Origin of the sequence: Sphingosinicella sp., assembly GCF_041916975.1 — a bacterium.
Classification (GTDB): domain Bacteria; phylum Pseudomonadota; class Alphaproteobacteria; order Sphingomonadales; family Sphingomonadaceae; genus Sphingosinicella.
Genome location: NZ_JAYRYK010000001.1, coordinates 2,706,528 through 2,819,629 on the forward strand (window position 1 = coordinate 2,706,528; position 113,102 = coordinate 2,819,629).

Below are 113,102 nucleotides of genomic sequence, written 5' to 3' on the forward strand. Positions count from 1 at the left end.
AAGACGCCCGCGAGAGCGAAAGGGCGCGAACGGCGGCGGCAGATCATCGATGCCGCCAAACGGCGCCTGCTGGTGCAGGGCGTTGATGGCCTCGTGCTGCGCGACATCGCCGAAGAGCTCGGCATCACGCACGGAAATCTGCAGTATTATTTCGCGACCAAAGCCAGCCTCATCGAAGCGATTTTCGATGAGGAGATTGTCAAATACACGGATACGATGAAAACCGCGCTCGGCGCGACCTCGACTCAGAAAGGGCGGCTTGCGGCCCTTCTCGACTCGAGTCTCGATCTCTTGTCCATCGAGGATGTGCGGCTGTGGCACATCCTGTTCGGCATCGCACACCAGAGTCCTGAACTCGCCGCGATCCTGAAACGCGAGAACGAACGCTACGAAACGACGCTTGCTGAAGAGTTCGGCCGAATCTTTCCGGACATGACCGCGGAGCGCCGCGCACACGTTTCGAAAATCATCCGGATGCTGATCGACGGGCTCGGTATCACCGTGATCTACGAGGCCGCCGACAGCGCGGGCATGACCGCGATAAAAAGCGAAATCAAGGTTGTTCTCAATACCTTGCTCAATCTGGAATAGGCGCTCTTTTCCGCGCGAAACCGTGGGCCGAAGTGGATTTTTCTCGTCATATTGACTTATTAGGCCATCGGCCTATTAATGCGCTCCGCAAATAGGGAGCGAGGAACGAGACATGGCTATTGCGAAGACCGCCGGTCGTGCGGCGAGAGTGGCGGCGGGCGATTGCACGCCGATTTTCGATCATATCGCGGTCTGGTCCGCCGATACCGAAGCCAGCGCGCGCTTCCTGACACAGGTGATGGGCTGGAAGCGCCACCCGACCGTCATCCGGGTGAGCGACGATGAAAAAACCACCGGCGGCATGATCGGCACGTTCTTCGACGCGCCGGGGCTGTGGATCGAGCTGATCGAGCCGACCACGCCCGGACCGGGGCAGGTCATCCTCGACGCGCTCGGCGACGGTGCGCTCGTCGAGATCAATTTCGATCTCGGCAACGAATACCAGAAGGCGCTGGATGCGTTGGCGGCGCGCGGCGTCGAGATGCTGAGCATGGACGGCTCACCGCTCAAGGACGGCGGCACCATCAACGAAGGCGTCTTCGACGGCCATGAAATCCTGAATCCCGGCCAGCGGATCGCTTATTACCCGACGTCTATGACCGGCGGAACCACGGTCGAATATTATGAAGTCCGATCGGACGACGCGGGGTCGCTGCTGCTCGAACGGGATCGTGTGTGGAAGGATGAGACCCGGGCGCCGGCGACACCCTGGATCGACCATGTGGCGATCGTGACCGACGATGCCGAAGCCGCCGCCGCCTTCTTCGTGAACTACATGGGTATGAAGCGCCATGCCGGAGGCTCGGGCGAAGGGGCCGCCAAAGTCGTCCTGCTCGATGCCAAAGGCGCGGACGAGAAACCGCTCTGGCTGCGGCTGGTCGAGCCTTTGCCGGGAAGCCGCGCGGCGGCCATCCTCGCGGCGCGGGGCTCGGGCCATGTTATGGAACTCGGCGTTGTCGTCGAAGACATTCCGGCGTTCGCGGCGCGGGCTGCGAAACTCGGCGTGACGCTGGTCGACGATCGGGGTGCGCCGCTTCCGGCCGGGACAATACCGGCAAGGGGAGCCTATTTCCGTGAGGAAGACAGCCGCGGCATTCCGGTTCGCCTCGTCCCGGCGTCCGCTTCGGCTCCTGCCTGAGCGGATCGTACTCCCCAACTCAGTACGTTTGAACGATGAGAATACGGCGTCCCTGCCGATCGCCCAGCGATCGGCAGGGACGCCGATCCGGCGCGTGGCCATTGCGCTCCGCCGTCATCCGTCTGATGCGGATTGCCCCAAACCCCCGACACCCATTTTCCCGCTTGTTCTCTCTCCCGGGCTAATTGCATATTTTTTATATACTCAAAATTTGAGTTGACGTAAATGTTTGATCCTGAGAAGTTGATTCCAACGGGAATGGGAATCATCAAGAGGGGGTCTCAATGAAGACATCAGTCGGGGTCGTGTACCGTGTGGCCGCTGCCGCCGTGCTTTGCGGAACGTCGCATGTGGCTATCGCGCAGGAACAAGAGACGCCTGCGGTCGAAGAGATCATCGTCACCGCGCGCCTGCGTTCGGAATCGCTGCAGGATGTGCCGGCGTCGATCTCCGTGTTCGGCGAGAAGGAGATCGAAAACGCCAAGATCGATCGTCCCGGCGATTTCGTCGCGCTGACGCCGAACGTCACCTTCAACACCGCGCAGGATGCGGGCACGACCTACCTCGTGGTGCGCGGCGTGACGCAGGTGCCGAACGGCGAAACGCCCGTCGCGGTTTCGGTTGACGGCGTGCTGCAAACGAGCGCGTTCCAGTTCAATCAGGAGCTGTTCGACATCCAGCAGATCGAGGTGCTGAAAGGTCCGCAGGGCGCGCTTTACGGGCGCAACGCGATTGCCGGCGCGATCAACATCACCACCAAGCCGGTGACCAATGAAGACGAAGGTCGCGTGGCCTTCGGTTACGGAAACGGCGATGCAACGCGCGCCGAGGCTTCGGTCTCCGGCCCGATCGTCAAGGACAAGCTGCTGTTCCGCGCCGGCATCTCGCACCGTCAGGCCGATGGCTGGATCACCAACACGTTTCTCGACAGGAAGGTCGACGATTTCCGCAATTTCACCGGCGATCTGAAGCTTCTGTTCAAGCCGAGCGACGTGCTGACCCTCGATCTGCGCGGGCACTATGGCCGCACGACCGGCGGCGCTGCCTATTTCGTGCGTTCGAGCAATGCCAGCGGCGGCACCGTCATCACCGACGCGCACGGCGTCGCGAACACCGTGATCGCGCCGACGAGCAACAATCTCGGCTACAACAAGCGCGTTCTCAAGAACGTCTCGCTCAAGGTCGATTACGAAACGGGCGCGGGGACATTGTCGTCGATCACGTCCTATGACGACGTGTCGATGCTGACGACATTCGACGGCTACGACTATTCGGACAACCAGAATTGCTTCGAGCTGACCGCGCCGCTCTCGACGCCCTATGCCTGCGCGACGCCGCAGATCACGTTCGGCGGACTCGGCGGCGGCACGCCGTTCTTCACGGCGGCGTTCAACACGACGTTCCAGGTGTACGGCCAGCAGAATTTCAGTCAGGAGCTTCGCTTCACGAGCCCGTCCGAACTGCCGTTCCGCTACATCGTCGGCGCCTATTTCCTGAAGCGCGAGCGCGATCTCATTACGGCGACGCAGGAAGACAAGGGCTTCGGGATCATTCCCAAGCTGGACTTCGATCCCGCGACGGCGAACCAGACCCGCGCCTATTTCGAAGAGAACAACGACGACAAGGCCTATGCGGCATTCGTTCAGGCGAATTACGACCTCACGGATACGCTCGAGCTCTCGGCCGCCATGCGCTACGACGCCGATCACCGCGAGCAGACGGACCCGCGGCCGGATGCCTACCGGCTGGACGGCCTCTGGCGGCCGATCACCGATCCGCGCACGCGCAAGGAAAAGTTCGATTCCTGGCAGCCGAAGTTCACGGTGAACTACCGGCCGCTCCAGACGCTTTCGTTCTACGTCAGCTACGCCAAGGGCTTCCGTTCGGGCGGCTTCAACGCGGCAGGCACGGAGTTTGACCCGTCGAGCGGCACGCGTGTCGCCGACGCGATCTTCCGCAAGGAAGTGTCGGAGAATTACGAGGCAGGCTTCAAGGCGCAGCCGCTCGGGCGGGCGCTGTCGATCAGTGGCGCGGTGTTCCGCACCGAGGCGGACGACCTGCAGGTCTTCAACTTCAACGGCGCCGTCAACGCGCAGATCGTGAACAACATCGACAAGGCCCGCATCACCGGCGCCGAGTTCGAGTTCCGCGCGCTGCTCCCGGCCGGCTTCGAGCTGATCGGCGGTGTCGGCTACATCGACTCCGAAATCCGCAAGTACGATGTGAGTCCCGCGACGGTCGGCAACCAGCTTCCCAACATCACCAAGTTCAAGAGCAACCTGTCGCTGCAATATTCGGCGGACATCGGCGACGGGCTCGGCCTTCTGGTGCGCGGCGACTGGGAGCACCGCGGCAAGACCTACTTCCACGAGGGTGGCACCGCGATCGGCGTGCCGGTCCGCGACGCGCTCGACCTCTTCAACGGCCAGATCCGCATCAGCCTCGACAGCGGCTGGAGCGCGTCCTTGTGGGGCAAGAACCTGTCGAACAAGAAATACTACGATAAGGTTGTCGTGCCCGATTATAACTTCCAGGCGCGGCCGCGCAGCTACGGTATCGACGTCATCAAGACGTTCTGAGCGGCCTTGGGGTGGAACAGGAACAGGTGGAAAGCCGGAAAACCATGGTGAAAGCAAGTGCCCCGGCGCCGACGAGCGATCCGATGATGTCGTTCGGCGAGCTTCTGCGGAACCGCCGCAAGAAGCTGCGCCTCACGCTCAACGAGGTGGCCATGCAATCCGGCCTGTCGGTGTCGTTCATATCGCTCGCCGAGCGCGGCAAGGCGACACCCTCGATCGTGTCGCTGTCGCGCATCGCGCAGGCGCTCGACGTCAACATCAGTTACTTTCTGGCACCGCCCCAAACCAACAACATCATGCATCGCGCCGCGGAGCCCGAATATTACCCGATCGATTCCCCGGTCACGTACATCCGGCTGAGCGCCGGACATACGAACCAGAAGATGGACAGCTTCATCTTCATCATCCCGCCGGGGCCGATCTTTCCGCGCGTCCACCGCGATGGCGAATCCTTCTATTATGTTCTGGAGGGCGAGCTGCATTTCGAGGTCGGCGAGGAAAGCTTCGATCTGGGTCCGGGGGACAATCTGCACTTCGATGCGCGGCACAGCTATTCGATGCAGAACCGCGGCGATGAACCGGTGAAGGTGCTGTGGGTCGGCACGCCCGTGCTGTTCCCGCCGAGCGAGGAACCGGAGCCTTCGGCGTGAAGGTCGTACCGGCGATCCTCGCCACCGAAGCGCTTCTGAATCTCGTGGATCACAAAAGTGCCCGGGGCAATGTGCGCTGCCAGACGCTCGTGTCGAGCTTCGCGGCCGGGCTTCGCGTGCCGGAGGACGGATTCAGCGTTCACGACGTGACCGAAATCTCGCTCATTCTTTCGGGTTCGTTCGATCTCGAAAGCGGCGGTGAAATTGCCCGGCTCAGCGAAGGCGATCTCGTCATGGTTCCGCCGGGAGAGCCGCACTTCTTCCATGTCCGTGCCGATACACGGATATTTACGCTCACCATCGGCGACGCCTGACGCGGCGCGCCTGAACGTTCGGGAGTACAGACATGCGCGTGGCCACCGATGTTGGAGGCACCTTCACGGATCTCGTCTGCTATGATGTGGACAAGGCAAGCGGGCGGGTGGTGGGTCTGCGGACCGCCAAGACCGACACGACCTATCCGCAGTTCGATCAGGGCGTGATGAACGCCGTCGCCAAGGCGGGGCTCGATCCGGCGCAGTTCGATTTCTTCGCGCATGGCACCACCGTGGTCATCAACGCGCTGTTGTCGCGTAAGGGTTCCAAAACCGCCCTGATCACCACGAAGGGCTTCCGCGACGTTCTGGAAATCGCGCGCGGCAACCGCCCCGATCTGTTCAATCTCGCCTTCAAGAAGCCGGAGCCATTCGTGCCGCGCTACCTGCGCCGCGAAGTCGATGAGCGCAGCAGCTATCTCGGCGATGTGATGACGCCGCTCGATCCTTCAGGGCTCGATCCCATTCTGGAGGATTTCCGCAAGGAGGGTGTCGAGGCGATCGCGCTTTGCTTCCTCCACGCCTATGTTTCGCCGGAAAACGAGATCATCGCCCGCGATTATATCCGTGCGCGCTGGCCGGAGGTTTCCGTGATCGCCTCGCACGAGATCTCGCGCGAATGGCGCGAGTATGAGCGTACGTCGACTGCGGTGCTCACCGCCTATGTACATCCCGCCGCCAAGCGCTATCTCGAAACGCTCGGCCGCAGTCTCGCGGCCGCCGGCTACCCGCATCAGCCCTATATCATGCAGTCGAACGGCGGCATCGATACGGTGGAAGGCGCAGTGCGCAATCCGATCGCAATGGTCGAATCCGGGCCCGCAAGCGGCGTCCTCGGCGCCGCCGCGCTTGGGCGCCTGCTAAGCGAAGACAAGATCATCGCGCTCGATATCGGCGGCACCACCGCCAAATGCTCGCTGATCGAAAACGCGAAGACGCGCATTACCACCGAGTACCGGATCGAATGGTCGCGCACCAATCCGGGCTATCCGATCCGCACGCCCGTCATCGAGATCGTCGAGATCGGCAATGGCGGCGGATCGATCGCGGGTATCGATCAGGGCGGGCGGCTCTATGTCGGCCCCGAGAGCGCGGGCGCCTCGCCGGGCCCCGCCGCCTACGGGCGCGGCGGCACGCGCCCGACGACGACCGACGCCAATCTCGTCACCGGTCGCATCAACCCCGCGAACTTCCTTGGCGGCGAGATCGAACCCGACATGGAGAATGTGAAGGCGGCCTTCGCCCCGCTCACCGAGAAGCTCGGCGGGGACATGGCGGCAGTGGCGCGCGGTATCATCCGCATCGCCAACGCCAATATGGTGAATGCGCTGAAGCTCGTGTCGCTCAACAAGGGCTACGATCCGCGCGAGTTCACGCTCGTTGCCTACGGCGGCGGCGGCGCCATGCACGCGGTGATGCTCGCCGAGGAGCTGCAGATTCCCAAGGTGATCATTCCGACGAATTCGTCGGTGTTCTCCGCGTGGGGCATGCTCATGACCGACATGCGGCGCGATTTCGTCCGTACGCAGGTAGTGCCGCTCGCGATCGAGAACAGCGCGCGCATTGAAAGCCTGTTCGTGGAAATGGCGGACGCCGCGAAGGCGAGCTTCGCGTCCGAAGCCGGGGCGGGCAAGCTGCCGCTGCGGCTCCAGCGCTTCGCCGACATGCGCTATCTCGGGCAGGAGCACAGCGTGAAGGTGGAACTGCCCGACGTCGCCTTCGATGCGTCGACGGTCGCTGCCGCGGCCGAACGCTTCCACACCACGCACGAGCGCGAATACACGTTCCGCCTCGATCTGCCGGTGGAGATCGTGAACTTCCACCTCGTCGCGCTCGGCGACGTGCCGAAGCACGAGCCCGAGAAACTCACCGCCACCGGCAAGGCGCCGGAGACGGCGATCGTCAGCCAGCGCACGGTCGATTTCGACGAGCACGGCATCCACGCGGCGCGCATCTACGATCGCGACCGGCTGGAACCGGGCATGGCGTTCACGGGACCCTGCATTGTCGAGGAAGCGGCGGCGACGCTCGTCGTCACCCCAGGCCGTCGCGTCGTCGTCGACGACTACGGCAACCTCCATGTCCATCTGAACGGCTGAAGGATCCTTCCATGAAAACCGATCCCTATACGCTCGAGATCATCAAGAACGCGCTCGTTGCGATCGGCGACGAGATGTTCCTGACGATGGCGCGGACCAGCATGAGCCCGATCATCTACGAGGCGCTCGATTTCTCGGTGGGCATCACCGACGCAAAGGGCGAGTTGATCGCGCAGGGGCAGGGCACCACCGTGCTCCTCGCGATGATCGACAGCTTCGTGCGCGATATCCTCGAAAAGTTCGGCGACGCGGGCATTCGCGAAGGCGACGTCTACATCGGCAACGATCCCTATCGGGGTGGCGGTACGCACCTTTCCGATTTCGGCATCGCGACGCCGATCTTCCACGACGGTACGCTTGTCGCCTTCGCGGTGAACAAGGCGCACTGGCTCGATGTCGGCGGCGCGGTGCCGGGCAGCTTCTCGACGAACGCCACAGAGATCTTCCAGGAAGGCATCCAGATGCCGATCTGCAAGATCATCGATGCGGGCACGCTGCGTCAGGATATTCTCGATATCATCATCGCCAACATCCGCGTGCCGCAGGAAAGCGTCGGCGACATGTGGGCGGGCGTCGCCGCGAACGGCGTTGCCGAACGCCGCGTGCGCGAGCTGTTCGACAAGTACGGCCATGATGCAGTGTTGGCCGCGAAGGACGAGCTGCTCGACTACGGCGAGGCGATGGTGAAGCACGAGCTTGCCAGCCTGCCCAAGGGCGAGTTCTTCGCCGAGGACCTGATCGACGACGACGGCCGCAGCGACACGCCGCTGAAAGTGATGGTGAAGGTGACCATCACCGACGACAAGTTCATCGCCGACTTTTCGGGAAGCGCGCCGCAGACGCTCGGGCCGATCAACAATTCGCGTACCGGGCTCACCTCTGCGGTGCGTCTGATCTTCAAGGCGATCACCAATCCGCAGGTGCCTGCGAACAGCGGCTCGTTCCGCCCGATCGAGATCATCTGTCCGGACAAGACAGTGTTCACGGCGGAGCGGCCCGCGCCGGTTTCGACCTATTGGGAAACGCTGATGTACGGCGTCGATCTCATCTGGCGCGCGCTGGCGCCGCACGTGCCGGACCGGCTCGGCGCGGGGCACATGCTGTCGGTCTGCTCGGTCGTTTTCGCGGGTACTCATGCCGACAGCGGCAAGAACACGATCCTCGTGCAGCCGCTCGTCGGCGGCTGGGGCGGCGGCACGGGCAAGGACGGCGAATCCGGACAGTTCGCGGCGGCCGACGGCGAGACCTACAACGTGCCCATCGAGATCACCGAGGCGCGCTACGGCGTCCATGTCGATCAATACGCCTTCCATAACGAAGACGGCGGCCACGGCGAATTCCGCGGCGGCAAGGGCGTCGTGCTCGATTATCGCATGCGCACCGACGACTTCACGGTCACCGGCAGCTTCGGGCGCTTCAAGTACCCGGCGTGGGGCATGGCCGGGGGGCGGGACGGATCGCCCAACCACCTCGACATCATCCGCGCCGACGGCACGCGCGAGGTGCATGGCAAGGTGACCGGGGCGAAGCTGGCCAAGGGCGATGTCGTGCGCATGGTGACGGCGACCGGCGGCGGCTGGGGCGATCCGATGGCGCGCCCCAAGGCGGCGGTCGCCGAAGACCTGCGCAACGGCTTCCTCACCGAGGAGCAGGCAGAGCGCTACTATGGCGGCCTGCCGGGCTGAACGGAACGGACGCATCGTGACCATCATCCTCAACAACTGCGCCGTCTTCGACGGTGTGGGGGATACGCTCCTGCCCGGGCGCAGCCTCGTGATCCGCGCCGGACGCATCGCGGAGATCCACGAGCAGCCCCAAGCCAGCGATGCCGCGCGCGTGATTGATGTGGGCGGCCGCACCGTGATGCCCGGGCTGATCGACGCGCATTTCCACGCCTATGCGGCGGAGGTGAATCTCGGCACGCTCGACCGCATGCGCCCGGGGCTGCGCGCGCTTTATGCGCGGCGTGCGCTCGAAGAGGCGCTGCAGCGCGGCTTCACCTCGGTTCGCGATGCGGCGGGCGGGGATATCACGCTCGCCATGGGCATCGAACGCGGGCTCATCCGAGGCCCGCGCTTCTTCTACTCCGGCCTCGCGCTCAGCCAGACGGGCGGGCACGGCGACATGCGCGGTTCGGGGATCGAATGCGGCTGCGCCTATTGCGGCTCGCTGACCCTCCTCGCGGACGGTGTCGATGAAGTGCGAAAGGCCGCGCGCGAGCAGCTCCGCCTCGGCGCGACGCAGGTGAAGCTGTTCCTCTCCGGCGGTGTTTCCTCGCCGTCCGATCCCTACTGGATGGCCCAGTATTGCGACGAGGAGATCGCCGCCGCCGTGCACGAGGCGGCGACGCGGCGCACCTATGTGATGGCGCACGCCCACACAGCGGATGCGGTGATGCGCTGCATCCGCTCCGGCGTGCGGTCGATCGAGCACGCGACGATGCTGGACAAGGAAACCGCGCAGGCTGTGGCGCGCGCGGAGGATGTCTATGCGGTGCCGACCTTGGTGACATTGCGCAAGCTGATCGATGAGGGCGCGGGCCTCGGCCTCTCCCCGGTCAGCCTCGCGAAGACCGTGGAGGTGGAGAAGCACGCGCTGCATTCGCTCGATCTGCTGCAGGCAAGCGGCGCGCGTATTGGCTTCGGCTCCGACCTGCTCGGGCCACTTATGGCGCATCAGTCGGAGGAGTTCCTGCTGCGGCGCGAGGTGATGCGCGCGGCGGACATCCTGCGCTCGGCGACCTCGGTGAACGCCGCGCTGATCAACAAGGCGGATGAACTCGGCGCGATCCGGCCGGGCTATCTGGCCGATCTTCTGGTGGTGGATGGCGATCCGCTGGCGGACATCGGCATCCTCACGCGGCCCGAAGCGCTCGTGATGGTGATGAAGGACGGCGCGGTGCACAAGAATGCGCTCCCCGCGTGAACGAAGCCGCCGATCGCCGGGTTCTGATCAGCACGCCGCTTGGCGATATGCGCGTCCATGTCGACGTGGCGCGCGCGCCCGAGACCGCCGACTATTTCCTGCGCGACGTTGCCGCCGGCCTTTTCGACGGCACGAGCTTCTACCGCATCGCGACCGATGCCAATCAGGACGACGATCAGCCGGTGACGATCGAGGTGGTGCAGGGCGGTCTGCGGCAACCGGAGACGGCGCCCGCCGCCAGCCTGCGGCACGAGTCCACTGCGGAAACCGGCCTTCGCCACGAACGCGGCACGATTTCCCTCGCGCGGTTCGCGCCGGGCGCGGTCTACCACAGCTTCTTCATCTGCCGGCGCGACGAGCCTTCGCTCGACCACGGCGGCACGCGGCAACCTGATGGGCAGGGCTTTCCCGCCTTCGGACGGCTCGAGGAGGGGTTCGACGTGCTTGACAGGCTCTTCGAAGCCGCCGAAGCGCGGGAACTGCTTTCGACCGAAATCCCGATCTTGCGGATCCGCCTGCTGTGAGTTCGATACCCTATCTCGATGCCGCGACCGTGAATCGGCTTCTGGCCTGGCCCGCGCTCATCGATGCCCTGCGCGCGGCGTTCATCGCGCCGCCGATCGCGCCTCCGCGCACGGCGATTAGCTACGGCGAGCATGGCGACCGGCATTTCCTGGTGATGCCTGCCGTCAATCCCGAAGGTCTCATCGGCGTCAAGCTGGTGAGCGTGCATCCGGCGCTCGCCGCGCGTCCGGGTGGAGCGGTGCGGGGGCTCTATGTCGCGCTCGACGCGGCGACGGGCGAACCGCGCGCGCTGATCGACGGCCCCGCGCTCACCGAGCGGCGCACGGCGGCCGCCTCGGTTCTCGCCGCACGGACGCTCGCGCGGGCGCTGGTGGAGCCGGCAGCATCGGTTCTGCTGGTGGCGGGGACCGGGCAGGTCGCGCACGCGCTTTGCCGCTGCTACGCCGAGGTCGTTCGCCCGCAGCGCATCATGGTCTGGGGCCGGCGTAGCGAAGCGGCGGAAGCGCTGGCCGCGCGCCTCGCGGCGGAAGGGATTTCCGCAGAGCCTGTGCGGGACCTCGGCGAGGCCGTGCGCGCGGCGGACATCGTCAGCGTCGCGACCCTGTCCACCGCGCCGCTGATCCGCGGTGCCGATGTTCGCCCCGGCACGCACATCGACCTCGTCGGCGGCTTCACGCCGTCGATGCGCGAGGCGGACGATGCGCTCGCCGCGCGCGCCGTCATCGTCGCTGATGGACCGGGCGCGCTGGAAACCGCGGGCGATCTCACCCAGCCCATCGCGGCGGGCCTCGTGGACCGGGCCACGGTGAAACTGCTCGACGACATCCTCGCCGGACGCGCCGAAGGCCGGCGAAACGACGACGAGATAACGCTCTTCAAATCCGTCGGCCTCGCGCTCGAAGACCTTGCCGCCGCCGAACTGCTGCTGGCGCGATGGCGGGCCCCATGACCGTGGACCGCGATCCGCTGTCGCACGGTCTTTGGGCGGCAAGCGCCCCGCCCGCGCCGAAAACCGTGCCGCTCATCGGCGATACGCGCGCCGACATCGCCATCGTCGGCGCGGGATACACGGGGCTATCGGCGGCGCTGCATCTTGCCGAAGCCGGTGCCAGCGTCGTCGTTCTTGAAGCCGCCAGCATCGGATACGGCGGTTCGGGGCGCAACGTCGGTCTCGTCAACGCCGGCCTGTGGTTGCCGCCCGACGAGGTCGTGCGCCGGATGGGCGCGGATCACGGTGAGCGCCTGATCGGTGCGCTCGGTGAAGGCCCCAGCCTCGTCTTCGAGCGCATCGGCCGGCACGGCATCGCGTGCGAGCCGGTTCGCACCGGCACGCTCCACTGCGCCGTGGGGCGCGGCGGCGAACGTGATCTCGAACGCCGCCATGCGCAGTGGGCCGCGCGCGGCGCGCCGGTGCGGCTGCTGCGCGGGGAGGAAGCCTGTGCCGCGATCGGCAGCGACGCCTACGGCGCGGCGCTGCTGGATGCGCGGGCCGGAACCATCCAGCCGCTGGCCTACGCACGCGGGCTCGCGGCGGCGGCGATCGCGGCGGGCGCAGTGATCCATGAAGCGAGCCCCGTCACGGCCTGCGCCAAACGGGGCCCGCACATGCGCCTCGCAACCGCATCGGGCACCGTGACCGCCGAACATGTGATCTGCGCCACCAACGCCTATACGGGCGGCCTGTGGAGCGAGGTGCGCACCGAGCTAGCCGGCCTCCCTTATTTCAATCTGGCCACGGCGCCGCTTTCCGAAGACGCACTCGGCAGCATCCTTCCCCGAAAGCAGGGCGCATGGGATACGCGGCAGATCCTCAGTTCCTTCCGGCTGGATGCCGCCGGGCGCCTCGTCGTCGGCAGCGTCGGTGCGCTGCGCGGTGCGGCGAAGGCCGCGCACCGAAACTGGGCGCGGCGTACGCTCGCGCGGATCTTACCGCAGCTTGGGGCCATCGATTTCGAATATGAATGGTACGGCACGATCGGCATGACCACCGATGCGCTGCCCCGTTTCCACAGGATGGGGCGCGTGCTCGGCATTTCGGGCTACAACGGGCGCGGCATTGCGCCCGGCACGGTGTTCGGCAGGGCGCTTGCGCGGTATCTGCTGCACGGCGAAGCGCCGCCCTTGCCGGAAACGCCGTTCGCGCGCATGCCGCTGCGCCGCGTGCGCGAGCAGGTTTACGAACACGGCGCGGGCATCGCGCACGCGCTCGGCGAGCGATTTTGAACACGGAGAAGGGTGCAATGGCTTCCAACGGTTTGGACCTCACGACAGAAATCGCCGATCTTCTCTCGGCATTGGGCGTAGTCATCGCCGAGGGTCCGCTTCGCGTGCACTCACCGATCTCCGGTGAGGAGGTCGCCGCTGTCGCCGTTCACGACGCGAAGGCCGTGGAGGCCACGGTCGGCGCCGCGCATGCTGCCTTCCTGCTCTGGCGCGATGTTCCGGCGCCGCGCCGGGGCGAACTCGTCCGTCTGCTCGGCGAGGAGCTTCGCGTTCACAAGGCGGCACTCGGCCGGCTGGTCTCGATCGAGGTCGGCAAGAGCGTGTCGGAAGGTCTCGGCGAAGTGCAGGAGATGATCGACATCTGCGACTTCGCCGTCGGCCTTTCGCGTCAGCTCTACGGCCTCACCATCGCGACCGAGCGTCCCGATCACCGGATGATGGAAACCTGGCATCCGATCGGCGTTACCGGGATCATCTCCGCGTTCAATTTCCCCGTCGCGGTGTGGGCGTGGAACGCCGCGCTCGCGCTGGTGTGCGGCAACGCCATTGTCTGGAAGCCGTCCGAAAAGGCGCCCATCTCGGCGCTCGCGGTTCAGGCCTTGCTGGACCGCGTCCTCGTCCGCTCGGGCGCCCCCGAAGGCCTTGCCGGGCTCGTGATCGGCGGGCGGGAGGTTGGGGAGGCTTTGGTCGACGATCCGCGCGTCCCGCTCGTCTCGGCGACGGGGTCAACCGAAATGGGCCGCAAGGTCGGCCAGCGCCTCGCCGGCCGCTTCGGCCGCGCCATTCTGGAGCTGGGCGGCAACAACGCCGCGATCGTCACGCCGAGCGCCGATCTCGATCTCGCGCTGCGCGGCGTCGCCTTCGCGGCGATGGGCACGGCGGGCCAGCGATGCACGACGCTGCGCCGGTTGTTCGTGCACGAGACGATCTACGATGGCTTCGTCGCCGGGCTGAAATCCGTCTACGCCTCGGTCAGCGTCGGCAATCCCCTCGTCGAATCCAATCTGGTCGGGCCGCTCATCGATCGCCGGGCGCTGGAGTCCATGCGCCATGCGCTTGAAACGGCCGCCGCAGCGGGCGGCATCGTGACGGGCGGCGCGCGTGTCGAGATCGGCGGCTGGCCAGATGCCGCCTATGTGCGCCCGGCGATTGTGGAAATGGCCTCTCAGGATGGTCCGGTATTGCAGGAGACTTTCGCGCCGATCCTCTATGTGATGCGCTACACGCATCTTGGCGAGGCGATTGCGCTCAACAATGCCGTCAGTCAGGGCCTGTCCTCTTCGATCTTCACCACCGACATGCGGGAGGCCGAGCGCTTCCTTTCTGCGCGCGGATCCGATTGCGGAATCGCCAACGTCAATATCGGAACGTCGGGCGCGGAGATCGGCGGGGCGTTCGGCGGCGAGAAGGAAACCGGAGGCGGCCGTGAATCGGGTTCGGATTCATGGAAGGCCTATATGCGCCGGGCCACCAACACGATCAACTACGGCACCAGCCTGCCGCTGGCGCAGGGCGTGACATTCGAGGTGTGACGTTCAAGGGTGATTCGGATCGGATGGGTGAAGGCGAATGGGCCTAATAGAAGGCCATATTATCAAGCTGCATCGACACGCTATGCCCACCGGGCCGCGTCGTGCTGATCTCCACCTGGAATATCGCGTCGGCATCCCAGGCGCGCGCCGTTACATGGCGGCCAGCCTCGGGTTTCAATCGCGAGAAGGGAAGATCGACGGTCTGCCAATCGACACTGCCCTCGACGGTCGCGGCCCAGCTCGAACCGGGTCCATTTAGCCGCACCGTGAACGGCCCCTCGCCATTCAGATCGAAACGCACCCCGCGATAGCCGCTGAGATCGGCGGGCACGACGGAGCCGCGCGACAGGGGAAAGATCACACCGACAAATGCGTCGTCTTTCGCAGACATGCGGCCTGCAAGCTGCAGGATGTGGCCCTTCGCGCTGTGCGGCACGATCTGCGTGATGAGAGATGAGCGATCAACGCCGCCGTCGAAGGTGTCGAGGCGCACGGTATCGAGTGCGGTGCGGCCATCGGGGCGCTCGAAATCGTCGATCAGCGGCTGCACGAGAACGGCGGGCAGATGCGTGTCGGCATTTTTCTGCAAAACGCCGGGCGCGCCCTCGCCGAAGATCAGGCGCCCGTCGATAAGCACCCTGTTCACGCGGTAAATATCGGTGATCCGCTGCCACGGCTTCCCATCCACCACCAGAAGATCCGCGCGCTGCCCCGGCGCGATGGCGCCGCGGTCATGATCGAGCTTCACCAGCCGCGCGCTCGCTGATGTTGCCGCGACAAGCGCTTCGGATGCAGAGAGCCCGGCCCGGACGAGCAGTTCCAGCTCGCGCTGCGTCGATACGCCGTGGCGGATGTTGGTCATGCCGGAGTCGGTCGCGACGCCAATGGGGATGCCTGCGGCGTGCATCTTGCGAACATTGTGCGATGCCGTCTCGAACTTGCGCGCGAATTGGCGAGTCTGCTTTTCGTCGAACGGCGCGTCGGGAGCGTATTTCCCCGGCTCGTATACTGCGAGCGTCGGCGCGAGGCCTGTGGCGTGCCCCGAAATCTGCGCGATGGCCGCGCGGTCGATCGGCCGGTCCTGCAGCGCATGGGCGATGACATCGACATCCGCCCGCGCCGCGGCGAGGCCACGGTCCACGGTCACCGTGTGCGTCAGCACAGGCCAGCCCGCGTCGTGCGCGGCCGCGACAAGACTGTGCAGGGTCTTTTCGTCCATGCTGCTGTTGTCGGGGAACAGATCGTAGCGCCAGCCGTCGGTGAAGATCTTGATCGCATCGGGCTTGTAGGGCTTCAGCCTGTCCACGGCCGCGCGTGCAGCCTGCGGGCGATTGATCCAGATCGTCGTGTTCTGATCGCCCCACGCGGCGCCGTGCCCACCGGGCGTGCTGATCCGCGCAACAAACTGGACATGCGGCGCGACGAGTGCGGCAAGCCATTTCCGGCGCGGTTCGAAGCTTTCCGGCTGCTGGTGAAAATCGAAAACTGTCGTGACCCCCGCGGCGACATACGCAGCGGCGATCTGCGGTGTCGTGGCGGGCTCTCCCTCCGGCGTCCAATGCGTGTGGAGATCGAACAGTCCCGGCAGAATGGCTTTTCCGCGGGCATCGATGATCGTTGCCCCTTTCGGCACCGCGAGGTGCGGGCCGACCGCGCGGATCCGGTCCCCCGCCACAATCACCGTTGCCTGTCGCGCCGGCGCGCCCGTGCCGTCGAACACCGTTCCGCCGACAAGCGCCAGGAGGGTGCCCTCGTCTGCCAGGGAGGGTTGACCGGCAAGCAGCAGCACGGCGGTTGTGAACAATCCGCGCAGCTGCAACCTGCCGATCAACTGGCTTCGCATCAGCGAAATCCCATCTAGCGCCGGTAGGTCACCGTTAGCCCGAACGTGCGCGGACGCACCGTCGTCTGGAAGAACGCGTCGATACCGATCGCTTCGTGATACCGGCTGATCGTCGGTGCCTGGTCGAGCAGGTTGTCGACGAACAGTGAGACGTCGGCATCGCCGATCTGCATACCGGTGCGGAGCGAAACGAGGCTCACGGCATCGTCGCGGACAAGGTCGGGATCATAGACGAGCACGTTTGCCGGGTTCCGCCCCGGCGTCAGGCCGGAGACTTTCGACGTGTAGGCATAGTCGGCCCGCACATAGAAATCCCTGCCCATCATCGTCCCGTCGTACTGCGCGCCCGCGGAGAGCGTGAACGCCGGAACACCGAGCGAATCCCCCTTCGATACGATCGTGCGCGGGGTCGGCGGCGTGGTCGACGTGTTGCGGCTGCCGAAGATCGTTTCGTCGAGCTTGGCATCGGTGTAGCCGCCGGCAAGGTTCAGCGAGACACTGTCGGATAGCTGCGCGCCGACGCTGAAGTCGAACCCCTTCGAAACCGCTTCGCCGGCATTGCCGATAAAGCTGCCGCCGCACGCCGAAAGGCTGACGCTGCGCTGGATGTCCTTCCACCGCGAATAGAAGCCCGTGAGTTCCACCCGCACGCGCCCGTCCGCGAAGCTGTTCTTGGTGCCGAGTTCATAGGTCCAGAGCGTGTCGGACTTGAAGGTCGGCGGCACCGAGTCATACCCAAGCTGCTGCAGGTTCGCGAGGCAGTTGGCGACCGGCGGCAGCGCGGTGCGGTTGGCGCCGCCGATGCGATATCCCTTGGACGCGCTCGCGTAGACGAGGTCGCCCGCGCCCGGCTTGTAGGAGAGCGCGAACTTCGGCGTGAACGGCGTTTCCGACGATTTGCCGCTGGTGGTAGCTCCGTTCGAGAGCGGTCCCCGGCCGACGTTCGTGAAGCTGAACTTGGTCTTCGAATACCGCGCGCCGACTGTTGCGGTGAGGCCGTCGACGATTTCGTAGTCGATCTGTCCGAAGCCCGCGATCTGCTTGTCGAGCGCATTGGTATCGCCGCTGAAGCTGAGGTCGCCGATGAGGTTGCTGCCCCAGAAGCTCAGCATCGTCCATCCCTGCGAGGTCGTCAGCGCCGGAAGCTGCGGGTCGACGACGAGCTGCAGGTTCGAAAACGGCGAGCGCTGATAGAACGCGCCGAACACCCATTTCAGCCGCGCATCGGGATCGGCCGACTGCACGCGCAATTCCTGCGTAAACTGCTTCTGCTTCGGCGTCAGGATGCTTTCGGACTGATAGTCGAACGGCGCGAGCGGAATGCCGAAGAACTGCGGCGTGTACGTGGAGAAATCCAGCGAGCGCCGGAAGTTGCGCCGGAAGTAGGAGGTTTCCGAGATGATCTCGACAGCCTCGCCCTTCCATTCGATGTTGAGCGCGGGCAGATACACTTCATCCTTGAAGGGCTGCTTGTTCCACGCGCTCAGGAAGCGTCCCTTTTTCGGATCCGAATAGCTCTCCCAGAAGAAGCCCCGATCGTCCGCCTTGTCGATCTCCATGAAGAACGACGGCGTAACCGTCAGTTCGTCGCTCAACCGGAATGCAAGCGCCGCGCGCATCGAGGTGCGCTGCTGGCTGTTGATGTTCTTGTCCACGATATCGCCGCTGAAGCGATTGATCTGGTCGACATAGCCCGCGTCGCGCCGCGTATAGCCGCTCACGCGAAACGCGACGTTCTCGCTGATCGGCCCGCCGAACGCCGCGCCGATCTCATAGCCGACCCCGCCGCCTTCGGTAACCTGCACGCCGCCGCGCGCATAGACGTCCATCTCGCCGTCGAACGACGGCTGCGGCGTGATGAAGCGGATCGCACCGCCCTGCGCGCCCGCGCCGAACAGCGTTCCCTGCGGCCCGCGCAGCACCTCGACACGCTCCAGATCAAAGAGCGTCGGATAGAAGTTGGTCGTGGCGACGCCGAGCGAGCGCACCTGGATCGGCGTGCCGTCGATGTAAATGCCCGTCGTCTGCGCGCCGACGTTGGACTTGATGCCACGGATCGCGATCTGCTGCGTGAAGCCGCCGGTGTCCTGCTGGAAGCTGAGGCCGGGCGTCATCCGCACCATGTCTTCGATCGACTTGGCGCCCTTCTTGTCGAAAATCTCCTGATCGAAGGCGGCGATGCTGAGTGGAACGTCCGAGAGAGCCTCGGCGCGCCGCGTCGCGGTGACGACGATTTCCTCGTAGGCGACAGACTTTGTTTCTGCGGACTGCGCCCAGGCCGGCGCCGCAACCGTCAACCCCGCAAGCACCGTCGCCAGTGCCGTACCCACGTTCAGCGTTCCGGATTCCCTCATTTTCACCCCCTCTTTGCCGACTTTAGCCTTAATCGTTTTTCTCAACTTATATATCAGTTGAACGAACGTCAATCGGGTGCTAGGAAAATTCAAGATAATCGCTTTTTGATATATCTTTAATGACGGCGTTCAGGCTGACCCCTGAAACAAACAAATATTTAAATTACAATAGGATATGGAATGATCACTGGGGTGGAAGACAGCGCGCCCAAAAGCATGGAAAGCGCGGTTTCGTTCAAAATATATGTAAAGAAGGCCTGCGAAACATGCACTTACCTGCAACCCCTGATCGCGTCCCTTCTCGAATCCGCGTACGACGTGACGGTCCTCGCGCAGGATGATCCCGCTTTCTTCTCGTCGCGCGCCGTCGATGATTCGACGCTGGAGCAGTCGTTTCTGGACGACATCGAAGTCACGCCCACCCTGCTGAAGTGCGTTGACGGCCGGGAGGCCGAGAGAAGCTTCGGCTGGGACCGCGCGGAATGGCGCCGCATCACGGGGTTTGCCGATCTCGGCGAGGATCTGCGCGCCTTCCAGCCGGGCTGCGGCTCGAAAAGCCGCGAGCCCGGGGTTCACGAGCATCTCGTCGCCCGCTTCGGCGATCCCGGCCTCGAATCGCGCAAGATCGTGATCACCGGCTTCGAAGACCCGCTGGAAGCCGCCTTCGAGCGCGGGTGGACGGACGGCCTTCCGGTCGTGCCGCCCACCGATGAGCGCATCCTGCGGATGCTCGGCGGCACCCGACGCGACAAGCACGAGGTCATTGGCCGCGTTCCCCCCAATCTCTCGCCCGTCACGATCGAAAAAATCGCCATCAACGCCGTCATGGCGGGCTGCAAGCCGGAATACATGCCGGTCGTGATCGCCGCGGTCGAAGCCGCGCTGGAGCCGGTCTTCACCATGCACGGGCTGCTGTGCACGACCTGCTTTTCGGGGCCGATCATCGTCGTGAACGGACCCATCGCGAAGCGTATCGGCATGAACTGGGGCATGAACGCGCTCGGCCAGGGCAACCGCGCCAACGCGACGATCGGCCGGGCCTTGCAGCTCATCATCCGCAACGTCGGCGGCGGTATACCAGGCGATCTCGACCGGTCGACGCTCGGCGGCCCGGGCAAATACACGTTCTGCTTCGCCGAGGACGAGACGGACCCGAGCTGGGAGCCGCTCTCGGTCGCGCGAGGGCTGGAGCGCGGGGAGAATGCCGTCACGCTGTTTCAGGGGGATGGCATTCAGGGCGTCGTCGATCAACGCTCCGCCACGCCCGAACAGATGGCGAAATCGCTCGCCATGTCCCTGCTGGCGGTCGGGCATCCCAAACTGGCGGAGTTCACCAACGCCATGCTCGTCCTCTCGCCGGAGCATTACGCGATCTTCCGCAATGCGGGCTGGGACCGCGCGCGCATCACGGCCGAACTTCACGCGGAAATGGTCCGCCCGGGCGCGGAGCTGGTTTTCGGCGCGCAGGGCGTCGGTGAAGGCATCGCTGCCGATCGCGCGGGCGAGATGGTGAACAAGTTCTGGCCCGAAGGCCTGCTCATCGTGCGCGCAGGCGGGCAGGCGGGCCTGTATTCGGCGATCTGCGGCGGCTGGACCGGCGGCCGCTTCCGCCACGAATCGCAACCCGTGACAAGGAGGATCGCCCTGTGAGCACCACAACCGTGCTTCGCGACCCGACAGCGGAAGCCGCGCCCGTCCGCCGCGCGCGCCGTACACCGCCGTGGTCGCTCGATGATATCACCGTGGCGCTGATGGATATCGGCAAGATGCGCGGCGACGAGTTCATCGATCGGCTGGAACAGCTTTTCGCGGAACGCGGCGTCGCCACAAAGCGCTGGAAGAAGCCGACGAACACGCGCACCGCGCCCGTGGAGATGCTTCAGGAGATCGCCGAGGAGGCCGACGTGGTCGTCGTTGCGCTTTCCGATTGCGGCTCCTGCACGTCCTGCTCGACCCACGACCTCAACGATCTCGATGCGCGCGGCGTGCCCGGCGTCAGCGTGCTCACCGAAGAGTTTCGCAGCGCCTTCGCCGGTCAGTGTGAAACGATCGGTTTCGATGGCGCCTCGATCTTCGTGCCGCACCCGGTGCAGAACCGGACGACCGATCAGCTCTATGCGATGGCGGAAAATGTGATCGAGGACGTGATCTGTGCCATAACCCGCCGGAAATGACGGCAGACGCGCACACCGCCCCTTCGGAGCTCGCCCGCTGGCGGCACCATATTCACGCCCACCCGGAGCTGGGCTTTGCCGAGCTGCAGACGTCGGACTTCGTTGCCGAAAAGCTGCTCGCCTTCGGTGTCGATGAACTCCACCGCGGCATCGGCGGCACCGGGCTTGTCGCCGTGGTCCGTGGGAGGCCGGGCGACCGCGCCATCGGGCTTCGGGCGGACATGGACGCGCTGCCGATTTATGAGGATAGCGACGAAGCCCACGCATCGCGGAACCCCGGCGTGATGCACGCCTGCGGGCATGATGGGCACACGGTCATGCTGCTCGGTGCCGCACGCGAACTCTGCGCCACCCGCAACTTCGCGGGCACGATCTACCTCGTTTTCCAGCCCGCCGAAGAGGCGCTCGGCATGGCCGTGCCGGGCAGCACGCACCGCGATGCAGGCGCGCTCGCGATGATGCGCGACGGCCTGTTCGCGCGGTTTCCGATGGAGGCGATCTTCGGCATCCACAACCGGCCCGGCATCGCGGCCGGGAGCTTCGGCATCAAGCCGGGCGTGATCTATGCGGCCGCCGACCGGTTCGAGATCAGGATCGTCGGGAAGGGCTGCCACGCGGCACGGCCGCACCTCGGCATCGATCCCATCATGGTGTCGGCGCAGGTGATCGGCGCGCTGCAAACCATCTCCAGCCGTTTCTTCAGCCCCGCCGAACCGGTCGTGGTGTCCGTGTGCGAGATCATGGGCGGCTCGGCGTTCAACGTCATCGCGGACGACGTGAAAATGGTGGGCACGGTCCGCGCGCTGAGCGAGCCCGCGCGGCAGCAGGCCGAAGCGCTCGTCCACCAGATCACGCAGGGCGTGGCTGCGAGCTTCGGCGCACAGGCCGAGATCAACTATCAGGTCGGCTTCCCGGCGCTCATCAACGATGCTGCACTCGCCGAAAAGGCGCGCGCGGTGATGGTGGGCCTTGTCGGCGAGGCGAACGTCGTCGACCTCGAAGAGCCGACGATGGGCGGCGAGGACTTCGCCTGCTACCTCACCGAAAAGCCCGGCTGCTTCGTGCTCGTGGGCAATGGCACCGAAGGACGCCACGGTCTCAGCGTCCACAACGCCCGCTACGATTTCAACGATACCGTGCTGCCGCTCGGCGTGCGTTATTGGCGCACGCTCGCCGAAGCGCTCCTCCCGGTCTGAACCGTCAGGCGCCCGCGCCCTCCGCAACAGCCTTCGGCTCGCGGAAACGGCGGCGTTCACCCACCGTCTCCCGCATCGCGAACGCGACCGCGATCGCCGCGATGCTGGCGGCCACCATGCACCAGGCTGGCGCCACCGGATTGCCCGTCCACTTGATGAGCGCCGCGATGATGAACTGCGTCGTGCCCCCGAAAACCGCGACGGCGATCGAGTAGATCAGTGCGTAGAGCCGGCTGCGCTGCGCACGCGGCAACCCCTCGGCCACGCTCACGTTCGCTGCTGCCGTGCTGAGCGCGTAAAGCGCGGCCAGCATCGCGGCACCGATCAGCAGGCCCTGTTCGCTGGGCGCCGCCACAAGGTTTGAAAACACCGGATAGGCGAGCACAAGCAGCAGGATGCGCGGCAGGATCACCATCGGTTTGCGGCCGGTGAAGTCCGACAGGAAACCGCCCGCGAGGCCGAACAGCATCAGGCATCCGCCGACAACCGAGGTGGAGGCGAACGCCGTCACCGGATCGAGCGCCAGCGTCGTGATCGCGTAGGTCGTCAGGTACTGGAGCGTGTAGTTGACCACCGTGCCCGAAAGGATCAGCACGATCCCCAGCGAAATGAAGCTGAAGCTTGCGGATTGCGCAGGCTGATGATCCGCCGCCGCGACGTCTTCGGGCAGGGTTTCCGGCAGCGTCCGGCGCAGCCAGAAGCCGAGTGGCAGCAATGCGGCGCCGAGAAGCAGCGCCACGCGCCAGCCCCATGCGTCCACGTCCGCAGGCGGCAACTGCGATGAAATGGTAAGGCCGACGCCTCCGGCGAGCAGGATCGCCATGCCCTGGCTCGCGATCTGCCAGCCGCCATACATGCCTTTCCGGCCGCGCGGCGCGGCCTCGATCAGCATCGCGGTTGTCGGCCCGACCTCGCCGCCGATCGCGAACCCCTGCACCAGCCGGGCGATCACGACGATGACAGCGCCCGCAACGCCGATCATGTGATGCGGCGGCGTCAGCGCGATCACCAGCAGCGCGCCGCCCATCAGCGAAAAGCTCAGCAGCATCGCCGGTTTGCGGCCGACCCTGTCGCCATAGCGCCCGATGTAGTGCGCGCCCACGGGGCGGCCGAGAAAACCGACGCCGAAGGTGGCGAGCGCGAGCAGAAGCCCGCTGAACGGGTCGTCGGTCGGAAAGAAGTTGCGGCTGATCTGCAGTGCGAAGAAGCCGAACACCGTAAAATCGTAGAATTCGAGCACATTGCCCATCACAATGCCCGCGAGGTGCCGTCTTTTAATGGAAACCTGGCCTGTCATGACGGGTGTTCTGTCCCTTCCCTTGCGCGCATCCTTGCGGTTCGCATTCCCTCTCGTCACAGACCGTAAAGAAATATATCAGTTGAAACAACACGAAGATTCAGGGGCAGGATTCAATTTGGGGGATCAGGGGTGGGAACGGTGATATTTCAGAAATTCGGACGGGGAATGCTCGGCATCGTGCTGGCCGCAGCGGCACTTCCCCCTGCATCCGCCAAACCTCCGATCAGCGCGATGGACCTGTTCGGCATCGCGTATGCCATGAACCCCGCCCTTTCGCCGGATGGGCAGACAGTCGCGTATCTGAAGGAATGGATGGACCCGAAGGCCGACACCTATCGCAGCCAGCTCTGGCTTTCGGATTTCGCCGGAAAAGCGCAGCGCCCCGCCAGCGATGAAGCGGATGACGTTGCGGAGCCACGCTGGTCGCCGGACGGGCGCGGCCTCGCCTACGTCGCGCGCTCCGATGTCACCGACGAGGCGCGCCAGATCTACGTCCTCTCGCCGGCGGACGGCGCAAGGCGCCGGATCGGGACGCTGCCGGCCAATCCCTCCCGCATCGCATGGTCGACAGACGGCGCGCGGATCGCCTTCGTCATGAAGGTCTCCGCGCCGCCGCCCACGCTCGGCACGGTCGAGAAGCCGCCGGAGGGTGCAAGCTGGCAGCCGCAGCCGTTCATCACGGAGCGGCTGCGTTTCCGTTTCGACGGCGCGGGCCTCATCGGGAACGAGACGCACGACGTGTTCGTGGCCACCGTCGCCACCGGCGACGTGCGCCGCCTCACGCACGGCGAGGCGCTGTTCGGCGGGCCGCTCGGCGTCGCCGGGTCCCTGTCATGGTCCCCTGACGGCCGCTTCCTCGTTACGTCCGCGCATACGGCGCACGAAGCCGATTACACGCCGCGCGAGAGTGATGTTTACAGTGTCGACACGCAAAGCGGCGCCGTTCAGCGGCTGACCAGCCTGCCCGGCGGAGAAGCCCGCGGCGCTATCTCCCCGGACGGGCGCTGGCTCGCCTTCCTCAGAACGGAGCGAAGCCCACTCAATCATCAGGACCCCAGGCTCGCGGTCGTGCCGGTCGGCGGCGGCACGATGAAAATCCTATCCGCGCCGCTCGACCGGCCCGTCAGCAGCCTGCAATGGTCGGCAGACAGCCGCGCCGTCTTCGCGAACTACGACGACCGCGGCATTTCGCGCCTCGCCCGCTTCAGCCTCGACGGGCGCATCCGGCCGATCGCCGAAAAACTCGGAAGCTGGGCGCTAGCCTACGTCTGGGGCGCAGGCTTCTCGGTTGCCCCGAACGGCGCCTTCGTCATCACCACCGCCGACGAACGCACCCCTGGCGACGTCGCGGCCGGCAAGGTCGGAAAACCCGGCACGCACCGTATCACTCGTCTCAGCCAAGACTTCCTCAGCACCCGTGCACCGTCCACCATCGAACCCTTCACGTTCAAGGCCGAAAACGTGGAGATCGGCGGCTGGCTCGTGAAACCGCCCGGCTTCGATCCCGCCCGCAAATATCCGCTGATCCTCAGCATCCACGGCGGCCCGCATCTCGCCTTCGGCCCGCGCTGGGACTACCGCCACGAGGTGATGGCCGGAAAAGGCTACGTCGTCGCCTACATCAACCCGCGCGGCTCGACCGGCTACGGCGAGGCATTCGCGCAGGCGACCGACAAGGCTTTCCCCGGTGCAGACTATCCGGAATTCGAAGCTGCGGCCGACCACCTCGCCGCCCTGACCTTCGTGGATAAGGATCGCATGTACGTGACCGGCGGCTCGGGCGGCGGCACGCTCACCGCCTACATCATCGGCCGCACCGATCGCTACCGCGCAGCGGCAAGCGAGTATCCCGTGGTCGATTACACCTCGTGGAGCCTGCTCTCCGACAACCCCGCGATCTACACGCAGCATTGGGCGGGCGGCTTCCCCTGGACGAACGGAGCTCACTACACGTCGATCTCGCCGCTCTCCCTTGTCGGCAACGTGAAGACGCCCACGCTTCTTGTCTGCAGCGAGGAAGACTGGCGCACCCCGATCAACCAGTGCGAGATGTACTATACGGCGCTGAAGCTACGCGGGATCGAAGCGGCCCTTGTCCGCTACCCCGATGAAGCCCACGAGATTCAGGGCTATCCAAGCAACCGCGTATCGGAAATCAATATCCTGCTCGGCTGGTTCGCCCGTCATGACGGCCCGCAATGAAGACGCGCAAGAACCGGCGGTATCGACTTGCGGCGGCCCGCACCCTATCGTCGGTACGCGATACGGAGACTTCAGACGGATGAGCGTCCAATCAGCGCAAGACGGACCCAGCGAGCCGCGCTCACTGTTAAAAACGACGATCACGCAGACAATCCGCGACTGGATCATTCAGGGGCGCCGGAAACCCGGCGAGCAGTTGTCGGACAAGGAGATCGCGCTCGAACTCAACGCCAGCCGCACACCGGTACGCGAAGCGCTTCTCCAGCTGCAAAGCGAAGGCCTTGTGGAGGTGCGCCCGCAGCGCGGGACCTATGTGTTCAATCCCGATGCGGAAGAGATCGCGGAAATCTGCGTGGCGCGCGGCCTTTTCGAAGCCGATGCACTGCGGCTCGGTATGCAGTCCGATCCCGATAAGCTCATTGTCGCGCTCGGCAGGATCGTAGCCCAGGCCGCCATTGCCGTGGAAAAGAGCGATCTCGAAACGGTGGAAGCGCTCGATACGAGTTTCCATGAAACGCTGCTGAGGCTCTCCGGAAACCGCTACCTGCTTGAGAGCTATTCGCGCCTCGCGCTCAAGATGCGTGCGCTCCGGCACCGGCTGCCTTCATCGCGCGCGCGCATGGCGGAGGCCATCAGCCAGCACCGCCGCATCGTGGACCTTATCGCCGTGGGCGCCGTAGACGAGGCCGTACAATCGATCGCCGATCATGTCAGAAATGTTCAGCAGGTTCTGGTCGCAAACATTGAGAAGCCTGCCAACGACGATGCCGACTGAGAGAAGAGCTCAGCGAGGCCGCTCGAGCTTTATAGTGTAGGAGAGTGAGGCTGAACCGTTCTCCGGCAGGGTAACCGGCAGAACCCAACCGCCCTGGCCCCGCTCGGTTCCCGGCAGGCGTTCCGCAAGATCGAAGGGCACGATGATTTCGACACGAACCGGAACAGGCTTCGCGTTGGTGAGATCGACGCGCCAATCCTGTCGCTTCCGGGTCTCCTGAACCTTCACCAGCCGCCATTGCACATCCGGGCTCTGTCCGATCGGGAACTCGACACGCTCGTTCACGGCAAGATCGGCGAGATCGGCGCTGCCGACCAGCAGTTCGTTCCCCTCGACCGTTTCGAAGATCGTAACCGCGCCAGCAGGTAGGGGCAGGCCCAATCCCTTGTCGGTGCTGTTCTTGCCGCGCAGCAGGAATGGCATCGGCTGATAGGCGAACGATCCGGAAGAGACGTTTGCAACATAGAACCGGTCGAACGCGACGGCCGGCTTCTCGATCATCGCGACCTGCTTCTGCCCCTGCGCCGAGACGGTCACGCGTTCCGGCACGCGGTAGAGTTTCAGATCGCCCAGGTCTTCCTGCTCCGCCACCATCGCGACGGGGGCAGGTGCTGGCGGTGGAGGCGGTGCGGCGAGGGCGTAACGTTCCCGTCGCTGTGCGGTTACGACGATGTCTGCGGCGGCTTCGTAAAACCGTTCTTCTTCCTCCGGCCATGGCAGGCGGTTGAAAACGTGCCGGGGATGTGTGCTGGTCGTGTCCATGGGCCAGCATTTCAAATGCAGCGCGGAGTTCGATGGCCTGAGGGGCGATGCGCCGCGCTCCCTTCGCGGCTGCCCGGCCACGACCTGCAGGCGCGCATCCGGAAAGCTCTGGGCCCCGCCGTTGGCGAGGGTGAGCCATGCGAACAGGGCGAGCTTGCCGTTATCGGCATCCGCCCTGGCAACGTAGCTCGCCGACCAGTCGAACCCCTGTGCCATGTAAGTGAGCTGAACCGTTGCGGTCACTGGCCGGTTGCTGCGCGTCAGCACCGAGAGCGTTGGGCGCGGTGAAAGATCAGCCGGGATTTCGGGATAGAGCATCCGTTCAGGCATGCCGGAGCAGCCGAGGGCTTCGTAGCCTTCAGCTGTCTGGACAATCACACCGCCATTCGGCCCGGCCTGAATGATCGCATCCTGTTCGGTCACCTTGCCGGTCTGACGGTTGGTGCGTTGGAGTGTGACGCGCCGTTTCAGAAAGGCATCCACAAGTCCGGTGGGGGAGACGAGTCGGGCATCGCGATTCTTTTCGCGGACGCCCTCCGGCAGACCAGTAATGATAGCCGTTTCGGGTAGCAGGCCCTCGGCCACGCCTTCGAAGCGTACAATGCTGTCGCCGGCCGGAATGGTGATCGTCCGTGTTTCACTGATCAGCGCATAGCCGCCCGGCCAATTCCGATCGAGCGCACCGCTGCCGCGGCCCGGCGCGCGATAGATCGTTACCGCAACGTCGGAAACCTGGCGGGATACGACGGTCGCGGCCGGAGCGGGTGCGGTCCAGCCGAGAAGCAGCAGGAGAGGCGCGATCACGCGCACGGGCGCTAGTACCGCGTGTCGAATGTTGCGGTCAGCTCGGCGGTGCCATTGGCGAGCACGGGGACCTTCCATTCCATGCGGTCTGCCGAAACCCTGTTGCCGGGAATGCTCTGCACAGGAATGCGCACGTCGCCCCACAGGCCGCCCTGCAGCACATCCACCGTCACCGGCTCCGGCCGGGCATTGCTCACGGTGTAGCGCACAGTCGTCTGCCAGCGCCGATCGGAGATCCGTTTGCGCTCTTCGACCACGGTCTTCACCTTCACGTCGAAGGCGTCGCCCGTGGGCACGGCAAGCGAGGAGCCCATCGGTGTGTGATCGATCCGGCTTTCACCGATGAACTGCGGGTCCCCGCGCGCATCGCGTATGTAGACGCGGATCGTACCGGCGGGCAGCTGATCGCCGAGGCCACCCTGCTTGGATGTGGAGAACTTGATGACGCTAAGCGCGCTTCTCGGTGTATCGTTGCTGCCGAGCCAGCCGTTGACGAACTCGTAGGTCTTGCGCGCCGGCGCGCCTTTCACATCGAGGAAGCTTACCTGTTTCTGCTGCGCGTTGGCGATCGTCGTGCGTTCGGCGAGCGGATAGAGATAGTAATCGCCCAGCCTTTCCCGCGTGCCGCTTTCCGTGCCCGCCTGGTCGAGCCTGCCGCCGAGCGCCTGAAAGCGATTCTGCCCGCCGCCCACGTTGCCCGCGACGAGCAGTGTCCGCGCATTCGTGTAAGTCGTGCCGGTATTGTTCGTCAGCGTCACCCAGCCCTGCATGTCCGCGGCGCCCGTTTTTTCGTCGAACAGCATGACATAGTCGCTGGTCCACCCGAGACCGGGGGTAAGATAAGAGAGTCGTGTCGGCACCGATCCGGCCCGCGCCGCTTCGATCGTCACCGAAAGCGTCGGGCGAGCGCGCAGGTTTTCCGGCACCTTGTCGAACACCACGCGGACGGGGAGGCCGTCGTCCCGCAACACCTCGATCCGCGTGCCGATCTGAAGCACGATACCGCCGTTCGCCGCGAGAACCCGGGCCTGCTCGCGCGTTTCCGCGCCGGTGGCGGGATTGGTACGGACGATCGTGATCGTCTGGCCGACCGCCTTTTCCATGAGCTTGTCGGGCGAGAGCAGGTCGTAGTCGAAATTCTGCTCGACGATCGCGATACCGGCCCCGGAAAGGCTGGTGGTTTCCGGGCGGATCTGCGCCGAAACATCCGGAAATTCCTGACGGCTGCGGCCGGCGGGGACGCTCAGCGTGCGCGCGTCCTGCACCAGTGCGATATTATTGTTGTAGATGGTGACCGCGAGGTCGCCCTGTGAGCCTTCGGCGAATACCGGTTCGGTCAAAACCAGAAACGGCAGCGCGACCAGCAACGAACGCATAGGCGTCTCCCCATGATATGGAAGATAGTGGCCCGAACGCCTTGCTTTGAAAAGGCCTGAAAAAACAGGGGGGAGACACCGGTTCGTTCAATGCCGGCCCCCATCAAACGCGCCGCGCGACCCGGCTGAACATGGCGCGTTATTCAGGCCTGCCGCTTTAGACGGACGAGCACTTCGTCCAGTGCCGAGAGAAAGCGAGAACGGTCTGTCTTGGTGAATGGAGGCGGGCCACCGATCGCGTCGCCGTTGGCGCGCAGGTCGGCCATGATCGCTCGGGTTGCAACCGCGCTCCCGATGGAATTGGCGGTGAAGGGCTTGCCGCTGGGCGCGATGACTGTTGCGCCCGCCTTCAGGCAACGATCGGCGAGCAGGATATCGGCCGTGATGCAGACCGTGGTACCGCCCGCGCGTTCGGCGATCCAGTCGTCGGCCGCATCGAAGCCGTCGCTGACGACGACGCGGCTGATCAGCTCATGCGCGGGAATCCGTATCGGGCTGTTGCTTACGATCGTCACCGGCACCGTGTGGCGGAAGGCGACCTTGTATATCTCCTCCTTCACCGGGCAGGCATCGGCGTCGACGAGAATCTGCGTCACCGGGGACGGCCGGGCTTCTTGTTGCCGCCCGGCTTGCGGCCCGGGTGACGCGCGCCGCGTGCATCGGCGCCCCGTGCATCAGGACCACGTGCACCGGCACCGTGCGAGGGCTTTGGGCGATGCGGCCGCGACGGCCCCGATCCGGCATTGTCGGCATTGCGGCGGTTATGCCGCGCTTCTTCGCGCGGCTGCCCCTCGATGGGTACGATTTCCACATCGTCGTCGCTCTGGTTCGCCGTGGACCGTACCATATTGAGGAAGCGCGCGGCGGCAGTCTGCTGCACTTCAAACAACGTCTCGTTCGCCGTAATGCGGATCGCGCCGATCTCGCTGCGGCTGACATGGCCCCGGCGGCAGAGCAGGGGCAGCACCCAGCGCGGATCGGCGTTTTGTCTGCGGCCCATGTTCAGTCGGAACCACGCGCTGCCTTCGAAGCCATCGCGCGGCGCGCGCGGACCGGGCGCGCCGTTCTCCGGCAGCAAGTCCTCGGGCTCGGGCAAAGCGGCGCGGTGGACCTGCACCAGCGCGGCAGCGATCTCTTCGGGGCTGCGCTCCGCCAGCAGCCGGCTCGCGAGTGCGCGGTCCTCATCGGCAATTTCGGTCGGCGCTAGCAGCCGGGCGAGCAGCCTTTCGCTGTCGGCGCTGCGGATCTCATCGGCCGAGGGCGGCGCAATCCACTCCGCCGCGATACGCGCGCCGCGCAGCATGGATTCCACGCGCCTGCGCCGTGGATACGGCACCAGCAGGATGGCGGTGCCCTTCTTGCCGGCTCGGCCCGTGCGCCCCGATCGGTGTTGCAGCGCTTCCGCATCGCGCGGAATTTCCACATGGATGACGAGTGACAGGCCGGGCAGGTCGATGCCGCGTGCGGCGACATCGGTTGCAACGCAAACGCGGGCGCGCCGGTCGCGGAGTGCCTGAAGCGCCTGATTTCGCTCGTTCTGACTGTGCTCGCCGGAAAGTGCCACAGCTGCGAAGCCGCGCTCGATCAAGCTGGCGTGCAGATGCCGCACATTGTCGCGCGTCGCGCAGAACAATATGGCGGTCTCCGCCTCGTGAAAGCGCAGCAGGTTGACGACGGCATGTTCGATGTCGGACGGCGCGATGGCGACGGCCTGATAGCTGATATCGCCATGCCCGCGATTTTCCTCGACCGTCGAAATACGCAGCGCGTCGCGCTGGTAGCGGCGCGCAAGCGCGACGATCGGTTTCGGCATGGTTGCCGAGAACAACAATGTGCGCCGTTCCTGCGGCGTGGCGTCGAGCAGCTCTTCCAGGTCCTCGCGGAAGCCCATGTCGAGCATCTCGTCTGCTTCGTCCAGGATGACGGCGGCGAGAGCACGGAGGTCCAGTGCGCCGCGCTCGAGATGGTCGCGAAGGCGGCCTGGCGTCCCCACGACGATCTGCGCGCCACGTGCAAGCGCGCGCCGTTCAAGCGAGGGATTCATTCCGCCCACACACGTCGTGACCCGTACGCCGGTGCTTTCGTAGAGCCACGACAACTCGCGGCTCACCTGAAGCGCCAACTCGCGTGTTGGTGCGATAACGAGCGCGAGAGGGGCCTCGGCTGGCAGCGCCATGCTCTTCTCGTCCAGCAGCTGAGCCGCAATGGCGAGGCCGAAGGCCACGGTCTTGCCGGACCCCGTTTGCGCCGAAACGATGAGGTCGCGCCCCTCGGCCTCGGTTTCAAGCACGGCGGCCTGCACGGGGGTGGGCGCAGCATAGCCGCGTGTTACGAGCGCTTCGGATAGAAGCGCGGGAATGTTCTTGAAAATCATGCTCTCTTGCTTGTGCATCCCGCGGCACATGTCCGCGGCGGCAAGGCGCTATCGCCCGCTTTCCTCACGCGATAGGCGTGTCACGACGTTCGCGCAATAGATGAACGGGTGGTCGGGTGTTTGACTTGACCCTCTCCGGCTGTACCACTTGGGCACCCGTGGAGACCCGATTCAGGACGAAGATGGCAGATCAACAGACGGAGACCGACTCGCTCGATGTTTTTGATCGGATCATGGATGCGATCGTCACGCAGCGCCTCGCGCCCGAGCAGAAGGTCTCCGAGAACATCCTAACGCGGATGTTCGGTATCAGCCGCACGGCCGCCCGCAACGCCATGGAGCAGATGACCGCACAGCAGTTCATGGTCTCGAACTCGCCGCGGATCACGCGGATCGCCCCGCTCACCCTCCGCGACGTGAAGGAGAACTTCACGATTCGAAAGATGATGGAGCCGAGCATCCTCTCGATGATCTCGCCCCAGATCGAGGAGGCCGAGTTCAGGCGCCGGAACGACGCGATCTTCCACGAAGGCCCCATCGAGACCGATGAGGACGCACTGCGGCTTCTGAGAGCCAACCGGGAATTCAACGTTTACATCGCGCAGCAGTCGCAGTTTCAGCTGCTCATCAGCTGGATCCGGCAGCTCGAGGAAACGACGATGCGAATCTACTGGATTTACATCAAGCTCACCAAGTCCCTGCCTTACCCGTGGGAGCAGCACAGAAGTCTGCTGGAGCTTGTAAAGAACAACCAGACCGATGAAATCCGCAGGCATACGCTGATGATGATCTCGTCCTGCGAGGACCGGGTCCTCCATGCGATCTTCACGCACGGCAAGCTGAACGCGCATAGCCTCAGCCTCTAAAGGTCTGATTTTCCACCAGCGCTGCGCGCACGCTGCAATCTTTCCGCCCTCCTGCAGGCGAAACGGTCGCTATCGCGGGTGTTTGCAGCGGAATATGGCAGCCTTAATTTTAGAAAAATCTCCAATAAGGCTGCTTTATTTCCAATCAGGAATACGATATCAAACTCCTTCTCGCAGAAAAACTCGGTGAAACCGAGGGCGGTCAAAGGGGAAATCCAGATGAAATTCAGGTCGAAATTCAAGAGCTTGGCTGGCGTTGCGCTGTGGGCCGTGGCGGCGCCGGCATTGGCGCAGAGCGCCGGGAATGCCGCACAGGCAGATACGGACGCCGAGTCTTCCGAGATCATCACGGTCACCGGCACGCGCATCAAGGGCAACTTCGAGGCGCCCACCCCGGTCCAGGCGATCGGCACCGAGCTCATCGACCAGCGCGGCACCACGAACGTCGCCAACGTTCTCAACGAAATCCCGGCCTTCACGGGCACGCTGACGCCCGCGTCCACGAACCTCAACAGCCGTCAGAACGGCGTGAACGTGGTCGATCTGCGCGGCCTCGGCCCCAACCGCAACCTCGTGCTCGTCAACGGACGCCGCTCGACGCCGTTCGATGAATTCGAGAACGTCGACCTCAACGTCGTGCCGTCGCTCGCGATCGAGCGCGTCGATATCGTGACCGGCGGCGCTTCGGCGGCTTACGGTTCGGATGCGGTCTCGGGCGTCATCAACCTTGTCTACAACGAACGGCTCGACGAACTGAAGCTGAACGCCCAGTACGGGCTTGCCGATCGCGGCGATGCCGAGAACCTGCGCCTGTCAGCCGCGTGGGGCAATTTCTTCGACGAAGGCCGCGGTCACATCCTGCTTGCTGCCGATTACGACGACAACAAGGGCATCCCGAAGGCCTCCGCGCGCAAGTGGCAGCGTCGTAGCCCGGCGATCGTTTCCAATCCGGATGACACGGGTCCGAGCGATGGCATTCCGCAGTACGTATTCCGCGACAACGCCGTTCTGTTCATCGGCAGCCCGAACGGCGTGACGCTTCCGTTGGGCTTAGCAACCGACAACCTTGAGTTCTTCCCGGATGGCATCGCGCGTCCGCGCATCCTTGGAGAAATCGGCGGCAATCTTATGATCGGTGGCAGCGGCTCGCGCCTCGCCGATCAGACGGCACTGGTCGTTCCTACCGAGCGCTTCAACGTGCTCGGCGCAGTGAGCTATGAAGTTTCGGAAAGCGTCACAGTGTTCGGCGAGGCGAGCTTCGCGCGTTCGAAGTCGCGTGGCGCGCTTGTGAACGCCTTCACCTTCGGCGACGTGGTGATCACGCCCGATAACCCCTATCTGCCTGCGGATGTGGCTGCGCTGGGCGATCCGGTCGTGCTGTTCCGCACGTTCGAGGAATTCGACCCGATCACGTCGGCCTCGCTCACCGAAAGCATGCGCTTCGTCGGCGGTCTCAAGGGTGAGTTGGGAACGAACTGGAACTGGGAAGTTTCGGCCCAGTATGGCCAGACCGATTTCAGCAACAAGCAATACAACAATCTGCTCGTCGGCAACCTCATCAAGGCTGCAGACGCAGTCGCGGTCGGGGACGATATTGTTTGCGGCGTCAACGCCGATGCGGATCCGCTTAACAACGATTCCGCCTGCGTGCCGATCAACCTGTTTGGCAAGGGCTCGCCGAGCCAGGGCGCGATCGATTACATCACCGAAACCGGCATCTCGAAGACGCGCATCAAGCAGAGCGTCTTTGCGGCGGAAATCGGCGGCGAAGTGTTCGAAGGCTGGGCCGGTCCGATTCTCGCTACGGTCGGTGCCGAGCATCGCACGCAGAAGCTGAACCGTACGGTGAACGCGCCCAACGACAACGAGGAATTCCTCATCGTCAACGCGCAGCCGCTCAAGGGCAAGTATGACGTGACCGAAGGCTTCGCCGAGGTCGCCATTCCCCTGATCGGCGGCGACCAGCGCCTCGATTTCAACGGTGCGGCGCGCTACACGCATTATTCCACCGTTGGCGATGTCGTCACATGGAAGGCTGGTCTCACTTTCGAGCCGGCCGATTTCCTGCGTTTCCGCGGCACGATCTCCCGCGACATCCGCGCGCCCAGCATCGGCGAAACCTTCGTCGAAACCGTGCTGCTGTTTGCCAATCTCGCCAATCCGTTCGATCCCGACAGCACGGGAACATCGCTGGTTCGCGTACCGCTTTCCGGCAACCCCAACCTCACCGAGGAGCGAGCGACCACGAAGACCGTGGGTGCGGTCCTCACGCTGGGCAGCTTCCGCGCTTCGCTCGATTTCTGGGACATCAATCTCAAGGGCGCGATCGGTTCGCTGAACGCCCAGGATATTGTGAACCGCTGCTATGCCGGTGAGGCGGCCATGTGCGAGTTTGTCACGTTGGGCGAGGACGATGAACTCATTGAGGTCCGGCAGCAGAACCTGAACCTCGGCACATACAAGCTACGCGGTCTCGATTTCGAGGCGCGCTACGCGACCGACCTCGGCAATGGTACGCTGGGTCTAGGCGCCGTCGCGAGCTATCTCATTCACAAGAAGATCGCACCTTCGGGCGGTACGCCGCTTGATGTCGCCGGCGAAGTCGGCGGCCGCAATGGCGGCGGTATGCCTGATTTCAAGGCGACGCTTTCGGCAAACTATGACGCCGAGCGTTGGGGTGCGTTCGTACAGGCGCGCTACATCGATGGCGGTGTCTACGACGTCACCTTCGGTCCAGAGGATCTGTCAAAGAAAGAAAACCACATCGGCGCGGTCATCTACGTCGACATGTCGGTGAAGTACAAAATCGAAAACCTGTTCGGTTCGAGCAGCGAGATCTATGCCGGTGTCGACAATCTGTTCGATCGCACGCCCCCGGTTGCGCCGATCGATTTCATCTCGAACTCGGCGACCAACGCGTCGATCTACGATGTGATCGGACGCAAAGTGTACGTGGGCGTTCGCGCACGGTTCTAGTCATGGCTGGCTCGGCCCGTGCGTTCCGCGCGGGCCGGGCGTCAGCTTCAGCCTAGAATATTGAACGAGATTTCCGCCCGCAGGCCGAAGGCGAGCGCGTTGCGCACGGCCGGATCGGCGCCGGGATTGATGATGTAGTGTGCGCTTGGCTGGAGTGACAGCCACGATGCAACAGGCGCACGATAGGTCAGCTCGAAGGCAACCTCGGCGTCATCCGCCGGAACGGCACGTTTGTATGCATCCCCGGTGAACGCCGCTGCAACCGCGAATCCGATCTGATCCTCGTCGCGCCCCTTGAACGGCCCCGTGTAATTGATGCCTGCGCTGGCGAACTTGCCAAACGTGTTGAAGCGTCCGTCGGCGATGCCGAGGCGGGCGAAGGCGGCAAGGCCCTGCGCAGGATCGCCTGATTCTTCGAACAGCGCGGTTTCGCCGCGCACATAAAGGCCGTCATTGCCGCGGCCGCTGCTGCCTGCGTGATCGTCGAAACGCGCCGTGTAGCTCCAGCCGCCGAACAGAAGCCGCCCGTGCGGCAGAGGTGCCTCGATTTCGGCGACGAGGAGCGCGCCGTCACCATTGCCCAGCTTCACGGCCGTGCGTTTCGGTCGATCGGGATCGCCGGGAACGCCGTCGAGCACGGCGGCGCGCACCACCCAGCCTGCGGCCGGCTCAATGGCAATGCGCGCGGCGAGCGACGTCGAGGGGAAGATCGAAGGGCCGTTTTCTCCGGTCTGGGCGAAATCCGTGCCGATGCCGTGCGGGCTGCCGATGAACAGGCCGGAGGCATCAAGCGCGTCGAATTCCGAATTGAGATCGTAAAGGCCGACCTTCAGCGATCCGCCTGCAAACTTCTGTTCGATCCACGCCTCGTAGAGCCGGAACGCCTGCACGCCGGTTTCGATGTTGCTCGCCGTCTGCGCGTCGCCGGCAAGCTCGCTGAACGACTTGCCGTTGTTGTAGAGACCATAGACATGGGCGCTCGCGCCCTTCCACCCGGCAATCGCCTCGAGGTCGGCTTCGGCGACGATATCGAGATTGTCGAGATAGCGGCTGCCGCGCTTGATGCCGCCGGAGACGTTCGACATCACCTCGCCCGTATAGGTCGCCTGGAGCAGCAGGGGCGCATGGTTTTCGTCAATTTCTCCCCGGCTGTGCGTGTGGCCGTGCGGAAGATGGCCTTCCGAGGCCAATGCGGGTAATGAAACAAAGGCTGCAACACCCGCGAGCGCACGAAAACGCATAAAAACCTCCCGACTTTGCGAATTGTTTTCAATATTAATTGTGAGATAACAGCATTATTTTTCTGGCTGCGCGTATAACGCGGCCCGTTCGATATCCTTTTGATTTTCCATTTCCCAGAAAAATCTTATTTTGATTATGAGAATGATTTTCGATTTCGATTTCTATTTAGAAATATACGAAAGATGCTCTCAATATTCGATCGAGAACCGAAGAAAATTCGATCGCCCTGGCTCCCGTCCGAACTTCCGCCTTATCATGCGCTAAATTTTTAATTGCTCTCTGATTGGCAGTGCTCTGATGCGTTTTCCGGTTGCGGCGTGGATCGCATTGCAGAGGGCGGGGGCCACCGGAGGCACGCCGGGTTCGCCGATGCCGCTTGGGGGTGCGTTCCAGTTGCCGCCGCCGACGAGGTGGACTTCCGTGATCTTCGGGGCGGCATCGATGCGGGTGAGTTCGTAGCCGTCGAAGTTGTCCTGCTGGACGCGGCCCGCCTTGAAGCTGATCTCGCCGAGCGTGGCGAGGCTGATCCCCATCACCACCGAGCCTTCCATCTGCGACCGGATCCGGTCCGGGTTCACCTGCGGGCCGCAGTCGACCGCGATGTCGGCGCGCGCGACGGTGAGCTGACCGCCCGTGACCGAGACCTCGATCGCGCAGGCCGTGTAGCTGACGAAGCTGTAGTGCGCGGCAATGCCGAGCCCGCGGCCCGCAGGCAGCGTGCGGCCCCAGCCGATGCCTCTGGCGGCGGCATTGATCACCGCCTTCAGCCGTGCGGTGTCGAGCGGATAGCGCGCCGGGTCCTCGCCGTAGTTGGTGGTGTCGCCCATCGCGCGCGGATCGATCGTGCGGTCCGGGCCGATCAGTTCGAGCAGATAGTCCTTCGGGTCGCGTCCCGCCGCATGGGCAAGCTCGGCGACGAACGACTGTACCGCGAACGCGTGCGGGATGTTGGAGACCGAGCGGAACCAGCCGATGCGCGTGTGTGCGGTCGCCGCGCAGGTCTCGGCGCGGAAGTCGGGAACCGCGAACGCGACGTTGCGCAGCCCCATGCCCTGCTCGAACGGCAGCTGGTGCTTCGGGTCCGGCCCGAAGATCGAGCCGATCGAAGGCGCCGCGCTCCGGTGCCGCCACACCACCGTGCGGCCGGCCGCGTCGAGTCCGCCCTCCAGCCGCTCGATCGAGACGGTGTGGAAGTAGCTGTGATGGAGGTCGTCCTCGCGCGTCCACACCACCTTCACGGGCTTGCCGCCCGCCGCGCGGCTGAGCAGCGCCGCCTCGAGCACGTAGTCGGGCTTCGACTTGCGCCCGAACCCGCCGCCGAGCAGCGTCTGGTGGATGGTCACATCGGCGACCGGGATCTTCAGCGCTTCGGCGATGAGGTCGCGCGCCGCCTGCGGGTCCTGCGTGCAGGCCCACGCCTCGCAGCGGTCCGCGCCGGTCCGCGCGAGCGCCATCGGCGGCTCCATCGGCGCCTGCGCGAGATGCGGGATATAATACTCGGCTTCGATGCGCTTCGCGGCCTTGCCGAGCGCGGCCTCCGCATCGCCGTCGCTGCGCGAGACCTGACCCGGCGCGCGCGCCGCGCGCTCGAGCTCTGCGCGGTAAGCATCCGAGTCGTAGGCGGCGTTCGGCCCGTCGTCCCACGCGATGGTGAGCGCCTCGCGGCCCTTGATCGCCGCCCAGGTGTTCGCCGCGAGCACGGCGACGCCGCCGAGCGGCTGGAACACGGACGGGAGCGTCGGCGCGGGCAGATCGACGATCTGAACGACGCCGGGCACCTTCAGCGCCGCGGCCTTGTCGACGCTCTTCACCTTGCCGCCGTAGACGGGCGGCCGCGCGATGACGGCGTAGAGCATGTCCGGCAGGCGCGCGTCGATGCCGTAGCCCGCGCGGCCCGTCGTCATGGCGACGCCGTCCGCGGAAGCCACGTCGCGGCCGATGTAGCGGAACGCCGCCGGTGCCTTCAGCGTCACCGTGTCCCGATCGGGCACGGCGAGCGCCGCGGCGTCCTTCGCGAGCGCGCCGTAGCCGAGCCTGCGGCCGCTCGGGCGGTGCACGACCTCGTGCAGGCTTGCGGCGACCTCGCCGACGGCGACGCCCCAGCGCTTCGCGGCCGCCTGCTCCAGCATCGTGCGCGCCGCGGCGCCGCAGCGCCTGAGCGGCGTGAACAGGTGGCGCATACTGCGCGAGCCATCCGTATTCTGATTGCCGTAGCGCGCCTCGTCGCCCTGGGCCTGCTCCACGCGCACGCGGCTCCACTCCGCCTCGAGCTCGTCGGCGATCACCATCGCAAGGCTCGTGCGGATGCCCTGGCCCATCTCGGCGCGGTGGCAGGTGATGGTCACCGTGCCGTCCTCGCCGATCGCCACGAACAGCGCCGGGTCGTCGCGCCAGCCGCCGGACTGCGCATCGGCGCCGTACTTGGGCGCGTCCGCCGCCTGTGCCAGCACGGTGCGCGGCAGGCCCATCGCGAGCACGAACGCGCCGCCTGCACTCAGAAGCCCGCGGCGGCTGATGTTGTCGATCCGGTCGAACGTCTCGGCCTTCATGCCTCCACTCCTGCCGAACTGGCCGCCTTGATCGCGGCGCGGATGCGCGCGTAGGTGCCGCAGCGGCAGATGTTGCCGCTCATCGCGGCGTCGATGTCCGCGTCGGTGGGCTTCGGCGTCTCGGCGATGAGCGCCGCCGCCTGCATGATCTGGCCCGACTGGCAGTAGCCGCACTGCGCGACGCCGTGCTCGCGCCACGCGCGCTGCACCGCATGGTCGCCGTCCGCCGACAGCCCCTCGATCGTCGTCACCGACTGACCCTCAACCGCCGACATCGGAAGCTGGCACGACCGCATCGCCGCACCCTCCACATGCACCGTGCACGCTCCGCACAGGCCCGCGCCGCAGCCGAATTTGGTGCCCGTCAATCCCGCCAAATCTCGCACATACCAGAGAAGCGGCATGTCGGGATCGCCGTCATACGCATGCTTTTTGCCGTTGATAATCAATTGCATAGACCGACCTCCGCACCTTCAGTCTACCGCTGTTTGCCCGCCGGTGGATACCGGGAAATCACGGCCGCGGCGCCGATGACGCCTCCCACGCATCTTCGGTCGTCGCGACAAGATCTTTCATCGTCACCCACGGGCGCCCCCCGGGCACATTGTGTGCGCCGCGGATCGCGGCCAGAGCGAAGGCGCGCAGGCGTTCGCGGACGCGCGTCTTCTCCGCGTCGGGCCAGGTCTCGAACGGGTGCGGTCCGCGCACCACGACAAGCTCCTTAAGCCCCGGCACGCGGTCGTAGGAGGCGACCGTGCCTTCAAGGCTGGCGGCATAATCCCAGAGCCCGCGCGCGAAGAACGCGGCAGGCCATGTCTTCATGCCCGCAAGGATCGCCGATCCGGGGAAGAACACGATGTTGTGCTCGATCTGGCTCGCGCCGATGAACAGGCCGCGATCCTTGCCGAGCCCGCGTTCCTCGTCCTCGGGCGTCGGCGTCGCGGAGACAAAGCCGGGGCCGCTCGTAAATTCCGCCATCAGCATCGCGCCCTTGATGGACGGGTCGCGGCGGGGCGGCGTGCAGACGATCTCCGGAAGGTCGTAGCTGCAATCCCTGTCGAAGTTCATCGTCATCGCCCAGCCGGTCGCCATCGTGCCGCGCGAATTGCCCAGCAGCAGCGTGGGCAGTTCACCGGTCTTGCCGCGCAGCGCGCGGGCGGCATCGGCGCCCGTATGGAGCCTGCCCTTCGGCGACAGCGCGCGCATCCCGTCGCCCGAGCGGAGACTGGCGAGCGCCGCGAGCAGATCGCGGCCCTGCTGCAGCGTGTTGGTGTCGCTGTAGCCGCTCGAAACGCCGACGCCGCGCCGGTCGTAGGCGAGCACGTCGAAGCCTGCCGCATTCAGCATCGCCATCAGCGATCGCCACCCCGCCTGGCCGGGCGAGCCGGTGCGCGCGTTCGGGAACGCATTGATCGCTGTTTTCCGGGTTTCGGGATGGACGCTGTAAAGCCGGTCCTCGGGATGGTCGATCGCGGCGAGGCGGGTGCCGCCGCCGCCGCTCATGACGATGAGCGCGCGGACCGTGCGACCCTTCGCGTCCGGCACGCCGCGCCCCTGCATATACCAGCCCCGGAGTTTGACCGACGCTTCGATACCCTTGTGGATACGCTCGTGCGCTTCGGCGGGGGCGGTGAACTCGACCGTGTAGGTGTTCGCTTCGACAGCCGCGATCGGTTCGCGATAGGGCGCCTGCCCGAAGAACGCCGGACGCCGGATCGCCGCGAGATCGGCTTTTTCGTCGGTCTTGCCGAGCAGGTGGCGATGGCGGGGATCGGTGATGCGTTGCTCGCGGTTGGGCGGCTTCCGGCGATTGACGACCGGCGACACCCGCGCGGCGCACAAGGGATCGGCCTTGCACTCTAGCCAGCGCGCGCGGAGCACGGGCTCGGCAAATTCATCGACGTAGAAATCGCCCTTGCAGTCGGCCGGCGGGCGCGCGCCGACAGTCGTGAACGGAACGCAGACTTCCGCGCCCGTCTTTGAAGCGATGAGATAGCCGGGCAGCATCATGTCGCGGTCATAGGCGACATAGGTTTCGCATTCGGGCGGCGGAAAGCGCTCGGCGCCGGCCGTCCCGCCCATCATCGCGAACAACAAGGCCGCGGGCAGCATGGCGATCGCCCTCAGCCGAGCGTCGAACGGACGGTGGGGAGCGACATCGCCGCCGAATTCACGTTGACGCTGCGATCGAAGCTCATCGCATCACCGTCGAACCGGCACACCACCGTGTCGCGGAAGGCCGTTTCGGCGAACTGCCAGATCATCTCGAACGTATCCGGCGCGGTCCACCGGCCACCGGCGACGACGACCATGGAGTCGGGCTGATACTGATGATGAAGCTTGTTGCCGGTCATACTCGTGCTGCCCTCGATCCAGCGGCCGAGACCGACATCGACGCTGTGCTCCCCGCGCGCATCGCGCATCGTGAAGCGGCAGCGATCACCTTCGAACATGAAACCGAAGCTTTCGATGCCCTCGGCGTTTTCGGCCACCCTGAAGCGCTTTCCCGAAATCCGCGCCGCCACAGGCGATGTCGTGGCGGGAAGTGCAGGGAGTAACGACAACGCGTGTGTGCGCTCCACAAGCGCCGTGTAGGCGCTGTCTTTCTGCGGCAGGCTCGCGGCGCCAAAGGCGGCAGGGAAGTGCTTGTCGACGATCGGAGAGAGCATCTCGCTCTTGCGGATCGCGCCGGTGACGGCGAGCACGGCGTCGTGATCGGGGAACACGATCGACATCTGCGTGAACAGGCCGACCGCATAGTATGTGTTGTTCGCGCCGATCCACCACTGGTAGCTGTATTCGCCCTCTGCCACCTGCGGCTTGCTCACTGCCTCCACCCATGCGGGGGAGAGGATCTGCTGCCCGTTCCAGCGGCCCTTCTGCGCGTAAAGCATCCCGAGCTTGAGCGCGTCTGCGGTCTTGAAGGTGAGGCCGTTGCCGCCCGGGTTGATGCCGCCGGGGCCGACATCCCAGCTGAGCCCGGTGATGCCGAGGGGCTTGAAGAAGCGCGGTTCCATATAGTCGCGGAGCGTCTGGCCGGTCAGCTTGGTGACGATGGCGGAGAGCATGAAGCTCGCCGCGCTCGAATAGACAAAGCGCGTGCCCGGCTTGTGAACGACCGGAACCTTGAAGAATTCCGCGACCCAGCTCGTCTTGATCTGCCGCCATACGGAGCCGGAGATTTCCTCGGCGTGGCCGGTGCGCATCGTCAGCAGGTCGCGCACGGTCATCGCGGCGAGGTTTTCGTTCACTATTGGCGGAAGCTCGTCCGGGAAGAAGGAGATCACCTTGTCGTTGATGCCGAACAGGCACTCGTCCATCGCGATGGCGACGCCAGAGACGGCGACGCTCTTCGTAAGCGAGTGCATCATGTGCGGCCGGCCCGCGCGGTAGGGCGCCCACCAGCCTTCGCCGATCACGTCGCCGCCGCGCGACAGCATGAAGCTGTGCAGCTCCAGCCCGGCACCGCGCACCTCGTCAAGGAATGCAAGGATCGCTTGCGGATCGACGCCGTGCGCTTCAGGGCGGGCGCGGGGCAGGCCGTCGATGGGCGATACGGCCAGCGCCGCCACACGCGCGCACGCGGCAAGGCCCGGCAGTGCGAAGAGGCCGGCGCCGCCAAGCGTCCATCCGGCGAAGCGCCGCCGTGAAAGGCCGAAGGTATCCGCTGTTTTCAAGAATCGTCTCCCCGCGGCACGTGATGCCGTTCCTCCACACTAGCCTAGGAAAGCAGTCTGTCGCCAAGCTGTCACCCGCGCGACACGGGCGAGACAGGTTTGTGACAGCTAAGCCCGAATATCGTCCGCTCGACATCGGCGTCCGCGCATCGCGGCGTACCGGTTGCGAGTCGAGGCGTGCCGATTGCGCGCGCCCGTAAATGGGGAAACGGCCGCTTTCGGGTGGCGATAAAAGGGGTGCAAGGAATGGCCACGAAGTGGAAATGGATTGCCGGTCTCGGCGTCAGCGGAATTGCGATGGCAGCGGCTGGCCAGGCGATGGCGCAGCAGGCCGAATCCGATACGCAGTCGGGTCTGGTGCTTGAAGAAATCGTCGTCACCGCCGACCGTCAGGACAGCTACGGCGCGGATTTCGTGCAGGCGGGCAGCTTCCGCGGCGCGCGCCAGATCGATACGCCGCTCACCGTCAGCGTGATTTCCGAGCAGGTGCTGAAATCGCAGCAGGCGCAGAGCATTCTCGATGCGCTCCGCAACTCGCCGGGCGTCACCAGCTCGCAGACGAGCCCCACAGTTTACAACAACCTCTCGATCCGCGGCATCCCGGTCGAAAACCGCGGCAACTACCGCCTGAACGGCTCGCTGCCGATCGTGAACCTCATCGACCTGCCGCTTGAAAACAAGGTACGCGTCGAAGCGCTGAAGGGCGCGTCCGCGCTCTATTACGGCTTCACGACGCCGTCCGGCATCATCAACCTCACCACCAAGCGCCCGACGCTCGATCCGGTGCTGGCTGTCTCGGTGAACGGCAACGATCACGGCCAGGTGCAGGGCCATATCGACGCGGGCGGCACGTGGGGCATCCTCGGCGTGCGCGGCAACCTTGTTTACGGCACGGTCGATTCCGGCATCGACAACACGTGGGGCCGCCGCAGCTTCCAGTCGGGCGCCTTCCAGCTCGATCCTTCGGACAACCTCCAAATCAACCTCGACGTCGAGCATATCTCGAAGGAGGTGACGGAGCCGACCGTCATTCAGGGACGCACGGCGGCCGCATCGCTGATGACCGTGGTTCCAAACCTGCCGCGCGCATCGAGCAATCCCGGTAGCAAGGGTTTCATGAACCGCGCCGATGCGACAAACGTGCTCGGGCGTGTATCGTGGAAGATCACGCCCGCGTGGAACCTCGTCGCCGAAGGCGGTATCTCCTACGTGGAGCGTGATCGCCGCTTCAGCCGTCTAGCCAACTTTGATCCTGTCACCGGCAATGGCGTGTTGACGATGGGTGCTGCCGACGGTCAGCTTTACCGCAACAAGAACGGACGCATCGAGCTGGCAGGCACTTTCGCGACCGGTCCGGTGATTCACGAGCTGATGATCGGCGCATCGAAGAATATCCGTCGGCAGTACTCGCCGCTAACCGTGTCGTATCTCTCGGGCGGTGCGGGTTCCAACGCGAACTGCGTCGCGATCGGCCTTGCTGCCGGCTGCGTGCAGAATCTCTACAACCCGGTCGATCTCAACGACATCCGCTACAGCGGCGGGTCGCCCTATGATCCGACACGCGACACCTCGATCAAGGACACGGGCTTCTACGCCTTCGACCGGATGCGCTTCGGCGGTCCGAACGACGATATGTTCAGCGTGCTCTTCGGTATCCGCAAGTCGATCTACAAGGAAACCGTGGGAACTGTCGCCGGTCCGGACGTGGAGACATTCTCCGACAAGCCGATCTCACTTTCCGGCGGTGTCGTGTTCAAGCCGAAGGAATGGATCAGCACCTACGCGACCTATATCGAGGGCCTCGAATCGACTCCCGGTGCGCCGATCGGCACGGAAAATCAGGGTGAGATCCTGCCTGCCAGCAACTCAAAGCAGTATGAGGGCGGCATCAAGATCGAGCCGCAGAAGGGGCTGTTGTTCACGGCGGCGTATTTCGACATCTCGCGTCAGCTGACCTACACGAATGCTGCCAATTTCTTCGTGAAAGATGGCAAGGCCACTTACCGCGGCTTCGAATTCAGCCTGACCGGGGAAGTGACCCCCGACCTTTCGATCTATGGATCGGCGTTGTTCCTGCGCGCCAAGCAGGGTGAGACGGCGGATACCGCGCTCATCGGCAACCGCATCGAAAACACGGCGAAAACGCAGTGGTCAGTGTCCGGCGAATATCGCCTGACGCAACTCGCCGAAGGTCTCGCGATCAATGCGGGCGCCTATTACACGGGCGCACGTGCGATCAATCCGCAGAACTCGCTCTTCCTCCCCGGCTACACGCTCTTCGATCTTGGCGGGTCGTACGCCTTCGAGATCGGCGGCGTAGGGATGACTGCGCGCGTCAATGCGCAGAACATTACGGGCAAGAAGTATTTCGCATCCACGAGCAGCAACTACATCGCCTTCGGTGCGCCGTCGGTGATCAAGTTCTCGCTCACCGCGAATATCTTCTGATCGCAGGTTGAGTTATCACCTTCCGGCCGGTGTCCTCCTGCTGGCGGCACCGGCCGGCTTATGTCGACTGTAACGGATAATGCCATGAATCTCCTCCTGCTTCCCGGCGACGGCATTGGTCCTGAAATCTCCGCAGTAACGCGCAAGGTGCTCGAGGTTCTGGCAGGAGTATGCGGCCTTCCGATCACGATCGAGGAGCGTGCGATCGGTTTTGCGAGCCTTGCGGACTCCGGCACGACGCTGCCAACCGGTGTTCTGGAACGCATACCGGAGGTGGACGGCGTCATCCTCGGGCCTGTCTCGCATTTCGATTATCCGCCGCGCGAGGCGGGCGGCATCAATCCTTCGGCGGCGCTGCGCACGCATTTCGCGCTCTACGCCAACATCCGGCCGTGCCGCTCGCGACCGGATCTCACCATCCTCCCGAAACCCATGGATCTCGTGATTGTCCGCGAGAACACTGAAGGCTTCTATTCCGACCGCAACATGCACGCGGGAAGCGGCGAGTTCATGCCTGACGAGGACATGGCGCTTTCCATCCGCAAGATCACCGCGAAAGGCGCTTCCCGGGTCGCACGCGCCGCATTCGCTCTGGCGCGCACGCGCCGGAAGAAGGTGACGGCCGTGCACAAGGCGAACGTGCTGAAGCTGTCGGATGGCCTCTTCCTGCGCGAGGTGCGGAAGGTCGCCGCCGAATTCCCCGACGTGGAGTTGGAGGAGGTCATCGTCGACGCCGCCGCTGCGCTGCTGATCCGCAGCCCGGACCGGTTCGACGTGATCGTCACCACCAACATGTTCGGCGACATTCTTTCGGACGAAGCCTCTGAGCTCAGCGGTAGTCTTGGCCTCGGCGGATCGATCAACGCCAGCGACGATATCTGCGTCGCGCAGGCACAGCACGGCTCCGCGCCCGACATCGCGGGCAAGGGGATCGCCAACCCCACGTCGCTGATCCTCTCGGTAGCGATGCTGCTCGATTGGCTGGGCCGGAAGCACGAGCGCAGTGATCTCGTCTCCGCCGCTGCACGGCTCGAAGCGGCCGTCGAGGATGCGCTGAACGATCCCGCCACGCGCACGCGCGATATCGGCGGCACGCTTGGCACAGCCGAATTCGGCGATGCGGTCTGCAGCGCGGTCCGCACACGGAGTCAGAAATGAACGCCGTACTGCTGCAACCTGAAGCGCTCGCCGTGCGGGATCGCGGCGGGGGCATTCGCACGCGGCCGATGGTGACGGCGAAGGTCGGTTCGCGGCAGATGCTGAACGGCGTCACCGTCATCGATCCCGGCTGCGCGGTGCCGCTCCATATCCACAATTGCGAGGAAAGCGTGCTCGTGCTTTCGGGTGCGGGCCGCGCGCATATCGATGGCACGGAGCATGATGTGCGTCCGCGTAACCTGACGTGGATTCCGGCGGGCGTGCCGCATTTCTTCCGCAACGTGTCGGATCGCGAACCGCTTGAAATCTTCTGGACCTACGCGTCGATCGACGCGACGCGGACGATCGTTGCGACGGGCATCACCACCCGCATCGACGAAGAGCACGGCGAACGATGACCGCCGATAGCCAGCTTGTCGGGCGGCACATCTTCGGCGCGGATGCGGAAGGTTATGCCAGTGCGCGACCGCACTATCCGGAATCGCTTTACGCCGCGCTCGCGGCTGAAGGCGCGCTCGTCCCCGGCGCTGATGTTTTCGAGATCGGACCCGGAACCGGACAGGCGAGCCGGCGGCTGATCACGGCGGATGTCGGTTCGCTCACGCTCGTCGAACCCGATCCCGTGCTCGCGGGCGAACTCGCATCGCTGGGCCATCCTGTTCGCGTCGTCAATGCACCGCTTGAAGATGCGGGGCTTGCCCCGGAGTCATTCGATCTTGGCGTTGCCGCCACCTCGTTCCACTGGGTGGATACATCGCGCGGGCTTTCGATGGTGCGTGATCTCCTGCGCCCCGACGGTGTCTGGGCGATGTGGTGGACCGTGCTTCACGATCCCGAAGCCGATCTGTTCAGCCGGGCGGTGTTGCCGCTTCTGAAAGATGCCGAACTGCCGCCTTCACTGCGTGGGCCTGAGCAGCGGCACTATTCGCTATGGACGGACGATCGCCTCGCCGAACTGCGCGCGGCGGGCTTCATGCACGCCGCACATCAGATGCATGAAATGACGCTGCGGATAACCGCGGCGGAGATGCGCGCGCTCTACGCAACCTTTTCGATGATCCGTCGCATGGAGCCGCAATTGCGCGCGCGTGTTCTGGCGGGGATCGAGGCTGTCGGCGAACAGGGCTTCGGCGGCGTCATCGAGCGCCGCTTCCGCATTCCGCTGTTCCTCGCGCGCAAGGCGCCAGGGGCCGCATGATCCCGCCGGCTGGGCCGCCGATGATGGTGGACCTCCCCGGCGCGCTCGGCGCGCGGCTGCGGCGTATGCCGTGGGTGCATCGCATTCTCGCCGAGAATCTACTTCGTCGCCGCGTGGTGGACGCCGATGCCGATCACGCGGTGGTAGAGTGGCTGGAGCGCGGCGACCGGACCGTGGAATTGCCCTTCGTGCCCGCGCGCCTCCTGATGCACGACACGACCTGCGGCCCCGCGCTTGTCGACCTTGCCGCGATGCGTTCGGTGATTGCCGCAGAGGGCGGAGACCCGCGCCGGATCGTGCCCGGCCTTCGTGTCGATGTTTCCACCGATCACAGCATCGCGGTGGACAGCTACGGAACGCGCAGCGCGCTTGCCGCCAATCTCACCACCGAGATGGCGCGCAACGCCGAACGCTTCGGGCTGATGAAATGGGCGGACAATGCCTTCCCCTCGCTGCACGTGCATCCGCCGGGCACCGGCATCATGCACACGATCAACCTCGAACGCCTCGCCACCGTGGTCAGCCGCGAGACGTGGCAGGGGCGCGAATGGCTGTTTCCGGATACGCTGATCGGGACGGACAGCCATACGCCGATGATAAACGGCATCGGTGCGCTCGGCTGGGGCGTCGGCGGGCTTGAAGCCGAAAGCGTGATGCTCGGCATGCCGGTGACGCTGCGCGTGCCGGAGGTGGTCGGCGTGCGCCTGACGGGGCGGCTCCATCCCGGCGTGACGGCGACGGACCTTGCGCTCACCGTTACCGAAATGCTGCGCGGCGTGCGGCTCGATGGGCGGTTTGTCGAGTTCTTCGGACCGGGCGTTTTGACGCTCTCGGCGGGAACGCGCGCGGTCGTTGCGAACATGGCGCCCGAGTTCGGCGGCGCGACGGGGTATTTCCCGCCGGACGCTGCCGTGATCGCCTATCTGCGCGCGACCGGCCGCGCGTCTGCTCATGTTCGGCAGGCGGAGGATTATCTCCGCCGCCAGCAGCTCTGGTTCGATCCGGGTGCGGCGCCGGATTATGATCTCGTGCTCGATCTCGATCTGGATGCGGTGGTGCCGAGCCTCGCCGGGCCGCACCGCCCGCAGGACCGGATCGCGCGCGGCGCAACGTCGGCATCAGGTGAGAAACGCCCCGTCGCGATCGCAGCGATCACGAGTTGCACGAACACATCCGATCCGCGCCTTCTCGTCACCGCCGGGCTTGTCGCGCGCGCGGCGGTGGCGCGCGGTCTTTCCGTGCCCGCATGGGTGAAGACGAGCCTTGCACCCGGCTCGCCCACCGCCGCCGCGCTCCTCGAACGGGCCGGGCTGCGCGCGCCGCTCGAAGCGCTCGGTTTCGCGATCGTCGCTTACGGCTGCACCACCTGTATCGGCAACAGCGGGCCATTGTCGCTTGCCATGGATGCGCTGATGGAAGAGGGCGCGAAGCCCGTCGCGGTGCTGTCGGGCAATCGCAACTTTCCCGGCCGCGTGCATCAAGCGGTCAGCGATTCGTATCTCGCGGCACCGCCGCTTGCCGTTGCCTATGCGCTCGCAGGCGATTTCAATATCGGCATCGAAGTCGATCCTCTTGGCACCGCGTCTGACGGATCGCCCGTCTTTCTCCGCGACCTCTGGCCTTCCGAAAGCGAAATCGACACTGCGCTCGCCGCCGCCGCGAGGCCCGACGATTTCGACGCGGCCTATGCCGCTGCCGAGGCCAGCTCAACCTGGATGGCGCTTTCTGCGTCGAAGGAACCGCTCTATCCGTGGAATGAGGCTTCGACATATCTGCGGCCGCCGTCCTTCGTTGCGCGCGATGCGCAATCACGTCTGGGTCATTACACAGCGTGGCCACTGCTCGTTCTGGGCGACGACATCACGACCGATCATATCTCGCCCGCCGGCGCGATTCCCGCGCGCGGCGAAGCGGGCCGCTGGCTCGTTGAACGCGGCGAGCGGCCAGACGATCTCAACGTCTTCTCCGCGCGGCGCGGCAATTGGGAGGTGATGCTGCGCGGGCTGTTCACGAACCCGTCCGTCCGCAATCTGCTTGGCCCCGATATCCCGGCGGGGTCGACAATCCATGCGCCGAGTGGCGAAGTGCTGCCGCTCTGGCAGGTCGCTGCCCGCTATGCGGCGGCGGGAGAGGCCGTCGTCGTCGTCGCGGGCGATCGCTACGGTATGGGCTCGTCGCGCGACTGGGCGGCGAAGGGCCAGTATCTGCTCGGCGTGCGCGCCGTGCTTGCCGTGGGTTTCGAGCGCATCCACCGCTCGAACCTCTGCAACATGGGCATTCTACCGCTGGAATTCCCCGCCAATGTGCACCCGGCATCGCTTTCCCTCGGCACCGGGGATCGCATCGAGATCGACATGCCCGGAGATGCGCTGGCGCCGTCCGCGCCGTGCACCGTCCGCGTGCTGTATGCTGATGGTCGGATCCGCGCCTTCACGGCGCGCGCGGCGGTGGAGACGGGCGCGGAGGTCCGCGTGCTCGCGGCGGGCGGTCTGCTGCCGCTGATGCTTCGCGCGTCACTGACAGCTTCGTGAAAGACAAAGATGCCTAGGATGATGCAAACAATGGGACTGCCCCCACGTCGGCGGGCACTGAGGGGAATCGCCGGCTGATGCTTTCCATTCTCGCCTTCGGCATGGTCGCCACGTTCATGACCCTGATCATGACGAAGCGGCTGTCGGCGATGATAGCGCTCATCATCGTACCGACCGTGTTCGCATTGATCGCGGGATTCTCGGCGGGCCTCGGCGAGATGATGCTCGCAGGCATCCGGGACATCGCGCCCACGGGCGTGATGCTACTGTTCGCGATCCTCTATTTCGGCATCATGATCGATGCCGGGCTTTTCGATCCGCTGACGCGCAAGGTGGTGGAGCTCGCCCACGGCGATCCCTTGCGGATCACGATGGGCTCGGCGATTCTCGGCCTCATCGTCGCGCTCGATGGCGACGGTACCACCACCTACATGATCACGCTCTCGGCGCTGCTGCCGCTCTACAGGCACATGAAGATGGATGTGCGCGTGCTCACCTGCATCCTCATCATGGCGGTCGCCGCGATGAATCTGGTTCCGTGGGGCGGGCCGACTTCGCGCGCGGCGATCGCGCTCGGCGTCGATCCGCGCGCGTTGTTCCTGTCGCTGATCCCGCCCGTACTCACCACGGTCTGCTGGGTGCTGTTCACCGCGTGGATGCTCGGGCGCGCCGAGCGCAAGCGCCTCGGCATCACAGAGCGCGTCGCGATGCCGCTGCCCGGCCAGCTCGATCTCTCGACGCCCGACAGCGACGGTACGCCTTCCACGCGCCGCCCGCGCCTCTATTGGTTCAACGCCGCGCTCACCGCCGTGCTTATGGGTATCCTGCTGTTCGGCGACGTGCCGCTGCAGGTGCTGTTCATGGTCGCCTTCGCGATCGCAGCGATGGTCAATTATCCGCAGGTGGAGATGCAGCGCCAGCGGGTCGCCGCGCACGCCTCGAACGCGCTCGCGACAGCGGGCCTCGTCTTCGCCGCCGGTATCTTCACCGGCGTGCTTTCGGGCACCAAGATGGTCGATGCGATGGCGAACACGGTCACGGGCGTCATCCCCGATGCGCTCGGGCCCTACATGGCGCCGATCACCGCGCTCGTCAGTATTCCCTTCACGGTGCTGATCTCCAACGACGCCTTCTATTTCGGGATGCTGCCGGTGCTCGCGCAATCGGCGGGGCATTACGGCATTACCGCGATGGAGATCGCGCGTGCCTCGCTTGTCGGCCAGCAAATCCACCTGCTGAGCCCGCTCGTCGCCTCGACCTATCTGCTGGTCGCGACTGCGGGTGTGGAGCTTGGCGACCACCAGCGTTTCACGATGAAGTGGGCGCTTGGCGCCTGCGCGGTGTTCATGCTCACGTGCCTGCTGCTCGGCCTGTTTCCCTGGTACGCGTAAACGGCGGTCGTTCTCTATTTCTGATCGAGCGCGGCCTGCCAGTTGGCAAGGAAGCGCTGGCGCCGGATGCGGTCGAGGTTCGCGAGCAGCGCGGGGCCGAGTTTCACCGGGCGTGCTGCCGTTGCGGGTGGTTTGCTGCCTGCGAGCGGCACCACGTCCTCGCGCGATGGCGCCATGTAAGCGCGTGCCAGATGGCGCTGCCCTTCGGGGGAGAGCAGGAAATCCAGCAGCAGCTTTGCCGCATTGGGCTGCCTTGCCTCGCGCGCGATGAGCGCGATGCGCGACACGACGAGCGTGTAGTCGCTCGGCATGATCACGCCGATGTCGGGATTGCGCGCGGAAAGCTCCAGCGCATAGGAGCCGAGCGCGTTGTATGCGAACAGGCTGCGCCCGCTCTCGATGTCGGCAAGCAGCGGTCCGCTCGACGTATGCAGCCGCACGCGCGCCGCGCCGAGCGCGCCGACAAGCGACATGATATCCCGGCTCGCGTGGTAGTCCTGCGTGAGCTGCAGATAGCCGAAGCCGGAAAGGCGGGGATCGTAGGTGGAGACCCGGCCCCTGTAGAACGCGGCCTTGTTGCGCAGCACGCGCTCGAAACCCGAATGCGTGCGCGGCACATCCTTCGCGGGCACGAGGCGCTTGTTGTAGGCGATCACCACGGGTTCAGCGGTCACGCCCCATGCCTCGTTCTTCCAGATCGCCCAGTTCGGCAGGTAGGGCTTTTCCGGCGACGCATAGGCCTGCGCATAGCCGTCGTTCACCAGCTTGATCTGAAGATCCATCGCGGAGCTCCAGATAAGGTCGCCCGTGGGTTTCCGCGCCCGCGATTCCGCGATCACGCGGTTGTAGAGCGTCGGCGATTCAAGCTCGCGATAGTCCACGCGCAGGAACGGATAACGCTTGCGGAATGCGCTCAGCGCACCCGTCACCTCGTGGCGGTCGGTGGTCGAATAGACGACGACGGTGCCTTCGCGCCGGGCCGCCGCGATCGTGTCGGTGTAGGAGCGGGGATAGCCTCGCGGTTGTCCCGCTGCTATCAGCGCGAATGCGGCTGGCAGCAGCAAGAGCGCGCGCCGCCCGGGAACGAAGCTCAGAATTTTGCGAAGCGGCCCGATCACGCGCATAATGCGCGCAATGTGCGGGCCGATCGCCATTCTGTCAAAGAGGGAAGCATGGCGCGGATCTTGCTGGTTGAGGATGACGAAGCGCTCGCGCGCGGGCTGACGGCCGCGCTGCGCGGCGAGGGCTATTCGGTCGATCCCGCGCCGGACGGCGAGACCGCGCTCGAAATGGCGCGTGACGAGCCTTATGCGGTCATTACGCTCGACGTGAACCTGCCCGACATGAGCGGTTTCGACGTGCTGAAATCGCTGCGGTCGAGCGGCTGCCGCGCGCCGATCCTGATGCTGACCGCGCGCGATTCGGTGGAGGATCGGGTGAAGGGCCTCGATCTCGGGGCCGACGATTATCTGCTGAAGCCGTTCGAGCCCGCCGAGCTTGGCGCGCGGCTGCGCGCGCTGCTGCGTCGCCCTGCATCCGACCCCTCGCCGCTGATCCGCGTCGGCAATCTGGAGATCGACCGGTCGCGCTGCGTCATCTGGGTGTCGGGCGAACAGATCGATCTGCGGCGGCGCGAATGGGTGCTGCTGGAAAGGCTCGTCGTCCGCGTCGGCAAGGTCGTCTCGAAGGATCGGCTTGCCGCCGAAGTGTTCGGCTTCGACGAGGCGGTCGCGCCGAACGCCATCGAGGTTTATATCGCCCGTCTGCGCCGCAAGCTGGGGCCGCAGGGCCCGGCGATCCGCACGATGCGCGGGCTCGGCTATGTGATGGAGAACACGCCTGCCGCTGAGACGTAATCTTCGCGTTTCGCTGACCGCGCGGCTTCTCGTCGCGCTGATCGTGCCGACAGCGGCGCTGGCGCTGGTGCTCGGCGTGGGCGGCGCGCTCATCATAAACAGCATTGTCGAAAGCGTGAACGACCGCCTGCTCGATGCCTCGGCGCGTTCGATCGCGGACACGCTGGCGCTGGAGGATGGCGAGATCACGCTCGACCTGCCGCCCTCCGCGTTCGGGATGCTGGAAAACGACGAGCGCGACAATGTCTACTACAGCGTGCGCGTCGGCGGGGAGCTGCTGACGGGCTACCCCGACCTTCCCCAGATCAAGGCCGATGCGGCGCGAACCGACGACACCGCTTTTGCCTATTCGGCCTATCGCGATGCGCCGATCCGCGTGGCGGCGATCGTGCGCCGCGTGCCGCGTGTGGACGCGCCCGTCGTCGTGCAGGTCGCCGAAACGCTCGAAGCGCGGAACACTCTTTCTTCACGGATGCTCGCCGGGCTCCTCGTGCTCGAAGCGTTGATCGTCGGCCTCCTCGTCCTGCTTGTGCCCGTCGCGGTGCGCTGGGGCCTCGTGCCGCTCGCCGAGGTGCGCCGGGGCATCGCCAGCCGCTCGCCGACCGATTTCACGCCGCTCACGCTGCAGCAGGTGCCGGCTGAACTGCGCAGTTTCGTCGATGCCTTCAACGGGCTGCTGCTGCGGCTGGAAAATGCCGTCGAGGGCCTGCGCCGCTTCACGGCGGATGCCTCGCACCAGATGCGCACGCCGCTGTCGATCCTGCGCGCACACCTGCAGGTGTTGAAGCGCGAGGGCACCGGCACCGAAGGCGGGCGCGCATCGCTCGCTGACATCGACACCGCGACCGTGCGCCTGCAGCGGCTCCTCACGCAGCTGCTCGCGCTCGCCCGCGCAGAGGGCAACCGCGAGAACGTCATGCGGCTTGCGCGCAATGTCGATCTCGCCGCGCTTGCCCGGTCGGTCGCGGAAGACCATGTTCCGGCCGCGCTCGAAGCCGGTGTCGAGATTGAATTCGATGCGGAGGGCAGCGCGTCGGTGCGCACGGTCGGCGAATTCGCACGCGAGCTCATCTCGAACCTCGTCGACAACGCCATCCGCTATAACCGGCGCGGCGGCACCGTCTGGCTCTGGGTCACGGCCGAGGAGGCAGGCGTGCGCGTCGTCGTGGAAGACGACGGACCGGGCATTCCGGCCGGGATGCGCGCACATATCTTCCAGCGTTTCCGGCGGTTGGACCGCGACCACACCGAAGGCAGCGGGCTCGGCCTTGCTATTGTCAGCGAACTTGCAACCGCGCTCGGCGGGGGTATTGCCGTCACTGATCGTGCGGGCGGCGGCCTGCGCGTGGTGATCGATGTTCCGCGCGATCTGGCGGGCGGCAGCGCATGATGCGACAGGACCGTGAAAGCTGTATGGCCCTAGCGTAGCGTCGGCCGGTTGGTGGAGGGAGAGTGCGGGTGGTTCGTTTGCCCAGTATTGCCGTGATGGCGGCGTGTGCCCTGTTCGGGCAGGAGACTCTTGCCGCACCGAAGGTGGACCCGGCGCGCGCCGGCGAAACGGATTTCCGCGCGCTATACCGCGAACTCGTCGAGACGGACACGTCGCTGTCGAGCGGCAGCTGCACGCTCGCGGCGGAGCGCATGGCGGCGCGGCTGACGGCGGCGGGCTATGCGAAGGCCGATGTCGAGGTGATCGTGTCGCCCGAGTTTCCGCGTCAGGGCAATCTCGTCGCGCGCATCGCGGGTACCGACCCGAAGCTGAAGCCCATGCTGCTGCTCGCACATATCGACGTCGTGGAGGCGAAGCGATCGGACTGGAAGCGCGACCCCTTCACGCTCGTCGAGGAGAACGGCTATTTCTACGCGCGCGGCGCGGTCGACGACAAGGCGATGGCGGCATCGTTCGTTGATGCCTTCGTGCGCTACAAGCAGGAAGGCTATCGGCCCAAGCGCACGATCAAGCTGGCGCTGACCTGCGGCGAGGAGACCGATTCCGTATTCAACGGCGTCCAGTACCTTTTGGCGAAGGCACCCGATGCGCTCGCAGCCGAATTCGCCGTGAACGAAGGCGGTTCGGGCAACCTCGACGAAAACGGAAAGCCGATCTCGTTCGGCGTGCAGATCGGCGAGAAAATCTATCAGGATTTCACCTTCACCGTAACGGCGCCCGGCGGCCACAGCGCACGCCCGACAGACGACAATGCCATCGGCCGCCTCGCCGCTGCCGTGGCGCGCATCGATCGCTATCGCTTCCCGGTCAACATGACGGAGGCCACCAAGGGTTTCTTCCGGCGTACCTCGGCGCTCTACACGGGGCAGACCGCGAAAGACCTCGCCGCCGCCGGAAACGGCACGGCAGATGAAGCGGCGTTCGCCCGCATCGCCGCCGCGAACCCGCTCTGGAACGCGTTCCTGCGCACCACCTGCATCCCCACGCAGCTTGCCGGCGGTCACGCGCCCAATGCACAGCCGCAGCACGCCGAGGCGAACGTCAATTGCCGCATCATGCCGGGCGAAACCGTCAATGCGGTGCGCGCACGTCTCGCCGAGGTTGCGGCCGATGCGAAGGTCGAGATCAGCCTTGCCGCGGAGCCCGGCCCGCAGCCGCCCGCGCCGCCTCTCGATGCGCGCATCATGAAGCCGGTGGAGGCGATCGCGGCCGAGATGTGGCCCGGCGTGCCGGTGATCCCCAGCCTCAGCAGCGGCGCGACCGACGGCCGCTTCCTGAACGCGGGGGGCATTCCCACTTACGGCATCTCCGGGGTGTTCCGCGACACGGACGGCAACGGCGTCCACGGTCTCGACGAGCGTATTCGCGTCACGTCGCTGATGGATGCGCGGGCGTTCCTTTATCGCCTCGTCAAAGCCTATTCGGCCAAGTGACATGACGCCGGGAACGCGCACCACGCTGCTGAAGCTTCACCGCTGGGTCGGCCTCGCCTTCGCGGCGCTGCTCCTCGTGCAGGGTCTCACGGGCACGCTGCTCGTCTTCCGCGCGGAGATCGACGGCATCATCCATCCCGCGCTCGTCGTCACGCCCGGCGAAGCGCTGCCAGTACAGACGCTGGTCGACACGGTGCGCGAAGCTTCGCCGGAGGCGACGCTGCAGCGCATTCGGTTTTCCGAAGATCCCACGCGCGCCGCGATATTCGTGATGCGGGCAAACGATGCGCCGTGGATGGTTGCGGTCGATCCCTACAGCGGCGGGATCGTGCGCGCGGGCAGCTATGCCGCGTGGCCCACGGAGTGGCTGTTTCACCTTCACGATACGCTGCTCGCGGGGAAAACAGGCGAGATCATCGTCACCATCGAAGGCGTCGCTCTCATCTTCCTTGCCGTGTTCGGCATCATCATCTGGTGGCCGGGGCGGCGCAGGCTCAAATCCGGCTTTCGCATCCTCACGGGGCAGGGCGCGGACCGCACCGTCCGCACTGCGCACCGCGCGATCGGTGCGGCGATCGGCATCGTGCTGGTGATGTCGGGCGTCACGGGCGCGCTGCTCATTCACCGTGCCGCCTTGCAGCCCTATCTGCCTGTCGTGCCGCGCCCGAAGTTCGAGGTTGCGCTGTCGCAGGCCCCGCTGCGTCCCGTCGATACGCTGCTCGCCGATGCGCGCGCGCGGCATGGGCCGCTGCCGCTCCGCGAGGTGCGCTTTTCGGGCGCGGCCGGGCAGGTCGTCGCGCTTTATTTCCAGGATGAAACGTCGCGCCGTCCGAATGCGACGCGTCAGTATTTCTACAACGCGTACGAGGGCATCGAACTCGGCCGCTACGAGCCCGCCGCGCTGCCGCCGATGAACACCGCTTACGATTGGCTGTTCACGATCCACACCGGCAAGGCGGGCGGGCTTGTCGGCCGTCTCGTCGTGCTCGCGGCCGGTCTCTCGCTCGTGTTCTTCGCGGGCAGCGGCGTCTGGCTCTGGTTCTCGGCACGCCGGCAGCAACGCGCGCGGCGCGCGAAGGCGGAAAACCGCCTCGTCCGAAATGCGGCTTAGCGCCTGCAGCATCGCCGTCTCGGCGATTCTCGCCGTATCCGCCCATGCGGAACCCAGCCCCGTCGCTGCGATGACCGTGCAGGATTTCGCCGCGAAGTGGATGATGCAGCAGGGCGATATCGCGGGCACCGGCGTCTATGCATCCGCCAACGCGGCGCTTCTGGCTGCGCCGGCCGGCCAGCCGCGGGTGGTTCTGATGGGGGATTCGATCACCTATCACTGGACGCCGGAACTGCTGCCTCGGCTCAGCGATGCGGCATGGGTCAATCGCGGTATCCCGGGGCAGAACAGCAGCCAGATGCTGCTGCGCTTCGAGGATGATGTCGCCGCGCTTTCGCCCGCCGTCGTCGTGATTCTCGCGGGTACCAACGACATCAGGGTCTATGCGGGCAGCCACGCCGATGCGGCGCCCGCGATCCTCGGGCGCCTCCGCAGCAATGTGACGGCAATGGCGGATATCGCGGCTGCACGCGGCATCCGCGTTGTCCTTGGCAGCATTCCGCCCTTCGATGCCGCCCGCGACGGTAGCCGCCGCGATCCGGAAACGTGGCGCGCGGCAAACGCGTGGCTTCGCATGTTCGCAAAGGCGCGGGGTTATGCGTTCGCCGACTATGGCGGATTGGCGGATGCCGAAGGCCGCCTGCGCACAGACCTCAGCGAAGATGGACTCCATCCCAACCCCCGCGCCTACGTCCTGATGCGACCGATCCTTACCGAAGCCCTGAAGGCATCCGGCCTCAAGTAGTATAAAAAAAGCCCGCGGATCGAAGCCGATCCGCGGGCATTCCGTTACTGACCCGGGGGAAATTAGAAGTTGATGCGGGCTCCGACCGTGAAATAGCGCCCGATCAGATCGTGATACGGCGAGCTGACCGCAGCGACCGCCGGATCACGGTCGAAGAGGTTCTGGACGTTGCCGTAAACCGTGAACTTCTTGCCATCACCGTACGGGATGTAGAGGCGGGCACCGAGGTCGAAGTACCAGCGGCTGGAGATGCTGACACTATCACCCTGACCGGCAAGCACGTTGGCAGGCGCATAGCCGCCGCCATCGACGTAGCGGGTGCGGACATCGGCACCGAAGCGTTCGCTTTCATACGAAGCGCTGAGCGTGCCGCGCCATTTCGGGATCAGGTAAGTCGCCTGCGAACCGAGATAGCCGGCGCCCTCGATCGTGAGGATGCCGTTATCGACGGCAAGGCTGTCGACGTAGTTTGCAAGGCCGCGAATGTTCAGCTGGCCGGGCAGGCCGATGCTGTCGAGGCTGGTTTGGTAGCTCGCCTCGAAATCAATACCCTTGTTCGTGAACTTCGCCACGTTGATGTAGGCTGCATTGATTTCGGTGATCGCACCGGCACCGTTGCGGACAATCTGTGCGCAGGCGCCACTATTCCCCTGCAGATAGCAGCTGTTGACGATCTGCTGTGCCGTCAGGGTGGTGATCACGTCGTTGATCTTGATGTCATAGTAGTCAGCAGAGAAACGGAAACCGGGCATGAAGCTCGGAGACAGCGCAACACCAACGGTGAATGTGTCTGCGATTTCAGGCGCAACGTCCGGATTGCCGCCAGTGTAGAGGATGATGCTCGTTGTCGGGCGCGTCGCCGGAATACCCTCGTCGACGACCGTCGTGAACAGCGTGGAACGCAGGCTGAACATTTCTGTGAGGTTCGCGGCACGAATGTCGCGTGAACGCGTGACACGCAGCTTGATGCTGTCGTTGATGTCCCAGACTGCACCGACCTTCCACGACCAGATCGAGCCCTTGGTGCTGTAGTCCGAGACGCGTGCTGCACCGTTGAACATCAGCTTCTGAACGAAAGGCAGATCGGCGAGCAGCGGAATTGCGACCTCGGCGAAGGCCTCCTTCACGTTGTTGCCGGTCTTCGGGATGTTCTGGCCGTTGATGGTGCCGAAGCGGCTGGCCAGCGAGTTCTCATCGTATTTCGTGCTGAAGGCCTGCTCGCGGTATTCGATACCGGCCGCCACCGAGACGGGCTGGTTCCAGAGCTCGAACGGCTCGCCGCTGATGCTGACGCCCATATTGTCGAGCCAGGTGGTCGTGTAGGCGTTCCAGTCGGCGGTCACATAGTCGATCGCCGCCTGATCGGAATTGCCCGAACCGAACAGGTTGAGCGGACGGCAGGCCGTCGTCGGATCGGTGAGGGCGATGCGGCAAACCGGAGTACCGCCCGGGCCGGTGACGGCGTCAACCGCGTTTAGGAAGTTCTGACGCAGGGTGATGTCTCTCAGCGTCTGGTCCTGCGTCTGTTCGCCGTGGCTATAGTAGGCATTGTAGCGCCATTTGCCGTCGCCAAAGCTGCCATCGACGCCGATCGAGACCTGATAGGTTTCGCGCGTATAATCGTAATGCGCCATCGCAACGTCGGTGACGGCGCGACCCATCGTGAAGGAGGTTTCGCCCGCGGTCGCGAGCTGGTCGCGGATCGCCGTGCTGAGATAAGGGTTGCTTGCCGAGATCGTCAGCTGGTTGATCCAGAGATCAGGGAAGAACGGACGTTCGTCCCACACACGGTTGTAGTTGCCTTCAACCCAGATGTTGAGATTGTCGGTGAGATCGTAGCTCGCACGAGCGAGCACGTTGGCGCGCTGGATCGGTGCCGAAAGCGACCGGTAATTGTCGATGTGATAGCCCTCGCCGCCGATCATGAGCGTCGGAGCACCCGCACGGCGGGTGCCGTATTCAAACGGACGAAGTGTGCCATCGGCATTGAAGACCTGACCGGCCAAAACGCCGGACGTGATGACACCGTCTTCGTGGCGGTTGGATTCACGCAGATTGTTCGTGGGATAGAGCTTGCCGTCAGCGCCCGGGAAGAAGCCCGCCGCGCCGATGAGCGGCCGCGACGTGCCCGGGATGACGCCCTTGTCGTTCAGATAGTCGCCGCCGACGATGAAGTGGCCGCGCCCATCGGCGAAGCTGAAGCCTGCCGAACCTTCAAGCAGATACTTCGCACCGTCGCCGCGCGAAGAGATGCCGGTCTGTGCGCCGAGTTCGAAGCCCTCGCGCTTGTTGTCGAGCATGATGTTGACGACGCCCGCGACGGCATCCGAACCGTATGCCGCCGAGGCGCCGCCGGTCACGATGTCGATGCTCTTCACGAGCGAGTACGGGATCGTCTGCAGGTCGTTCGAGCTGACATGACGACGGCCGTTGATCAGGACCAGCGTGCGCGCCGAGCCCAAACCGCGCAGGTCGGCCGGCGACTGGCCGGACGAGGTGACGGTGTTGGTCGAGGTCGCGCTCTGCGTCATGCGGAATTGCGGCAGGTCGGCGAGCGTCGCCTGAATGTCCGTGCGGCCGGCGACCTTCAGGTCTGCCGCGCTCACGACCGTGGTAGGCGTCGGCGCGTCGAAACCGACTGTGCTGATGCGCGAGCCGGTGATCACGATAACATCGGAATTTTCCGCCGCAGTGGTTTCGGCGGCTTCCTGCGCAAACGCAGGGGTGGAAACGGCGAGCGCGGCGCCGAGCGCAAGCGCACTCACCGATACCGCACGGGTGGATAAACGAATACCAAGCATGGAAGTCATGACAGTCCCCTCTTGACCTGCTTTTGGAAAAATCGCGCTCGTCGCTCCCGCGCGAACGTCTATTTCAGAATCTGAAAATCACTCAAAAATTTTCAATTGTCTACATCAATATCCTGAATGGGACGATATTTTCCTTATGGGCGGCTATGGAACCAGCCGATAGAGCACATGCGGCTGTGACGAAAACGACATTTTCCGATCGTTTTCCGGCCCATAGAACTCAAGTTTCTCGAAAGGGCCGCCGTCGCGCGCTGCCGTGACCTGCTCGTAGAGCTGCGGTCCGATCTGCTCCCAATAGGTCTTGTTGCCCCGATTCTCGACGACCAGCGCGTTCGGCCCCGAGGCGCTGACCTTGATGTCGAACTCGGGCTGGGGCGGGTCGCTGTAGGTCCGGCGGTTGGTGCGATAGGCGCCGACGGCGGGCGTGGACGTGCCGCTCCAGCGCGGCGCGGGGCTTTCCGGGAAAACGCGGCCAATAATGGCGTTCTGCAGTTCCGTACGGGCGCCGTAGCTTCCCCAGCCGCCTGTCGTGGACACGAAGAAGCCGAAGTCGGCCTCGGGGGCGAGGATCATGAACGAGTGGAAATCGGCGGTGTTGCCGCCGTGGCCGACGAGGCGCGGCCCGGCTTCGCGCACGACCATGTAGCCATACGCCATACCTGGCAGCGAGGGCGCATTCTTGTGCAGCGTCTCGCGCATCAACTTCATGGTTTCCGGCTTCAGGATACGCGCGTCGCCAAGCGCGCCGTCGCCGAGATGCGCCAGCATGAAGCGCGCCATGTCGGGCCCCGTTGCAGAGGCGGAACCTGCGGGCATGATGTTTCCGTAAAGCTCGAAGGGCTTGGCGACGAAGCGGCCGTCCTTGAGCTCGTAGCCGAGCGCCATGTTCTCGGCGCGCGTGCCTGTCAGCGGCTCGCGGAAGGTCGCGCTCGTCATGCCGAGCGGGCCGAAGATGTGGCGGTCGATGTAGTCGGGGAAGGCTTCGCCCGAGACGCGCTGCACGATGTAGCCGGCGATTGCCGAGCCGTAGTTCGAATAGGAGCTTTCGATGCCCGAGTCGCGGACGCGGGTAGGGATATTGTTCTTCAGAAACGTGCCGAGCGGAACGAAGCCTGCGGGGGTTTCCACCGTGATGCCGCCCCTGTCTTCCAGGCCCGGCGCGTGGGTGAGAAGGTCGCGGACGAGGATCGGCTTCGCGTATGTGGCGGGAATCTTGAAATCGAGGTATTTGTTGACGTCGTCGCCCAGCTTCACACGTCCCTTTTCGACCTGCTGCATCAGCGCGGTCCACGTGAACAGCTTGGAGACGGAGCCCGGCCGAAACAGCGTCTTTTCGTCATCCACCGGAATCTTCCGGTCGATGTCGGCGTAGCCGTAGCCCTTGCTGAAAACGACCTTTCCGCGCGACACCACGGTGACGACGGCGCCCGCCACCTCGCGCGTGGCGATCTGCTGAGCCATCACGCCGTCGATGAATTCTGGAAGTCCAGCAAGGCGCGCCGGATCGACGCTCGCGACGGATGCGGCCGGCGCTGCCGCTGAGGGTGCAGTTGCCAGAAGGGCCAGAGCAAGTGCCGCCCTACCGAAAACACGCCGCATTGCCACGGACCGATTGCGTTCGCGCATCACCCCCGACTCTCCCTTTCCATATTATGTTCGAGAATTTTGACACATCAGGACGATATTTTCAAATTGGGATTGTCAAAAAGCAGACATGCTTTCTCGTTGTTCAATTTAATCTATATTGATCAAATAGATAAAGAGTTTTTCATCCTGTATTGCAATCGAAGAAATTTACCATCATTGTCCCATACGGAGAATTTGCCGTGCCGGGCGCGCGGCCTTCAAATTCCAAAGAGGGAGGGAATGATGAAACGGAACGCCATGCGCTGGCTCTGTTTGCCGCTTGTTTTCACTGTGCTCAGCGTGGGCGCACCCGTTGCGGCGGCACCGACGGCGACAAAGGCCGTGGACACGGAAGTGGCGCGGCTTGCCGCAGGCGCGGGGGGTGTCGTCGGTATCGCAGCCTGGCGGCTGGATGGGAAGGGCGCCCGCGTGCTGCTCAATGCCGATGCGGCGTTCCCGATGGCGAGCACATACAAGGTGCCGCTTGCGGGCAAGATTTTCGACATGGTCGACAAGGGTCAACTCCGCCTCGACACGATGCTGGATGTGCCGCAGGAGATGATGTCGCCGTCCGAGGTGATCGCCGATCGCTTCATCCATCCCGGTGTCAGCCTTTCGGTGCACAACCTGCTCGAACTGATGCTGACGCAGAGCGACAACACGGCGACCGACGTGCTGATGAAGGCCGCCGGCGGCCCGGAGGCGGTGACGGCGTGGGTGCGCGCGCAGGGCGTCGGCGCGATGCGTGTCGACCGGGATACGAATCGGCTGCTGCGCGATTTCTTCCGGCTTGGCGAAGGCCCGCTTGCGCAGGCGTTCGAAACCGCAGCGAAGGCCGATCCGTCGCTTCCCGGCAAGGGTGCGATGCCGGATGCCGCGTTCGATGCCGATCCCAAGGACACGGCGAGTCCTGCGGCAATGGCGACGCTGCTCACGCGCATGTTCGCCGGGAAGGCGCTTTCGCCTGAAAGCACGAAGGCATTCGCCGCTATCATGGAGCGCTGCCGCACCGGTACCGAGCGCCTGCCGGGCCAGATGCCGCCCGGCACGACGGTTGCCCACAAGACGGGCACGATCGGCGGAACCGTGAACGACGTCGGCGTGGTGACCCTGCCCGACGGCACGGGTGTGGTCATCGCCGCCTATGTGAAGGCGAGCGCGGCACCGGTCCCCGATCGCGAGCGAGCCATTGCCGAGATCGCGCGCACGGTGCGCGACTATTTCCTGTTTGCGAATTGAGGAGAGCCCAATGAAAGCTGCACTGTTTCTGGCGACTGCGTTTGCCGCGCTCGCTGCGCCGGCTTTTGCCGAAACCTATGATGTCGTGATCTCTGGCGGTCGGGTGATGGATCCGGCGAGCGGCCGTGACGAGATCGCCAACGTCGGGATCATCGGCAACCGTATTGCCGAAATCTCGGCGGCGCCGCTCAAAGGCAAGCGCAAGATCGACGCGCGCGGGCTCGTCGTTGCGCCGGGCTTCGTTGATCTTCACGCGCACGGACAGCACGACAAGGGCCAGCAGTTTCAGGTGCTGGACGGCGTGACGACCGCGATCGACGCCGAAGGCGGGGCGATGCCCGTGCAGGCGTTCGTCGGCGCGATGAAGGGGCGGGCACTCATCAACTTCGGTGCGACCGCATCGCACCAGTGCGCGCGGATGGAAGTGATTGCTGGCGCACCGTGCAAGGGCCACGGCGCGGCGAACGGCGAAACGGTAGCGGACCGCAAGGCCTACACCGCGTCGGCGACGCCGGAACAGCAAAAGGCGATCGTCGCCGCATTGGACCGCGAAGTCGCGGCGGGTGCGCTCGGCTACGGGCTCGGCATCGAATATACACCGGGCGCCGGACGCAGTGAGATCTACGACATCTTCAAGGCCGCCGCTGGGACGCGCGCCCCGGTTTTCGTCCACGTGCGCAGTCGCCCGCTCGATCCGGCGCCCGGCGTGCCGATCGCGGTGGCGCAGGAAGTGATCGCGAACGCCGCCGTCACCGGTGCGCCGCTGCAGATCGTCCATCTGCACTCCACGGGGCTTAAGGACACGCCGATCCTGATCGACATGGTGAAGCACGCGCAGGCGCGCGGGCTCGACATCACGTCGGAAGCCTATCCGTACACGGCGGGCAGCACGTCGATCGGATCGGAATTCTTCCGCGATGGCTGGCAGGAGCGCTCCGGGATCAGCTACGGCGATCTCCAGTGGCCGGCGACTGGCGAGCGGCTGACGAAGGAAACGTTCGAACGCTACCGGCGCGAGCAGCCGGGCGCAGCGGTGGTCGTCCACATGATCCCCGAGGACGTCGTCGACCAGATCATTGCAGAACCTGCGATCTCGATCGCGTCGGACGGTATGCCGTGGCGCACGTCGGGCGAGCATCCGCGCGGTGCCGGCACCTATGCGCGCGTGCTCGGCCGCTATGTTCGTGAACGCGGCACGCTCGATCTGATGGCGGCGCTCCGCAAGATGACGATCATGCCGGCGCAGCGGCTGGAGGGGATTTCGCCGCAGATGGCGAAGAAGGGCCGCGTGTCGGTTGGCGCCGATGCCGATCTCACGCTGTTCGATCCGGCGACCGTTGCCGATCTCGCCACGTTCGAAAAGCCGATGCAGGCGTCGCGCGGTATCCGCTACGTTCTGGTGAACGGCACGCCCGTCGTCGACGGCGGCAAGCTGGCTGCGAAGGTTTTCCCCGGCGAGGCAATTCTCGGAACGGGCAAGGGCCGCTGAACAAAGACGGGCCGTTCAACAAAAGAAGGGGGCGCTTCGCAGCGCCCCCTTTTTTCATTAATCAGTAGTTGAGACCGTAACTCAGCAGTCCGAACGTCACCGCTGCCCAGAGCACGACGCCCGCCGCGACGAGGAGCGCAATGCTCCACAGGCGTGACGCCCAGCGTCCCTGTGTCCATGCACTCCACGCGTTCCATAGCGTGAGCCCCAGAAAACCGATGAAGCCGATCAGGCCGGCGGTCTGCAGCAGGATGACCAGCCCATCGTACTTGCCGTTTATGGCGGTGAAGCCCTGCTGTTGCATCGCACTGAAGATGAAGAGCCATCCGGCACAGACGAAGAGGACCAGCAAGGCAACGCCGCGCAACAGATGATAGCGCAGCCGCGCCCGGCCGGTGAGCGCAAGGGGAGTGCCGTAGACACGCCGGGCGATCGCACCGGCGGGCCACGACAACGCCGTCAGCAGCAGCACGATCACGGCGAACATCATGGCCGGGTTCAGCCAGGCGGCATTCGCGTGCCAGGGTGCGGGCTCGAACACAACCGCTGCCGACCCGGCGTCGATGCTGAAACGCTGGACCTTCCCGTCAACGACCTTTGCCGCGAGCCGCTGCTTTCCGCCGACCTCACGCCAAACGAAGGGTGCGATCTCCTTCCAGGCGCGCGGTTCGCCGCCCGGCGTCTTGAAGTTCGGGATCAGCAATCCGCCATCCGGACCCACCGTCACGGCGGTTTGCGAGGCGAACGCGCCTGTGCGCATGAAGCTGGAGTCGGAACGGCGGCTCGCAATGTAATGCCCTGCCATCATCCGGGCATGGGCCGCAGCGGTTTTCCCATCCACGGCGCCGTCCTTCGGCGTTCCGGGGAAATAGCGATCCATGAAGCCGGTGATGAGTGCGTTGTGAATCGCGCTCGGCGCGCCGTCCTTGCCCACGCTGTTGAGCGAGATGTAAACGCCGACGTTCTGGTCGATCAGCAGCCACAAATAGGTGAAAAAGCGCTGCGTGCCCCCGTTGTGGCCGATGATGCGATAGCCGTTCTGGTTCTGCTCATAGAACCCCAGAGCCATGCGGTTGAGCGGCGGGATCATGTCGAGGAACGTGGTGTGCATCGTCTTCGCGGTTTCGGGCGAGAGCAGCGGTCCGCCGTTCGCGAGGTGCGCGATCATGAACTTGCCCATGTCCGCGCCGCTTGCCGAAAGGCTGCCTGCGGGCGCAGGCTCGACCACCTCGAAGGGCATCGCCTTGCCGGAAGCCGTTCGGTAGCTTTGGGACATCAGCGGTTTCAGGGTCGCGGGCAGCGGCTGGCGGAATGTTGAATGGGCCATGCCGAGCGGCATAAGAATGCGCTGGTCGATATAGTCGTCGAACGGCATTCCCGACACGCGCTCCACAATGTAGCCCGCAAGCCCGGTCGCATAGTTCGAATAGGCGGGCGTCGTGCCAGGCGCGAAGATGCGGTTCGGCACCCAGCGTTTCAGCACGGTGCCGAGCGGTGCGGGCGTCTCCGTCTCGTCGGAGATCAGCTTCCGTATCGATTCCTCGAAGCCCGATGTGTGCGTCATGATGTTGCGCAGCGTGATGGGCTTGCCGTCGCGCGGTGGGATTTTGAAATCGAGGTAGGTGTTGACGTCGGCGTCGAGGTCGAGCTTGCCGTCCTGGACGAGCTGCATCACCGCCGTCCACGTGAACAGCTTCGAGACCGAGCCGGGCCGGAACAGCGTCTTTTCGGGATCGACCGGCGTGCGCTTCTCGACATCCGCGTAGCCGTAGCCGCGCTGCGTCAGCACCTGGCCGTTTTTCACGACGACGACGACGGCGCCCGCCACTGCCCCGCGCGCGAGCGCATAAGGCATAAGGCCGTCGAGCCACGCATCGACGTCGGCCTTGGTGAGTGCCTGCGTATTCGCCGCTGTCGACGGCGCTGACGCCACTGCCGGGGCTGGCCCGCTTTCGAAAGCCGGTGCGGCCGCGGTCTGCGCCGCAAGGGCGATGAGCCCAAATACGAGTTTCAGATATTTCCGGATCATCACCTGCCCCCAAGCCGAAATGCCCACGCCATCGGATGGTCAACAATCCTTGGGCGTTTTCCCATATGGGATAAAATCATCCTAAACGGAAAAGAGTCAATCCCGATTGAGATGACACGGGCATAGCACTGAGAAGGGCGCTTACACGTGCTCTTGGCAATGGCCGGCCTGCACACACGAAAAAACCCGGCTCAGTTTCCTGAACCGGGCTCTTCCGTTATTCAAACGCTGTGATGCGTTCAGGCAGCCTTGCGGCGGCGCACAGCACCCAGGCCGACGAGGCCGAGACCGAAGAGTGCAAGCGCAGCCGGTTCCGGAACTTCCCGGCCTTCGATCGACAGCGCGAACTGCGCGAAGGTCGTCGCGGCTTCCGCCGTCAGGAAGCCGAAGCAGCCAGCGGCCACACCAGCCGATTCGCACGCTTCGTCGGAGAGGAAGCCGAGCGTCGGGGCCGAGTCCGGATCTTCGAAGATGAACAGCGAGTAGTCGACGCCGTCATAGGTGAAGTCGAACTGACCGAAGTCGAAGTCGAGCACGAAGATGTCGGCGCAGCCTGCGCTGTTGATGCCGACGCCCCAGGCGCCGCCGTCGGCGCAGATGCCGCCCGAACCCGCGTTGTTCGTCTCGATGAACGAGATGTTGAACGTGCGCTCGAGAGCCGGGGTCAGCGGATCGCCGGCCGGGTCGAACGGTGTCAGCGCGATCGTGATCGAAAGATCGGTGCTGAGCAGCGACTTGGTGCCCGACGGGAGCGTCCGGTTCTCGTGATAATATTGATCAGCGAGGTTCCAGGTGCCGTTGGTGTCGAGGAAGCCCGAGGTCGGCGTGTCGGTGACGCCGATGGCGCTCTTGACGCTCGACGGACCCCACTGGATGCGCGTGGAGCTGATCTGCTGCGAGCCGGTGCCGGTCGCTTCGAAAACCGGGTTGGAGAACACCGAGGTCACTTCGTAGGACCAGGTGTTGACGAACGCTGCCTGCGCAGCCGTCGACATTCCGGCCGCGGCGACGAGCGCCATCGCGGGCAGAACCTTGTTGAGAACCTTGTTGCGCATTGTACGCCTCCTGAGAACTGATAGCCGAAAACCAGGGAAGCAAGTCGCGTGCCATTTGCGGGATGTGTGAAGAAAGGGTTAATTTTCCGAGGTTAACGGGCCGTCCGTTTCGGCGCTGAAAAAAGCGTCGTGGAAATTGTAAAGAATTCCGACGACGCCGAGGGCGCTCAATGTACCGCCGCGCGGGAGAAGAGCCGCAGGACGATCACGCCGGCAAGGATCAGTGCGATGCCCACGAAGGCCGGCGCATCGAGCGTCTGTTTCAGGAATGCCCAGCCGATGAACGTGATGAGCACGATGCCGACCCCGGCCCATATGGCGTAAGCGATGCCGACGGGAATGCTCTGGAGGGCCAGCGACATCAGGTAAAACGACGTTGCGAAGCTGACGAGAACGATGAGCGTGGGCGTCAGCCGCGTGAAACCCGCAGTTTGGCTGAGCGCGGAGGTGCCGATCGTTTCGGCGACGATGGCGCCCGCAAGATAGAGATAGTGCATGAAAACCGTCCTCCCCCGCTCATCCTCGAACCGAACCGGAAGAGGGAGGTAGGCCGAGGCCGCCCGTCAAGCCCTTTCGGACACCTTCGTCGGCGCGCGCACGATATCGTCGCTGGTCGGCTTGCCGTACACAATGAACTTTTCCGCCTTGCCGCCTTCGCTTGGGTAGAAGTTCGGGATCGTCAACAGCGGGCGCAAACCGTAGAGCTCGTAAATGCGCCGGGCGTGGCGGTATTTTTCGCAATCGGAGGTTTCGAGGCAGAACCAGCGCGCGCCATTCTGTTTGGCGCGGTTTTCCGTCAGACGCAGTGTTTCAAACACCGCGTCTCGCCGCGCGCGCGCGGGGTCGATGGCGCCCCAGGCGCCCCATGTGACATCGCGCCAGAACTCCGTTTCGTAAATGCCGGTAAGGCCGATGATCGAGCCGCTGCATTCCACGACGCTGAACTCACAGTCCGAGGAGACGCTGCGGCGTCCGCTGAAGCGCAGTCGTACCGCCGGCTGGAGCGGGTCGATAAGCCTTTTCCGTTCGGCATACAGGTAGATGTGCTCGCCGTGCCCGTCCGGGATGTGGCCGGCGATGCGGAAGCCCGCCGCCAGGAATTGCGGTGCGTGAACACGCTCGAGGCGAACGACCAGCAGACGGTGGAAACGCGGCCAGCGCCGCATTGCTGCCATGGCGAGATCCACGGCGGCTTCGGGCTGGGAGGCGAGATCGATCCATGCGACGTCGCGCCCATGCACGAATGACGACAGGAGATCGAGCGTCACGGTCTCGCCGGCATCCTCGATGTGGACTTCCCATTTCGCCCACATAGACGTGATGTGCGGAAAACCGGCTTTGCGCGCGAAATGCCAAAGATAGCTGCGCGCGACGAGGCCGACCTCACCGCTGAAGTTGTCCGCAGCGATTTTCATCGCGCGCGCAACATCGCCAATTTTGAGCGGCCTGATGGAATATTTGGCAAAACTCCGCGCTTTTTTGCGGCGTTCTATTTTGCCCGGCTGTAATTTTTCCGCGTGATCCGGGAAATTGCAATTAGCGTTAATCCCGTGATAACTTTCATTGTTTACAAGATTTTCAAGGGCGTCAAAGGTCTCACTCGGATTGATATTTTCCGTTAGACCCAGATTGTTCATTCTTCGACCCGATCGCGAAATCATTATTATTGAATCCGGCCCTTTTGTTGGACCGAATCCTGCCTGTTGCAACTCTGCAAAACTGGTATTTTGACCCAGAGTATTGACCGGCGATTGTTAACAAACTCTAACTTCGTTTTCCGGCGATGCCCATATGTGGTTTCGGCTCCGAGACTCGGCCGGTCCTTCTGAAAAAACGACTGGTCGTATTCCTCGCCCCGCCGCACGATTCTGCGGAATTTGACCTCCGGATCGAAAACATCGATCCGTTCTCCAAACCCTGTTTGAATCCAGCCGAAGCGGCGTATGTCGCTGCTCATCCGGGACAGCAAAAAACCACCCAATTCCGAACCCGACAGGGTTCGCAAGGCCGGCTGGTCGCCCGAGCGTGTGCGAGGAAAGCCAAGGCTGCGGATGCGACCGCCCGGCGCTTGAGGGACAACAAAAAAACAATAAAAATGGTGCCCCCGAGAGGATTCGAACCTCTGGCCTGCGGTTTAGGAAACCGTCGCTCTATCCTGCTGAGCTACGGGGGCACGCGCGCTCGCATCAGTGGCGGCAGCGGGCGAAAATATCAAGCGTCGGTGCGGCCGGGGCGGGTGGGGAACAGCAGCGGCATTGCTTCGATGCCTTCATCGCGAAGCTGCGCGGCTTCGTCAGCGCTCGTTTCGCCGTAGATGCCGCGCGCGTCGGTTTCTCCGTAATGGATCGCGCGCGCTTCCTCAGCGAAACGTCCGCCGACGTACTCGCTGCTTTCAATCATGCTCTTCTGCAGGTCGGCGAGCGCGCCCAGCATCTGCTTGATCCGCGCGTCATCACCCCCGGCCACGGGGACAGGCGGGGTGTCTGCGCGCGTGTTCCCCTTGGCGGGAACGGCGGGCGCCATCACGGCCTTGGCGATCTCGGCATTGCCGCACAGCGGGCACGCAAGAAGGCCGCGTTCCTTCTGCGTCTCATAGTCGATCGAGGAGCCGAACCACGCCTCGAAGACGTGGGCCTCGCCGCATTTCAGGTCGAAGACGATCACGGCGCGGCGATGTCCCTGCGGTGTTGGAGCACGGGGATGCGGCGACGCACGTCCGCGATGCGTTCAAGATCGATCTCGACGAAGTGGAGGCCCGGCTCTTCTCCCGCATCGAGCAGGATGTCGCCCCAGGGGTCGATCACCAGCGAGTGACCGTAGGTGGATCGGCCGTCCTCGTGCTCGCCGGTCTGCGCGGCGGCGATCACGAACGAGGCGGTTTCGATGGCGCGGGCGCGGAGCAGCGTGTGCCAGTGCGCGCGGCCCGTGGGGCGTGTGAACGCGGCGGGAAGCGCGATCACCTGCGCTCCGGCGCCGCTCAGCGCATCGAACAGGCGGGGGAAGCGCACATCGTAGCAGATGGCGAGTCCGAGGGTGCCGACGGGCGTTTCGGCAAGTGCGATGCCTGCGCCCGCCACGAAGCTCGCGGATTCGCGGTAATATTCGCCCGGCGCGGCCTCGACATCGAACAGGTGCATCTTGTCGTAACGCGCGCGGATCTCGCCCTTGTCGTCGATCACGAGACTGCGGTTGACGAGGCGGTCGGCATAGCGCGCATCGCGCAGCGCGAGCGAGCCGAGCGCCACCCAGATGCCCGCCTTCTGCGCGGCTTCGCGCACGGCGGCGAGTGCGACGTCGTCTTCCTCGCCGCGTGCATTGGCAAAGAGGCGCGCGGTATTCCGATCCAGAATCCCCGACATTTCGGGCGTGAACAGCATTGTCGCGCCGCCCGCGGCGGCGGCTTCCACATGGTTAGAAAGCGCGGCCGCATTGACGGCGGAGTCCGTTCCGGACGTCATCTGGGCGATGGCGATACGTGTCGTCATGGGGCTGGATATGGGGCGTTCAGGCGGTTTGTGCCAGTAGCGTATCGAGCTTGCCGTCGGCGTCGAGCGCCGCGAGGTCATCCGATCCGCCGATATGCTGCCCGCCAATGAAAATCTGCGGCACGGTGGTGCGACCGTGCGCGCGCTGGATCATCTCGGAGCGGCGGTCTCCGCACAGCGTGATGTCAATCTCCTCGAACGCGGCACCCTTCGCCTTCAAGAGCGACTTCGCGCGTGTGCAGTAGGGGCACAGGAATTTCGTGTAGATTTCAATCTTGGACAAACTGCGATCCCTTTGGCTCTTTTCAGCCCTGTTCGACAGTATCATGGGTGACGCGGGCGAAAGTTACAATATCTATGCGCGCTGCCCCGGCGCGGCGAAGCGCGCGGGCACAGGCCTCCGCAGTGGCGCCCGTTGTCATTACATCGTCCACCAGCAGGATGTGGGAGCCCTTGATGCGCGCCGCAGCGCGGACGCGGATCGCGCCGCGCACGTTCTCCGCACGCTGGCGCCGCGACATGCCGCGGCTGATCGGCGTGTCGCGCACGCGGGCGAGCGCGGTGGTAAGCACGCCGAGCCCGGTGCGCCGGGCCAGCGCGTGCGCCAGCAGTGCGGCCTGATTGAAGCGGCGCAGGCGCAGGCGGCGCGTGTGCAGCGGCACCGGCACGAGGAGGGGCTGATCGGCGAGAATCGGCGCGGCGGCGCGGGCCATCATGCCTGCCATGATGCGTGCCAGCGCGGTGCGGTCGCCGTGCTTCAACGCAAGCACGAGCCCGCCGCTCGCCGCGTTGTAAGCGAGCGCGGCGCGGGCATGGTCGAACGGTGGCGGCGTTTCCATGCACGCGCCGCACAGCGCCTCGTCTCCCGCGCTATAGGCGAACGGCAGGCCGCAGCAGGCGCACATCGGCGCGGTGAGGAAGTTGAGGCGCGACCAGCACGGCGCACAGAAGCTGCCGTCCTCGCCCACGATCGTGCGGCACGACGGGCAGCGCGGCGGCAGCAGCAGGTCGATAAAACCCGTGCCCGTGCGTTTCAGAAGCTGGAAGACCGCCCTCTCCATCGGCATGTCGTAGCAGCCCGGCATTGCGCTTGCAGCCTCCCTCGGACAAGAGGTGCCCTGCATGTCAGACCCCATCGAACCGTTCGACCGCACAGCCCGCCGCCGCGCACGTGATCGTGCCACACCCGATTTCGCGCGCTTCGCGTTTCTGAAGGACGCGCTTGCAGCCGATCTCGCAGAGCGCCTCGCCGAGCTCGGACCATCGTTTCCGCGTGTTCTCGATCTCGGGTCGCACGACGGGCGCCTTGCCGCGCTGCTGCCCGAAAGCGAAATCGTTGCGGCCGATGCTGGTTTTCATTTTGCAAAAATGGTGCGCGGCGTGATGTGCGACGAGGATCGCTTGCCGTTCGCCCCCGGCAGTTTTGATGCGGTGCTGTCGGCGGCCAGCCTGCACGGCGTCAACGATCTGCCGGGCGCACTCGTCCAGATCCGGCAGGTGCTGAAGCCGGGAGGCGTGTTCCTCGCGGCTTTCGTGGGGGGCGCATCGTTCGCGGCGCTGCGCGCGCGTCTTCTCGCGGCAGAGATGGCGCACTACGACGGTGTTTCTCCCCGTTTCTTGCCGATGGTCGATCCGCGTGAGGCGCCGGGCCTGTTGCAGCGCGCGGGCTTCGTTGAGCCGGTCCTGGACGTACATCAGCGGACTGTGAGGTATCGGAGCGCAGCCTCGATGCTCGCCGACCTGCGCGGTATGGGGGAGAGCAATGTCCTTCACGCGCGGAGCCGAAAGCCGCTCTCCCGCGTCGATGCTGCGGCTTTTCATGCCGCGGCGGAAGCGGGTCCAGAGGCCGATGGACGCCATTCCGTCTCGCTTGAGATCATCACGATGACCGGGCGGGCGCCACCCAAATTATAATAGCCTGCTAGATAAGCGCCGCGAGCGTGCCGATCAGCGGCCGGTCGGCGGGCGGCATGTCGATCGAAAACAGGTCGTTGATGCGTTCCCAGCGCAGGCGCTGGCCGTCGTGCCCATGCGGCGTGCCGCGCCACTTTCGGCAGACGTAGAGCATCAGCACGAGGTGGAAATCTTCATACGTGTGGCTGGCGAAGGTTGCCGGGGCCAGGCACGAGGCTTCCGTGTCGATGCCCAGTTCCTCATGGAGTTCTCGGATGAGCGCGGCTTCGGGCGTTTCGCCCGCTTCCACCTTGCCGCCAGGGAACTCCCAGGTTCCGGCGAGGTGCTTGCCCGCCGGGCGCTCCGCGAGCAGCACGCGGCCGTCGAGGTCGATGAGCGCGGCGGCGACAACCATGCGGATTGGTAATGGATTCATTTGGTTAACCCCGCGCTTAGTCCGGCTTGTGTGAATTTGTTAACGCCTGCGGGCTAGAACGGAGCGACAGGGACGTGCAAGCCCTGAATCCGTGTTTGAACTGAAGGTAGCGGCCAATGCCCGAATTCATCCGCAAACTGGTTCGCGAATCCGAAGGCGCGACAGCGATCGAGTACGGCCTCATCGCGGCGCTGATCGCCGTCGGCGCCATCTCGGGCTTCAATTCTTTCGGCAACGGTCTCACCAACATGTGGGGCAAGATCGAAAACAACGTGAAGTCCAGTTCTTAGCCATAGCGGCGGACGGCTTCAAAAATGAACAGGCCTTCGGGCCTGTTTTTTTTGCCCCGAAACAATTGCTTCGAAAGTTAACGCATTTTCACCAGCCGCTTTAAGCAATTGGCAAGAGCCATGGTCTAGTGATGCATTGCTGACCTCTTGGACGGGGACAGAGGACACCCGGTACGTACGGAACTGGTATAGGAGAGAAGAAATGTCGTTTTTCCGTAAGCTTCGTAAGGAAGAGAAGGGCGCGACGGCCATTGAATACGGTCTGATCGCTGCTCTCATCGCGGTTGCGGCCATCGGCGCCATGGGTGCGCTCGGTAACGCCATCAGCGCCACGATGAACAACGCTGCGACGGCGATGACCGACGCCTAAGCGTCGATCTCGCGCAAGCGAAAAGAACAGGGCGTCGGGGAAACCCGGCGCCCTTTTCGTTTGTCAGCCGTAAACGACGATCTTCACCTTCTCGCCCGCGCGGAGCGTCGGGTTCGCCTCGCGGTTGTTCATCACGAGGAAGCGCTCTAGCTTATAGTCGTTGAACGCCATGCGCTGGGAAATCGACTGCGCCGTGTCGCCGGGCTTCACCGTCACCACCTGGATCACCCGCTTGCGCAGTGCCGCCGCCTGCGCGTCGGTCAGCTTGCGGAACGAACGCGCCGTGGTGTTCACCACGTTCGAAACGTTCACGTTCGAAGGCGAGATGAAGATGAAATGATAACCGCTGCCGCCGCCGAAGCGGTACGCGACGACGTTCACATCGCGGTTGCCGTTTTGCGTCGCGACGCGCGCGGTGGCGGTTGCCGCATCCATGCCGTTGATCGTCGTGCGCTGCACGCCCGTGTACTGCGCCTTGTTGTTGCCGAGCACGCCCTGGAACACCGTGGAGATGTAGGAATCGAGGCTGTCGCCGTCGCCGAGCTTGCCGCCGCTGAACTGGATCTGCGCCTGTCCGCCGGTCGCGGTCACCGCCGCCGCGCCGTTGTTCAGGTAATAGCCTTGCGGCACTTCAAAGGCGATTTTCAGGACCGGGTGCGAGAACTTGTGTCCGTCCACGAAGCCTTGCGCCGGATCGTCGCCGTAGAGCATCCCATCGACGGCGGCGAAGTAATCCGGCCCATCGCGCTTCAGCTGGCCCGGCTTCACGCCCGTTGCGGCAGCCTTCTGCGAGGCGCGTTTGACGCGTGCGGCGGTCAGCGGGTGGCTGCGCGCCCACGAGGGGATCTGCGCGGCCTCGTTCTGTCCGCGGATGCGCGTTTCCAGCGCCTCCTGATCGCCGAGCGACTGCAGAATCTCCGCCGCGGCGAAGGGGTCGTAGCCTGCCGCCGTCATGTAGCGGATGCCGAGATCGTCTGACTGATACTCCTGATCGCGCGAGTATTTCATCGTCCACGCCTGCCCGAGCTGCCCGGCGAGCTGGCCGATCTGGCTGCTGCCGGTAAGCACGGTGGCGAGGATCGAGACGAGTCCGCTGCCGAGCGCGGCGTTCTGGCGCTTCTTCGAATGCTGCGCGTCGACGTGGCCCACTTCGTGGCCGAGCACGGAGGCAAGCTCCGCCTCGCTGTTCATGATCGAAAGCAGCCCGCGCGTCATGTAGACGTAGCAGCCGGGGATCGCGAAGGCGTTGACGACGGTGGTGTTGAGCAGCGTCACCGTGCACTCGTTTTCGGCCGAGGCGATGTTCGAACGCACCGCGACCTCCTTGCCGATGCGCTTCACCATCGCAGTGCCGGGGCCTTCATAGGCACCGCCGAACTCGGCCAGAATCTCCGGGTGCGCCTGCGCGGCCTGCGCGCGTTCGCTGGCGCTGATCTGGCGCGGTTTCTGCGCGTTCGCGCTTGATCCGGGGCCGGTCACGCAGGCGCCGAGCACCATCGTGCTCACCGCGATCCCCAGGGCCTGCTGCGCTTCTTTCCTCATATGGTGTCTGTTCCTCAAAATCCTGCCACCCGTTAAACCGGCGACATGCCGTGCCGGTTCCCGGGGATCGTTACGGCTGCGACGCCGCCCAGTCTCCAACGTTTGCAGCGACCTCGTTCGCCGCTTCATTGAGCGCGCGGGCGACGGCGGGGCCCGTCTCGGCGCCAACTGGCCGCGTCGCTTCGAAGCTGCGGCTCGCAACATAGCCGGTTCCGGGTGCCGACAATATGGCATCGTAGCGCACGCGCACCTGCGGTGCGCCGCGGACATCGAGCCCGAACTCCAGCAGCCGACCGGAAAGCCGGTGTGCGCCCGCGATATCGGCATTGCGCTCGTCGATCACCGGACGGCCAGTGCGCGCCTGCACCACCTCGCCGAGCAGGCGCTGGAACAGCACCACCGGCTGCTCGACCCAGTTCGCCTTCGGAAGATAGGCGATTTCGGTCGTCTGCGTGGTGACAGGAATGCGCAGCGTGCGCAGTGCTCCGGGCGCGCTCGGCACCGTTACGAGCAGAGGCTTGCCGGTAAGCGCGGCGGGTTCGCCGGTCTGGGCTTGAATGGTGAGCAGCGAGTCCGGCGGGTCTCCGGCGCCGCCGATCTGCACCAGGGGCCCGCAGCCGGCGATCAGCAGCGCCGCGAACAGGGCGATCGGTTTCATCATTTACCTCCGTCGGGTTTGTATTCCGGCAGCTTGCGGCCACCGACGAGGGCGCCCGCCGGGTCTTCGTCGAGCTTGGCGGCGATCGCGCCGAGCGAACGCGACATCTCGCGCAGGTCACCGACGAGGAGGTTCACTTCGGGTAGCGTCTGCGCGTTGAAGGTCTCTGCGCCGACACGCGCCGCGCGCGAAGTCGCCTCCAGCTCGCTGAGCGCCGTGTCGGCATGCTGCAGCGTCTTGCGGAGATCGGCAATCAGCGGCTTGCCCTCGGCGTCGACGAGCTTGCTGGTGCTGTCCGCCAGTACCGCGAGCGCCGCCGCGGTTTTTCGGGTTTCCGCGATTGTCGCGCGGATTTCCGTCACGGTGTCGGCAATGTCGCCGTCGCGGCTGGCGATGGCGGCGGTGATCGTGTTCGCGTTTTTGAGGATGCCCGCGATCGAATCCTGGTTCTGCGGGCTCAGCACTTCGTTCAGCCGTGCGGTAAGCGTGCTGATGCGTTCGAGGAGCTGCGGCGCGGAATCGAGGAGCTGGCCGAGCGCGCCGGGTTTCGTGGGGATCACCGGCGCCCCGTATGGCCCCGGCTCGTCGATCGGCGGCGCGCCCTTGATGGCGCCTTCCAGCTCGACGATCGAAACGCCGGTGAAGCCGACGCTGGCGATCGTGGCGACCGTGCCCTGCAGGATCGGCACACCCTCGTCGATCTCGATGCGGACGCGCACGAAGTTGGGCGTTTCCGGCATCAGCCGGATTTCCTGCACCGTGCCCACGGGCACACCCGAGTAGTTCACCGCGCTGCCGCGCGCGAGGCCGGAAACCGAACGGAAGAAGATGTCGTACTTCTGCCGGTCCGACGTGTCGACGCGCGCGATCCAAAGGATGAACAGGAACGCGGTGATGAACAGCGCGATCGCGACGGCGCCGACGAGAACGTGGTTGCTTCTCGTTTCCAAAATCAACCCCCTGCTGCGGCGCTTGCGAGCGCGGCGCGTCCGCGCGGACCCCGGAAATACTCCTGAACCCACGGATGATCGAAAGCCAGAAGTTCGTCGATCGTTCCCACCGTCAGCACGCGCTTGTCCGCCAGCACCGCGACACGGTCGCAAATCGTGTGCAGCGTGTCGAGATCGTGCGTGATGAGAAACACCGTGAGATCGAGCGCATCGCGAAGCTGGAGGATCAGCTGGTCGAAGGCCGCCGCGCCGATCGGATCGAGGCCCGCCGTGGGCTCGTCGAGGAAAAGCAGGCGCGGGTCGAGCGCGAGCGCGCGGGCAAGGCCGGCGCGTTTCTTCATGCCCCCCGAAAGCTCGCTCGGATGCTTCGGCCCCGCGTCGGGCGGCAGGCCGACCATCGCGATCTTGTAGGCCGCGATCTCGTCCATCAGCGCGTCTTCGATGTGGTAGAACTCGCGCATCGGCACTTCGATGTTCTCGGCGACGGTGAGCGTGGAGAAGAGCGCACCGTTCTGGAACAGTACGCCGAACTGACGGCGCAGCTCCAGCTCCTCAAGCTCGCCGAGACCGCTGACGCGGCGGCCGAAAATCTCCACTTCACCGGCGGTGTAGCGTTGAAGCCCGATGATCGATCGCATCAGCACGGTCTTGCCCGTGCCCGATCCGCCGACGATGCCGATGATCTCGCCGCGGCGGACTTCGAGGTCGAGGTTCTCGTGAATCACCTGGTCGCCGAAGCTGTTGCGAAGGCCGGTGACACGGATCACGGGGCCGCGGCGGTCGTCAGCCGTCATCAGTTCCACCCGATCGCCGAGAAGAACACCGCGAAAAAGGCATCGAGCACGATGACGAGGAAGATCGCCTGCACCACCGCAGCGGTGGTGCGCAGGCCCACCTCCTCGGCGTTGCCGCGCACCTGCATGCCCTGGAAGCAGCCGGTGACGGCGATGACGAGCCCGAACACCGGCGCCTTGATGAGCCCGACCCACACATCGGTGAGCGGCACCACCTCCTGAAGCCGCTGAATGAATGTCGCGGGCGGGATGCCGAGCGAAACCCACGTCAGCAACATGCCGCCGAGGATGCCGAGCATCGACCCGTAGAAGGCGAGAAGCGGCATCGCGAGCACGGCGGCGAGCAGGCGGGGGATCACCAACACCTCGATCGGCGGCATACCGATCGTGCGCATCGCATCCACCTCCTCGGCAAGCTTCATCGAGCCGATCTGCGCGGCGAACGCGCTGCCCGAGCGGCCCGCCACCATGATCGCGGTCATCAGCACGCCAAGCTCGCGGAAGGTGATGCGCCCGACGAGATTGATGACGAACACGTCGGCGCCGAACTGGCGCAGCTGCACCGCGCCCTGCTGCGCGACGACGATGCCGACAAGGAAGCTCATCAGCCCGATGATGCCGAGCGAGGCGACGCCGACCGCCTCGAACTGGTTGATGAACGCGCGCCACCGGAACGCCCGCCGCGCCGCGATCACCTTGCCGAGCGAAACGAGCGTGAGGCCGAGGAAGGCAAGGAACCCGCCGAACGTCGTCGCCGCGAAGGTGATCCAAGCGCCGAGCTTTTCCAGCGTGCGGATGAAGCCCGGCAGCGGGTCCGGCCGGATCTTGGTCGGCTGGGTATGCGAGCAGATCTGCTCGATCAGCTCTTCGGCCTTGTCGCTTGCGCCCGTCAGCCGGAAGGGGAGGCCCGCGGCCTCGCGCGCCGTGCGCGTGCGATAGAGCACCCACGCGCCCGCCGTGTCGATGCGCTCGATGTCGGCGAGATCGACGGTAAGCGGCTCGGGATCGGCTTCAAGCGCGCGCAGACGCTGCGAGATCGGGTCGATGAAGCGGATCGTCATGCGGCCGGAGAGGTGTACCGTGCGCCCTTCGTCCGTCTCGCTCTCGCTGATCCGGCCCTCCGCGGGGGCCTCCGCCTCAGCCATAGTGCGCAAGTCTCAGGCCGGGCCGGTCCCAACGCGTTTTCGCGAGCCGGCCGGTGGAGGACAGCGTCACCCACGCATCCTGCATGTCCGCGCCGCCGAAGCAGATGTTGGTGGAAAGCAGGTCGGGGAAGTCCCGCCAAGTCTGCGCGCCCGTGGCGGGATCGACGGAGGTGATGCCGGGCTGCGCGACGAGCGTCGCCACGCAGATGTTGCCGTCGGTGTCGATCGCCAGCGAATCGAGGAGGGTGTGCCCACCGAACGCCGTGACGACCCGTCCCGGCAGCGCGTCGAGCGGCGAGGGCGCGACCTCGCCGGGGCCGGTGATGTCGAAGGCAAGCACGGTCCGCTCCATGGTGAGCGCCGTATACACGGTGCGTCCATCAGGCGAGAGCCCGACGCCGTTCATGTTCGGGCCGTAGACGGCGCAGCGGATGCCGGAGCCGTCGGCCTTCGCATAGTAGAGCCCGCCGTGGTCGGTGGCGTGCTCGCGAATCTTGCCGAGGTCGGTGAACCAGAAACCGCCATCCGCGTCGAACACGATATCGTTCGGGCCGGAGAGGGCGCGGCCGTCGCACTCGGCATAGAGCCGCTCGACCTTTCCGGTCGAAAGGTCGATCCGCTCGATGCGTCCGGTCGTGTAATCGGCGGCGATGTGGCCGGGGATCAGCAGCCCGTCCTGGCGCATCCACTCGAAGCCGCCGTTGTTGCACACGTAGAGCGCGCCGTCCGGGCCGATTGCGGCACCGTTGGGTCCGCCGCCCGGCGTGGCGATCACCTCGGTGCGGCCGTCCGGCAGCACGCGCGTGATGCGGCCCGCCGCGATCTCGACGACGATGACGCTGCCGTCCTGCATCCACACCGGCCCTTCGGGAAACTCCAGGCCCTCGGCGACGATTTCGACTGTCATTCCGCTCCGTCCTCCCGCCGCATCCTGTCCGCCAAAGCGCTTTCGATGCAAGGTCTTTGCGTCCGACGGGCAATTGCGCTAGCAATGCAGTTCCCCATCTGTTCACGTTCGAAGGCGCGCCGCATGACCCCTCTCGCCCTGATTGTCAGCCTTGCGATGCTGGCCGTCGGCTGCGGCCTCGGCTGGCTGCTCTGGGCGCGCGACAAGGCGGCGCTGCGTACCGAACGCGATTCGCTGCGCGCCGAGCGGGACGGGCTCGCCGATGCGGCGGCGGGGCTTCGCACCGACAAGGCGCTTGCCGAGCAGCGCGCGGCGGCTGTGGAGGGGCTGACGGCCGAGATTGCCGAACTCAGGAAAGACAGTGTCGCGCTCGCCGAGCTGAAAAGCCGCGCTGATGAGCGCGAGCGGGCCTTTGCCGAACGCGAGGCGGACCTGCAGCAGCGCTTCGACACGCTCGCCAGCGCATCGCTTTCGAAGAGCCACGAGACGTTCGTGAAGCTCGCCGAGGAGACGCTGAAGCGACACCGCGAGGCGGCCGGAGAAGGCCTCCAGAAGAACCGTGCCGAAATGGACAAGCTCATTCAGCCGATGCGCGACACGCTGGCGAAGTACGAGCAGAAGCTCGGCCAGATCGAAGAGGCGCGGGCGACCGCCTACGGCGCCATTCACAACGCGATCGCCGAGGTGAAACAGGGGCAGGAGCGTGTTTCGGGCGAGGCGGCAAAGCTCGTCAATGCGCTGCGTAGCGCGCCCAAGGCGCGCGGGCGCTGGGGCGAACATCAGCTGCGCCGGGTGCTCGAAATGGCCGGCCTGTCGCCGCACGTCGATTTCGCCGAGGAGGTTTCGGTGGAAACGGAAGACGGGCGTCAGCGCCCCGATGCCGTGGTGCATCTGCCCGGCGAGCGTGTGCTGGTGATCGACGCCAAGTGCTCGCTCAATTCCTATCAGGACGCGCTCGACGCGCCGGACGAGGACGCGCGGCGCGCGCATCTTCTCGCGCACGCCCGCAACCTGCGCGTCCATGTCGATGCGCTGGGGAAGAAGAGCTATTCCGAGCAGTTCGGCGACACGCTCGATTTCGTCATCATGTTCGTGCCGGGCGAGAACTTCCTCGCCGCCGCGCTGGAGGCGGATCAGGAGCTGTTCGAAACGGCGTTCCAGCGTCGCGTTCTGCTCGCCTCGCCGACCAATCTCATCGCGATTGCGCGCACCGTGGCGATGGTCTGGCAGCAGGAACGGGCAAGCGCCGACGCGCGCGCCATCGCCGAGCTCGGCAAGCAGCTCTACGACCGGCTGGCGACGATGGGCGAGCATGTCGCAAAGGTTGGCCGAAACCTCGAAGCGGCGAACACGGCGTACAACAAGATGGTGGGCAGCCTCGAAAGCCAGGTGATGACCTCAGCGCATCGGCTGCGCGAACACGCCATCGCCGCGCCGTCCAAAACCGTGGAGGAACTGCCGCGCGTCACCGGCGAGCCGCGGCCGCTCACCAAGCTCGCGGCGGAGTGATCAGCGCCGCCGCTGGTTCAGCACTTCATAGAGCATCACCGCGCAGCTGACCGCGACGTTCAGCGAATCGGCCTTGCCGCGCATGGGGATCTTCACCAGCACATCGCAGGCAGCTTCGTAGTCTTCCGGCAGGCCGTGCTGCTCGTTGCCCATCAGGATGAACGTCGGCGCTTCGTAGCGGACGTCCTGATAGTCGTGGTCCGTGCGCAGGCTGGTGCCGACGAGCATACCGGGTCCCGCGCGCAGCCATTCGAAGAACGCTGCGCCGGTCGTCTGCACGATCGGCTGCGTGAACAGCGCCCCCATCGAGGCGCGCACGGCCTCGACGGACCACGGGTCGCAGCTCTGATCCAGCAGGATCAGCCCTCCCGCGCCCACCGCATCATTCGTGCGCAGGATCGTGCCGAGGTTGCCGGGGTCTTTCAGCGACTGGCACACGGTCCAGACGTCTGAGGCATTCCGGTCGAGGTCTTCCAGCCGCACCTCGGGAATGGGGAACACGCCGACGAGTGCCTGCGGATTGTCCTTGCCGGTGATCTTGTGAAGGATCTCGCGCGGCACCTCGATCGCCTCGCCGCCCGTCGCCTCGCACTCTGCGATCAGCCGCCGAAGCAGCGCGTGCTCCGCAAGGTCTTCGGCGAAAACGAGCGTTTCGGCGATGCGTCCCGCCTCCGCCGCTTCCGCGACGATCCGCATCCCCTCCGCCATGAAGCGGTTCTCGATGCGGCGGAATTTCTTCTGTTCGAGCGACCGGATGCGTTTGATCGTCTCGTTAGAGAAGCTTGTGATACGGCGGGGCATTATTCCTCGCCGAAGCGGTCCTCGACGAGGCCGACGAGCGCGGCGAGCGCGGCGTCCGCGTCGGCACCGCTCGCGATGATTTCGATCTCGTCGCCGGGGCTCGCGGCCAGCATCATCAGACCCATGATCGAGGTGCCGGTGACGCGCTGGCCATCCTTCTCCACCGTGACGGTGGCGGTGAACTCCGAGGTCAGCGTCACGAACTTGGCGCTGGCGCGCGCATGGAGGCCACGCTTGTTGCGGATGAGCACGCGCTGGCGGACGGCGACTTCGTCGCCGACCGGAACGCCGTCCGTATCGTCGCTCAGGCGACCTCTCCCAGAATCTTCGATGCGACCGAGATGTATTTGCGGCCTGCTTCCTGCGCCGCTACCACGGCTTCAGCGAGCTTCATTTCGCCGCGCACGCTGGCGAGGCGGATGAGCATCGGCAGGTTGACGCCGGCGATGACCTCCACATGGCCGCCCGAAAGCAGCGAGATCGCAAGGTTGGATGGCGTCCCCCCGAACATGTCGGTGAGGATAACGACGCCGCGCCCGGTGTCCACCGTCTTCACCGCGCCCGCGATGTCGGCGCGGCGCACCTCCATGTCGTCGTCCGCATCGATGCAGATCGAGGCGACGTTCTTCTGGGGGCCGACCACATGCTCCATGGCCGCGACGAACTCAGCCGCAAGCCGCCCGTGCGTCACCAGCACAATACCGATCATGCGGGCAGTCTCTCTCCATGATCCGGGAGCGCGAAGCCTTCGGCCTCCACGCCCTCGCTGTGCCCGCTCATGTCGCGGTGCACGATGTTCAACGTATAGCCGGCGGCCCTTATCGTCTCGGCGAGGCGTTCGGCAACAAAAACCGACCGGTGGCGGCCGCCGGTGCAGCCGATGGCGATGGTGAGATAGGCCTTGCCTTCGCGCCGGTAGCTGGGGATCAGCGACAGAACGAGGCCGGACATTCGTTCAAAAGCATCGACATAGGCTGGATCGGAAGCGACGTAGCGACCCACGGCCTCGTCTTTTCCAGTGAGCGGCCGCAGGTTCGGCTGCCAGTGCGGGTTGGCGAGGAATCGCATGTCGAACACCATGTCGGCGTCGCGCGGCAGCCCGCGCGCGAATCCGAAGGACATCACGGTCAGCGTCAGTTCGCCGCGCCGGTGGCGGGCGAATTTCTCGCGAATCGTGCGCCTGAGGTCGTGGACGCTGAAATCGGTGGTGTCGATGACGATGTCGGCCCAGCGCCGCAGCGGCGCCATCACTTCGCGTTCGCGCGCGATGCCGTCGGCGGCGGGGCGGTCGAGCGCCAGCGGATGCCGGCGGCGCGTTTCCGAAAAGCGGCGGACGAGCTCGCCGCCCGCGCAATCGATGAACAGCACGCGCGCATCAATGCCGCGCTCGCGCATCGTCTTGATGTGGGAAACGACCGATTCGGCATCAAACGCGTGCGTGCGCGCGTCGATGCCCACCGCGAGCGGCCGGTCCGAATCGCTGCCGGTCAGGGTCTTGTCGTGCACTGCCAGCAGGCGCTTCAGCAGCGAAAGCGGCAGGTTGTCGACGACCTCGAAGCCATTGTCCTCAAGCGCTTTCAGCGCCGTCGAGCGCCCGGCACCGGACATGCCGGTAACGAGCAGCAGAGGCGCACGGGGAGCGTCGGGATCGGCATTGGCCATCGTGCCCCCTAATCTAGTGCTGTTGGACAGGCGCTCAAGAGCAGTTCGACCTTGAGGGGTGCGCTGATTTCGCGCGGATCGAGCGCGGCGAGCGGTACGGCGACGCCGCAGAGCACGCGTATCTGCGCTTCCGGCAGCCGCTCAGGCACTGCGTCGAGGTCGACGATGAGCGCGACGGGCATATTTTCGGCGAAGGGTTTCGTCACGATGCCAACGCCGCGAACCTCGATTCGCCCTGCGATCGTAGCCGGCGGCGAAGCGAACAGGTGCGCCTCCCGCACGGTGAGTTCGACCTGGTCGTCGGCAACGAGCACGGCGCCCCGGTCGATCAGTCGGAGCGCGAGATCGGATTTCCCTGACCCGGACGCGCCGGTCAGCAGCACCGCCTTGCCGCCGATGGAAACAGCGGTGGCGTGAATGCGCGTCATTGCGTGGCGGGCAGGCTGACGGTGAAGCGCGCGCCCTTCACCTCGTCGCGCTCGATGCGGTTCTCGGCTGCAATCGTGCCGTCGTGCGCCTCCACGATGGCCTTGGCGATCGCGAGCCCGAGCCCGGAATGCTTGCCGAACGCCTCGCCTTCCGGCCGCTCCGAATAGAAGCGCTCGAAGATGCGGTTGATGCCTTCGGGGGGCAGGCCGGGGCCGTCATCGTCAACGCGCATCAGCACGCGCTCGCCGACGCGCGCCACCGTGACCTGCACGAGGCCGCCCGAAGGCGAAAAGCTGATCGCGTTGTCGATGAGGTTGCGGGCGACCTGCGCGAGACGGCTGCCGTCGCCGTTCACCACAGCCGATCCGAACTGTGGCCGCGCGAACGCAAGCGTCACGCCTGCGGTCGCCGGCTGCGTCTCGTAAATGCTCATCAGCGTCGCGAGCATGACGCCGAGGTCGATGCGCTCGAAGCGCACGCGGCTCAGCTCCGCATCGAGCCGCGAGGCGTCTGAAATGTCGGAAATCAGACGGTCTATGCGCTGCACGTCGTCCCGCACGACGGTGAGCAGCCGCGCGGAAAGTTCCGGGTCCTTCACGTTCCCCATCGCGTCGACGGCGGAGCGGAGCGAGGCGAGCGGGTTCTTGATCTCGTGCGCGACATCGGCAGCGAAGGCCTCGGTCGCGTCGATACGGGCGCGGAGCGCGGCGGTCATGTCCGAAAGCGTGCGGGAAAGCGCGCCGATCTCGTCGCGGCGCTTCTGGAAGCGCGGGATCGTCACCTCGCGTGCGCGGCCCAGCCGCACGCGCTGCGCGGCGATGGCGAGGCGGCGCAGCGGGCGCACGATGGTGCGCGCGAGGAAGCTCGACAGCAGCAGCGAGAGCAGCAGCACGCCGAGGAAGATCACGAACAGCGTCAGCCGTTCGTCGCGCACGCCGCGCGTCACGTCGCGTGCGTCGATCGTCATATGGAGCACGTTGCCGTCCGCGAGCGGGGCGGCGGCGGTGATCACGATGGTGCGGTCGGGCGCGAAGCGGATCGTGGTGGCGACCGCTTGCCGGGCGAGCGCAGCCTCCGCCTCCGGCCAGGCGCGCCGCACATCGGGCGCGGGCTCGGCAAAGCTTTCGAACTGCCGCGCGCCGACCGCGCCTTCGATCATGCGGTCGAGAAAGCGCGCGACGTCCTTGCGCAGCGGCTCCGCATTGGGGTCGCGCAGGGTGAACGTTGGGCCGGTGAGCGCCCAGCTGTCGAGCACGCGGGCGCCTTGCCGGTCATAGATGCGGAGGCGCGCGTCGGTGGTCTTCCCGAAACGCTCCAGCATCGGGGCGAGTCGGTTCGGCGCCTGCAGCATGCGTTCCGAGACTGCTGCCGCCATCAGATCCGCCGCGACACCGGCTTCCTCGGCGCGGCGTTCGAGCATCCGTTCGCGGAAGCTGTCGAGGTAGATGATGCCGCCCGCGAGCATCAGCACCGCGAACATGTTGACCGCAAGGATGCGCGCTGTCAGCGACCAGCCACGCGACCACCGGAGCTGCGTGTCGTCGCGTGTGCCCTCGCTACTCCTCGTCAAAGCGGTAGCCGACGCCATACAGGGTTTCGATCGCCTCGAAGGTCTGGTCGACCGCGCGGAACTTCTTGCGCAGGCGTTTGATGTGGCTGTCGATGGTGCGGTCGTCGACGTAGACGTCGTCCTGATAGGCGGCGTCCATCAGCTGATCGCGCGACTTCACGAAGCCGGGGCGCATCGCCAGCGTTTCCAGGATCAGGAATTCGGTGACGGTGAGCTGCACCTCCTTGCCGTCCCACGTCACGCGGTGACGCGCGGTATCCATCGAAAGCCGTCCGCGCGTCAGCGTGCGGGCCTCTTCTTCCTCGGGGCTTTCGCTTGCCGGCTGGGCCCGGTTCTGCGCACGACGCAGCACGGCGCGGATGCGTTCGATGAGCAGCCGCTGGCTGAACGGCTTGCCGATATAGTCGTCCGCGCCCATCGCAAGGCCGAGCGCCTCGTCGATCTCGGTATCCTTGGAGGTGAGGAAGATCACCGGCAGGTTCGATTTCTCGCGCAGCTTCAGCAGTAGCTCCATGCCGTCCATGCGCGGCATCTTGATGTCGAGCACGGCAAGGTCGGGCGGATTGTCGGTCAGCGCCTTCAGCGCGCTCGCCCCGTCCGAATAGACGCGGACAGTATAGCCCTCGGATTGCAGCGCGATCGAGACCGAGGTCAGGATGTTGCGGTCGTCGTCGACAAGGGCGATCGTTGCGGGCGCGGATGACATGGTATGATCCACTAAACCAAGGAGAATCGTGGCGCAAACCGGATCGCGTTTAACGCCAACTTTGCATTTTTTGACGTATCGCGCGCGAATCGTGTAGGGGCTCCCGCAAAAGTGCCCGCCCGAATCCTTGAGGAGTGATCATGACCGCGTCCCCGATTCCCGCTTTCACCCTTGATAAACAGGGCATTACCACCGGGGCGGAGCTTCACTGGAACCTGGGCACCGCCCCGCTCATTGAAAAGGCCGTGGCGCGCGAGGAAGGCCTCCTCTCCGAACACGGCGCGTTCGTCGTGAAGACCGGCAAGCATACGGGCCGTTCCGCCAAGGACAAGTTCACGGTCGAGGACGCGACGACGCAGGGCAACATCTGGTTCAACGGCGGCAACCAGAAGATGAGCCCGGAGCACTTCGCCGCGCTCAAGGCCGATTTCCTTTCGGCGCTCGGTGAGAAGAAGACGCTCTTCGTGCAGGATCTCTACGGCGGGTCGCAGCCGGAGTACCGCGTGCGCGTGCGCGTCATCAACGAGCTTGCATGGCACAACCTCTTCATTCGCACGCTGCTCGTGCGCCCGAATCCGGCGGACCTGCCGGGTTTCACGCCCGAGTTCACGATCATCGACCTGCCGAGCTTCCGTGCCGATCCGGCGCGCCACGGCTGCCGCACTGAAACGGTGATCGTGGTCAACTTCACCGAAAAGCTCATCCTCATCGGCGGCACGGCTTATGCGGGCGAGATGAAGAAGTCGGTGTTCGGCCTCCTCAACTACATGCTCCCCGAGCAGGGCGTCATGCCCATGCACTGCAGCGCCAATATCGGCAGCGACGGGTCGAGCGCGGTGTTCTTCGGGCTTTCGGGCACGGGCAAGACGACGCTTTCGGCCGATGCCTCGCGCACGCTTATCGGTGACGACGAGCATGGCTGGTCGGACACGGCGGTCTTCAACTTCGAAGGCGGCTGCTACGCCAAGGTGATCAACCTCTCGGCCGAGGCCGAGCCAGAGATCTATGCGACGACGCGCCGCTTCGGCACGGTGCTGGAGAACGTCGTGATCGATCCCGTCACGCGCAAGATCAACCTCGACGACAACAGCCTCGCCGAAAACAGCCGCGGCTCCTACCCGATCGATTTCATCCCGAACGCGTCGGAAAAGAACCTCGGCCCCGTGCCGAAGAACATCATCTTCCTCACCGCCGACGCTTACGGTGTGCTGCCCCCGATCGCGAAGCTGACGCCCGAGCAGGCGATGTACCACTTCCTTTCGGGTTACACGGCGCGTGTCGCCGGCACGGAGATCGGCGTCACCGAGCCGAGCGCGACCTTCTCCACCTGCTTCGGCGCACCGTTCATGCCGCGCCACCCGAGCGTTTACGGCAACCTCCTCAAGGAGCGCATCGCCAAGGGCGGCGTCGATTGCTGGCTGGTCAACACGGGCTGGACGGGCGGCGCCTACGGCACCGGCCACCGGATGCCGATCAAGGCGACGCGCGCGCTTCTGAACGCTGCGCTCGACGGCAGCCTCAAGGGCGCGAACTTCGTGACCGATCCGTTCTTCGGCTTCGAGGTGCCGACCGCGGTGCCGGGTGTCGACAGCGCGATCCTCAATCCGCGCGAAACGTGGACGGACAAGGCTGCTTACGATGCCCAAGCCCGCAAGCTGGTCGGGCTGTTCATCGACAATTTCGCCCAGTTCTCCGATCACGTGGACGAAGGCGTTCGGCAGGCGGCCCCCAAGGCGGCCTGACGCCGAACCCAGGACAAGCTCAAAAAGCGCGTCGGTCCCCGTGGCCGGCGCGCTTTCCTTTTGTGGAGACGAAGATGAAATCCCATGAACCGCGATTTCTCGCGGACGACGATACGGTGCGCCGCATCGGCGAAGGGCTGCTCGCGCGCACGCTGCCGCGGGACGCGTGGACGCACGAAGCGCACCTTGCGGCCTGCCTGTGGCTGGTCCGCGAGCGACCGGACATCGACCTGCCGCGCGAACTGCAGGACATCATCGCCCGCTACAATGTCGCCGTCGGCGGCGTGAACGATGATATGCAGGGCTATCATGAGACGATCACGCAGCTCTATGTCGCGGGCGTGCGCGCCTTCGCGGCCCGGCATCCGGCGCTCGGCCTTGCCGAAGCGGTGAATGCACTGCTCGCCGCACCCGAAGGCCACCGCGACTGGCCGCTCGGCTTCTACAGTCGGGATCGGCTGTTTTCGGTGCAGGCGCGGCGGAATTTCGTCACGCCCGATCTGGCGCCGCTGCCGACGCTCGCCTAACTAGACATCATGGCCAGACAGACTCGCAAGGACGATTGGGGGTTCCCCCGCTGGCGCAGCTACGGCAGCGCGCGCGAGGCGGTGAACGTGCGTCTGTGCGACCGGCACGGATGCACGGCTCCCGGCGACCGGCCTGCGCCCAAGTCTCCCAACAGTCCCGAACGCTGGTTCTTCTGCGAGGTCCACGCGGCCGAGTACAACAAGAACTGGAACTATTTCGAAGGGCTTACCAAGGAAGAGGCCGCCGCGCGCGAACAGGCCGAGCGCGGCGATACCGCCTTCGAGCAGGCGCGCCACTGGCAGTGGACCGGCCCGGGCGACGGCAGCCGCACGCGCGGCGAACTCGATGCCCTGCGCGCGCTCGAACTGGAGGACGATGCCGATTTCGAGGCGGTGAAGCGCGCCTACCGCAAGCTCGCCAAGCAATATCACCCGGACCGCAACCAAGGCGACAAAGGCGCCGAACAGCGCTTCCACGCCGTGCAGGCCGCTTACGAGGTGCTGCGCCGCGCCGAAGAGGGCAAGAGCTGGAAAGGCGACTGAGCCTTGGGCAGCGTTGACTGGACGGATTTCGCCGAAGAATGGTGCGCGGCCTGGAACGCACACGATGTCGAGCGTGTGCTCGCGCATTTCCACGATGATGCCGTGTTCACGTCGCCGCTCGCCGCGCAGCGTGTTCCTGAATCGGGTGGCACGGTAAAAGGCAAGGCCGCCCTTCGTGCCTATTGGACCGGCGGCGTGCGCGCCGTACCCGATCTGCACTTCACCGTCGAGGGCGTTCTCGGCGGCGTTGATATGGTGACGATCCTCTATCGCAACCAGGCCGGAATCCGCGTGGCCGAGACGCTGCGCTTCGAAGAAGGCAAGGTGCGCGAAGGCCACGCCGCCTACGAGGTGCCGCGCTGAGTCCCGCGCGCTTCGGCGCTACTCGCGCACCAGCATCACGTTCATGTGCGCGGCGGCGACCGGCGCGCTCCGGTCTCCCTGCCATGCCTCGGCGCGTACGTTGGCGATGCGGCGGCCCATGCGGGTGACGATCGCGGCGGCGTATGTGGTCTCGCAGGCGGCGGCGCGGAGATAATCGACCGTCACGTTGATCGGCTTCACGCCCGGTGCGGTCTCCTCGCGGCCGAGGACATGGACGAGCTGCGCGATCGAGGCGATTTCGAGCAGACCGGCGACGGTGCCGCCGTGCAGCCGGCTCGGCGCGCCGATCAGATCCTTCGAGAAGGGCATGATGATCGTGATCCCGTCCGCATCGCGCCGGTAGCTGAGGCCGAGCGTGCGGGCGTAGGGCAGCGAGGATAGTGGACCCTCGTCGGGGGCGCCCAGAAGCTCGCGGACCAGCGTGTCGAAGTTCATGCCTTCGCGCCCGCCGTGAACATGTAGCTCGCCGTCATCAGCGCCACGGGGTCGTCCGGGTCGCCGTCGTGCGCGATACCCTTCACGAAGGCGACGGCGCGCGTCAGCTTCGTCACTTCGGCGCGTCCGATCACGGTCTTGCCGGGTTCCGCCGGGCGCAGATAGTCGATCCGGAGGTCGAGCGTCGCCTGCCGCACCATGCGCTTCGATTTCGCGACCACCGACATGCCGCCGACCGTATCCATCAGCGAAAAGATCGCGCCCGAGGCGATGATGCCGGGCGTGCCGTCATCGCCCGGATAGGCGACGAGATGTTCGGCGTAGGGCAGGGCGAGTTCCGCCCAGTTGTCGCCGATACCGTGGAAGCCGATGCCGAGCGCCTTCACGTGCGGCAGGAACCGCAGGAAGCCGTCGACGACGGGCTTCAGGATCGGCGTCACGCGGCGAGCCGCGCGGCGGTTTCGCGGATAAGCGCGATCATGTTGGGGATACCCTGCGTGCGGTTCGAGGAGAGGTGCTTGGCTAAAGCGAACGGCGCGAGTTCGGCGGCGATGTCCATCGCCAGCACCTCGTCCGCCGTGCGGTCCTGCACCAGTGTCAGGATCAGCGCGACGATGCCCTTGGTGATCGCGGCGTCGCTGTCGGCGAGGAAGTGGAGTCGGCCCTTCTCGGCCGTGGTCGGATACACCCAGACGCTCGCCGAGCATCCGCGCACCTTGGTGGCGTCGGTCTTCAGCGCGTCCGGCATCGGCTCCAGCGCCTTGCCGAGGTCGATGAGCAGCCGGTAGCGCTCGTCGGGCTCGTCGAGGATTTCGAAATCGTCGCGGATGGTGTCGAAGTCGGGCAGTGTCATTGCGGGCGAAGACTTGGGCGAGCCGCACCGCCGCGTCAAGCCGAAGGGATCGGCGGGTCTTGAAAGCGCGGTGGCGGGCGCTCATCTGGAGGGCGCGGGCCGGGCCCCTCTGGCAGTCGTCATCTTTGGCTATCTGCGATGTCGGACCGCATCGAGCCATCTCGATGCCGGTCGATGTGATTGGCATTCACACTGGAGGAAAGACCCACAGATGACGAACCCCGCCGCCGGAATGCCGTGCCCCGTGTGCAAGGTGCCGCTCGTGATGAGCGAGCGTCAGGGCGTAGAGATCGATTATTGTCCGCAGTGCCGGGGCGTCTGGCTGGATCGCGGAGAGCTGGACAAGATTCTGGAGAGAAGCACCCGGGAGGCCGCGCCGTCCGAGGCACCGCGCATTTCCGTGCCCCGGCAGGGCGACGATCGCTATGCGCGCGACAACAAGTCCTACGGCTACGGCTATGGGAAAAAGCGGAAATCCTTCCTCGAGGAACTGTTCGACTGAGGATCGGCGCGTCGCCGGCGTCAGTAATCGACGCCGGCGGCGATCGCTTCCAGTTTGCGCACGCGTTCCTTGAGGTCGGCGACGTCGATCCGGCCGGAGACGGGCGGACCTGCGACGGCGCGACCGTTGCCGAGTTCTGCGCGCTTCAGTTCGAGCCAGCCCTTCCAGCACCAGGCGGCGATGCTGGCGAGCATACCGAGCCCCAATATGGCCCCGGCTGTGATGACGATCAGACTTTCAAATCCGGGCATGTCCATCACTCCTTCCTACCGATCGCGCCCGAGCGCGTCGATTTCGTCAGCCAGAAGCCGGCTCCTGTCGGTCGCCAACCGTTCCAGCGTTGCGATGCGGTCCTTGAGGTTGCCGATCTCGCCGCGCAGGCGGTCGTTTTCCAGCTCGGCATCGGGCCGTCCGCGGCCCCTCTGCTTCATGTATTGAAGCACGATCTTGCCGAAGACCGAGATGGCAACGATCAGAACCACCATTTCGAACACGTGCATCGCTTGGTCTCTCCCTGTTGGCTTGGCGCGGGCTCAGTTCTTCGGACCGCGAAGCTGTTCGATCTCGTTTTCCAGCCTGAAGGATCCGTCGGTGACGATGCGTTCGATCGTGGCGAGCCGATCCTTGACGCTGCCGAGCTCGGCGCGAAGCTGGACGTTTTCATTGGTCAGCAGCGTGATGCGCTCCTGGGCCTCGGTTGAGACCTTGGGATGCACCGCCATGCCCCAGGCGTTTTCCAGCGGATAGCCATGCTTGATCCGCATGAAGGTCGTGAACACCCAGCCCGCGATGCCGAGCGCGCCGAGCGCGAAGCCGCCGCCGACGATCCAGGGGAGATAAGGGTAGATGAAGATGTCCATGATCCTGTCCCTCTTGTTCAGGCCCGCAGGGCCTCTATTTCATCGGCGAGCCGCGCGGAGCGGTCGATCGCCAGGCGTTCCAGTGTAGCCAGTCGTTCGCGCACATCCTCCATCTGGGTGATCAGCGCGGCATTCTCGGCGGCGAGGCGGCGGGTTTCGAGTTCACGTTCGAAGCTGAACACCGGCGTCTCCGTGGCGGCTTCTGCGGGCTCGCTTGCTGCCGCGGGTCGGCTGTAAAGCACCAGCCACATGCCGGCGGCTCCAGCGAGGAGACCGATCAGAAATCCGACTTCGGCAGGCATGGTTCAGGCTCCCCCTGTCTTGACGGTGCTAGCGAAGGCTTTCGATCTCGTCGGAGAGCCTGCGCGACCTGTCCGTCGCGATGCGCTCTAGAACCGTGATGCGTTCTTCGAGCCGGGCGATCTGGCCCTTCATTTCTGCATTCTCGTTCGCCAGCAGTTCGGTCTTACGGTTTGGGGCGAGGCTCTCACCCGCGCTCTTGTCGGTCGTGCCCCAGAACTCGTTTTCGATCGGATAGCCGTGGCGGGCGCGGATCCAGGTGCTGATCAGCCAGCCGCCCGTGCTGATGGCGATGATGGCGAGCACGAAGAACGGTGAACCCCAATCCATGGCGATGCCTCCCTTCGCTGCGGCTTAGCGCAGGCTGTCGATCTCGTCTGCGAGCCGGGTGTTCTGCGATGTGTAGTGCCGCTCCACGTGGGCGAGGCGGCGATCGATGTCGCGGAAGCTGGCGTGAACGTCGCGGATCGAGCGGCTCGGCGCGATGCGCACCTTCTGCCAGAACTTCTGGTCGACGACGCTTTCACCGTAGAATTCGGTGGGCTTGTCATCCGCCATCCAGCCGATGACGAGATAGGCGATGGGGATGAGTGGTCCGGCCGCGAACAGCGTCATCAGCACCGCACCCACGCGCCACCAGAGTACGTCGACACCGGTGAAGTCCGCAAGGCCGGCGCAGACGCCCAGCCATTTCTTCTCGCGCTTGTTGAGGTAGAATTTGGTGCGGCTGGACATTGGGGCCTCCCGTTTTCGGATCGTATCAGGCGTATGGATCAGGCGTCGTGGATGGTGCGCGGCTGGGCGAGCCAGGCGATGAGCAGATAGATGATCGGCAGGATGCCGAAGCCGACGATGGTGCCGACGACGGCGCCAAGCCGCCACCAGAGCGCATCGGTCTTGGTCATCTTTGCAAATCCGGCGCAGACGCCGAGGAAGATGGCGTTTCTCTTGTCGAGTGCGAAGCTCATTTCAGCCTCCTGATGTCAGCAGTGCGTGTGTCTTCAAGGCGCTCGCCGACCGGGCTTCCCGCGGCGATGTGGCGCCAGTTGGGGTTGTCGACCGACATGATGCGCTCGATCGTCTGCAGCCGGTCCTCAAGGCGCAGCGCCGCCTGATGGAGGTCGTCGAGCATACGCTCGTCCTCGATCGAAAGGCTGCGGTTCTGCTTGGATTTCATCCGATAGTGCAGGAACAGCCAGGGCATGCCGATGAAGATGGCGAGGATCGCGATGAGCGGGACGATAGCTTCGGCCATGGATCAGCCCTCCTGCTTCTGGGCCATGCGCGATTTCAGCGCGGCAAGCTCGGCCTCGACGGCGTCGTCGGTGCGCAGATCGGCGATCTGCATCTCCAGGCTGCGCGTCTCGCCGAGCGCGAGCGCGTCCACCTGGCCTTCGGCGTAGTCGACGCGGCGTTCCAGCACCTCGAAGCGCGAGAAGGCCTCGTCCACCTTCGGGCCGCGCAGCAGGCTGCGCATCCGCACCCGGTTGTTCGCCGTCTCAAGCCGCGACAGCAGCGCCGATTGGCGTGTGCGTGCCTCGCGAAGCTTGCTTTCCAGCTTCTGGATGTCGCCTTCGTAGTGCGAAAGCTGTTCGTCGAGCAGATCGACTTCGGCCTGCAGCTGGGCGCCGCTGCCGCTCATCTTCTGCTTTTCGAGCAGCGCCGCCTTGGCGAGATCCTCGCGGCCCTTGGACAGCGCCAGTTCAGCCTTCTCGGCCCATGTCGCCTGCGCCTGATCCAGTTTCAGGATCGTGCGGCGCATTTCCTTCTGGTCGGCGATGGTGCGGGCGGCGGAGGCGCGGACTTCCACGAGCGTCTCTTCCATCTCCATGATGATCATGCGGATCATCTTCGCCGGGTCTTCGGCGCGGTCGAGAAGGTCGGTGACGTTTGCGGCGATGATGTCGCGCGTCCTCGAGAAAATGCCCATCTGGTCTGAACTCCTGAAGTTGAAGGTGGCGGCCGGAGCGGGAGGGGACTGGGGGGATCCGCTCCGGCCGCTAGACGCTGCGGGCCGATCAGTAAACGATCGGAGCGCTCGTCGAAACCGGGATGATCTGGACCTGGGCAAGCTTGGCCGGGGTTTCGGCGCGGGCGGGACCCGCCGCGGCGAAGAGGAAGACCGAGCTGACCGCGACCGCACCGACGGTGCAGAAGAGGGTTCGGAACATGTTGCTGTTGGCCTGCGTAAGCATTGATGCCTCCTGTGTTTAACTGTTGCTTTCAAATCCGTTGCCCAATGTTCAGCAAGGGTCGTGCCAGTTTTTCTGGCACGCAATGATTTGTGTATTTTCAATATGTTATGCGTATTTCGCATGGAGGATTATGAAATTTCCGTGTGTGCATATTGCAAAAAATTGGGAATTTTTGCTAAATATTGGCAATGAAGGACTCGGCGACTCTCGTTGGCCAATCGACCGAACTGCTCGATGCGATTGAGCGGGCGAGCCTTGCCGCCGCGCTGAACCGTTCTGTGCTCGTCATCGGCGAGCGCGGCACCGGCAAGGAGATGGTCGCGGAGCGCCTGCACCGCCTCAGTCCGCGCTGGGAGGAGCCGTTCATCGCAATGAACTGCGCAGCGATGTCAGAGAACCTCATCGATGCCGAGCTCTTCGGCTATGAGGCAGGGGCCTTTACCGGCGCGACCTCGGCGCGGCGCGGACGGTTTGAAGAGGCAGACGGCGGCACCTTGTTCCTCGACGAGGTGGGGACGCTCTCCTCCGCCGCGCAGGAGCGCCTGTTGCGCGTCGTCGAATATGGGGAGCTGACCCGGCTCGGTGCGAACCGGCCGCTCACCGTCGACGTCCGTATCGTCGGCGCCACCAACGAAGATTTGCCTGCGCTTGTCGAAAAGGGGCGCTTTCGGGCCGACCTGCTCGATCGCCTCTCCTTCGAAGTCATCACCCTGCCGCCGCTGCGTGCGCGCTCCGACGATATCATGGAACTGGCGAACCATTTTGCGCGGCGCATGTCTGTCGAGCTGGGCTGGCCAGACTTCCCCGGCTTCAGCCGGGAGGTGCGCCAGCAGCTGCGCGCCTACGCATGGCCGGGCAACGTCCGCGAGCTGAAGAACGTCGTGGAGCGCGCGCTCTACCGCTGGGGCGATCCGGCGACGCCCGTTGATGCGCTACAGTTCGATCCGTTCGACTCCCCGTGGCGGCCAAGGCAATCGATCGTGATGGCGGCCGCGGCGCCGAAGGCGCTGGCTGTGGAACCCGCGGTCGCGGTCGCAGCCGCCGAGCAGCGCGCCGCGGTCAGCGACCTGCGCGCCGCGATGGCGGAATATGAGCGGGACATTCTCGTCCGCACGCTCGAAACCTGCCGCTACAACCAGCGCGCCGCCGCAGAGGCGCTCGCCGTCACCTACGATCAGCTCAGGCACTGTATGCGCCGCCACGGCCTGCTCCGGGCTGCGACATCCTGACCTACGCAACCTCGGGCGTTCCGCTGCGTTTCTTAGAAAACCCTCCCTGCTTTTCCCGTTCGAGGAGACACGATGGCCATCGAATTCCCGCCCCTGCCGTTCGCCCGCGACGCGCTGGAGCCGCACATGTCCGCCCGCACGCTCGATTTCCATCACGGCAAGCATCACAAGGCTTATGTCGACAAGGCCAACGCCGCGATCGCCGGCACGCCGCTTGAGGACAAGCCGATCGAGGAGATCGTCCGCGCAGCGAAAGCGAAAGGCGATCAGTCGCTCTTAAACAATGCGGCGCAGGCCTGGAACCATACGTTCTTCTGGAATTCGTTGTCTCCGGAGCCCACGGGGCCGGAAGGCAAGCTGAAAGACCTGATCGACTCGGCTTTCGGCGGCCTCTCAAAATTCAACGAAGCCTTCAAGGCGGAGGCGACCGGCCATTTCGGCAGCGGATGGGCTTGGCTCTGCCAGGAAGGTGCAGGCGGGCTCAAGATCATTTCGACCCACGATGCCGACTCCGCGCTCGTTCACGAAGGGCTTAACCCACTCATCACGCTCGATGTTTGGGAGCACGCCTATTATCTGGATTACCAGAATGCTCGACCGGATTTCGTAGATAATTTTTTAACCAATACGATCAACTGGTCTTTTGCGGCGACCAATCTTCGTTGATGAAATGTTGCGTACAAAAGAAAATAGGAAATTAACCGACATTTCGACTCCGTAATTACAATCACTTCGCCTGTCTTAACCATCAAAGTGTCGCACACCACTTGATGTATTAGGCATTTGTTTAGAGTTGGCGCCCAAGAATCCCCTCAAATCCGCAATTTTGCGGTCACAACGAGGGGTCGTTGGGGTCAATGAACATTTATTCTGCTGGGCGTCTGCGCGGCCGAGGCCAGCCTGTGGCTTTCCTTTCCGCGTTCATTCTTCTGTCGGCCTGTGGCGGCGGAAGCTCTGGTGGCACGCAAACCGACGCCGGCGGCACCACGCCGCCGGCCACGGCGCCGTCTGACCCGTCGCCGACGCCAACTCCCACGCCGACACCGACTCCCACACCGACGCCGACACCGACGCCTACGCCTACGCCTACGCCTACGCCTACGCCTACGCCTACGCCAACTCCCACACCGACGCCGACTCCCACGCCGACACCTACACCCACGCCCCCGCCGGCTGATCCGGCGATGCCTTCGGGTCCGGTGACCGTCTCCGTGGCTGGCACACGGCTCTCCGCGGCAGCGATGGATACGATCACCACGCCGACCGGCACATGGCCCGTCAGCGATCTCGGCCCGGTGAGTGGCGGCCGTGCCTATCTGTTCGGGCTTGCAAGCCGCCCGACGTGGTGGAGCGTCTGTATCGTGCGCTATGCGGTGCCGAGCGATACGTCCGTCGGCGAGCGCAGCTATGCGCTCTCCGTCAGCGGTGTCGAAACGACGCTCTCCGTGTTGAACGGCAGCATGAAGTGCATCGATAACGGCGAACCGATCGCACCGTCGATGGACCGGCTCCGCGCGGCGGTGACCGACAAGCGTGTGCTGCCTTATTCAAGTGCGGCCTTCTCCGGCTGGCCGAAGTCGCCGACGCTTGCGACCGATCGCTCGGTTGAGAATAAGGCCGGCTATGTTCCCGGCCGCATCTATGGCCGCTCGGGCATGAACAACGCGATTGCCTATGCGATCACGGGCTCCGGCGGTGAATACGGGTCGTCGCGCGGGTTCATTTCGGGCGATGACGCGACCATGATCGCGGCAGCGCTCGCAGGCAACAGCGCGGTTTTCAACGACGCTGCCGCGCAGAATCGCGTTCAGACGCTGTATGGCCTCAGCCTGCCGAACCTCGCCATCTGGTCTGAAAATCACAATCAGCTTCGCGATCCTCAAATCCCGCTCGTCGGCGACAAGCCGTATATCAACGAAGGGACCAGTTCGAAGGCCGAGCAACTCGGAAACGAGGGCGAATGGTGCGCTCCTGTGGACTATCCCTGGCTGAGCCAACTCGGCGCCACGGGTGGGACATGCTACACGCACACGCGCGACGAGGCGCACCTGTTCAACCACGGCTATGCCTATTGGCTGGCCACCGGCGATCCGCGCGCGGCGATCCTGCAGCAGGCGATCGCTGCCTACGCGCTTGCCAGCGTTTATCAGGGTGCATCCACGGACGGGCGTTATCGCACCCGCTTCACCTATCAGCGCACGACCATGAATATGTGGTCAGCCATGTGGAAGCTGCAGGACGTGGCGGAGAACGCCAGCAGTTCGAACGGCAATATCCTCTGGTCGAAGGCGCGGGCCCAGAAGATGGTGAGCGATGTGCTCGGCAACTGGAAGACCCAGCTGGCCGACCTCGATAGCGGGACCACCGTTTACGAGCGCTCGTCCTCGATTTTCCGCGGTGTCGACCTCAACCAGGACAGCGCCTACTCGAACTTCATGATCCAGGGCTTTGGACCGGAAGCGGCCTATCTGTTTGCGTCGACCGGCGAGCCTGCCATGCTCAAGCGAATTGCCGAAAACATGATCCTGCGGTTCGGCAAGATCGGCGGCGCGCTCGGCTTCTACGGCACAGGGTCGGGCTCTGGTTTCCCGCTCGTCGTCAGCGGCGCTCTTCCCTACACCGACGAGGCGAGCTTCATTGCCTGGGTCAAGTCGACGGGCACGCTTCCGAGCAACAGCTTCGATGGTGCTCCCGCGCACTATGTGCTCCGCGCATATTGGTCGCTCCGCCTCGCGCAGGATGCGGTGCGCCGCGGATGGATGCCGTCGGTGGCCGGGCTCGACGATGCCGTCGCCAAGATGGAGGCGGCTCGCGGCGCCACGACATCATGGGTGTACCGGGACATCATCGACTGGAAACACGCCGCGACCGCGTTCTGATTGCGTGGCACCTTGTTCCGGAAGGGGCAGGGTGCCACTCTACACGGCATGTCTAGAACGGATTTGCCGAATTCGATCGCGCTTCTGCTTGCAGCTTTTCTGGGCGGGATGGCCTGTGAAGCTCAGGCAGCTCAGCTCGGTGCCATTGTCATCGATGGGAAGCCCGTTCGTGCTGCACCTCTCGATGTGATCCGAACGCCGTCGGGCGAATGGCCGATCGCTGATCTCGGCCGTGTCGCTGAAGGTCGCGCCTATCTTTTTTCATATCGCGCGAAGCCCGATTGGTATTCGCTGTGCATCGTTCGTGCGCCTGATGGCGACGGCACGATAGACGAACGTCGCTACGATGTTCGCGTGGGCGGTGACGAATTCGCTGTTACGGCTTTGCCAGGCTCGATGAAATGTGCGGATTCGGGAGAACCCGTCGCGCCAACGATGGCCCGGGTGGTTGCCGCCGTTCGAGCGCAGCGTGTGCTCCCCTATGCTGCGCGGGCGTTCGAAGGGTTCCCACCGCGCCGCAAACCGAAAAACGGTGCCGAAGACGTTTATCGCCCTGATCGCATCTACGGGCGATCGTCGGCCAACAATGCCATTGGCACGGTTTCCGGTCAGGCGGGGGAAGCGGGCTCTTCGCGGGGATTCCTCTCGGAAACCGATGCCCGCGTGATCGCGGCGGCATTTGATCGCGACGGCAAGGCTTTCGCTGCGGCGGCCAGGCGCGCCCGTGTCGAGACCCTCTATGGCCTCAGTCTTCCCAATCTCGTGATCTGGTCCGATCGGCATCATCAGATGCGCGATCCCCAGGTGCCGTTGCCCGGTGATCGCCCCTACACCAATGAAGGCAGCGTCTCCGGCGGCGACGACTACGGCGACGAAGGAAAGTGGACTGCGCCGCAGAATTACCAATGGCTCGGCGAGATCGGTGCCGAGGCCGGAAAGACCTATGTCCATCGCCGCGATGAAGCGCACCTGTTCAACCACGGCTATGCCTATTGGCTGGCCACGGGAGACCCGCGCGCAGCCATCCTGCAGCAAGCCATCATGGCCTATGCACTTGCCAGCAATTATCGTCGCAGCGCTGGTCGCTACGTGCCGCGTTTCACCTATCAGCGAACCACGCTCAATCAATTTTCGGCGATGTGGAAGCTGCGCGATGTCGCTGCCAATGTTTCGTCTGGGCGCGGCAACATCTTCTGGCCCAAGGCGCGCGCGGAAAAGATGAATGCGGACCTGTGGGCGGGATGGAAGATGCAGCTCGCCCGCATGGATGTGGGGCGCGACGTGCACGCGCGGGCCTCTTCGATTTTTCGCGGGATCGATCGGGACGAGGACAATGCGTATTCGAACTTCATGATCCAGGCTTATGGCCCCGAAGCGGCCTATCTCTGGGCGTCGGCGGGCGAGCCCGCGCTCATGAGACGGATTGCCGAGAACTTTGTGCTGCGCTTTGGCGATATCGGCGGCGCGCAGGGTTTCTACGGGGCCGGAAAGGGATCAGGCTTTCCCCTCATCTCGAACGGCAAGCTTCCCTATCAGGATCGCAAGAGTTTGATCGCATGGGTGGCGAGCACAAGTCCTCATCCGACCGACAGCTTTGAAGGAGCGCCCGCGCATTACGTTCTGCGCGGATACTGGTCGTTGCGGCTCGCCGCAGATGCGGCCCGCAGGGGATGGTTGCCACCCGTTTCAGGTCTGGATGAGGCCGTGAAGCGTACCGAACGTGCCCGTGACCGGACGGGCAAGTGGAAATATGCCGGTCTCGCCTCGATGAAGCACGCAGGCGTGCCCTTCGCCGACTAGAGCCTGTCCTGTTCAGTTTGAGGCATCGTGATTGCGTTTCCGTGTTCGTCCGGCAAGAAGCGTGGTGCGGCGCGTAGCAGAGCTACGCGCAAACCGCGCGACGCCGTCCGGCGGGCGCGGTAGCGCAACCGCGAAGCGGCGGGCGGAAATGGGCGCGTCGCTCGTCGGTCACGATGCCTCTGCATCGCTCCCTCCTCGCTCCTACCCATGCACCCATTTCCGCTCCGTCACGACGCCTCAAACTGAACAGGACAGGCTCTAGATCAGTCCGCCCCGCCGTCCTTGCCGTGCTTCATCAGTATCGGCGCCTGCGATGCGGCGAAGATCATCGAGATCACGAGGACGCCCCACACCTTGAAGGCGACCCACTGGTCGAAGGTGAGGTACGCGCGCAGGCCTTCGTTCAGGATCGCCATGGCGAGGAAGAAGAATGCCCAGTTGCGCGTCAGTTTCTTCCAGCCGTGGTCGTCCATTTCGGGAAAGCCGCTTTCCATGACGAGCTTTAGCAGTGGCCGCCCCGTCAGCAGGCCGAAGAACAGGATCGCGGCGAACATCGCGTAGATGATCGTCGTCTTGATCTGGAAGAAGCGCTCATCGTGGAGGTAGATCGTCAGGCCGCCGAACACGGCGACGATGATGCCGGTGAACCACTGCATCGGGCCGACGCGGCCCGTCTTCACCTTGGAAACGATCATCGCGATGGCGGTGGCGATCATGAATGCGCCCGTGGCCCACACCGCCTGATTGACATCGTCGCCGGGGGCGAGGCTGTTCACCGCGAAGAAGACGAGCAGCGGCCCGAAATCGAGCGCTACCCGCAGCGATGAAGCCTTTTCCTTCTCGTCAGCCATTGCCATCCTTCCCCTGATCGAGTCCCGCCAGCGCCCGCGCGAAGGCGCGCGGATCGAACGGGCGGAGGTCGTCGATGCGCTCTCCTACGCCGATCGCATGAACAGGGAGTTTCGCCCGGTCCGCCGCCGCGACGAGAACGCCGCCGCGCGCGGTGCCGTCCAGCTTCGTCATCACGAGCCCGGTGACGCCCGCGACTTCCTTGAACACGTCGATCTGATTTAGCGCATTCTGTCCCGTCGTCGCGTCGAGCACGAGGACGACATCATGCGGCGCGGATTCCATCTGGCGCTTCAGCACGCGCTTGATCTTGGCGAGCTCGTCCATCAGCCCCGCCTTGTTCTGCAGGCGACCTGCGGTGTCGATGATGAGCACGTCCGCGCCCGCTGCGCGCGCCTTCGTCAGCGCTTCGAAGGAGAGCGCGGCAGCGTCGCCGCCGACCGTGCCGGAGACGACGGGAATGTTGAGCCGCCCGCCCCAGATCGAAAGCTGCTCGATGGCCGCCGCGCGGAACGTGTCTCCGGCGGCGAGCATCACCGAATAGTCCTGCTCCTGAAACAGATGCGCGAGCTTCGCGATGGTCGTCGTCTTGCCCGATCCATTGACACCCACGACGAGGATCACGTGCGGGCGCGGAAACGCCGTCACCTCGATGGGGTGCGCCACCTTCGCCAGCACCGCCTCCACCTCGGCGGCGACGACCGCCTTCACTTCGTCGTCGCTCACCTGCCGGTCGAACTTGTCGGCGGCGAGCTTCGCGGTGATGCGCGCGGCGGTGGCGGGGCCGAGGTCGGAGGCGATCAGCGCCTCCTCGATCTCCTCCAGCATCGCGTCGTCGAGCGGACGCTTGGAAACGAGCCCGGCGAGATTGTCGCCGAGCTTGCCGGAGGTGCGCTGAAGCCCGGCGCGGAGCCGCGCGAGCCAGCCTTTGGGTTCTGCCTGTTCTTCGCTCAAATCTTCACTCACGCGGGGTCGCTAGCAGCCTCGACGCTTCCGCGCCAGTCACGCGTGCGCGCACGATGCTGCCCGGTAGCGCGGACTGATCGAGTGCGGCGGGCGTGAAATCGGCGGCGTGGCCGGTGCGGCCGTCCTTTTCCACGAGCACGTCGATTTCCCGGCCCTTCTGCGCTGCAAGGTGGGTAGCGAGCTTCCGGGCGGCCGCCTCACGCAGCCGTGCGGCACGCGCCTTGCGCTCGGGCACGGCAAGCTGCGGCATCCGCGCGGCGGGCGTGCCGGAGCGCGCGGAATAGGGAAAGATGTGGCCGAACACGATGTCGCAGTCGTCGATCAGGCGCAGCGAGTTCTCGAACATTTCGTCCGTCTCGGTTGGGAAGCCCGCGATGATGTCCGCGCCGATGGCGATTTCCGGCCGCTTCGTCTTCACCGTCTCCACGAAGCGCACGGCGTCGGCGCGCGTGTGGCGGCGCTTCATGCGCTTCAGGATCATGTCGTCGCCCGATTGCAGCGACAAATGCAGGTGCGGCATCACGCGCGCCTCGCCCGTGATCGCCTCGACGAGCGCGGGGTCGGCCTCGATCGAATCGATCGAGGAGAGGCGCAGGCGGCGCAATGTCGGCACGTGGGTCAGAATGCGCTGCACGAGGCTGCCGAGCGTTGGATTGCCCGGAAGATCGGGGCCGTAGGAGGTGAGGTCGACCCCGGTCAGCACCACCTCCTGCGCGCCGGCGTCCATCAGCCGCTTGATGCGATCGATGACAAGTCCGGCGGGAACGCTGCGCGAATTGCCCCGCGCGTAAGGGATGATGCAGAACGTGCAGCGGTGGTCGCAGCCGTTCTGCACCTCCACGAAGGCGCGCGTGTTGGCGGCGAAGCCATCCAGCAGGTGCGGCGCCGTTTCGCGCACCGCCATGATATCGCCGACGCGGACGCGCTCTCCGCCAAGGAGCGTGGCGGCGTCCAGCTTCTCGGCATTGCCGACGACGCGGGAAACTTCGGGCATCGCGGCGAATCCTGCCGCCTCCACCTGCGCCGCGCAGCCGGTGACGATGACGCGCGCCTCCGGGCGCTCGCGCTTCAGGCGGCGGATCGTCTGCCGCGCCTGCCGCACCGCCTCGCCGGTGACGGCGCAGCTGTTGATGACAATGGTGTCGCTGTCCCCGGCGGCGGCAAGGTGCTGCCGGATGATCTCGCCCTCGTAGATGTTGAGCCGGCAACCGAGGTTGATGACCGTTGCTTCGCTCAAGCGTAGGCCTCGAGGTCGATCTCGCCGGTGAAGGCGGTGGTCGCAGGGCCGGTCATCACGATGTGGTTGTCGTCGCGCCACGTGATCGAGAGGTCGCCGCCGGGCAGCGTCACCGTCACCGCGCGGCCCACGAGGCCCCGCCGCATCGCCGCGATCGCGGTGGCGCACGCGCCGGTGCCGCAGGCGCGGGTAAGCCCGACGCCGCGTTCCCACACCCGCAGGCGTATGTGTTCGCGCGAAACGATGCTTGCAGCGTTCACATTGATGCGCGCGGGGAACAGCGGGTCATGCTCGATGATCGGCCCCAGCCGCTCCAGGTCGATCGCGTCGGCGTCGGCCACGAGAAACACGACATGCGGGTTGCCGACATTCACCGCGACCGGGTTTTCCAATGCTTCCCAGCCGACTGGCATGTGCAGCGTGTCCATCGCGTAGGCGAGCGGGATCTCGTCCCAGCCGAAGCGCGGCGCCCCCATGTCGATGCTGGCGCCGTCCGCCGTCGCGGTGCCTTCGATGAGGCCGCCGGCGGTCTCGATCACGGCGTTCGCACCGATCACCTGCGCCACGCAGCGGGATGCGTTGCCGCACGCCTCCACCTCGCCGCCGTCCGCATTCCAGATCCGCATCCACGCATCGGCTCGGTCGGATCGTTCGATGACGATCAGCTGATCGCAGCCGACGCCCGTATAACGGTCCGCGATGGCGCGCACCTGCTGCGCCGTCAGCGACAGCGGATCGCGGCGCGCATCGAACACGACGAAGTCGTTGCCGAGGCCGTGCATCTTGAGAAACGGGCGAGTCATCGCGCCCGCATGTAAGGATTGCACACGCTCAAGTCCATGCACGCGCCGGTCGCATTGCCTGCGCGGCAGCGTTCGCGGTAGACAGGGCGCAATGAATCGCCGTGTCCTCCTGCTGTTTTCGCTCGTGCTGCTGGCGGCCTGCAAGGCGCCGCCCGCGCCACCGCCACCGCCCGGCGAGGACAGCTTCCCTTCCGTCGAGCGGCCCGTCGCCGAGATCGTCAGCGCACAGTTTTCCGACGAGGAAAGCCGCGAGCAGGCGGGTGAAGCGCGCCGGGTGATGGATCTGATGGGTATCGCGCCCGGCGCGACGGTTGCCGATATCGGCGCGGGGCGCGGCTACTATACGGTCAATCTTTCGCGCCGGGTGGGCGAAGCTGGACGCGTCTATGCCGAGGATATTTTCGAGAACACCGTGAACGACCTGCGTGGCCGCGTGCACGCCGCAGGCTTTAGCAACGTTTCGGTGGTGCTCGGCACGCCCGGCGATCCGAAGTTGCCGCCGCAGAGCCTCGATCGCGCGCTCCTCGTGCACATGTATCACGAGATCGAGAACCCCTACGAGCTGCTCTGGAACCTGCGTACCAGCCTGAAACCGGGCGCACTCGTGGGCATCGTAGATGCCGACCGGCCGACGCGGAACCACGGCACGCCGCCGTGGCTGCTGGAATGCGAGGTGCTGGCGATCGGTTTCGAACGGCAGGCGCTCCACGAGCTGGACGGCAAGTCGTACCTTGCGATTTACACGGCGACGAAGCCGCGCCCACGTCCGATCGACATCCAGCCCTGCCGGTCGGCGCCGTAGACGCCCAAGGCATCCACGGCGCCGCTGCGCGGGTTAGAAGTGGAACACGACCGCCGCGGTCGGGCGGATGCTCTGGAATACGTCGAACGTATCGACAGCAAGGCGCAGGCGCACGCCGCTCTCGCCGGTCACGCCGCCAAGGCCGATGTCCTTCGGGCCGACCTCGACGCCGAAGCCGTACAACTCGTTGCGGTCATCGCCGATATCGGTGTTGACCCACTGATAGCCGGCACGGCCGAAGAACATGCCGCTCTCGCCGATGCGGATGCCCAGGTGGCCAGTGACGCCATACTCCCAGTCGATGTCGTTGAAGCCCTTGGCGACGTTGCCCTCGACGCCGGTGACGAACGGCCCGAGCGGGATGTTGACGCCGGCGAAACCGGTGACGAGGCCGCCCTTGGCGCTGCCCTGCGTTTGCAACAGGCCCTTGTTGCCGGTGTCGAAGTCGTGCCAGCCGCCACCGATGCCGACATAGGGCTCGATGCCGAAGGCGCGGCTGCCGTCCGGAGCTTCCTGAGCGCTCGCGGCGGCAACAGGAAGGGTGGCAGCGGCGAGCGCTGCGATCAGAATGGCTTTCATGGAATTTGTCCTCTTACGCTTGGGGCTCCATGGGGCGAAACCCATGGCCCGGGGCTGAACACCTCGCCGGCCTATTGCCCTGTTGAACCGGCGACCCGAACATAACTGGCGGGTCGGGTGTCGGGTTGCATCGGCGGAGCGAAACCGGCCCGTGGTGTTGCGGGGCGGCCACATTGCGGGCCTGCTGCATTGACATCGCGTGTGCGTGGGCCTAGGGGAACCCCGCTTTTTCTTGAAAGCGCGAGTACGAGACGCGTCCACGGATGCACGCCGGTCAGCGAAGATTCGCCCACCGGCGCGTTTTGCGTTGGGGCGTCCGGCATAGGGAAGTTGGATGTTCGAAAGCCTTTCAGAGCGTCTTGGCGGTGTCTTCGATCGCCTTCGCGGTCGCGGTGCGCTGACCGAGGCGGACGTGCGCGCAGCGATGCGCGAGGTTCGCGTCGCGCTTCTGGAAGCCGACGTTGCGCTGCCCGTTGCCAAGAGTTTCATCGACAAGGTCACGGAGCGTGCCGTCGGCGCCGAGGTGACCCGTTCGGTGACGCCGGGCCAGCAGGTCGTCAAGATCGTCCACGACGAGCTTGCGGCGATGCTTGGCGGAGATGCCGAAGGGCTTGAGCTTGATGTGACGCCGCCCGCCGTCGTTATGATGGTCGGCCTTCAGGGCTCGGGCAAGACGACGACGACCGCGAAGATCGCGAAGCGCCTGAAGGAGAAGGACCGCAAGAAGGTCCTGATGGCGTCGCTCGACGTCAACCGCCCGGCCGCGCAGGAGCAGCTTCGTGTGCTCGGTGAGCAGACCGAGGTTGCGACGCTGCCGGTCATCGCCGGGCAGCAGCCGGTCGATATCGCCCGCCGCGCTTTGCAGGCCGCGAAGCTTCAGGGTTTCGACGTACTGATGCTCGATACGGCGGGCCGTCTGCACGTCGATGCCGCGCTGATGGCGGAGATGCAGAGCGTCGCTACCGTGGCGGTGCCGCAGGAAATCCTGCTCGTCGTCGACTCGCTGACGGGTCAGGACGCGGTGAACGTCGCAGAGAACTTCTCGAAGCAGGTCGATCTCACCGGTGTCGTGCTCACCCGCATGGACGGCGATGCGCGCGGCGGTGCTGCGCTTTCGATGCGGCATGTCACCGGCAAGCCGATCAAGTTCGTCGGTGTTGGTGAGAAGCTCGATGCGCTCGATGCGTTCGATCCGCAGCGCGTCGCGGGCCGCATCCTTGGCATGGGTGACGTCGTCAGCCTCGTCGAGAAGGCCGCGGCGACGATCGAGCAGGAAGACGCCGAGCGCATGGCGGCGAAGCTCGCCAAGGGTCAGTTCGACATGAACGACCTGCGCTTGCAGCTTCAGCAGATGCAGAAGATGGGCGGCATGGCGGGCCTCATTGGGATGCTTCCCGGTATGGGCAAGCTTGCCGCGCAGGCCGAGAAGGCGGGCGCCGACGACAAATTGCTCGGCCGCATGGAGGCGGTGATCCTCTCCATGACGCCGAAGGAGCGCGGGAAGCCCGAGCTTTTGAACGCGAAGCGCAAAATCCGCATCGCGAACGGCGCGGGGACGACGGTGCAGGAGGTCAACAAGCTCCTGAAGATGCACCAGGAAATGTCAACGGCGATGAAGAAGATCCGGAAGATGGGCGGCATGAAGGGGCTCGCCGGTCTTATGGGGAAAATGGGCGGGGGTCTCCCCGGCCTTGGTGGTCTCGGAGGACTGGGGGGAGGCGGGATGCCGCAACTTCCGCCCGGCTTCGACAGGTTCAACAAGCGTTAGAATTCAGTTCAAACAAGGAAACGAAGAAAAATGGCTATTTCCATCCGTCTCGCCCGCGGCGGCGCCAAGAAGCGCCCCGTTTACCGCATTGTCGTCGCCGATTCGCGCAACCCGCGCGACGGCAAGTATCTGGAGCGCCTCGGTACCTACAATCCGCTGCTGCCGAAGGATTCAGGCGAACGCGTGAAGCTCGACACCGAGCGCGCCGCGCACTGGCTGAAGGTCGGCGCGCAGCCGTCTGACCGTGTTGCCCGCTTCCTCGATGCCGCCGGCCTCATGAAGCGCACCGCGAAGAACAACCCGAAGAAGGCTGAGCCGGGCGAGAAGGCCAAGGAGCGCGCCGAAGAGCGTGCCGCGAAGGCCGCTGAGGCGGAAGCTGCCGCGAACGCGCCGGCCGAGGAAGAAGCGCCTGCGGAAGTGGCTGCCGAAGCTCCCGCCGAGGAAGCTGTTGCTGAAGCGGCTCCGGAAGCGGTTGCCGAAGAGGCGCCGGCTACCGACGAGACGGCCGCGTAAATCATGTCCGAACGCCGCGTCACGCTTGCCGCCGTCACCGGTGCGCATGGCGTGACCGGCGAAGTGCGGCTGAAGATCTTCGCTGAAGATCTCGGCCGTTATACGCGCTTCAACGACGGCGCGCTGACGCTGAAGTCGCTGCGCATCATTCCCAAGGGTGCGATCGCGCGCTTCGCTGAGGTTGCGGATCGGAACGCTGCCGAGGCGCTGCGGGGTACTGCGCTTACCGTCCCCCGCTCGGAATTGCCGCCGCTCGAGGCGGGCGAATATTATCATTTCGATCTGATCGGCCTTCCCGCCGAAACCGATGAGGGCACTGCTCTCGGCCATGTCGTCGCAGTGGAAAACTTCGGCGCGGGAGACGTGCTGGAGATCGAGCGACCGGGTGGCAAGCGCTTCATGGTGCCGATGAACGCCGACGCCGTGCCGGCCTGGGACGATCAGCGGCTGGTGGTCAACGCGGCTTTCGTCGAATAATCCGAGGCTTCGGTCTTTTCGAAGGGGGAAACATGCGCCGTATTTCAGCTGCCGCACTCGCCGTGATGCTGGCTGTTCCGGTTTCAGGAACCGCGCGCGCCGAAGTGCCTGCCGCCACCGCGATCCCTGCGCCGCTCGCCGCCGAGATCGACACGGCCTTCGCGGCCTATCGCGAACGTACACCGGTGCCGGGGCTCGCCTATGCCGTCGTCAAGGACGGCATGATTGTGCATCAGGGTACGTGGGGCGTGCAGACGATCGGCGGCAAGCGGCCGGTGACGGCGGACACGCATTTCCGCATCGCTTCGATGAGCAAGGCGTTCACCGCGCTTGCGATTCTGTCGCTGCGCGATGCAGGCAAGCTCTCGCTCGACGACCTTGCCGAAACGCACGTGCCCGAGATGAAGGGCTGGACCTATCCGACCACGGACGCGCCGCGCATCCGGGTGCGCGACCTCCTCCAGCACGTCGCCGGGTTCGTCACCGACGATCCATGGGGCGACCGCCAGCAGGTGCTGAGCGAAGCCGATTTCACGCGCATGATCGCCGCGGGTGTGCCGTGGAGCCGCACCGGGCAGATGCAGCACGAATATTCGAACTTCGGCTACGCCCTCCTTGGGCGCATCATCAAGAATGTCTCGGGGATGCCTTATCAGGCCTATATCCGGCAGACGATCCTCACGCCGCTCGGCATGACGAACACGGGCTACGAGATCGCCGACGTGCCGAAGGACAGGCTCGCTGTCGGCTATCGCTGGGAAAACGAGCAGTGGGTGGAGGAGCCGTCGATGCGCGACGGCACGTTCGGCGCCATGGGCGGCCTCAACACCACTGTGAACGACTATGCGAAGTGGGTGTCGTTCCTGCTTTCGGCGTGGCCGCCGCGGAGCGGAGCGGAGATGGGGCCGGTGCGCCGCGCCACCGTGCGCGAGATGGCGCAGGGCCTCAATTTCGTGCGAATCCTGCCGCGCCCCGGTGCGCCCGCTGATGACAAATGCGTGCACGCGGTCGCCTACGGCATGGGCCTGCGGTCTTCGCCGGACTGCGATCTCGGCCTCGCGCTCTTCCATGCCGGCGGCTACCCCGGCTACGGCAGTTTCGTCGTGCTTGCGCCCGAGACCGGGGCTGCCGTGTTCGGCTTCGCGAGCCGCACCTATCAGGCGCCTTCGGTGCCGGTATGGCAGTCGCTTTGGGCGATGGCGCGTGCGGGCGCGATCCGCCCGGCCGAAACGCCGGTGAGCAACGAGGTGGCGGCGATGCACGAGGCGACGCGCGCCGCCTATGCCGCCGGCACGCTCGCGCCGCTCGAAGGGCGGCTGGCCATGAACTTCCCGCTGGACCGCTCCGCCGAAAACTGGGCGCGCGAGTTCGCGCGGCTGAAGACGCTGACGGGCACGTGTACGGCGGTCGAATCGCTCCGTGCGACGGGTGCCTTGTCGGCGACCTTCCGCTGGACGTGCGAGAAGGGCGTGCTCGGCGGACAAATCCTGCTTGCGCCGACGCTGCCGCCAACGCTGCAGGCGCTGCGGTTCGACCCCCCGCAGCCGTGACCTTCGCCGCCACCGTCCTCACGCTCTACCCGGAGATGTTTCCCGGGCCGCTCGGGCACAGCCTTGCGGGCCGTGCGCTCGCCGAGGGGCTTTGGTCGCTGGAAACCGTGCAGATCCGCGACTTTGCGACCGACAAGCACCGCTCCGTTGACGATACGCCTGCGGGCGGCGGCGCAGGCATGGTGATGCGCGCGGACGTCCTTTCGCGCGCAGTGGATGATGTGCTGACGCGCCGCCCGGATGTTCCGCTGCTCGCCATGACGCCGCGCGGTACGCCGCTCACCCAGGCGCGTGTCAGGGCGCTTGCGGCGGGGCCTGGCGTCTCGATTCTCTGCGGTCGCTTCGAGGGCATCGACGAGCGGCTGTTCGAGGGGCGACCCATCGAACAGGTCTCGATCGGCGACTATGTGCTTTCGGGCGGAGAAATGGCCGCTTTGACGCTGCTTGATGCTTGCATTCGCCTCGTTCCCGGCGTAATGGGCGCCGCTTCGAGCGGAACCGAGGAAAGCTTCGAAAGCGGCCTCCTCGAATATCCGCAATATACCCGGCCCAATGATTGGGAAGGGCGCACGATCCCCGAAGTGCTGCGATCGGGGGATCATGCGCGGATCGGGGCTTGGCGTCAAAGCCAGGCTGAGACCGATACACGGCTAAGGCGGCCGGACCTATGGGAGCGCCATGGTGGCGCTCGGGTCGGCGAGCCCTCTGGCGCGCGGCGTGAGAACAAGGACGAATGAGATGAACCTCATCCAGCAGCTCGAAGCCGAGCAGATTGAAAAGCTTGCCGCCGGCAAGACCATTCCGGAATTCCGCCCGGGCGACACGCTCCGTATCGGCGTGCGCGTCGTCGAAGGCGAGCGTACCCGCGTCCAGAACTTCGAGGGCGTTTGCATTGCCCGTTCGAACAAGGGCGTCAGCTCCAATTTTACCGTTCGCAAGGTGAGCTTCGGCGAAGGCGTCGAGCGCGTCTTCCCGCTCTATTCGCCGAACGTCGATTCGATTGAGGTGGTGCGCCGCGGTGCCGTCCGCCGCGCGAAGCTCTATTACCTGCGTGGCCGCAGCGGCAAGTCGGCGCGCATCGCTGAGCGTCGCGACACGCGCGACAGCGCTCAGTAAAAGCGTTTCCAGCCGTTCGAAAGGGCCGTGCCGGGCGACCGGTGCGGCCCTTGCCGTTTCGGGAATGCATAGCATTCTAATAATATGAGGGGCGCCCCGTTGCGCTCCTGCGCATCATCGCCTAATTCCGCGCGCATGACACAGACTCCGCGCACGCTTTACGAGAAGATCTGGGATGCCCACGTCGTGGCCGAGCGCGACGACGGTACCGCGCTTATCTTCATCGATCGGCACCTCATCCACGAAGTGACGACGCCGCAGGCCTTCGAAGGCCTGCGCACGGCAGGTCGCCGCCTGCGACGCCCGGACCTGACGCTCGCCGTGCCGGACCACAACGTGCCGACGAACCACCGCTTCGAGCCGATCACCGATCCGGAAAGCGCGGCGCAGCTCGATGCGCTGCTGCGCAATACGAAGGACTTCGGTGTCGA

General features: G+C 65.0%; 109 protein-coding genes and 1 tRNA gene (2 of these 110 cut by a window edge). 53 read left to right on the top strand and 57 right to left on the bottom strand.

The window, feature by feature from the left end; translation table 11 throughout:
• The 12 genes from ACE3TJ_RS12740 to ACE3TJ_RS12795 form a co-directional block, all read left to right on the top strand.
• Positions 1-591, top strand: partial view of a TetR/AcrR family transcriptional regulator gene (locus tag ACE3TJ_RS12740; protein WP_374596683.1) — the 3' portion only. Its footprint begins 21 nt before the window's first position; the window shows 591 of its 612 coding nt (coding positions 22-612); its start codon lies beyond the left edge, outside the window; it ends in the stop codon at positions 589-591.
• A gap of 112 nt (positions 592-703) precedes the next feature.
• Positions 704-1,729 (top strand): VOC family protein, encoded by a 1,026-nt coding sequence (locus ACE3TJ_RS12745; protein WP_374596685.1) that lies wholly within the window; start codon positions 704-706, stop codon positions 1,727-1,729.
• A 284-nt stretch (positions 1,730-2,013) separates the two neighbouring features.
• The gene (locus ACE3TJ_RS12750; RefSeq protein ID WP_374596687.1) at positions 2,014-4,308 is read left to right on the top strand and encodes a TonB-dependent receptor; all 2,295 of its coding nucleotides are present in this window, start codon (positions 2,014-2,016) and stop codon (positions 4,306-4,308) included.
• 44 nt (positions 4,309-4,352) lie between these two features.
• Positions 4,353-4,958, top strand: coding sequence for a helix-turn-helix domain-containing protein (locus ACE3TJ_RS12755; protein ID WP_374596689.1), 606 nt, complete (start codon positions 4,353-4,355; stop codon positions 4,956-4,958).
• Positions 4,955-5,272, top strand: coding sequence for a cupin domain-containing protein (locus ACE3TJ_RS12760; protein ID WP_374596691.1), 318 nt, complete (start codon positions 4,955-4,957; stop codon positions 5,270-5,272). The genes ACE3TJ_RS12755 and ACE3TJ_RS12760 overlap by 4 nt, the downstream gene beginning before the upstream one ends.
• Before the next feature lie 32 nt (positions 5,273-5,304).
• Positions 5,305-7,371 carry a hydantoinase/oxoprolinase family protein gene (locus ACE3TJ_RS12765; protein ID WP_374596692.1) on the top strand — a complete coding sequence of 689 codons (2,067 nt, stop codon included), beginning with the start codon at positions 5,305-5,307 and terminating at the stop codon, positions 7,369-7,371.
• An 11-nt stretch (positions 7,372-7,382) separates the two neighbouring features.
• A complete protein-coding gene (locus ACE3TJ_RS12770) occupies positions 7,383-9,056 on the top strand; it encodes a hydantoinase B/oxoprolinase family protein (RefSeq protein ID WP_374596693.1) in 1,674 nt (557 codons plus the stop codon).
• A gap of 16 nt (positions 9,057-9,072) precedes the next feature.
• Positions 9,073-10,296, top strand: coding sequence for an amidohydrolase family protein (locus ACE3TJ_RS12775; protein ID WP_374596695.1), 1,224 nt, complete (start codon positions 9,073-9,075; stop codon positions 10,294-10,296).
• A complete protein-coding gene (locus ACE3TJ_RS12780; protein WP_374596697.1) occupies positions 10,293-10,820 on the top strand; it encodes a peptidylprolyl isomerase in 528 nt (175 codons plus the stop codon). The genes ACE3TJ_RS12775 and ACE3TJ_RS12780 overlap by 4 nt, the downstream gene beginning before the upstream one ends.
• On the top strand, positions 10,817-11,770 hold the full coding sequence (locus tag ACE3TJ_RS12785; RefSeq protein ID WP_374596699.1) for an ornithine cyclodeaminase family protein: 954 nt from the start codon (positions 10,817-10,819) through the stop codon (positions 11,768-11,770). Before ACE3TJ_RS12780 ends, ACE3TJ_RS12785 begins: the two co-directional genes overlap by 4 nt.
• Positions 11,767-13,044, top strand: a complete 1,278-nt coding sequence (locus ACE3TJ_RS12790) for an NAD(P)/FAD-dependent oxidoreductase (RefSeq protein ID WP_374596700.1) — start codon at positions 11,767-11,769, stop codon at positions 13,042-13,044. Before ACE3TJ_RS12785 ends, ACE3TJ_RS12790 begins: the two co-directional genes overlap by 4 nt.
• A 17-nt stretch (positions 13,045-13,061) precedes the next feature.
• Complete coding sequence (locus ACE3TJ_RS12795; RefSeq protein WP_374596701.1) at positions 13,062-14,576, top strand: aldehyde dehydrogenase family protein; 1,515 nt, start codon at positions 13,062-13,064, stop codon at positions 14,574-14,576.
• A gap of 43 nt (positions 14,577-14,619) precedes the next feature.
• Here the strand turns inward: ACE3TJ_RS12795 and ACE3TJ_RS12800 are convergent, their stop codons facing one another.
• Positions 14,620-16,419 (bottom strand): amidohydrolase family protein, encoded by a 1,800-nt coding sequence (locus tag ACE3TJ_RS12800; RefSeq protein WP_374596702.1) that lies wholly within the window; start codon positions 16,417-16,419, stop codon positions 14,620-14,622.
• A gap of 14 nt (positions 16,420-16,433) precedes the next feature.
• The gene (locus tag ACE3TJ_RS12805) at positions 16,434-18,773 is read right to left on the bottom strand and encodes a TonB-dependent receptor (RefSeq protein ID WP_374596704.1); all 2,340 of its coding nucleotides are present in this window, start codon (positions 18,771-18,773) and stop codon (positions 16,434-16,436) included.
• 180 nt (positions 18,774-18,953) lie between these two features.
• On the opposite strand from ACE3TJ_RS12805, the gene ACE3TJ_RS12810 reads away from it, so the two are divergent.
• Genes ACE3TJ_RS12810 through ACE3TJ_RS12820 form a run of 3 tightly spaced genes read left to right on the top strand, consistent with a single transcriptional unit; the run spans position 18,954 to position 22,143 of the window.
• Positions 18,954-20,423, top strand: coding sequence for a hypothetical protein (locus ACE3TJ_RS12810; protein WP_374596706.1), 1,470 nt, complete (start codon positions 18,954-18,956; stop codon positions 20,421-20,423).
• Positions 20,420-20,947: a UGSC family (seleno)protein gene (locus tag ACE3TJ_RS12815; protein ID WP_374596708.1), complete on the top strand. Its 528-nt coding sequence runs from the start codon at positions 20,420-20,422 to the stop codon at positions 20,945-20,947. Before ACE3TJ_RS12810 ends, ACE3TJ_RS12815 begins: the two co-directional genes overlap by 4 nt.
• Positions 20,944-22,143, top strand: coding sequence for a M20 aminoacylase family protein (locus ACE3TJ_RS12820; RefSeq protein WP_374596710.1), 1,200 nt, complete (start codon positions 20,944-20,946; stop codon positions 22,141-22,143). The genes ACE3TJ_RS12815 and ACE3TJ_RS12820 overlap by 4 nt, the downstream gene beginning before the upstream one ends.
• Positions 22,144-22,147: 4 nt before the next feature.
• Here the strand turns inward: ACE3TJ_RS12820 and ACE3TJ_RS12825 are convergent, their stop codons facing one another.
• On the bottom strand, positions 22,148-23,440 hold the full coding sequence (locus ACE3TJ_RS12825) for an MFS transporter (protein WP_374596712.1): 1,293 nt from the start codon (positions 23,438-23,440) through the stop codon (positions 22,148-22,150).
• 141 nt (positions 23,441-23,581) lie between these two features.
• On the opposite strand from ACE3TJ_RS12825, the gene ACE3TJ_RS12830 reads away from it, so the two are divergent.
• Complete coding sequence (locus ACE3TJ_RS12830; protein WP_374596714.1) at positions 23,582-25,645, top strand: prolyl oligopeptidase family serine peptidase; 2,064 nt, start codon at positions 23,582-23,584, stop codon at positions 25,643-25,645.
• A 79-nt stretch (positions 25,646-25,724) separates the two neighbouring features.
• Positions 25,725-26,420, top strand: coding sequence for a GntR family transcriptional regulator (locus ACE3TJ_RS12835; RefSeq protein WP_374596716.1), 696 nt, complete (start codon positions 25,725-25,727; stop codon positions 26,418-26,420).
• A gap of 9 nt (positions 26,421-26,429) precedes the next feature.
• On the opposite strand, the gene ACE3TJ_RS12840 is transcribed toward ACE3TJ_RS12835, so the two are convergent.
• From ACE3TJ_RS12840 to ACE3TJ_RS12855, 4 genes are all read right to left on the bottom strand, one after another.
• On the bottom strand, positions 26,430-27,992 hold the full coding sequence (locus ACE3TJ_RS12840) for a DUF4139 domain-containing protein (protein ID WP_374596718.1): 1,563 nt from the start codon (positions 27,990-27,992) through the stop codon (positions 26,430-26,432).
• Between the two features lie 5 nt (positions 27,993-27,997).
• A complete protein-coding gene (locus ACE3TJ_RS12845; RefSeq protein ID WP_374596720.1) occupies positions 27,998-29,362 on the bottom strand; it encodes a DUF4139 domain-containing protein in 1,365 nt (454 codons plus the stop codon).
• A gap of 143 nt (positions 29,363-29,505) precedes the next feature.
• A complete protein-coding gene (locus tag ACE3TJ_RS12850; protein ID WP_374596722.1) occupies positions 29,506-29,958 on the bottom strand; it encodes a YaiI/YqxD family protein in 453 nt (150 codons plus the stop codon).
• Entirely contained in the window at positions 29,955-31,736 is a 1,782-nt protein-coding gene (locus ACE3TJ_RS12855) for a DEAD/DEAH box helicase (protein WP_374596724.1), read from the bottom strand. Before ACE3TJ_RS12855 ends, ACE3TJ_RS12850 begins: the two co-directional genes overlap by 4 nt.
• A 182-nt stretch (positions 31,737-31,918) precedes the next feature.
• Here ACE3TJ_RS12855 and ACE3TJ_RS12860 point away from each other — a divergent pair, with 182 nt between their 5' ends.
• Positions 31,919-32,602: a GntR family transcriptional regulator gene (locus ACE3TJ_RS12860; RefSeq protein WP_374596726.1), complete on the top strand. Its 684-nt coding sequence runs from the start codon at positions 31,919-31,921 to the stop codon at positions 32,600-32,602.
• Here ACE3TJ_RS12860 and ACE3TJ_RS12865 read toward each other — a convergent pair.
• On the bottom strand, positions 32,599-32,808 hold the full coding sequence (locus tag ACE3TJ_RS12865) for a hypothetical protein (protein ID WP_374596728.1): 210 nt from the start codon (positions 32,806-32,808) through the stop codon (positions 32,599-32,601). The two genes, ACE3TJ_RS12860 and ACE3TJ_RS12865, sit on opposite strands and share 4 nt — an antisense overlap.
• 13 nt (positions 32,809-32,821) lie before the next feature.
• On the opposite strand from ACE3TJ_RS12865, the gene ACE3TJ_RS12870 reads away from it, so the two are divergent.
• Positions 32,822-35,578, top strand: a complete 2,757-nt coding sequence (locus ACE3TJ_RS12870; RefSeq protein WP_374596730.1) for a TonB-dependent receptor domain-containing protein — start codon at positions 32,822-32,824, stop codon at positions 35,576-35,578.
• A 47-nt stretch (positions 35,579-35,625) separates the two neighbouring features.
• Here ACE3TJ_RS12870 and ACE3TJ_RS12875 read toward each other — a convergent pair whose 3' ends face one another.
• The 5 genes from ACE3TJ_RS12875 to ACE3TJ_RS12895 all read right to left on the bottom strand — a co-directional run bounded on the left by ACE3TJ_RS12875 (position 35,626) and on the right by ACE3TJ_RS12895 (position 43,046).
• On the bottom strand, positions 35,626-36,819 hold the full coding sequence (locus tag ACE3TJ_RS12875) for a carbohydrate porin (RefSeq protein WP_374596732.1): 1,194 nt from the start codon (positions 36,817-36,819) through the stop codon (positions 35,626-35,628).
• Positions 36,820-37,080: 261 nt separating this feature from the next.
• Positions 37,081-39,369 carry a molybdopterin cofactor-binding domain-containing protein gene (locus ACE3TJ_RS12880; RefSeq protein ID WP_374596734.1) on the bottom strand — a complete coding sequence of 763 codons (2,289 nt, stop codon included), beginning with the start codon at positions 39,367-39,369 and terminating at the stop codon, positions 37,081-37,083.
• Complete coding sequence (locus ACE3TJ_RS12885) at positions 39,366-39,824, bottom strand: (2Fe-2S)-binding protein (RefSeq protein WP_374596736.1); 459 nt, start codon at positions 39,822-39,824, stop codon at positions 39,366-39,368. The genes ACE3TJ_RS12880 and ACE3TJ_RS12885 overlap by 4 nt, the downstream gene beginning before the upstream one ends.
• A gap of 58 nt (positions 39,825-39,882) precedes the next feature.
• Entirely contained in the window at positions 39,883-41,481 is a 1,599-nt protein-coding gene (locus ACE3TJ_RS12890) for a hypothetical protein (RefSeq protein WP_374596738.1), read from the bottom strand.
• A gap of 11 nt (positions 41,482-41,492) precedes the next feature.
• The gene (locus ACE3TJ_RS12895; RefSeq protein WP_374596740.1) at positions 41,493-43,046 is read right to left on the bottom strand and encodes a serine hydrolase domain-containing protein; all 1,554 of its coding nucleotides are present in this window, start codon (positions 43,044-43,046) and stop codon (positions 41,493-41,495) included.
• A 246-nt stretch (positions 43,047-43,292) separates the two neighbouring features.
• On the opposite strand from ACE3TJ_RS12895, the gene ACE3TJ_RS12900 reads away from it, so the two are divergent.
• The 6 genes from ACE3TJ_RS12900 to ACE3TJ_RS12925 all read left to right on the top strand — a co-directional run bounded on the left by ACE3TJ_RS12900 (position 43,293) and on the right by ACE3TJ_RS12925 (position 51,772).
• Positions 43,293-45,494 (top strand): TonB-dependent siderophore receptor, encoded by a 2,202-nt coding sequence (locus ACE3TJ_RS12900; RefSeq protein WP_374596742.1) that lies wholly within the window; start codon positions 43,293-43,295, stop codon positions 45,492-45,494.
• Between the two features lie 84 nt (positions 45,495-45,578).
• Positions 45,579-46,652 (top strand): isocitrate/isopropylmalate dehydrogenase family protein, encoded by a 1,074-nt coding sequence (locus ACE3TJ_RS12905; RefSeq protein WP_374596745.1) that lies wholly within the window; start codon positions 45,579-45,581, stop codon positions 46,650-46,652.
• Positions 46,649-47,050 carry a cupin domain-containing protein gene (locus ACE3TJ_RS12910; RefSeq protein ID WP_374596747.1) on the top strand — a complete coding sequence of 134 codons (402 nt, stop codon included), beginning with the start codon at positions 46,649-46,651 and terminating at the stop codon, positions 47,048-47,050. The genes ACE3TJ_RS12905 and ACE3TJ_RS12910 overlap by 4 nt, the downstream gene beginning before the upstream one ends.
• On the top strand, positions 47,047-47,850 hold the full coding sequence (locus ACE3TJ_RS12915) for a class I SAM-dependent methyltransferase (protein WP_374596749.1): 804 nt from the start codon (positions 47,047-47,049) through the stop codon (positions 47,848-47,850). Before ACE3TJ_RS12910 ends, ACE3TJ_RS12915 begins: the two co-directional genes overlap by 4 nt.
• Positions 47,847-50,381, top strand: a complete 2,535-nt coding sequence (acnA, locus tag ACE3TJ_RS12920; RefSeq protein ID WP_374596751.1) for an aconitate hydratase AcnA — start codon at positions 47,847-47,849, stop codon at positions 50,379-50,381. The genes ACE3TJ_RS12915 and acnA overlap by 4 nt, the downstream gene beginning before the upstream one ends.
• Positions 50,382-50,458: 77 nt before the next feature.
• Positions 50,459-51,772 (top strand): CitMHS family transporter, encoded by a 1,314-nt coding sequence (locus tag ACE3TJ_RS12925; protein WP_374596753.1) that lies wholly within the window; start codon positions 50,459-50,461, stop codon positions 51,770-51,772.
• A gap of 14 nt (positions 51,773-51,786) precedes the next feature.
• Here ACE3TJ_RS12925 and ACE3TJ_RS12930 read toward each other — a convergent pair whose 3' ends face one another.
• On the bottom strand, positions 51,787-52,890 hold the full coding sequence (locus tag ACE3TJ_RS12930; protein ID WP_374596755.1) for an ABC transporter substrate-binding protein: 1,104 nt from the start codon (positions 52,888-52,890) through the stop codon (positions 51,787-51,789).
• 54 nt (positions 52,891-52,944) lie between these two features.
• Here ACE3TJ_RS12930 and ACE3TJ_RS12935 point away from each other — a divergent pair, with 54 nt between their 5' ends.
• The 5 genes from ACE3TJ_RS12935 to ACE3TJ_RS12955 all read left to right on the top strand — a co-directional run bounded on the left by ACE3TJ_RS12935 (position 52,945) and on the right by ACE3TJ_RS12955 (position 58,367).
• Complete coding sequence (locus ACE3TJ_RS12935) at positions 52,945-53,628, top strand: response regulator transcription factor (protein ID WP_374596757.1); 684 nt, start codon at positions 52,945-52,947, stop codon at positions 53,626-53,628.
• Between the two features lie 43 nt (positions 53,629-53,671).
• Complete coding sequence (locus ACE3TJ_RS12940; RefSeq protein WP_374596759.1) at positions 53,672-55,018, top strand: sensor histidine kinase; 1,347 nt, start codon at positions 53,672-53,674, stop codon at positions 55,016-55,018.
• Positions 55,019-55,086: 68 nt separating this feature from the next.
• Complete coding sequence (locus ACE3TJ_RS12945; protein WP_374596761.1) at positions 55,087-56,511, top strand: M20/M25/M40 family metallo-hydrolase; 1,425 nt, start codon at positions 55,087-55,089, stop codon at positions 56,509-56,511.
• Position 56,512: 1 nt separating this feature from the next.
• A complete protein-coding gene (locus ACE3TJ_RS12950; protein WP_374596763.1) occupies positions 56,513-57,622 on the top strand; it encodes a PepSY-associated TM helix domain-containing protein in 1,110 nt (369 codons plus the stop codon).
• Entirely contained in the window at positions 57,612-58,367 is a 756-nt protein-coding gene (locus tag ACE3TJ_RS12955) for a GDSL-type esterase/lipase family protein (protein WP_374596765.1), read from the top strand. The genes ACE3TJ_RS12950 and ACE3TJ_RS12955 overlap by 11 nt, the downstream gene beginning before the upstream one ends.
• Before the next feature lie 62 nt (positions 58,368-58,429).
• On the opposite strand, the gene ACE3TJ_RS12960 is transcribed toward ACE3TJ_RS12955, so the two are convergent.
• On the bottom strand, positions 58,430-61,177 hold the full coding sequence (locus ACE3TJ_RS12960) for a TonB-dependent receptor domain-containing protein (RefSeq protein WP_374596767.1): 2,748 nt from the start codon (positions 61,175-61,177) through the stop codon (positions 58,430-58,432).
• Positions 61,178-61,321: 144 nt separating this feature from the next.
• Complete coding sequence (locus ACE3TJ_RS12965; RefSeq protein WP_374596769.1) at positions 61,322-62,803, bottom strand: serine hydrolase domain-containing protein; 1,482 nt, start codon at positions 62,801-62,803, stop codon at positions 61,322-61,324.
• A 243-nt stretch (positions 62,804-63,046) separates the two neighbouring features.
• Between ACE3TJ_RS12965 and bla the strand changes: the two genes are divergently transcribed.
• Entirely contained in the window at positions 63,047-64,042 is a 996-nt protein-coding gene (bla, locus tag ACE3TJ_RS12970; protein WP_374596771.1) for a class A beta-lactamase, read from the top strand.
• Positions 64,043-64,052: 10 nt separating this feature from the next.
• Positions 64,053-65,531, top strand: a complete 1,479-nt coding sequence (locus tag ACE3TJ_RS12975; protein ID WP_374596773.1) for an amidohydrolase family protein — start codon at positions 64,053-64,055, stop codon at positions 65,529-65,531.
• Positions 65,532-65,592: 61 nt separating this feature from the next.
• Here the strand turns inward: ACE3TJ_RS12975 and ACE3TJ_RS12980 are convergent, their stop codons facing one another.
• The 9 genes from ACE3TJ_RS12980 to ACE3TJ_RS13020 form a co-directional block, all read right to left on the bottom strand.
• Positions 65,593-67,560 carry a serine hydrolase domain-containing protein gene (locus ACE3TJ_RS12980; RefSeq protein WP_374596775.1) on the bottom strand — a complete coding sequence of 656 codons (1,968 nt, stop codon included), beginning with the start codon at positions 67,558-67,560 and terminating at the stop codon, positions 65,593-65,595.
• A gap of 239 nt (positions 67,561-67,799) precedes the next feature.
• Entirely contained in the window at positions 67,800-68,615 is an 816-nt protein-coding gene (locus tag ACE3TJ_RS12985) for a THxN family PEP-CTERM protein (protein WP_374596777.1), read from the bottom strand.
• Positions 68,616-68,782: 167 nt separating this feature from the next.
• Positions 68,783-69,112 (bottom strand): multidrug efflux SMR transporter, encoded by a 330-nt coding sequence (locus ACE3TJ_RS12990; RefSeq protein ID WP_374596779.1) that lies wholly within the window; start codon positions 69,110-69,112, stop codon positions 68,783-68,785.
• 66 nt (positions 69,113-69,178) lie between these two features.
• A complete protein-coding gene (locus ACE3TJ_RS12995; protein ID WP_374596781.1) occupies positions 69,179-70,252 on the bottom strand; it encodes a hypothetical protein in 1,074 nt (357 codons plus the stop codon).
• A 459-nt stretch (positions 70,253-70,711) separates the two neighbouring features.
• Positions 70,712-70,788: transfer RNA gene (locus ACE3TJ_RS13000), tRNA-Arg, on the bottom strand.
• A gap of 38 nt (positions 70,789-70,826) precedes the next feature.
• Positions 70,827-71,279, bottom strand: a complete 453-nt coding sequence (locus tag ACE3TJ_RS13005) for a DUF1178 family protein (RefSeq protein WP_374596783.1) — start codon at positions 71,277-71,279, stop codon at positions 70,827-70,829.
• A complete protein-coding gene (locus ACE3TJ_RS13010) occupies positions 71,276-72,100 on the bottom strand; it encodes a carbon-nitrogen hydrolase family protein (protein WP_374596785.1) in 825 nt (274 codons plus the stop codon). The genes ACE3TJ_RS13005 and ACE3TJ_RS13010 overlap by 4 nt, the downstream gene beginning before the upstream one ends.
• Positions 72,101-72,119: 19 nt before the next feature.
• Positions 72,120-72,383, bottom strand: a complete 264-nt coding sequence (grxC, locus tag ACE3TJ_RS13015) for a glutaredoxin 3 (RefSeq protein ID WP_374596787.1) — start codon at positions 72,381-72,383, stop codon at positions 72,120-72,122.
• Positions 72,384-72,405: 22 nt separating this feature from the next.
• Positions 72,406-73,185: a ComF family protein gene (locus ACE3TJ_RS13020; RefSeq protein WP_374596789.1), complete on the bottom strand. Its 780-nt coding sequence runs from the start codon at positions 73,183-73,185 to the stop codon at positions 72,406-72,408.
• A 37-nt stretch (positions 73,186-73,222) separates the two neighbouring features.
• Between ACE3TJ_RS13020 and ACE3TJ_RS13025 the strand changes: the two genes are divergently transcribed.
• Complete coding sequence (locus ACE3TJ_RS13025) at positions 73,223-74,014, top strand: methyltransferase domain-containing protein (protein WP_374596791.1); 792 nt, start codon at positions 73,223-73,225, stop codon at positions 74,012-74,014.
• A gap of 7 nt (positions 74,015-74,021) precedes the next feature.
• Here ACE3TJ_RS13025 and mutT read toward each other — a convergent pair whose 3' ends face one another.
• Positions 74,022-74,429, bottom strand: coding sequence for an 8-oxo-dGTP diphosphatase MutT (mutT, locus tag ACE3TJ_RS13030; RefSeq protein WP_374596793.1), 408 nt, complete (start codon positions 74,427-74,429; stop codon positions 74,022-74,024).
• 116 nt (positions 74,430-74,545) lie between these two features.
• Between mutT and ACE3TJ_RS13035 the strand changes: the two genes are divergently transcribed.
• Together ACE3TJ_RS13035 and ACE3TJ_RS13040 are read left to right on the top strand one after the other, a co-directional pair.
• Positions 74,546-74,719 (top strand): Flp family type IVb pilin, encoded by a 174-nt coding sequence (locus ACE3TJ_RS13035; protein ID WP_374596795.1) that lies wholly within the window; start codon positions 74,546-74,548, stop codon positions 74,717-74,719.
• A gap of 202 nt (positions 74,720-74,921) precedes the next feature.
• Positions 74,922-75,089, top strand: coding sequence for a Flp family type IVb pilin (locus ACE3TJ_RS13040; protein ID WP_374596797.1), 168 nt, complete (start codon positions 74,922-74,924; stop codon positions 75,087-75,089).
• Between the two features lie 63 nt (positions 75,090-75,152).
• Here the strand turns inward: ACE3TJ_RS13040 and ACE3TJ_RS13045 are convergent, their stop codons facing one another.
• The 6 genes from ACE3TJ_RS13045 to ACE3TJ_RS13070 all read right to left on the bottom strand — a co-directional run bounded on the left by ACE3TJ_RS13045 (position 75,153) and on the right by ACE3TJ_RS13070 (position 81,085).
• Positions 75,153-76,631, bottom strand: a complete 1,479-nt coding sequence (locus ACE3TJ_RS13045) for a M48 family metalloprotease (protein WP_374596799.1) — start codon at positions 76,629-76,631, stop codon at positions 75,153-75,155.
• Between the two features lie 70 nt (positions 76,632-76,701).
• Entirely contained in the window at positions 76,702-77,289 is a 588-nt protein-coding gene (locus tag ACE3TJ_RS13050; protein ID WP_374596801.1) for an ABC-type transport auxiliary lipoprotein family protein, read from the bottom strand.
• The gene (locus ACE3TJ_RS13055; RefSeq protein ID WP_374596803.1) at positions 77,289-78,239 is read right to left on the bottom strand and encodes an MlaD family protein; all 951 of its coding nucleotides are present in this window, start codon (positions 78,237-78,239) and stop codon (positions 77,289-77,291) included. The genes ACE3TJ_RS13050 and ACE3TJ_RS13055 overlap by 1 nt, the downstream gene beginning before the upstream one ends.
• 2 nt (positions 78,240-78,241) lie before the next feature.
• The gene (locus ACE3TJ_RS13060; RefSeq protein WP_374596805.1) at positions 78,242-79,033 is read right to left on the bottom strand and encodes an ABC transporter ATP-binding protein; all 792 of its coding nucleotides are present in this window, start codon (positions 79,031-79,033) and stop codon (positions 78,242-78,244) included.
• A complete protein-coding gene (locus ACE3TJ_RS13065) occupies positions 79,033-80,178 on the bottom strand; it encodes an ABC transporter permease (RefSeq protein ID WP_374596807.1) in 1,146 nt (381 codons plus the stop codon). The genes ACE3TJ_RS13060 and ACE3TJ_RS13065 overlap by 1 nt, the downstream gene beginning before the upstream one ends.
• On the bottom strand, positions 80,171-81,085 hold the full coding sequence (locus ACE3TJ_RS13070) for an SMP-30/gluconolactonase/LRE family protein (RefSeq protein ID WP_374596809.1): 915 nt from the start codon (positions 81,083-81,085) through the stop codon (positions 80,171-80,173). Before ACE3TJ_RS13070 ends, ACE3TJ_RS13065 begins: the two co-directional genes overlap by 8 nt.
• Before the next feature lie 123 nt (positions 81,086-81,208).
• Between ACE3TJ_RS13070 and rmuC the strand changes: the two genes are divergently transcribed.
• The gene (rmuC, locus tag ACE3TJ_RS13075) at positions 81,209-82,594 is read left to right on the top strand and encodes a DNA recombination protein RmuC (protein WP_374596811.1); all 1,386 of its coding nucleotides are present in this window, start codon (positions 81,209-81,211) and stop codon (positions 82,592-82,594) included.
• Here the strand turns inward: rmuC and ACE3TJ_RS13080 are convergent, their stop codons facing one another.
• The 7 genes from ACE3TJ_RS13080 to ACE3TJ_RS13110 are packed head-to-tail and all read right to left on the bottom strand — an operon-like array spanning position 82,595 to position 87,762.
• The gene (locus tag ACE3TJ_RS13080; RefSeq protein ID WP_374596814.1) at positions 82,595-83,395 is read right to left on the bottom strand and encodes a TrmH family RNA methyltransferase; all 801 of its coding nucleotides are present in this window, start codon (positions 83,393-83,395) and stop codon (positions 82,595-82,597) included. It abuts the gene before it with no gap.
• The gene (locus ACE3TJ_RS13085) at positions 83,395-83,646 is read right to left on the bottom strand and encodes an HPr family phosphocarrier protein (RefSeq protein ID WP_374596816.1); all 252 of its coding nucleotides are present in this window, start codon (positions 83,644-83,646) and stop codon (positions 83,395-83,397) included. Before ACE3TJ_RS13085 ends, ACE3TJ_RS13080 begins: the two co-directional genes overlap by 1 nt.
• 53 nt (positions 83,647-83,699) lie before the next feature.
• Positions 83,700-84,104 carry a PTS sugar transporter subunit IIA gene (locus ACE3TJ_RS13090; RefSeq protein ID WP_374596818.1) on the bottom strand — a complete coding sequence of 135 codons (405 nt, stop codon included), beginning with the start codon at positions 84,102-84,104 and terminating at the stop codon, positions 83,700-83,702.
• Positions 84,101-85,057, bottom strand: coding sequence for an RNase adapter RapZ (gene rapZ / locus ACE3TJ_RS13095; protein ID WP_374596820.1), 957 nt, complete (start codon positions 85,055-85,057; stop codon positions 84,101-84,103). The genes ACE3TJ_RS13090 and rapZ overlap by 4 nt, the downstream gene beginning before the upstream one ends.
• Positions 85,058-85,065: 8 nt before the next feature.
• On the bottom strand, positions 85,066-85,485 hold the full coding sequence (locus ACE3TJ_RS13100; protein ID WP_374596822.1) for an HPr kinase/phosphorylase: 420 nt from the start codon (positions 85,483-85,485) through the stop codon (positions 85,066-85,068).
• Positions 85,482-87,074 (bottom strand): stimulus-sensing domain-containing protein, encoded by a 1,593-nt coding sequence (locus ACE3TJ_RS13105; RefSeq protein WP_374596824.1) that lies wholly within the window; start codon positions 87,072-87,074, stop codon positions 85,482-85,484. The genes ACE3TJ_RS13100 and ACE3TJ_RS13105 overlap by 4 nt, the downstream gene beginning before the upstream one ends.
• A complete protein-coding gene (locus ACE3TJ_RS13110; RefSeq protein ID WP_374596827.1) occupies positions 87,043-87,762 on the bottom strand; it encodes a response regulator transcription factor in 720 nt (239 codons plus the stop codon). The genes ACE3TJ_RS13105 and ACE3TJ_RS13110 overlap by 32 nt, the downstream gene beginning before the upstream one ends.
• Positions 87,763-87,902: 140 nt before the next feature.
• Here ACE3TJ_RS13110 and ACE3TJ_RS13115 point away from each other — a divergent pair, with 140 nt between their 5' ends.
• From ACE3TJ_RS13115 to ACE3TJ_RS13130, 4 genes are all read left to right on the top strand, one after another.
• On the top strand, positions 87,903-89,504 hold the full coding sequence (locus ACE3TJ_RS13115; protein ID WP_374596829.1) for a phosphoenolpyruvate carboxykinase: 1,602 nt from the start codon (positions 87,903-87,905) through the stop codon (positions 89,502-89,504).
• Between the two features lie 74 nt (positions 89,505-89,578).
• The gene (locus tag ACE3TJ_RS13120; protein WP_374596831.1) at positions 89,579-90,031 is read left to right on the top strand and encodes a hypothetical protein; all 453 of its coding nucleotides are present in this window, start codon (positions 89,579-89,581) and stop codon (positions 90,029-90,031) included.
• A gap of 9 nt (positions 90,032-90,040) precedes the next feature.
• Positions 90,041-90,574, top strand: a complete 534-nt coding sequence (locus ACE3TJ_RS13125) for a J domain-containing protein (RefSeq protein WP_374596833.1) — start codon at positions 90,041-90,043, stop codon at positions 90,572-90,574.
• A gap of 3 nt (positions 90,575-90,577) precedes the next feature.
• On the top strand, positions 90,578-90,937 hold the full coding sequence (locus tag ACE3TJ_RS13130; RefSeq protein WP_374596835.1) for a nuclear transport factor 2 family protein: 360 nt from the start codon (positions 90,578-90,580) through the stop codon (positions 90,935-90,937).
• A gap of 18 nt (positions 90,938-90,955) precedes the next feature.
• Here the strand turns inward: ACE3TJ_RS13130 and ACE3TJ_RS13135 are convergent, their stop codons facing one another.
• Genes ACE3TJ_RS13135 through ACE3TJ_RS13145 form a run of 3 tightly spaced genes read right to left on the bottom strand, consistent with a single transcriptional unit; the run spans position 90,956 to position 92,246 of the window.
• On the bottom strand, positions 90,956-91,393 hold the full coding sequence (locus ACE3TJ_RS13135) for a PaaI family thioesterase (RefSeq protein WP_374596837.1): 438 nt from the start codon (positions 91,391-91,393) through the stop codon (positions 90,956-90,958).
• The gene (locus tag ACE3TJ_RS13140; protein WP_374596839.1) at positions 91,390-91,833 is read right to left on the bottom strand and encodes a PaaI family thioesterase; all 444 of its coding nucleotides are present in this window, start codon (positions 91,831-91,833) and stop codon (positions 91,390-91,392) included. The genes ACE3TJ_RS13135 and ACE3TJ_RS13140 overlap by 4 nt, the downstream gene beginning before the upstream one ends.
• Positions 91,830-92,246, bottom strand: a complete 417-nt coding sequence (locus tag ACE3TJ_RS13145) for a SufE family protein (RefSeq protein WP_374596841.1) — start codon at positions 92,244-92,246, stop codon at positions 91,830-91,832. Before ACE3TJ_RS13145 ends, ACE3TJ_RS13140 begins: the two co-directional genes overlap by 4 nt.
• A 211-nt stretch (positions 92,247-92,457) precedes the next feature.
• Here ACE3TJ_RS13145 and ACE3TJ_RS13150 point away from each other — a divergent pair, with 211 nt between their 5' ends.
• Positions 92,458-92,748 (top strand): zf-TFIIB domain-containing protein, encoded by a 291-nt coding sequence (locus ACE3TJ_RS13150; RefSeq protein WP_374596843.1) that lies wholly within the window; start codon positions 92,458-92,460, stop codon positions 92,746-92,748.
• A gap of 20 nt (positions 92,749-92,768) precedes the next feature.
• Here the strand turns inward: ACE3TJ_RS13150 and ACE3TJ_RS13155 are convergent, their stop codons facing one another.
• The 10 genes from ACE3TJ_RS13155 to ACE3TJ_RS13200 form a co-directional block, all read right to left on the bottom strand.
• Entirely contained in the window at positions 92,769-92,999 is a 231-nt protein-coding gene (locus ACE3TJ_RS13155) for a hypothetical protein (protein ID WP_374596845.1), read from the bottom strand.
• Between the two features lie 15 nt (positions 93,000-93,014).
• Positions 93,015-93,248 (bottom strand): hypothetical protein, encoded by a 234-nt coding sequence (locus tag ACE3TJ_RS13160; RefSeq protein WP_374596847.1) that lies wholly within the window; start codon positions 93,246-93,248, stop codon positions 93,015-93,017.
• A 33-nt stretch (positions 93,249-93,281) separates the two neighbouring features.
• Entirely contained in the window at positions 93,282-93,608 is a 327-nt protein-coding gene (locus ACE3TJ_RS13165) for a hypothetical protein (protein ID WP_374596849.1), read from the bottom strand.
• A gap of 17 nt (positions 93,609-93,625) precedes the next feature.
• Positions 93,626-93,910: a hypothetical protein gene (locus tag ACE3TJ_RS13170; protein ID WP_374596851.1), complete on the bottom strand. Its 285-nt coding sequence runs from the start codon at positions 93,908-93,910 to the stop codon at positions 93,626-93,628.
• 28 nt (positions 93,911-93,938) lie between these two features.
• On the bottom strand, positions 93,939-94,238 hold the full coding sequence (locus tag ACE3TJ_RS13175) for a hypothetical protein (protein WP_374596853.1): 300 nt from the start codon (positions 94,236-94,238) through the stop codon (positions 93,939-93,941).
• A gap of 24 nt (positions 94,239-94,262) precedes the next feature.
• Positions 94,263-94,643, bottom strand: coding sequence for an envelope stress response membrane protein PspC (gene pspC / locus ACE3TJ_RS13180; RefSeq protein WP_374596855.1), 381 nt, complete (start codon positions 94,641-94,643; stop codon positions 94,263-94,265).
• Positions 94,644-94,681: 38 nt separating this feature from the next.
• Positions 94,682-94,876 carry a PspC domain-containing protein gene (locus ACE3TJ_RS13185; protein WP_374596857.1) on the bottom strand — a complete coding sequence of 65 codons (195 nt, stop codon included), beginning with the start codon at positions 94,874-94,876 and terminating at the stop codon, positions 94,682-94,684.
• Positions 94,873-95,163, bottom strand: coding sequence for an envelope stress response membrane protein PspB (gene pspB, locus ACE3TJ_RS13190; RefSeq protein ID WP_293782477.1), 291 nt, complete (start codon positions 95,161-95,163; stop codon positions 94,873-94,875). Before pspB ends, ACE3TJ_RS13185 begins: the two co-directional genes overlap by 4 nt.
• A 3-nt stretch (positions 95,164-95,166) precedes the next feature.
• A complete protein-coding gene (pspA, locus tag ACE3TJ_RS13195; RefSeq protein WP_121047186.1) occupies positions 95,167-95,838 on the bottom strand; it encodes a phage shock protein PspA in 672 nt (223 codons plus the stop codon).
• An 88-nt stretch (positions 95,839-95,926) separates the two neighbouring features.
• Entirely contained in the window at positions 95,927-96,103 is a 177-nt protein-coding gene (locus ACE3TJ_RS13200; RefSeq protein WP_160119106.1) for a hypothetical protein, read from the bottom strand.
• A 188-nt stretch (positions 96,104-96,291) separates the two neighbouring features.
• On the opposite strand from ACE3TJ_RS13200, the gene pspF reads away from it, so the two are divergent.
• The 4 genes from pspF to ACE3TJ_RS13220 all read left to right on the top strand — a co-directional run bounded on the left by pspF (position 96,292) and on the right by ACE3TJ_RS13220 (position 102,011).
• On the top strand, positions 96,292-97,332 hold the full coding sequence (gene pspF, locus ACE3TJ_RS13205; RefSeq protein ID WP_374596861.1) for a phage shock protein operon transcriptional activator: 1,041 nt from the start codon (positions 96,292-96,294) through the stop codon (positions 97,330-97,332).
• A gap of 72 nt (positions 97,333-97,404) precedes the next feature.
• Positions 97,405-97,998 carry a superoxide dismutase gene (locus ACE3TJ_RS13210; RefSeq protein ID WP_374596863.1) on the top strand — a complete coding sequence of 198 codons (594 nt, stop codon included), beginning with the start codon at positions 97,405-97,407 and terminating at the stop codon, positions 97,996-97,998.
• Between the two features lie 545 nt (positions 97,999-98,543).
• Positions 98,544-100,211, top strand: a complete 1,668-nt coding sequence (locus tag ACE3TJ_RS13215) for a hypothetical protein (protein WP_374596865.1) — start codon at positions 98,544-98,546, stop codon at positions 100,209-100,211.
• A gap of 48 nt (positions 100,212-100,259) precedes the next feature.
• Complete coding sequence (locus tag ACE3TJ_RS13220; protein WP_374596867.1) at positions 100,260-102,011, top strand: hypothetical protein; 1,752 nt, start codon at positions 100,260-100,262, stop codon at positions 102,009-102,011.
• Between the two features lie 263 nt (positions 102,012-102,274).
• Here ACE3TJ_RS13220 and ispZ read toward each other — a convergent pair whose 3' ends face one another.
• Genes ispZ through dapF form a run of 4 tightly spaced genes read right to left on the bottom strand, consistent with a single transcriptional unit; the run spans position 102,275 to position 105,866 of the window.
• On the bottom strand, positions 102,275-102,862 hold the full coding sequence (gene ispZ / locus ACE3TJ_RS13225) for a septation protein IspZ (protein WP_374596869.1): 588 nt from the start codon (positions 102,860-102,862) through the stop codon (positions 102,275-102,277).
• Positions 102,855-103,814 carry a signal recognition particle-docking protein FtsY gene (gene ftsY, locus ACE3TJ_RS13230; protein WP_374596871.1) on the bottom strand — a complete coding sequence of 320 codons (960 nt, stop codon included), beginning with the start codon at positions 103,812-103,814 and terminating at the stop codon, positions 102,855-102,857. Before ftsY ends, ispZ begins: the two co-directional genes overlap by 8 nt.
• Positions 103,815-103,818: 4 nt before the next feature.
• Positions 103,819-105,063, bottom strand: coding sequence for a tRNA (N(6)-L-threonylcarbamoyladenosine(37)-C(2))-methylthiotransferase MtaB (gene mtaB / locus ACE3TJ_RS13235; RefSeq protein ID WP_374596873.1), 1,245 nt, complete (start codon positions 105,061-105,063; stop codon positions 103,819-103,821).
• Entirely contained in the window at positions 105,060-105,866 is an 807-nt protein-coding gene (gene dapF, locus ACE3TJ_RS13240; RefSeq protein ID WP_374596875.1) for a diaminopimelate epimerase, read from the bottom strand. Before dapF ends, mtaB begins: the two co-directional genes overlap by 4 nt.
• Before the next feature lie 91 nt (positions 105,867-105,957).
• Here dapF and ACE3TJ_RS13245 point away from each other — a divergent pair, with 91 nt between their 5' ends.
• Positions 105,958-106,668 carry a class I SAM-dependent methyltransferase gene (locus tag ACE3TJ_RS13245; protein WP_374596877.1) on the top strand — a complete coding sequence of 237 codons (711 nt, stop codon included), beginning with the start codon at positions 105,958-105,960 and terminating at the stop codon, positions 106,666-106,668.
• Positions 106,669-106,701: 33 nt separating this feature from the next.
• Here the strand turns inward: ACE3TJ_RS13245 and ACE3TJ_RS13250 are convergent, their stop codons facing one another.
• Positions 106,702-107,247, bottom strand: a complete 546-nt coding sequence (locus tag ACE3TJ_RS13250; RefSeq protein ID WP_374596879.1) for an opacity protein — start codon at positions 107,245-107,247, stop codon at positions 106,702-106,704.
• A gap of 334 nt (positions 107,248-107,581) precedes the next feature.
• Here ACE3TJ_RS13250 and ffh point away from each other — a divergent pair, with 334 nt between their 5' ends.
• From ffh to leuC, 7 genes are all read left to right on the top strand, one after another.
• Positions 107,582-109,015, top strand: coding sequence for a signal recognition particle protein (ffh, locus tag ACE3TJ_RS13255; protein ID WP_374596881.1), 1,434 nt, complete (start codon positions 107,582-107,584; stop codon positions 109,013-109,015).
• A gap of 30 nt (positions 109,016-109,045) precedes the next feature.
• Positions 109,046-109,528, top strand: a complete 483-nt coding sequence (gene rpsP / locus ACE3TJ_RS13260; protein ID WP_374596883.1) for a 30S ribosomal protein S16 — start codon at positions 109,046-109,048, stop codon at positions 109,526-109,528.
• Positions 109,529-109,531: 3 nt separating this feature from the next.
• A complete protein-coding gene (rimM, locus tag ACE3TJ_RS13265) occupies positions 109,532-110,005 on the top strand; it encodes a ribosome maturation factor RimM (RefSeq protein WP_374596885.1) in 474 nt (157 codons plus the stop codon).
• A gap of 32 nt (positions 110,006-110,037) precedes the next feature.
• Positions 110,038-111,555: a serine hydrolase domain-containing protein gene (locus ACE3TJ_RS13270; RefSeq protein WP_374596887.1), complete on the top strand. Its 1,518-nt coding sequence runs from the start codon at positions 110,038-110,040 to the stop codon at positions 111,553-111,555.
• Positions 111,552-112,292 (top strand): tRNA (guanosine(37)-N1)-methyltransferase TrmD, encoded by a 741-nt coding sequence (gene trmD / locus ACE3TJ_RS13275; protein ID WP_374596889.1) that lies wholly within the window; start codon positions 111,552-111,554, stop codon positions 112,290-112,292. Before ACE3TJ_RS13270 ends, trmD begins: the two co-directional genes overlap by 4 nt.
• Position 112,293: 1 nt before the next feature.
• A complete protein-coding gene (gene rplS, locus ACE3TJ_RS13280) occupies positions 112,294-112,671 on the top strand; it encodes a 50S ribosomal protein L19 (RefSeq protein WP_374596891.1) in 378 nt (125 codons plus the stop codon).
• Positions 112,672-112,806: 135 nt separating this feature from the next.
• Positions 112,807-113,102: the start of a 3-isopropylmalate dehydratase large subunit gene (leuC, locus tag ACE3TJ_RS13285; RefSeq protein WP_374596893.1), read on the top strand. The gene runs 1,126 nt beyond the window's last position; 296 of the gene's 1,422 nt are visible here — the first part of the coding sequence; it begins with the start codon at positions 112,807-112,809; its stop codon lies beyond the right edge, outside the window.

Coding starts and splice junctions, on each gene's coding strand:
- ACE3TJ_RS12745 (WP_374596685.1), top strand. CDS start 704: ATGGCTATTGCGAAGACCGCCGGTCGTGCGGCGAGAGTGGCGGCGGGC.
- ACE3TJ_RS12750 (WP_374596687.1), top strand. CDS start 2,014: ATGAAGACATCAGTCGGGGTCGTGTACCGTGTGGCCGCTGCCGCCGTG.
- ACE3TJ_RS12755 (WP_374596689.1), top strand. CDS start 4,353: ATGGTGAAAGCAAGTGCCCCGGCGCCGACGAGCGATCCGATGATGTCG.
- ACE3TJ_RS12765 (WP_374596692.1), top strand. CDS start 5,305: ATGCGCGTGGCCACCGATGTTGGAGGCACCTTCACGGATCTCGTCTGC.
- ACE3TJ_RS12770 (WP_374596693.1), top strand. CDS start 7,383: ATGAAAACCGATCCCTATACGCTCGAGATCATCAAGAACGCGCTCGTT.
- ACE3TJ_RS12790 (WP_374596700.1), top strand. CDS start 11,767: ATGACCGTGGACCGCGATCCGCTGTCGCACGGTCTTTGGGCGGCAAGC.
- ACE3TJ_RS12795 (WP_374596701.1), top strand. CDS start 13,062: ATGGCTTCCAACGGTTTGGACCTCACGACAGAAATCGCCGATCTTCTC.
- ACE3TJ_RS12800 (WP_374596702.1), bottom strand. CDS start 16,419: ATGCGAAGCCAGTTGATCGGCAGGTTGCAGCTGCGCGGATTGTTCACA.
- ACE3TJ_RS12805 (WP_374596704.1), bottom strand. CDS start 18,773: ATGAGGGAATCCGGAACGCTGAACGTGGGTACGGCACTGGCGACGGTG.
- ACE3TJ_RS12810 (WP_374596706.1), top strand. CDS start 18,954: ATGATCACTGGGGTGGAAGACAGCGCGCCCAAAAGCATGGAAAGCGCG.
- ACE3TJ_RS12820 (WP_374596710.1), top strand. CDS start 20,944: ATGACGGCAGACGCGCACACCGCCCCTTCGGAGCTCGCCCGCTGGCGG.
- ACE3TJ_RS12825 (WP_374596712.1), bottom strand. CDS start 23,440: ATGACAGGCCAGGTTTCCATTAAAAGACGGCACCTCGCGGGCATTGTG.
- ACE3TJ_RS12835 (WP_374596716.1), top strand. CDS start 25,725: ATGAGCGTCCAATCAGCGCAAGACGGACCCAGCGAGCCGCGCTCACTG.
- ACE3TJ_RS12845 (WP_374596720.1), bottom strand. CDS start 29,362: ATGCGTTCGTTGCTGGTCGCGCTGCCGTTTCTGGTTTTGACCGAACCG.
- ACE3TJ_RS12855 (WP_374596724.1), bottom strand. CDS start 31,736: ATGATTTTCAAGAACATTCCCGCGCTTCTATCCGAAGCGCTCGTAACA.
- ACE3TJ_RS12860 (WP_374596726.1), top strand. CDS start 31,919: ATGGCAGATCAACAGACGGAGACCGACTCGCTCGATGTTTTTGATCGG.
- ACE3TJ_RS12870 (WP_374596730.1), top strand. CDS start 32,822: ATGAAATTCAGGTCGAAATTCAAGAGCTTGGCTGGCGTTGCGCTGTGG.
- ACE3TJ_RS12875 (WP_374596732.1), bottom strand. CDS start 36,819: ATGCGTTTTCGTGCGCTCGCGGGTGTTGCAGCCTTTGTTTCATTACCC.
- ACE3TJ_RS12880 (WP_374596734.1), bottom strand. CDS start 39,369: ATGAAGGCCGAGACGTTCGACCGGATCGACAACATCAGCCGCCGCGGG.
- ACE3TJ_RS12885 (WP_374596736.1), bottom strand. CDS start 39,824: ATGCAATTGATTATCAACGGCAAAAAGCATGCGTATGACGGCGATCCC.
- ACE3TJ_RS12890 (WP_374596738.1), bottom strand. CDS start 41,481: ATGCTGCCCGCGGCCTTGTTGTTCGCGATGATGGGCGGGACGGCCGGC.
- ACE3TJ_RS12900 (WP_374596742.1), top strand. CDS start 43,293: ATGGCCACGAAGTGGAAATGGATTGCCGGTCTCGGCGTCAGCGGAATT.
- ACE3TJ_RS12905 (WP_374596745.1), top strand. CDS start 45,579: ATGAATCTCCTCCTGCTTCCCGGCGACGGCATTGGTCCTGAAATCTCC.
- ACE3TJ_RS12910 (WP_374596747.1), top strand. CDS start 46,649: ATGAACGCCGTACTGCTGCAACCTGAAGCGCTCGCCGTGCGGGATCGC.
- ACE3TJ_RS12915 (WP_374596749.1), top strand. CDS start 47,047: ATGACCGCCGATAGCCAGCTTGTCGGGCGGCACATCTTCGGCGCGGAT.
- acnA (WP_374596751.1), top strand. CDS start 47,847: ATGATCCCGCCGGCTGGGCCGCCGATGATGGTGGACCTCCCCGGCGCG.
- ACE3TJ_RS12925 (WP_374596753.1), top strand. CDS start 50,459: ATGCTTTCCATTCTCGCCTTCGGCATGGTCGCCACGTTCATGACCCTG.
- ACE3TJ_RS12935 (WP_374596757.1), top strand. CDS start 52,945: ATGGCGCGGATCTTGCTGGTTGAGGATGACGAAGCGCTCGCGCGCGGG.
- ACE3TJ_RS12950 (WP_374596763.1), top strand. CDS start 56,513: ATGACGCCGGGAACGCGCACCACGCTGCTGAAGCTTCACCGCTGGGTC.
- ACE3TJ_RS12955 (WP_374596765.1), top strand. CDS start 57,612: ATGCGGCTTAGCGCCTGCAGCATCGCCGTCTCGGCGATTCTCGCCGTA.
- ACE3TJ_RS12960 (WP_374596767.1), bottom strand. CDS start 61,177: ATGACTTCCATGCTTGGTATTCGTTTATCCACCCGTGCGGTATCGGTG.
- ACE3TJ_RS12965 (WP_374596769.1), bottom strand. CDS start 62,803: ATGCGCGAACGCAATCGGTCCGTGGCAATGCGGCGTGTTTTCGGTAGG.
- bla (WP_374596771.1), top strand. CDS start 63,047: ATGAAACGGAACGCCATGCGCTGGCTCTGTTTGCCGCTTGTTTTCACT.
- ACE3TJ_RS12975 (WP_374596773.1), top strand. CDS start 64,053: ATGAAAGCTGCACTGTTTCTGGCGACTGCGTTTGCCGCGCTCGCTGCG.
- ACE3TJ_RS12980 (WP_374596775.1), bottom strand. CDS start 67,560: ATGATCCGGAAATATCTGAAACTCGTATTTGGGCTCATCGCCCTTGCG.
- ACE3TJ_RS12985 (WP_374596777.1), bottom strand. CDS start 68,615: ATGCGCAACAAGGTTCTCAACAAGGTTCTGCCCGCGATGGCGCTCGTC.
- ACE3TJ_RS12990 (WP_374596779.1), bottom strand. CDS start 69,112: ATGCACTATCTCTATCTTGCGGGCGCCATCGTCGCCGAAACGATCGGC.
- ACE3TJ_RS12995 (WP_374596781.1), bottom strand. CDS start 70,252: ATGAACAATCTGGGTCTAACGGAAAATATCAATCCGAGTGAGACCTTT.
- ACE3TJ_RS13010 (WP_374596785.1), bottom strand. CDS start 72,100: ATGACGACACGTATCGCCATCGCCCAGATGACGTCCGGAACGGACTCC.
- ACE3TJ_RS13020 (WP_374596789.1), bottom strand. CDS start 73,185: ATGCCGGGCTGCTACGACATGCCGATGGAGAGGGCGGTCTTCCAGCTT.
- ACE3TJ_RS13025 (WP_374596791.1), top strand. CDS start 73,223: ATGTCAGACCCCATCGAACCGTTCGACCGCACAGCCCGCCGCCGCGCA.
- mutT (WP_374596793.1), bottom strand. CDS start 74,429: ATGAATCCATTACCAATCCGCATGGTTGTCGCCGCCGCGCTCATCGAC.
- ACE3TJ_RS13035 (WP_374596795.1), top strand. CDS start 74,546: ATGCCCGAATTCATCCGCAAACTGGTTCGCGAATCCGAAGGCGCGACA.
- ACE3TJ_RS13040 (WP_374596797.1), top strand. CDS start 74,922: ATGTCGTTTTTCCGTAAGCTTCGTAAGGAAGAGAAGGGCGCGACGGCC.
- ACE3TJ_RS13045 (WP_374596799.1), bottom strand. CDS start 76,631: ATGAGGAAAGAAGCGCAGCAGGCCCTGGGGATCGCGGTGAGCACGATG.
- ACE3TJ_RS13050 (WP_374596801.1), bottom strand. CDS start 77,289: ATGAAACCGATCGCCCTGTTCGCGGCGCTGCTGATCGCCGGCTGCGGG.
- ACE3TJ_RS13060 (WP_374596805.1), bottom strand. CDS start 79,033: ATGACGGCTGACGACCGCCGCGGCCCCGTGATCCGTGTCACCGGCCTT.
- ACE3TJ_RS13065 (WP_374596807.1), bottom strand. CDS start 80,178: ATGGCTGAGGCGGAGGCCCCCGCGGAGGGCCGGATCAGCGAGAGCGAG.
- ACE3TJ_RS13070 (WP_374596809.1), bottom strand. CDS start 81,085: ATGACAGTCGAAATCGTCGCCGAGGGCCTGGAGTTTCCCGAAGGGCCG.
- rmuC (WP_374596811.1), top strand. CDS start 81,209: ATGACCCCTCTCGCCCTGATTGTCAGCCTTGCGATGCTGGCCGTCGGC.
- ACE3TJ_RS13080 (WP_374596814.1), bottom strand. CDS start 83,395: ATGCCCCGCCGTATCACAAGCTTCTCTAACGAGACGATCAAACGCATC.
- ACE3TJ_RS13090 (WP_374596818.1), bottom strand. CDS start 84,104: ATGATCGGTATTGTGCTGGTGACGCACGGGCGGCTTGCGGCTGAGTTC.
- rapZ (WP_374596820.1), bottom strand. CDS start 85,057: ATGGCCAATGCCGATCCCGACGCTCCCCGTGCGCCTCTGCTGCTCGTT.
- ACE3TJ_RS13100 (WP_374596822.1), bottom strand. CDS start 85,485: ATGACGCGCATTCACGCCACCGCTGTTTCCATCGGCGGCAAGGCGGTG.
- ACE3TJ_RS13105 (WP_374596824.1), bottom strand. CDS start 87,074: ATGGCGTCGGCTACCGCTTTGACGAGGAGTAGCGAGGGCACACGCGAC.
- ACE3TJ_RS13110 (WP_374596827.1), bottom strand. CDS start 87,762: ATGTCATCCGCGCCCGCAACGATCGCCCTTGTCGACGACGACCGCAAC.
- ACE3TJ_RS13115 (WP_374596829.1), top strand. CDS start 87,903: ATGACCGCGTCCCCGATTCCCGCTTTCACCCTTGATAAACAGGGCATT.
- ACE3TJ_RS13120 (WP_374596831.1), top strand. CDS start 89,579: ATGAAATCCCATGAACCGCGATTTCTCGCGGACGACGATACGGTGCGC.
- ACE3TJ_RS13125 (WP_374596833.1), top strand. CDS start 90,041: ATGGCCAGACAGACTCGCAAGGACGATTGGGGGTTCCCCCGCTGGCGC.
- ACE3TJ_RS13135 (WP_374596837.1), bottom strand. CDS start 91,393: ATGAACTTCGACACGCTGGTCCGCGAGCTTCTGGGCGCCCCCGACGAG.
- ACE3TJ_RS13145 (WP_374596841.1), bottom strand. CDS start 92,246: ATGACACTGCCCGACTTCGACACCATCCGCGACGATTTCGAAATCCTC.
- ACE3TJ_RS13150 (WP_374596843.1), top strand. CDS start 92,458: ATGACGAACCCCGCCGCCGGAATGCCGTGCCCCGTGTGCAAGGTGCCG.
- ACE3TJ_RS13155 (WP_374596845.1), bottom strand. CDS start 92,999: ATGCCCGGATTTGAAAGTCTGATCGTCATCACAGCCGGGGCCATATTG.
- ACE3TJ_RS13160 (WP_374596847.1), bottom strand. CDS start 93,248: ATGCACGTGTTCGAAATGGTGGTTCTGATCGTTGCCATCTCGGTCTTC.
- ACE3TJ_RS13165 (WP_374596849.1), bottom strand. CDS start 93,608: ATGGACATCTTCATCTACCCTTATCTCCCCTGGATCGTCGGCGGCGGC.
- ACE3TJ_RS13170 (WP_374596851.1), bottom strand. CDS start 93,910: ATGCCTGCCGAAGTCGGATTTCTGATCGGTCTCCTCGCTGGAGCCGCC.
- ACE3TJ_RS13175 (WP_374596853.1), bottom strand. CDS start 94,238: ATGGATTGGGGTTCACCGTTCTTCGTGCTCGCCATCATCGCCATCAGC.
- pspC (WP_374596855.1), bottom strand. CDS start 94,643: ATGTCCAGCCGCACCAAATTCTACCTCAACAAGCGCGAGAAGAAATGG.
- ACE3TJ_RS13185 (WP_374596857.1), bottom strand. CDS start 94,876: ATGAGCTTCGCACTCGACAAGAGAAACGCCATCTTCCTCGGCGTCTGC.
- pspB (WP_293782477.1), bottom strand. CDS start 95,163: ATGGCCGAAGCTATCGTCCCGCTCATCGCGATCCTCGCCATCTTCATC.
- pspA (WP_121047186.1), bottom strand. CDS start 95,838: ATGGGCATTTTCTCGAGGACGCGCGACATCATCGCCGCAAACGTCACC.
- ACE3TJ_RS13200 (WP_160119106.1), bottom strand. CDS start 96,103: ATGCTTACGCAGGCCAACAGCAACATGTTCCGAACCCTCTTCTGCACC.
- pspF (WP_374596861.1), top strand. CDS start 96,292: ATGAAGGACTCGGCGACTCTCGTTGGCCAATCGACCGAACTGCTCGAT.
- ACE3TJ_RS13210 (WP_374596863.1), top strand. CDS start 97,405: ATGGCCATCGAATTCCCGCCCCTGCCGTTCGCCCGCGACGCGCTGGAG.
- ACE3TJ_RS13220 (WP_374596867.1), top strand. CDS start 100,260: ATGTCTAGAACGGATTTGCCGAATTCGATCGCGCTTCTGCTTGCAGCT.
- ispZ (WP_374596869.1), bottom strand. CDS start 102,862: ATGGCTGACGAGAAGGAAAAGGCTTCATCGCTGCGGGTAGCGCTCGAT.
- dapF (WP_374596875.1), bottom strand. CDS start 105,866: ATGACTCGCCCGTTTCTCAAGATGCACGGCCTCGGCAACGACTTCGTC.
- ACE3TJ_RS13245 (WP_374596877.1), top strand. CDS start 105,958: ATGAATCGCCGTGTCCTCCTGCTGTTTTCGCTCGTGCTGCTGGCGGCC.
- ACE3TJ_RS13250 (WP_374596879.1), bottom strand. CDS start 107,247: ATGAAAGCCATTCTGATCGCAGCGCTCGCCGCTGCCACCCTTCCTGTT.
- ffh (WP_374596881.1), top strand. CDS start 107,582: ATGTTCGAAAGCCTTTCAGAGCGTCTTGGCGGTGTCTTCGATCGCCTT.
- rpsP (WP_374596883.1), top strand. CDS start 109,046: ATGGCTATTTCCATCCGTCTCGCCCGCGGCGGCGCCAAGAAGCGCCCC.
- rimM (WP_374596885.1), top strand. CDS start 109,532: ATGTCCGAACGCCGCGTCACGCTTGCCGCCGTCACCGGTGCGCATGGC.
- ACE3TJ_RS13270 (WP_374596887.1), top strand. CDS start 110,038: ATGCGCCGTATTTCAGCTGCCGCACTCGCCGTGATGCTGGCTGTTCCG.
- rplS (WP_374596891.1), top strand. CDS start 112,294: ATGAACCTCATCCAGCAGCTCGAAGCCGAGCAGATTGAAAAGCTTGCC.